This window comes from Ruegeria sp. BH8 (assembly GCF_056538065.1).
In genome coordinates, this window is the sequence record NZ_JBQFSP010000006.1 from 57,060 (window position 1) to 168,378 (window position 111,319).

116 protein-coding genes and 2 pseudogenes (2 of these 118 only partly in view) are annotated in these 111,319 nt (G+C 58.8%); 57 read left to right on the forward strand and 61 right to left on the reverse strand.

All coding sequences use genetic code 11. The annotated features are described in order from the left end of the window. Positions 1-298 carry the final stretch of a LysR family transcriptional regulator gene (locus tag ACR0AD_RS12240; protein ID WP_480487667.1) on the forward strand. Its footprint begins 605 nt before the window's first position, so 298 of the gene's 903 nt are visible here — the last part of the coding sequence; the start codon falls outside the window, past its left edge; the stop codon is at positions 296-298. 130 nt (positions 299-428) lie between these two features. Then, positions 429-1,130 (forward strand): SDR family oxidoreductase, encoded by a 702-nt coding sequence (locus ACR0AD_RS12245; RefSeq protein ID WP_480487665.1) that lies wholly within the window; start codon positions 429-431, stop codon positions 1,128-1,130. A gap of 2 nt (positions 1,131-1,132) precedes the next feature. Here ACR0AD_RS12245 and ACR0AD_RS12250 read toward each other — a convergent pair whose 3' ends face one another. From ACR0AD_RS12250 to ACR0AD_RS12260, 3 genes are all read right to left on the reverse strand, one after another. Continuing rightward, positions 1,133-2,404 carry an NAD(P)/FAD-dependent oxidoreductase gene (locus ACR0AD_RS12250; RefSeq protein ID WP_480487663.1) on the reverse strand — a complete coding sequence of 424 codons (1,272 nt, stop codon included), beginning with the start codon at positions 2,402-2,404 and terminating at the stop codon, positions 1,133-1,135. Between the two features lie 176 nt (positions 2,405-2,580). After that, on the reverse strand, positions 2,581-3,738 hold the full coding sequence (locus ACR0AD_RS12255; RefSeq protein ID WP_480487661.1) for an acyl-CoA dehydrogenase family protein: 1,158 nt from the start codon (positions 3,736-3,738) through the stop codon (positions 2,581-2,583). A gap of 142 nt (positions 3,739-3,880) precedes the next feature. Next, the gene (locus ACR0AD_RS12260; protein ID WP_267366610.1) at positions 3,881-4,444 is read right to left on the reverse strand and encodes a TetR/AcrR family transcriptional regulator; all 564 of its coding nucleotides are present in this window, start codon (positions 4,442-4,444) and stop codon (positions 3,881-3,883) included. Positions 4,445-4,747: 303 nt separating this feature from the next. Between ACR0AD_RS12260 and ACR0AD_RS12265 the strand changes: the two genes are divergently transcribed. From ACR0AD_RS12265 to ACR0AD_RS12275, 3 genes are read left to right on the forward strand one after another with little or no spacing between them, the layout of a single operon-like run. Continuing rightward, the gene (locus ACR0AD_RS12265; RefSeq protein ID WP_209504702.1) at positions 4,748-5,212 is read left to right on the forward strand and encodes a nuclear transport factor 2 family protein; all 465 of its coding nucleotides are present in this window, start codon (positions 4,748-4,750) and stop codon (positions 5,210-5,212) included. Positions 5,213-5,223: 11 nt separating this feature from the next. Beyond that, a complete protein-coding gene (locus tag ACR0AD_RS12270) occupies positions 5,224-5,844 on the forward strand; it encodes a pyridoxamine 5'-phosphate oxidase family protein (protein ID WP_480487659.1) in 621 nt (206 codons plus the stop codon). Positions 5,845-5,892: 48 nt separating this feature from the next. Then, entirely contained in the window at positions 5,893-6,051 is a 159-nt protein-coding gene (locus tag ACR0AD_RS12275; protein ID WP_480487657.1) for a hypothetical protein, read from the forward strand. A gap of 13 nt (positions 6,052-6,064) precedes the next feature. Here the strand turns inward: ACR0AD_RS12275 and ACR0AD_RS12280 are convergent, their stop codons facing one another. After that, a complete protein-coding gene (locus ACR0AD_RS12280) occupies positions 6,065-6,727 on the reverse strand; it encodes a TetR/AcrR family transcriptional regulator (protein WP_480487655.1) in 663 nt (220 codons plus the stop codon). Positions 6,728-6,792: 65 nt separating this feature from the next. Here ACR0AD_RS12280 and ACR0AD_RS12285 point away from each other — a divergent pair, with 65 nt between their 5' ends. From ACR0AD_RS12285 to ACR0AD_RS12320, 8 genes are all read left to right on the forward strand, one after another. Further along, a complete protein-coding gene (locus ACR0AD_RS12285) occupies positions 6,793-8,109 on the forward strand; it encodes a flavin-containing monooxygenase (protein ID WP_480487653.1) in 1,317 nt (438 codons plus the stop codon). After that, a complete protein-coding gene (locus tag ACR0AD_RS12290; RefSeq protein WP_480487651.1) occupies positions 8,106-9,008 on the forward strand; it encodes a bile acid:sodium symporter family protein in 903 nt (300 codons plus the stop codon). Before ACR0AD_RS12285 ends, ACR0AD_RS12290 begins: the two co-directional genes overlap by 4 nt. Beyond that, a complete protein-coding gene (locus ACR0AD_RS12295; protein WP_480487649.1) occupies positions 9,005-9,937 on the forward strand; it encodes an SDR family oxidoreductase in 933 nt (310 codons plus the stop codon). Before ACR0AD_RS12290 ends, ACR0AD_RS12295 begins: the two co-directional genes overlap by 4 nt. After that, positions 9,934-10,698, forward strand: a complete 765-nt coding sequence (locus ACR0AD_RS12300; RefSeq protein ID WP_480487647.1) for an SDR family NAD(P)-dependent oxidoreductase — start codon at positions 9,934-9,936, stop codon at positions 10,696-10,698. Before ACR0AD_RS12295 ends, ACR0AD_RS12300 begins: the two co-directional genes overlap by 4 nt. A 79-nt stretch (positions 10,699-10,777) precedes the next feature. After that, on the forward strand, positions 10,778-13,246 hold the full coding sequence (locus ACR0AD_RS12305; protein ID WP_480487645.1) for a heavy metal translocating P-type ATPase: 2,469 nt from the start codon (positions 10,778-10,780) through the stop codon (positions 13,244-13,246). Further along, on the forward strand, positions 13,243-13,632 hold the full coding sequence (gene cueR, locus ACR0AD_RS12310) for a Cu(I)-responsive transcriptional regulator (RefSeq protein WP_209504709.1): 390 nt from the start codon (positions 13,243-13,245) through the stop codon (positions 13,630-13,632). Before ACR0AD_RS12305 ends, cueR begins: the two co-directional genes overlap by 4 nt. A 59-nt stretch (positions 13,633-13,691) precedes the next feature. Next, entirely contained in the window at positions 13,692-14,606 is a 915-nt protein-coding gene (locus ACR0AD_RS12315; protein ID WP_480476906.1) for an NAD(P)-dependent oxidoreductase, read from the forward strand. A 106-nt stretch (positions 14,607-14,712) separates the two neighbouring features. After that, positions 14,713-17,778 (forward strand): aminotransferase class III-fold pyridoxal phosphate-dependent enzyme, encoded by a 3,066-nt coding sequence (locus tag ACR0AD_RS12320; RefSeq protein ID WP_480487643.1) that lies wholly within the window; start codon positions 14,713-14,715, stop codon positions 17,776-17,778. Positions 17,779-17,827: 49 nt separating this feature from the next. Here ACR0AD_RS12320 and ACR0AD_RS12325 read toward each other — a convergent pair whose 3' ends face one another. After that, a complete protein-coding gene (locus tag ACR0AD_RS12325) occupies positions 17,828-18,304 on the reverse strand; it encodes a hypothetical protein (RefSeq protein WP_480487641.1) in 477 nt (158 codons plus the stop codon). Next, entirely contained in the window at positions 18,301-18,468 is a 168-nt protein-coding gene (hemP, locus tag ACR0AD_RS12330; protein ID WP_209504713.1) for a hemin uptake protein HemP, read from the reverse strand. Before hemP ends, ACR0AD_RS12325 begins: the two co-directional genes overlap by 4 nt. Before the next feature lie 217 nt (positions 18,469-18,685). On the opposite strand from hemP, the gene gph reads away from it, so the two are divergent. After that, positions 18,686-19,345 carry a phosphoglycolate phosphatase gene (gene gph, locus ACR0AD_RS12335; protein WP_480482160.1) on the forward strand — a complete coding sequence of 220 codons (660 nt, stop codon included), beginning with the start codon at positions 18,686-18,688 and terminating at the stop codon, positions 19,343-19,345. 327 nt (positions 19,346-19,672) lie between these two features. Then, a complete protein-coding gene (locus ACR0AD_RS12340; protein WP_480482162.1) occupies positions 19,673-21,376 on the forward strand; it encodes a SulP family inorganic anion transporter in 1,704 nt (567 codons plus the stop codon). Between the two features lie 17 nt (positions 21,377-21,393). Here ACR0AD_RS12340 and ACR0AD_RS12345 read toward each other — a convergent pair. The 4 genes and pseudogenes from ACR0AD_RS12345 to ACR0AD_RS12360 form a co-directional block, all read right to left on the reverse strand. Next, positions 21,394-21,567, reverse strand: a pseudogene (locus ACR0AD_RS12345) (D-lactate dehydrogenase); the annotation flags it as partial. Positions 21,568-21,589: 22 nt separating this feature from the next. Continuing rightward, positions 21,590-22,042: pseudogene (locus ACR0AD_RS12350) on the reverse strand (integrase core domain-containing protein); the annotation flags it as partial. 113 nt (positions 22,043-22,155) lie between these two features. Beyond that, on the reverse strand, positions 22,156-22,722 hold the full coding sequence (locus ACR0AD_RS12355; protein ID WP_480482164.1) for a tetratricopeptide repeat protein: 567 nt from the start codon (positions 22,720-22,722) through the stop codon (positions 22,156-22,158). 30 nt (positions 22,723-22,752) lie between these two features. After that, positions 22,753-23,235: an Lrp/AsnC family transcriptional regulator gene (locus tag ACR0AD_RS12360; RefSeq protein ID WP_480482166.1), complete on the reverse strand. Its 483-nt coding sequence runs from the start codon at positions 23,233-23,235 to the stop codon at positions 22,753-22,755. 108 nt (positions 23,236-23,343) lie between these two features. On the opposite strand from ACR0AD_RS12360, the gene putA reads away from it, so the two are divergent. Both putA and ACR0AD_RS12370 read left to right on the forward strand, forming a co-directional pair. Next, a complete protein-coding gene (gene putA / locus ACR0AD_RS12365) occupies positions 23,344-26,742 on the forward strand; it encodes a bifunctional proline dehydrogenase/L-glutamate gamma-semialdehyde dehydrogenase PutA (protein WP_480487639.1) in 3,399 nt (1,132 codons plus the stop codon). A gap of 42 nt (positions 26,743-26,784) precedes the next feature. Beyond that, positions 26,785-27,528, forward strand: coding sequence for a rhomboid family intramembrane serine protease (locus ACR0AD_RS12370; RefSeq protein WP_480482170.1), 744 nt, complete (start codon positions 26,785-26,787; stop codon positions 27,526-27,528). 18 nt (positions 27,529-27,546) lie between these two features. Here the strand turns inward: ACR0AD_RS12370 and ACR0AD_RS12375 are convergent, their stop codons facing one another. Continuing rightward, positions 27,547-28,332, reverse strand: a complete 786-nt coding sequence (locus tag ACR0AD_RS12375) for an inositol monophosphatase family protein (protein WP_209598002.1) — start codon at positions 28,330-28,332, stop codon at positions 27,547-27,549. Between the two features lie 97 nt (positions 28,333-28,429). Beyond that, complete coding sequence (locus ACR0AD_RS12380; RefSeq protein WP_480482174.1) at positions 28,430-29,335, reverse strand: LysR family transcriptional regulator; 906 nt, start codon at positions 29,333-29,335, stop codon at positions 28,430-28,432. 94 nt (positions 29,336-29,429) lie between these two features. On the opposite strand from ACR0AD_RS12380, the gene metF reads away from it, so the two are divergent. Both metF and ACR0AD_RS12390 read left to right on the forward strand, forming a co-directional pair. After that, the gene (metF, locus tag ACR0AD_RS12385) at positions 29,430-30,296 is read left to right on the forward strand and encodes a methylenetetrahydrofolate reductase [NAD(P)H] (RefSeq protein WP_480487637.1); all 867 of its coding nucleotides are present in this window, start codon (positions 29,430-29,432) and stop codon (positions 30,294-30,296) included. A 229-nt stretch (positions 30,297-30,525) separates the two neighbouring features. Then, positions 30,526-31,191, forward strand: a complete 666-nt coding sequence (locus ACR0AD_RS12390) for a DnaJ domain-containing protein (protein ID WP_480487636.1) — start codon at positions 30,526-30,528, stop codon at positions 31,189-31,191. A 49-nt stretch (positions 31,192-31,240) separates the two neighbouring features. Here ACR0AD_RS12390 and ACR0AD_RS12395 read toward each other — a convergent pair whose 3' ends face one another. After that, positions 31,241-31,759: a YHS domain-containing (seleno)protein gene (locus ACR0AD_RS12395; protein WP_480487634.1), complete on the reverse strand. Its 519-nt coding sequence runs from the start codon at positions 31,757-31,759 to the stop codon at positions 31,241-31,243. A gap of 248 nt (positions 31,760-32,007) precedes the next feature. Between ACR0AD_RS12395 and yghU the strand changes: the two genes are divergently transcribed. After that, positions 32,008-32,886 (forward strand): glutathione-dependent disulfide-bond oxidoreductase, encoded by an 879-nt coding sequence (yghU, locus tag ACR0AD_RS12400; RefSeq protein ID WP_480487632.1) that lies wholly within the window; start codon positions 32,008-32,010, stop codon positions 32,884-32,886. A 59-nt stretch (positions 32,887-32,945) separates the two neighbouring features. Here yghU and ACR0AD_RS12405 read toward each other — a convergent pair whose 3' ends face one another. Continuing rightward, positions 32,946-33,734 carry an SseB family protein gene (locus ACR0AD_RS12405; protein ID WP_480487630.1) on the reverse strand — a complete coding sequence of 263 codons (789 nt, stop codon included), beginning with the start codon at positions 33,732-33,734 and terminating at the stop codon, positions 32,946-32,948. After that, positions 33,727-34,314: a uracil-DNA glycosylase family protein gene (locus ACR0AD_RS12410; RefSeq protein WP_480487628.1), complete on the reverse strand. Its 588-nt coding sequence runs from the start codon at positions 34,312-34,314 to the stop codon at positions 33,727-33,729. Before ACR0AD_RS12410 ends, ACR0AD_RS12405 begins: the two co-directional genes overlap by 8 nt. 249 nt (positions 34,315-34,563) lie before the next feature. On the opposite strand from ACR0AD_RS12410, the gene ACR0AD_RS12415 reads away from it, so the two are divergent. Genes ACR0AD_RS12415 through ACR0AD_RS12430 form a run of 4 tightly spaced genes read left to right on the forward strand, consistent with a single transcriptional unit; the run spans position 34,564 to position 39,135 of the window. Continuing rightward, positions 34,564-35,223, forward strand: a complete 660-nt coding sequence (locus tag ACR0AD_RS12415) for an ABC transporter ATP-binding protein (protein ID WP_209504732.1) — start codon at positions 34,564-34,566, stop codon at positions 35,221-35,223. Further along, positions 35,201-36,784: a capsule biosynthesis protein gene (locus ACR0AD_RS12420; RefSeq protein WP_480487626.1), complete on the forward strand. Its 1,584-nt coding sequence runs from the start codon at positions 35,201-35,203 to the stop codon at positions 36,782-36,784. Before ACR0AD_RS12415 ends, ACR0AD_RS12420 begins: the two co-directional genes overlap by 23 nt. Before the next feature lie 5 nt (positions 36,785-36,789). Then, complete coding sequence (gene kdsA / locus ACR0AD_RS12425) at positions 36,790-37,623, forward strand: 3-deoxy-8-phosphooctulonate synthase (RefSeq protein ID WP_480487624.1); 834 nt, start codon at positions 36,790-36,792, stop codon at positions 37,621-37,623. A 15-nt stretch (positions 37,624-37,638) separates the two neighbouring features. Further along, positions 37,639-39,135: a phosphomannomutase/phosphoglucomutase gene (locus ACR0AD_RS12430; RefSeq protein WP_480487623.1), complete on the forward strand. Its 1,497-nt coding sequence runs from the start codon at positions 37,639-37,641 to the stop codon at positions 39,133-39,135. Positions 39,136-39,182: 47 nt separating this feature from the next. Here the strand turns inward: ACR0AD_RS12430 and ACR0AD_RS12435 are convergent, their stop codons facing one another. Continuing rightward, entirely contained in the window at positions 39,183-41,138 is a 1,956-nt protein-coding gene (locus tag ACR0AD_RS12435) for an AsmA family protein (RefSeq protein ID WP_480487621.1), read from the reverse strand. A 95-nt stretch (positions 41,139-41,233) separates the two neighbouring features. Between ACR0AD_RS12435 and rimO the strand changes: the two genes are divergently transcribed. Then, the gene (gene rimO / locus ACR0AD_RS12440; RefSeq protein ID WP_480487619.1) at positions 41,234-42,622 is read left to right on the forward strand and encodes a 30S ribosomal protein S12 methylthiotransferase RimO; all 1,389 of its coding nucleotides are present in this window, start codon (positions 41,234-41,236) and stop codon (positions 42,620-42,622) included. Positions 42,623-42,758: 136 nt separating this feature from the next. Here rimO and ACR0AD_RS12445 read toward each other — a convergent pair whose 3' ends face one another. After that, positions 42,759-42,947: a hypothetical protein gene (locus ACR0AD_RS12445; protein ID WP_209504738.1), complete on the reverse strand. Its 189-nt coding sequence runs from the start codon at positions 42,945-42,947 to the stop codon at positions 42,759-42,761. Between the two features lie 227 nt (positions 42,948-43,174). Here ACR0AD_RS12445 and ACR0AD_RS12450 point away from each other — a divergent pair, with 227 nt between their 5' ends. Continuing rightward, the gene (locus tag ACR0AD_RS12450) at positions 43,175-43,417 is read left to right on the forward strand and encodes a CDGSH iron-sulfur domain-containing protein (protein WP_480487618.1); all 243 of its coding nucleotides are present in this window, start codon (positions 43,175-43,177) and stop codon (positions 43,415-43,417) included. Here the strand turns inward: ACR0AD_RS12450 and ACR0AD_RS12455 are convergent, their stop codons facing one another. The 5 genes from ACR0AD_RS12455 to ACR0AD_RS12475 all read right to left on the reverse strand — a co-directional run bounded on the left by ACR0AD_RS12455 (position 43,418) and on the right by ACR0AD_RS12475 (position 45,354). After that, on the reverse strand, positions 43,418-43,678 hold the full coding sequence (locus ACR0AD_RS12455; RefSeq protein ID WP_480487616.1) for a DUF6455 family protein: 261 nt from the start codon (positions 43,676-43,678) through the stop codon (positions 43,418-43,420). After that, the gene (locus tag ACR0AD_RS12460; protein ID WP_480487614.1) at positions 43,678-43,947 is read right to left on the reverse strand and encodes a DUF6455 family protein; all 270 of its coding nucleotides are present in this window, start codon (positions 43,945-43,947) and stop codon (positions 43,678-43,680) included. The genes ACR0AD_RS12455 and ACR0AD_RS12460 overlap by 1 nt, the downstream gene beginning before the upstream one ends. Before the next feature lie 14 nt (positions 43,948-43,961). Further along, a complete protein-coding gene (locus ACR0AD_RS12465; protein WP_267366457.1) occupies positions 43,962-44,213 on the reverse strand; it encodes a DUF6455 family protein in 252 nt (83 codons plus the stop codon). A 68-nt stretch (positions 44,214-44,281) separates the two neighbouring features. Beyond that, entirely contained in the window at positions 44,282-44,650 is a 369-nt protein-coding gene (locus ACR0AD_RS12470; protein ID WP_480487612.1) for a YigZ family protein, read from the reverse strand. Further along, positions 44,647-45,354: a M48 family metallopeptidase gene (locus ACR0AD_RS12475; protein ID WP_480487611.1), complete on the reverse strand. Its 708-nt coding sequence runs from the start codon at positions 45,352-45,354 to the stop codon at positions 44,647-44,649. Before ACR0AD_RS12475 ends, ACR0AD_RS12470 begins: the two co-directional genes overlap by 4 nt. A gap of 121 nt (positions 45,355-45,475) precedes the next feature. Between ACR0AD_RS12475 and ACR0AD_RS12480 the strand changes: the two genes are divergently transcribed. Then, entirely contained in the window at positions 45,476-45,715 is a 240-nt protein-coding gene (locus tag ACR0AD_RS12480) for a hypothetical protein (RefSeq protein ID WP_480487736.1), read from the forward strand. Here the strand turns inward: ACR0AD_RS12480 and ACR0AD_RS12485 are convergent. Then, positions 45,712-45,987, reverse strand: coding sequence for a DUF167 domain-containing protein (locus ACR0AD_RS12485; protein ID WP_480487609.1), 276 nt, complete (start codon positions 45,985-45,987; stop codon positions 45,712-45,714). The two genes, ACR0AD_RS12480 and ACR0AD_RS12485, sit on opposite strands and share 4 nt — an antisense overlap. Positions 45,988-46,121: 134 nt before the next feature. On the opposite strand from ACR0AD_RS12485, the gene ACR0AD_RS12490 reads away from it, so the two are divergent. Both ACR0AD_RS12490 and ACR0AD_RS12495 read left to right on the forward strand, forming a co-directional pair. Then, positions 46,122-46,700 (forward strand): nitroreductase family protein, encoded by a 579-nt coding sequence (locus ACR0AD_RS12490; protein ID WP_480487608.1) that lies wholly within the window; start codon positions 46,122-46,124, stop codon positions 46,698-46,700. Next, positions 46,697-47,395, forward strand: coding sequence for an EI24 domain-containing protein (locus ACR0AD_RS12495; RefSeq protein ID WP_209504748.1), 699 nt, complete (start codon positions 46,697-46,699; stop codon positions 47,393-47,395). Before ACR0AD_RS12490 ends, ACR0AD_RS12495 begins: the two co-directional genes overlap by 4 nt. Before the next feature lie 6 nt (positions 47,396-47,401). Here the strand turns inward: ACR0AD_RS12495 and ACR0AD_RS12500 are convergent, their stop codons facing one another. Continuing rightward, a complete protein-coding gene (locus ACR0AD_RS12500; RefSeq protein ID WP_480487606.1) occupies positions 47,402-47,674 on the reverse strand; it encodes a DUF1467 family protein in 273 nt (90 codons plus the stop codon). 24 nt (positions 47,675-47,698) lie between these two features. After that, positions 47,699-48,103 carry a methylmalonyl-CoA epimerase gene (mce, locus tag ACR0AD_RS12505; RefSeq protein ID WP_170346086.1) on the reverse strand — a complete coding sequence of 135 codons (405 nt, stop codon included), beginning with the start codon at positions 48,101-48,103 and terminating at the stop codon, positions 47,699-47,701. 136 nt (positions 48,104-48,239) lie between these two features. Here mce and ACR0AD_RS12510 point away from each other — a divergent pair, with 136 nt between their 5' ends. Then, on the forward strand, positions 48,240-48,959 hold the full coding sequence (locus ACR0AD_RS12510; RefSeq protein ID WP_480482214.1) for a response regulator: 720 nt from the start codon (positions 48,240-48,242) through the stop codon (positions 48,957-48,959). A 180-nt stretch (positions 48,960-49,139) separates the two neighbouring features. On the opposite strand, the gene aspS is transcribed toward ACR0AD_RS12510, so the two are convergent. The 4 genes from aspS to ACR0AD_RS12530 all read right to left on the reverse strand — a co-directional run bounded on the left by aspS (position 49,140) and on the right by ACR0AD_RS12530 (position 53,392). Continuing rightward, complete coding sequence (gene aspS, locus ACR0AD_RS12515) at positions 49,140-50,915, reverse strand: aspartate--tRNA ligase (protein WP_480487603.1); 1,776 nt, start codon at positions 50,913-50,915, stop codon at positions 49,140-49,142. A 79-nt stretch (positions 50,916-50,994) separates the two neighbouring features. Next, entirely contained in the window at positions 50,995-51,666 is a 672-nt protein-coding gene (locus ACR0AD_RS12520) for a CPBP family intramembrane glutamic endopeptidase (RefSeq protein ID WP_480487601.1), read from the reverse strand. Continuing rightward, complete coding sequence (locus tag ACR0AD_RS12525) at positions 51,663-52,310, reverse strand: aminotransferase class IV family protein (protein WP_480487600.1); 648 nt, start codon at positions 52,308-52,310, stop codon at positions 51,663-51,665. The genes ACR0AD_RS12520 and ACR0AD_RS12525 overlap by 4 nt, the downstream gene beginning before the upstream one ends. Continuing rightward, positions 52,265-53,392, reverse strand: a complete 1,128-nt coding sequence (locus ACR0AD_RS12530; RefSeq protein ID WP_480487598.1) for an aminodeoxychorismate synthase component I — start codon at positions 53,390-53,392, stop codon at positions 52,265-52,267. Before ACR0AD_RS12530 ends, ACR0AD_RS12525 begins: the two co-directional genes overlap by 46 nt. Positions 53,393-53,570: 178 nt before the next feature. Between ACR0AD_RS12530 and carB the strand changes: the two genes are divergently transcribed. Then, entirely contained in the window at positions 53,571-56,924 is a 3,354-nt protein-coding gene (carB, locus tag ACR0AD_RS12535) for a carbamoyl-phosphate synthase large subunit (RefSeq protein WP_480487596.1), read from the forward strand. Positions 56,925-56,989: 65 nt separating this feature from the next. Here the strand turns inward: carB and ACR0AD_RS12540 are convergent, their stop codons facing one another. The 3 genes from ACR0AD_RS12540 to ACR0AD_RS12550 are packed head-to-tail and all read right to left on the reverse strand — an operon-like array spanning position 56,990 to position 61,550. Continuing rightward, entirely contained in the window at positions 56,990-60,037 is a 3,048-nt protein-coding gene (locus tag ACR0AD_RS12540; RefSeq protein ID WP_480487595.1) for an efflux RND transporter permease subunit, read from the reverse strand. 11 nt (positions 60,038-60,048) lie between these two features. Continuing rightward, positions 60,049-61,086 carry an efflux RND transporter periplasmic adaptor subunit gene (locus ACR0AD_RS12545; protein ID WP_480487593.1) on the reverse strand — a complete coding sequence of 346 codons (1,038 nt, stop codon included), beginning with the start codon at positions 61,084-61,086 and terminating at the stop codon, positions 60,049-60,051. Further along, positions 61,083-61,550, reverse strand: a complete 468-nt coding sequence (locus ACR0AD_RS12550; protein WP_480487592.1) for a MarR family winged helix-turn-helix transcriptional regulator — start codon at positions 61,548-61,550, stop codon at positions 61,083-61,085. Before ACR0AD_RS12550 ends, ACR0AD_RS12545 begins: the two co-directional genes overlap by 4 nt. Before the next feature lie 160 nt (positions 61,551-61,710). On the opposite strand from ACR0AD_RS12550, the gene ACR0AD_RS12555 reads away from it, so the two are divergent. Beyond that, the gene (locus ACR0AD_RS12555; RefSeq protein WP_480487590.1) at positions 61,711-62,835 is read left to right on the forward strand and encodes a beta-ketoacyl-ACP synthase III; all 1,125 of its coding nucleotides are present in this window, start codon (positions 61,711-61,713) and stop codon (positions 62,833-62,835) included. 26 nt (positions 62,836-62,861) lie between these two features. On the opposite strand, the gene ACR0AD_RS12560 is transcribed toward ACR0AD_RS12555, so the two are convergent. After that, a complete protein-coding gene (locus ACR0AD_RS12560; RefSeq protein ID WP_480487588.1) occupies positions 62,862-64,664 on the reverse strand; it encodes a hypothetical protein in 1,803 nt (600 codons plus the stop codon). A gap of 159 nt (positions 64,665-64,823) precedes the next feature. Beyond that, the gene (locus tag ACR0AD_RS12565; protein WP_480475505.1) at positions 64,824-65,285 is read right to left on the reverse strand and encodes a hypothetical protein; all 462 of its coding nucleotides are present in this window, start codon (positions 65,283-65,285) and stop codon (positions 64,824-64,826) included. Between the two features lie 355 nt (positions 65,286-65,640). On the opposite strand from ACR0AD_RS12565, the gene ACR0AD_RS12570 reads away from it, so the two are divergent. Further along, positions 65,641-66,219, forward strand: a complete 579-nt coding sequence (locus ACR0AD_RS12570) for a thymidine kinase (protein WP_480487587.1) — start codon at positions 65,641-65,643, stop codon at positions 66,217-66,219. Here ACR0AD_RS12570 and ACR0AD_RS12575 read toward each other — a convergent pair. The 5 genes from ACR0AD_RS12575 to ACR0AD_RS12595 all read right to left on the reverse strand — a co-directional run bounded on the left by ACR0AD_RS12575 (position 66,216) and on the right by ACR0AD_RS12595 (position 69,422). Then, the gene (locus tag ACR0AD_RS12575; RefSeq protein ID WP_480487585.1) at positions 66,216-67,166 is read right to left on the reverse strand and encodes a 2-hydroxyacid dehydrogenase; all 951 of its coding nucleotides are present in this window, start codon (positions 67,164-67,166) and stop codon (positions 66,216-66,218) included. The genes ACR0AD_RS12570 and ACR0AD_RS12575 overlap by 4 nt on opposite strands. Next, a complete protein-coding gene (locus ACR0AD_RS12580) occupies positions 67,166-67,504 on the reverse strand; it encodes a tRNA-binding protein (protein ID WP_480487583.1) in 339 nt (112 codons plus the stop codon). The genes ACR0AD_RS12575 and ACR0AD_RS12580 overlap by 1 nt, the downstream gene beginning before the upstream one ends. Further along, positions 67,497-68,312 (reverse strand): pyrroline-5-carboxylate reductase, encoded by an 816-nt coding sequence (gene proC, locus ACR0AD_RS12585; protein ID WP_480487581.1) that lies wholly within the window; start codon positions 68,310-68,312, stop codon positions 67,497-67,499. Before proC ends, ACR0AD_RS12580 begins: the two co-directional genes overlap by 8 nt. Before the next feature lie 39 nt (positions 68,313-68,351). Continuing rightward, the gene (locus ACR0AD_RS12590; RefSeq protein ID WP_209598027.1) at positions 68,352-68,852 is read right to left on the reverse strand and encodes a type III secretion system chaperone family protein; all 501 of its coding nucleotides are present in this window, start codon (positions 68,850-68,852) and stop codon (positions 68,352-68,354) included. A 321-nt stretch (positions 68,853-69,173) separates the two neighbouring features. Then, positions 69,174-69,422: an accessory factor UbiK family protein gene (locus ACR0AD_RS12595; RefSeq protein ID WP_480487580.1), complete on the reverse strand. Its 249-nt coding sequence runs from the start codon at positions 69,420-69,422 to the stop codon at positions 69,174-69,176. 97 nt (positions 69,423-69,519) lie between these two features. Between ACR0AD_RS12595 and lgt the strand changes: the two genes are divergently transcribed. From lgt to ACR0AD_RS12620, 5 genes are all read left to right on the forward strand, one after another. Further along, a complete protein-coding gene (lgt, locus tag ACR0AD_RS12600) occupies positions 69,520-70,410 on the forward strand; it encodes a prolipoprotein diacylglyceryl transferase (RefSeq protein ID WP_480487578.1) in 891 nt (296 codons plus the stop codon). Then, entirely contained in the window at positions 70,407-71,474 is a 1,068-nt protein-coding gene (locus ACR0AD_RS12605) for a class I SAM-dependent methyltransferase (protein ID WP_480487576.1), read from the forward strand. Before lgt ends, ACR0AD_RS12605 begins: the two co-directional genes overlap by 4 nt. Then, positions 71,471-72,229 (forward strand): peptidoglycan editing factor PgeF, encoded by a 759-nt coding sequence (gene pgeF / locus ACR0AD_RS12610; RefSeq protein ID WP_267362960.1) that lies wholly within the window; start codon positions 71,471-71,473, stop codon positions 72,227-72,229. The genes ACR0AD_RS12605 and pgeF overlap by 4 nt, the downstream gene beginning before the upstream one ends. Positions 72,230-72,499: 270 nt before the next feature. Next, the gene (locus ACR0AD_RS12615; protein WP_267362961.1) at positions 72,500-72,628 is read left to right on the forward strand and encodes a hypothetical protein; all 129 of its coding nucleotides are present in this window, start codon (positions 72,500-72,502) and stop codon (positions 72,626-72,628) included. A 330-nt stretch (positions 72,629-72,958) separates the two neighbouring features. Next, positions 72,959-73,741: a Hint domain-containing protein gene (locus tag ACR0AD_RS12620; RefSeq protein WP_267362963.1), complete on the forward strand. Its 783-nt coding sequence runs from the start codon at positions 72,959-72,961 to the stop codon at positions 73,739-73,741. A gap of 119 nt (positions 73,742-73,860) precedes the next feature. Here the strand turns inward: ACR0AD_RS12620 and ACR0AD_RS12625 are convergent, their stop codons facing one another. Next, on the reverse strand, positions 73,861-74,361 hold the full coding sequence (locus ACR0AD_RS12625; protein WP_480475487.1) for an Lrp/AsnC family transcriptional regulator: 501 nt from the start codon (positions 74,359-74,361) through the stop codon (positions 73,861-73,863). Positions 74,362-74,588: 227 nt separating this feature from the next. Between ACR0AD_RS12625 and trxB the strand changes: the two genes are divergently transcribed. The 4 genes from trxB to ACR0AD_RS12645 all read left to right on the forward strand — a co-directional run bounded on the left by trxB (position 74,589) and on the right by ACR0AD_RS12645 (position 79,670). After that, positions 74,589-75,530 (forward strand): thioredoxin-disulfide reductase, encoded by a 942-nt coding sequence (gene trxB, locus ACR0AD_RS12630; RefSeq protein WP_267362965.1) that lies wholly within the window; start codon positions 74,589-74,591, stop codon positions 75,528-75,530. A gap of 3 nt (positions 75,531-75,533) precedes the next feature. Next, complete coding sequence (locus ACR0AD_RS12635) at positions 75,534-75,983, forward strand: RES family NAD+ phosphorylase (RefSeq protein WP_480475485.1); 450 nt, start codon at positions 75,534-75,536, stop codon at positions 75,981-75,983. A gap of 80 nt (positions 75,984-76,063) precedes the next feature. Further along, positions 76,064-77,755, forward strand: a complete 1,692-nt coding sequence (locus ACR0AD_RS12640; protein ID WP_480482242.1) for an adenylate/guanylate cyclase domain-containing protein — start codon at positions 76,064-76,066, stop codon at positions 77,753-77,755. 196 nt (positions 77,756-77,951) lie between these two features. Then, positions 77,952-79,670, forward strand: a complete 1,719-nt coding sequence (locus tag ACR0AD_RS12645; RefSeq protein ID WP_267362968.1) for a bifunctional sulfate adenylyltransferase/adenylylsulfate kinase — start codon at positions 77,952-77,954, stop codon at positions 79,668-79,670. Between the two features lie 97 nt (positions 79,671-79,767). Here ACR0AD_RS12645 and ACR0AD_RS12650 read toward each other — a convergent pair whose 3' ends face one another. The 3 genes from ACR0AD_RS12650 to ACR0AD_RS12660 all read right to left on the reverse strand — a co-directional run bounded on the left by ACR0AD_RS12650 (position 79,768) and on the right by ACR0AD_RS12660 (position 81,392). Beyond that, positions 79,768-80,655: a PhzF family phenazine biosynthesis protein gene (locus ACR0AD_RS12650; protein WP_480487575.1), complete on the reverse strand. Its 888-nt coding sequence runs from the start codon at positions 80,653-80,655 to the stop codon at positions 79,768-79,770. Positions 80,656-80,748: 93 nt separating this feature from the next. After that, complete coding sequence (locus ACR0AD_RS12655) at positions 80,749-80,973, reverse strand: DUF1150 family protein (protein ID WP_209504776.1); 225 nt, start codon at positions 80,971-80,973, stop codon at positions 80,749-80,751. A gap of 5 nt (positions 80,974-80,978) precedes the next feature. Then, entirely contained in the window at positions 80,979-81,392 is a 414-nt protein-coding gene (locus ACR0AD_RS12660; RefSeq protein WP_209598037.1) for an Hsp20 family protein, read from the reverse strand. Between the two features lie 163 nt (positions 81,393-81,555). Here ACR0AD_RS12660 and ACR0AD_RS12665 point away from each other — a divergent pair, with 163 nt between their 5' ends. The 4 genes from ACR0AD_RS12665 (at position 81,556) to ACR0AD_RS12680 (ending at position 84,164) form a co-directional block, all read left to right on the forward strand. Then, complete coding sequence (locus ACR0AD_RS12665) at positions 81,556-81,780, forward strand: YdcH family protein (RefSeq protein WP_209504778.1); 225 nt, start codon at positions 81,556-81,558, stop codon at positions 81,778-81,780. Between the two features lie 76 nt (positions 81,781-81,856). After that, positions 81,857-82,342, forward strand: coding sequence for a 5-(carboxyamino)imidazole ribonucleotide mutase (gene purE / locus ACR0AD_RS12670; protein ID WP_267362974.1), 486 nt, complete (start codon positions 81,857-81,859; stop codon positions 82,340-82,342). Further along, positions 82,339-83,094: an NAD(P)-binding domain-containing protein gene (locus ACR0AD_RS12675; protein WP_480487573.1), complete on the forward strand. Its 756-nt coding sequence runs from the start codon at positions 82,339-82,341 to the stop codon at positions 83,092-83,094. Before purE ends, ACR0AD_RS12675 begins: the two co-directional genes overlap by 4 nt. 2 nt (positions 83,095-83,096) lie before the next feature. Beyond that, complete coding sequence (locus tag ACR0AD_RS12680) at positions 83,097-84,164, forward strand: 5-(carboxyamino)imidazole ribonucleotide synthase (protein ID WP_480487571.1); 1,068 nt, start codon at positions 83,097-83,099, stop codon at positions 84,162-84,164. Positions 84,165-84,229: 65 nt separating this feature from the next. Here ACR0AD_RS12680 and ACR0AD_RS12685 read toward each other — a convergent pair whose 3' ends face one another. From ACR0AD_RS12685 to ACR0AD_RS12710, 6 genes are all read right to left on the reverse strand, one after another. Next, positions 84,230-85,381, reverse strand: a complete 1,152-nt coding sequence (locus tag ACR0AD_RS12685; RefSeq protein ID WP_480487570.1) for an alpha-D-ribose 1-methylphosphonate 5-triphosphate diphosphatase — start codon at positions 85,379-85,381, stop codon at positions 84,230-84,232. Next, positions 85,378-86,151: an alpha/beta fold hydrolase gene (locus ACR0AD_RS12690; protein ID WP_480482253.1), complete on the reverse strand. Its 774-nt coding sequence runs from the start codon at positions 86,149-86,151 to the stop codon at positions 85,378-85,380. Before ACR0AD_RS12690 ends, ACR0AD_RS12685 begins: the two co-directional genes overlap by 4 nt. Before the next feature lie 29 nt (positions 86,152-86,180). Continuing rightward, positions 86,181-87,032: a DMT family transporter gene (locus ACR0AD_RS12695; RefSeq protein ID WP_480482255.1), complete on the reverse strand. Its 852-nt coding sequence runs from the start codon at positions 87,030-87,032 to the stop codon at positions 86,181-86,183. 245 nt (positions 87,033-87,277) lie between these two features. Continuing rightward, on the reverse strand, positions 87,278-88,915 hold the full coding sequence (groL, locus tag ACR0AD_RS12700; RefSeq protein ID WP_267362982.1) for a chaperonin GroEL: 1,638 nt from the start codon (positions 88,913-88,915) through the stop codon (positions 87,278-87,280). Positions 88,916-88,968: 53 nt separating this feature from the next. Then, entirely contained in the window at positions 88,969-89,256 is a 288-nt protein-coding gene (gene groES, locus ACR0AD_RS12705; RefSeq protein ID WP_170536247.1) for a co-chaperone GroES, read from the reverse strand. Between the two features lie 152 nt (positions 89,257-89,408). Then, positions 89,409-90,083 (reverse strand): DUF2161 domain-containing phosphodiesterase, encoded by a 675-nt coding sequence (locus ACR0AD_RS12710; protein WP_480487567.1) that lies wholly within the window; start codon positions 90,081-90,083, stop codon positions 89,409-89,411. Between the two features lie 109 nt (positions 90,084-90,192). Between ACR0AD_RS12710 and ACR0AD_RS12715 the strand changes: the two genes are divergently transcribed. The 4 genes from ACR0AD_RS12715 to ACR0AD_RS12730 all read left to right on the forward strand — a co-directional run bounded on the left by ACR0AD_RS12715 (position 90,193) and on the right by ACR0AD_RS12730 (position 93,816). Next, positions 90,193-91,173, forward strand: a complete 981-nt coding sequence (locus tag ACR0AD_RS12715; protein ID WP_480487565.1) for a TraB/GumN family protein — start codon at positions 90,193-90,195, stop codon at positions 91,171-91,173. Between the two features lie 110 nt (positions 91,174-91,283). Next, a complete protein-coding gene (locus ACR0AD_RS12720) occupies positions 91,284-92,204 on the forward strand; it encodes a manganese-dependent inorganic pyrophosphatase (RefSeq protein WP_480487564.1) in 921 nt (306 codons plus the stop codon). Positions 92,205-92,395: 191 nt separating this feature from the next. Continuing rightward, positions 92,396-93,271 (forward strand): HAD family hydrolase, encoded by an 876-nt coding sequence (locus ACR0AD_RS12725; RefSeq protein ID WP_480487562.1) that lies wholly within the window; start codon positions 92,396-92,398, stop codon positions 93,269-93,271. Positions 93,272-93,372: 101 nt separating this feature from the next. Beyond that, positions 93,373-93,816, forward strand: coding sequence for a MaoC family dehydratase (locus ACR0AD_RS12730; protein WP_267362989.1), 444 nt, complete (start codon positions 93,373-93,375; stop codon positions 93,814-93,816). 75 nt (positions 93,817-93,891) lie between these two features. Here the strand turns inward: ACR0AD_RS12730 and ACR0AD_RS12735 are convergent, their stop codons facing one another. Further along, positions 93,892-94,881 (reverse strand): methylenetetrahydrofolate reductase, encoded by a 990-nt coding sequence (locus ACR0AD_RS12735; protein WP_480487560.1) that lies wholly within the window; start codon positions 94,879-94,881, stop codon positions 93,892-93,894. Then, complete coding sequence (locus ACR0AD_RS12740; protein WP_480487559.1) at positions 94,878-95,459, reverse strand: methylenetetrahydrofolate reductase C-terminal domain-containing protein; 582 nt, start codon at positions 95,457-95,459, stop codon at positions 94,878-94,880. The genes ACR0AD_RS12735 and ACR0AD_RS12740 overlap by 4 nt, the downstream gene beginning before the upstream one ends. A 260-nt stretch (positions 95,460-95,719) precedes the next feature. Between ACR0AD_RS12740 and ACR0AD_RS12745 the strand changes: the two genes are divergently transcribed. Genes ACR0AD_RS12745 through ACR0AD_RS12755 form a run of 3 tightly spaced genes read left to right on the forward strand, consistent with a single transcriptional unit; the run spans position 95,720 to position 98,156 of the window. Continuing rightward, positions 95,720-96,652, forward strand: coding sequence for a bifunctional riboflavin kinase/FAD synthetase (locus ACR0AD_RS12745; RefSeq protein ID WP_480487557.1), 933 nt, complete (start codon positions 95,720-95,722; stop codon positions 96,650-96,652). Further along, entirely contained in the window at positions 96,649-97,122 is a 474-nt protein-coding gene (locus tag ACR0AD_RS12750) for a YcgN family cysteine cluster protein (RefSeq protein ID WP_209504795.1), read from the forward strand. Before ACR0AD_RS12745 ends, ACR0AD_RS12750 begins: the two co-directional genes overlap by 4 nt. Beyond that, positions 97,122-98,156 (forward strand): threonine aldolase family protein, encoded by a 1,035-nt coding sequence (locus tag ACR0AD_RS12755; protein ID WP_480487555.1) that lies wholly within the window; start codon positions 97,122-97,124, stop codon positions 98,154-98,156. Before ACR0AD_RS12750 ends, ACR0AD_RS12755 begins: the two co-directional genes overlap by 1 nt. On the opposite strand, the gene ACR0AD_RS12760 is transcribed toward ACR0AD_RS12755, so the two are convergent. Together ACR0AD_RS12760 and ACR0AD_RS12765 are read right to left on the reverse strand one after the other, a co-directional pair. Beyond that, entirely contained in the window at positions 98,143-98,976 is an 834-nt protein-coding gene (locus ACR0AD_RS12760) for an alpha/beta fold hydrolase (RefSeq protein ID WP_480487554.1), read from the reverse strand. The genes ACR0AD_RS12755 and ACR0AD_RS12760 overlap by 14 nt on opposite strands. After that, entirely contained in the window at positions 98,973-99,575 is a 603-nt protein-coding gene (locus tag ACR0AD_RS12765; protein WP_480487552.1) for a DsbA family protein, read from the reverse strand. Before ACR0AD_RS12765 ends, ACR0AD_RS12760 begins: the two co-directional genes overlap by 4 nt. A 107-nt stretch (positions 99,576-99,682) precedes the next feature. Between ACR0AD_RS12765 and ACR0AD_RS12770 the strand changes: the two genes are divergently transcribed. Further along, the gene (locus tag ACR0AD_RS12770) at positions 99,683-100,702 is read left to right on the forward strand and encodes a ribose-phosphate pyrophosphokinase (protein WP_209504798.1); all 1,020 of its coding nucleotides are present in this window, start codon (positions 99,683-99,685) and stop codon (positions 100,700-100,702) included. 105 nt (positions 100,703-100,807) lie between these two features. Further along, positions 100,808-101,257, forward strand: a complete 450-nt coding sequence (gene rpiB, locus ACR0AD_RS12775; protein WP_480487551.1) for a ribose 5-phosphate isomerase B — start codon at positions 100,808-100,810, stop codon at positions 101,255-101,257. Between the two features lie 28 nt (positions 101,258-101,285). On the opposite strand, the gene ACR0AD_RS12780 is transcribed toward rpiB, so the two are convergent. The 7 genes from ACR0AD_RS12780 to ACR0AD_RS12810 form a co-directional block, all read right to left on the reverse strand. After that, the gene (locus ACR0AD_RS12780; protein WP_480482280.1) at positions 101,286-101,636 is read right to left on the reverse strand and encodes an H-type lectin domain-containing protein; all 351 of its coding nucleotides are present in this window, start codon (positions 101,634-101,636) and stop codon (positions 101,286-101,288) included. 115 nt (positions 101,637-101,751) lie between these two features. Then, the gene (locus ACR0AD_RS12785; RefSeq protein WP_209504801.1) at positions 101,752-102,162 is read right to left on the reverse strand and encodes a F0F1 ATP synthase subunit epsilon; all 411 of its coding nucleotides are present in this window, start codon (positions 102,160-102,162) and stop codon (positions 101,752-101,754) included. 12 nt (positions 102,163-102,174) lie between these two features. Next, complete coding sequence (gene atpD, locus ACR0AD_RS12790) at positions 102,175-103,599, reverse strand: F0F1 ATP synthase subunit beta (protein WP_209504802.1); 1,425 nt, start codon at positions 103,597-103,599, stop codon at positions 102,175-102,177. A 20-nt stretch (positions 103,600-103,619) separates the two neighbouring features. Further along, positions 103,620-104,495, reverse strand: coding sequence for a F0F1 ATP synthase subunit gamma (locus ACR0AD_RS12795; RefSeq protein ID WP_480487549.1), 876 nt, complete (start codon positions 104,493-104,495; stop codon positions 103,620-103,622). A 12-nt stretch (positions 104,496-104,507) separates the two neighbouring features. After that, positions 104,508-106,046, reverse strand: a complete 1,539-nt coding sequence (gene atpA / locus ACR0AD_RS12800; protein ID WP_209504804.1) for a F0F1 ATP synthase subunit alpha — start codon at positions 106,044-106,046, stop codon at positions 104,508-104,510. Beyond that, positions 106,047-106,607 (reverse strand): F0F1 ATP synthase subunit delta, encoded by a 561-nt coding sequence (locus ACR0AD_RS12805; protein ID WP_209598051.1) that lies wholly within the window; start codon positions 106,605-106,607, stop codon positions 106,047-106,049. 302 nt (positions 106,608-106,909) lie between these two features. Further along, positions 106,910-107,644 (reverse strand): class I SAM-dependent methyltransferase, encoded by a 735-nt coding sequence (locus ACR0AD_RS12810; RefSeq protein WP_480487547.1) that lies wholly within the window; start codon positions 107,642-107,644, stop codon positions 106,910-106,912. Positions 107,645-107,705: 61 nt separating this feature from the next. Here ACR0AD_RS12810 and gloB point away from each other — a divergent pair, with 61 nt between their 5' ends. Both gloB and clpA read left to right on the forward strand, forming a co-directional pair. Continuing rightward, a complete protein-coding gene (gene gloB / locus ACR0AD_RS12815) occupies positions 107,706-108,473 on the forward strand; it encodes a hydroxyacylglutathione hydrolase (RefSeq protein WP_267363007.1) in 768 nt (255 codons plus the stop codon). 174 nt (positions 108,474-108,647) lie between these two features. Then, on the forward strand, positions 108,648-110,972 hold the full coding sequence (clpA, locus tag ACR0AD_RS12820; RefSeq protein WP_480482288.1) for an ATP-dependent Clp protease ATP-binding subunit ClpA: 2,325 nt from the start codon (positions 108,648-108,650) through the stop codon (positions 110,970-110,972). Positions 110,973-111,215: 243 nt separating this feature from the next. Here clpA and ACR0AD_RS12825 read toward each other — a convergent pair whose 3' ends face one another. Next, a protein-coding gene (locus ACR0AD_RS12825) for a peptidoglycan -binding protein (RefSeq protein WP_480487546.1) crosses the window boundary here: on the reverse strand, positions 111,216-111,319 show its final stretch. The gene runs 1,639 nt beyond the window's last position; only the last 104 of its 1,743 coding nucleotides appear in the window; its start codon lies off the right edge, out of view — the gene reads right to left on this strand; the stop codon is at positions 111,216-111,218.

Genomic DNA, 111,319 nt, shown 5'->3' on the forward strand with positions numbered 1-111,319 from the left:
TGGCCGAAACGCCCGTGCCGTGATGCGCGGCGTTGATCAAAGCCAGATCAATCCTGCGGTTGTAACCCTGCCGCATTTCAACGCGATCCCGGCCTTTGTGCAGGGCAGCGACCTGATCTCGACAGATACGGCACTGATGAAACAGGGCCCACTTGCCGCGCTGGATTGCGCACCGTTACCTTTCGCCTGCCCGCCTGTGTCCATCTATATGGTCTGGCATCAAAGATCGACCAATGACCCCGCCCATCGCTGGTTACGCGGCCGGATAGAAGCCATCGCAGCGTCCCTTCAGACCTGAGACAGCCGTCAGCTGCGCATGACCCGGGCCAGGTTCGGCTGCGGACACGGTCACGAGTACTCAACAAAACTGATTGGTCAAACCGCAAATCATTCGCCATCCTGAAACCAAATCAAAACGGAGATCTCAGATGGAGAAAGTAGCACTCATCACAGCAGGCGGCAGCGGCATGGGCGCGGATTCCGCGAGGCGGCTGGCCGCAGACGGTTTCAAGGTCGGGATTATGTCATCCTCGGGCAAGGGCGAAGCGCTGGCGCATGAGTTGGGAGGCGTCGGTGTAACCGGCTCGAACCAGTCCACGGTGGATCTGCAAAAGCTTGTTGATGCGGCCATGGCCCATTGGGGGCGCATTGACGTCTTGGTCAATTCCGCCGGCCACGGCCCCCGTGCTCCGATCCTTGAGTTGACGGACGAGGATTGGCACACCGGTATGGACGTCTACTTTATGAATGCGGTCCGCACCACGCGGCTTGTGACACCGATCATGCAGGCGCAGGGCGGTGGATCGATCATCAATATCTCGACCTTCGCTGCATTCGAACCTGACCCGGTTTTCCCGACCTCAGGCGTGTTTCGCGCCGGGCTGGCCGCGTTCACCAAACTGTTCTCGGACAAATACGCTGCCGAAAACATCCGCATGAACAACATCCTGCCCGGTTTCATTGACAGCCTGCCCGAAAAAGAAGAATTCCGCGCGCGCATTCCCATGGGGCGCTATGGGCGCAGTTATGACGAGGTCGCCTCGGTCGTGGCCCTGCTGGCATCCGAAGGCGGTGGCTACATCACCGGGCAGAATATCCGGGTTGATGGTGGCATCACCCGCTCGGTCTGAATTCAGATCCGCGCCTTTATCAGATGCGTCAGCGCCGCGCCGGATTCAAAAAAGGCGCGGCGCACGCGCGTCCAGCTTTCGCGATGCTCATGCACCGCAGGAACGGGCAAAAGCGAAAGCTCACCTGCAAGAAGACTTTTGGCCATCATTCGACCGAACACCGTGCCGGGGCCAATACCACGGCCGGAATATCCGTGCGCGGCCAGAGCGTTGGGGCCAATCTGCGTGATTTTCGGGATATGGTCCGAGGTCATGGCAATCCGCCCGTGCCAACCCTGTTCAAACGGCTGATCGGCAAGCTGAGGATAAAGCTCAGCCAGTTTGCGTCGGACCCATCCGGTATGCACACTGCGTCCTGCATTCCCCAGATCGCCCATGCCGCCAATGATCATCCGCCCCGCCTGATCCAGCCGGAACGACGTCATGATCAGCCCGGTATCCCAGCACCCTTCTGCCTGCGGCAGGATGCTGGCGCGCAGATTATGCGACAACGGGGTCGTTGCGTATTGAAAGTAATAAACGGGAACATAGGCAGGCGCAGTATCTGGCAAGCCAAGGTGATAGGCGTTGGTTGCCTGAATGACGGACCTCGCCCGTACGTTCCCGCCCGGTGTCGTCAATACCCATTGCCCACCTTCGTGCCGAAGGGTCTGTACCGGGCTTTGTTCATGGATCTGCGCCCCGGCCTGAGACGCGGCACGCGCCAATCCCATGACATAAGCCAAGGGTTGTATGGTTCCTGCGCGAGGATCGAACAACGCCCCATGGAAAGCATCGCTACCGGTCCGGTCACGGGCCTGATCCACCGACAGCAGCGCTACCGGCGCGCCAGTCTCGCTTAGCTGGGCATGGCGCGTTTGCAGGTCCTTCAGCCCCGAGGCGGAATGCGCGCAATGCAGGGTTCCGTTGCGAATGGGTTCGCATGTGATGCCGTGTTCTTCGATCAGGGAAAATACGTCCGACGGTGCCTTGCCCAGCAGATCGATCAGGCGATCGCCAGCCTCTGCACCGATATGCGCGCGGATGTCATCCGGTGGCAGCCACAGCCCGGCATTGACCAGACCGACATTGCGCCCCGACCCGCCAAACCCGATCTTCTGCGCTTCCAGCAAACAGACCGAAGCGCCGGACCGGGCTGCCGTCAAGGCAGCTGAACACCCGGTATATCCGCCACCTATGATAGCCAGATCAACGGTTGTATCACTACCCAGCGGCAGAGCTATGACTGCTTCGGTACATGTAGTCCGCCACAGGGCTTGTTCGGGATCGTTCACGTCAGACCTCTGAGTCTTTTCGGCGGATCATCATACCGCTGCACGTCCTTTGCAAGTGGGCAACTGCGGTCGGGTCAGCAACGAAAAAACCCCGCAAGCACGGGCCTGCGAGGTCCAACAGAAGCGAACATTCCGTCAGGAATGATGACATCCGGCAAGAGGCTGCCCGGATACCTTCAGACGTCGAGCGACCGTGCAATCACCTCTTTCATGACCTCGTTCGTGCCGCCGTAAATCATCTGCACGCGCGCGTCTGCGTAGAGGCGGGCAATTGGATACTCCATCATAAAACCGTAACCGCCGAACAGCTGCAGGCATTCGTGCATGATTTCGTTCTGCACCTCTGACCCCCAGTACTTGGCCATCGAGGCGGTTGCCGCGTCCAGTTCGCCTGCCTCCAGCTTGCCGATACAGTCATTGACGAAACTGCGTAGCACCTCGGCTTTGGTCTTGCATTCCGCAAGCTTGAAACGTGTGTTCTGAAAATCCATCACCCGCTGACCGAACGCTTTGCGCTCCTGCACGTACTTTACCGTTTCGGCAATGGCAAAATCGATCGAACCCAGCGCCATGATCGCGATATTCAGCCGTTCCCACGGCAGTTGCTTCATCAGCTGGTAAAACCCCTGCCCTTCCTCGGGGCCCAACAGGTTTGTCATCGGCACTTTGACATCTTCGAAAAACAGCTCGGCCGTGTCGTTGCCCTTCATCCCCAGTTTCTTGAGGTTGCGCCCCCTGCGAAACCCCTCGGCCCCTTCGGTTTCGACCACGATCAATGACACACCCCGCGCGCCCTCGGACTTGTCAGTCTTGGCGGCCACGATGATCAGATCCGCCGTCTGGCCATTCGTGATGAAGATTTTCGAGCCATTCAGCCGGTAGGAGTTTCCGTCCTTCTCGGCCGTTGTGCGCACAGCCTGAACATCCGAGCCGGTGCTAGGTTCCGTCATGGCAAGTGCGCCGACCATCTCACCCGAAGCCAGTTTGGGCAGCCATTTCCGTTTCTGATCTTCGCTGCCATAGGCGGTAAGATAGTGGGTCACGATCGACTGAATACCATAGCCCCAGCCAGCGTCGCCCCGTGCACCCTGTTCGTACGCGGTGATGGCGTCAAAGCCCATACCGCCGCCGACGCCGCCATATTCTTCGGGGATTGCACCAGCCATCAGGCCGGTTTCACCAGCCTTGCGCCAGAAGTCGCGATCAACGGCCCCGTTTTCAACCCAGGCTTCGATATTCGGTGACAGTTCATCATCCATGAATCGGCCAGCCATATCCGCAAACATGCGGTGTTCGTCAGTGATCCATGCCGCGGTCGAAGTGAAAAGTGACATCAAAGGCTCTCCAATCTGTCTTTCGCGAAAGCCTAGCGTTCAGCCCGATTCCCGCCAATCCACGTGACGTGGCGTTCCGACTTCGAACAACGCAACGTTTCTTTGCTAGGTAACTTTAAGAACCTGCTTGTTTTAAAGGAAATTAACTCAGCGCCAATGCCAGCAAATGCTGTGCCGCATCTCTGGCGTCTTCCGCAGGATCACAATTCTTGAGCAAAACCGCAGACACAATTGCCCCTTCCTGCAACAACACGATCTGGCTCGCGAGTTTCTGAGGATCACGCGCACCAGCCTGTTCGGCGACGGACGTGAAATGCTCCAGCAACAGCTGTTTATGTTCGGCTGCCTGCACATGGATCGGATGGTCTGTTTCCTGATATTCTGCCCCGGCCTTGATGAACATGCAGCCCCGGAATCCATCTTCCTCGAACCATTCTTTCAAGGCATCAAAACTGACGATGAGTTGCTCGGCCGGTGTTTCTGCCATCTCTTCGATGCGCCGATAGAACCACTCGCGAAAATTCTCATCCCGCAGACGCAGAGCGGCTACAATCAAGTCTTCTTTAGTGCGGAAATGTTTGTACATCGACGTTTTCGAAACGCCCGTTTCCGCCACCAGCTTATCCATGCCGGTCGCGTGAAACCCGTCGCGATAAAAAACCTTCAGGGCTTTGCTGACAAGTTCATCCCGTTTGTTTGGACGCATGATTCGGCTCCATGGTGTACCGTTCTGTACATATTACCCCGAAACATGAAGTACAACCGGCCTAACTCAAATCATTGTTTTCATTAGAATTCATGGCTCGCCCTGAACCGCGCGAAATATTTTCTGCTTTTCCTCTTGCAAAAGTTAACAGATCGGTACACCTTATTGGAAAGTTAACCGATCAGTACACCAGAGGATTTGACCGATGAAACGTCGCGCCAGCATATTCCCCCCTCAGTACGTTCCATTTCTTCTGACACTGGCCATTCTTGCCGCTTCTCTAACCTGAAAGCCCCCTGCACCATGTCTCGACCCCCTCTTCCCCCGTTCACGTTGGAAACTGCCACGCAAAAAGTGCGCATGGCAGAGAATGCCTGGAACAGCCGCGATCCCGACCGCGTCACCCCCGCATACACAGATGACAGTCAGTGGCGAAACCGGGCGGAATTTCTGTCAGGGCATGACGAAATTCACGCCTTCCTAAGCCGTAAGTGGCACAAGGAACTGGACTATCGGCTGATCAAGGAACTCTGGGCCTTTACCGGTAATCGCATCGCAGTGCGTTACGCTTACGAGTGGCACGACGATAGCGGTCAGTGGTTCCGGTCATATGGCAACGAGAATTGGGAATTTGCCGAAGACGGACGCATGTCGCATCGGCATGCCTCGCTGAATGATCACCCCATAGCCGAAAGCGACCGCTTGTTTCATTGGCCATTGGGTGAACGCCCCGATGACCATCCCGAGTTGTCTGATCTGGGTCTTTGAAAGGACATACTGTGCCGCGTGCGTTTTCAGAACTGACCTTCACCCCAACCGTCCGCGCCCATCAGGAGCGGATGGGATCGGCAAAAACCTATGCCAAATTCATTGAAGGTGGCCCGCAACAGGGCCATCTGATCGGCGAACCCGAAAAACAGTTCATTCAGGCGCGCGACGGGTTTTATCAATCCTCGGTGTCTGAAACAGGCTGGCCTTATGTGCAGTATCGCGGCGGGCCGGTCGGGTTTCTTAAGGTGCTGGGGCCGCAAACCATCGGATATGCCGATTTTTCAGGCAACAGACAGTATATCTCGCGCGGAAATCTGGATGGCAACGATCGGGTCGCGATGATCCTGATGGATTATGCCAATCAACACCGTTTGAAGATCCTGGGGCGTGTCGAATTCACGGAAGGTCAAGCAGCGGCAGCCAGCTTGTATCCGGAGGGGGCCGAAGCCCCCGCAGAGCGGGCCGCGATCATTCGAGTTGAGGCGCTTGACTGGAACTGCCCACGCCACATCACGCCGCGTTTCACCGAAGCCGAACTGCGCCCGCATCTAAACAGTTTAGGCCAGCAACTGGCCCAGTTGCAGGCCGAAAATGAAAGGCTGAGACAAGAACTGTCAAAGCTCTCGTGATGCGCAAGACACCGCAAACTTTGTTGAGTATTTACAGGGAATAATCCAATGGTTCGTTCGGTCTTTCAGCTTTCTGCGGCGTTCCTTGCCGGAGCAGCCCTGATCCTTATGATCATGATGTTTGGTTTCTTTGCTTCACCCAGCGCCGTCCGGACGTCACCACCTTCTGTGTTCAGCACCATCCTGTTCAACCATTTGCAGCAATAGCAATGCTGCGCGTTCAACCGCGACTGGTCTGAACCATCGCTTCGATACCGGCTGCACAAAATTCGATCAGGCGTTCCACCTCTGACACTCCGCCGCCATGCGACAGGGCCCCGACCCGCCAACCACTGTTGAGATGCGCCAGCATTGCCGACACGGAATAGACCTGGCCGCTGGCCAGCAGCGCAGGGTCAACATCCGGATAAAGCGCAGCGATTTCGTCGATAAAATGCCGGGCGGTCGGGTCGAAACACTCAGCCGCGATATCGCGCCAGCGGGGATCGACCGAGACATGCGCCACAAGGCGCCCATACGCCATCCATCCCGAACCGCCTGTTTCTGCCAGTTCCACATAAGGCCGGATAAAACTGTCCAGAATGCTGCGCAATGTTAGCGGACCTGCTTTTCTTGCCTTGGCCAGCGCATCGGTTCTGATTTGTGCCAGCTTGCCCGCACGGCGTTCGATCGCTCGAAAAAACAGCTCTTCCTTGCCGCCGCCATGGTGATGAACAAGGCCAACCTGAACCCCTGCAAGCGCAGCGATATCGCGGATCGACGCGCCTTCGAATCCGCGTTCGGCAAAGACTGTTTCGGCCGCGTCCATGATCCGCGCTTTGGTTTCCAAAGATCGCTTGGACGGTGCCCTTTGTCTTGGCTTTTCTACGTTTTTCAGCGTCATAAAATTCACCTTGCCTTATTTTGGACGTTCGTTCAATTTAAACCTCACGAACTTTGGGAGGGTTCATGACAGAAACGCGCGACACATTCGCCCTGATTGGGGCGGGGCCAATGGGTTTGGCCGCGGCCAAGGTGCTGAAAGAACAGGGAATCGCATTTCAGGGGTTTGAATTGCATTCGGATGTGGGCGGTCTGTGGGACATCGATGCTCCAAGATCAACCATGTACGAGTCGGCGCACCTGATCTCGTCCAAGCGCATGACCGAGTTTACGGATTTCCCCATGGATGACGCGGTTGCCGAGTACCCCTCGCACCGGGCGATGCGCGACTATTTCCGCGCATTTGCGGACCGTTTCGGGTTGCGAGAGGGTTACAAATTCAATGCGGAAGTCACTCAGGTCGCTCCGCTGGGCAATCCGGGTGACGGTTGGCGCGTGTGCTGGCGAGACCAAGATGGCGACCATCAGGCCGAATATGCCGGCGTACTCATTGCGAACGGTACCCTGTCGGAACCGAATGTACCCAGCTTTCCGGGTACATTTGACGGCGAGTTGATCCATGCCTCGCAATATCGGTACCCAAGCCAATTCGACGGCAAGCGTGTGCTGGTCGTGGGCGCAGGCAACTCCGGCTGTGACATCGCCGTCGACGCCATCCACCACGCGAAACGCTGCGATCTGTCGATGCGGCGCGGGTATTATTTCGTCCCGAAATACGTCTTTGGCAAACCCGCTGACACAATAGGTGGAAAGATCCGTCTGCCGATGTGGCTGAAGCGTAAGGTCGACAGCCTGATCCTTGGCTGGTTTGTCGGCGATCCACAGAAATACGGCTTTCCCAAACCGGATTACAAGCTGTACGAAAGCCACCCCGTGGTGAATTCGCTGGTCCTGTATCACGCAGGCCATGGCGATCTGAGCATCCGCCCGGATATCGACCGGCTGGAGGGCCACACCGTGCATTTCAAGGACGGCTCCTGCGACGACTATGACATGATCCTCGCCGCGACCGGATACAAACTGCATTACCCGTTTATCGACAAGGGCCTGCTGAACTGGCAGGGCGACGCCCCGCATCTGTATCTGAACACGATACATCCCGAACGGGACGATCTGTTCGTGCTGGGCATGGTCGAGGCCACGGGCCTGGGCTGGCAGGGCAGGCACGAGCAGGCCGAGATGGTGGCGCGCTACATCAAGGGGCTTCGACACGGCTGCCCCGTGGCAGCCGATCTGCACGCAGAAAAGCAAAAAGGTTATACGCGCGCCACCGGAGGCATGAACTATATCGACCTGCCCCGCATGGCCTATTACGTGGACAAGAATACCTACAGAAAGGCTGTCACCGGCTGGATCGACCGGCTGGGGAAGGCCGCCGCATGAGTGGTATTGACCAGATCACACTGAATTTCAGTCCGGCGTCTCTGACGCTGTTGAATGCTATTCTGGCAATCGTGATGTTCTCGATTGCCATCGACCTTACGCCTCGGGATTTTGACCGTTTAAGGCGCGCACCCAAACCAGTGGTTGTCGGATTGTTTTCACAACTCGTCGTCCTGCCTGCGCTGACCTTTGTGATGGTGTGGATTGCAGCACCGCAACCATCAATTGCGCTTGGCCTGATCCTTGTGGCGGCTTGCCCAGGGGGCAATATCTCGAACTTCATTACCCACCGCGCGGGCGGAAATGCAGCGCTTTCGGTGTCGATGACAGCCTTCGCCACCATCTGTGCGATCTTTATGACACCTTTCAATATTGCGCTTTGGGGTGGGCTTTACCCTCCGACCCGCGCAATCCTGCAACAGACCCAGATCGACCCAATGCAGATCGCAATCCTGGTCGGTCTGATGCTGATCCTGCCGCTGGTTCTGGGAATTACGCTGAATCAACACCTCCCCGCCTTGACGGCACGGTTGCGCGCACCGCTGCAACTTCTGTCGATGGGTATCTTTGCTGGGTTTATCGTACTTGCTCTGGCTGCCAACTGGGGGTTTTTCCTTGGGTTTGCCGGGGCTGTTGCCGGGCTTGTAATCCTTCACAACGCCCTGGCGCTGGGGGGCGGTTGGGTTGTGGCCACTCTGACCGGGCTGTCCCCTTTTGATCGCCGCGCCATCACCATTGAGACCGGCATTCAAAACTCCGGACTTGGGCTCGTCCTGATCTTTGCATTCTTCAACGGTCTTGGCGGCATGGCCGTGGTCGCTGCATTCTGGGGAGTATGGCACGCTATTTCGGGCCTGGCTTTGGCTTCGGTCATGGCACGAACCGAGGCCGCGCGATGACCCGCATCCTGATTACCGGCGCTGCCGGGATGGTCGGGCAAGCGCTGTTGCCCGAATTTGTTGAGCACGAGGTCTTTGCAACCGATCTGAAACGCCCGGTTAACCTGCCGGAAGACGCCTCATTTTTGTCCATGGATGTTACAACCGACGCTCCTGCACGTGTGATTGCCAAGGTGAATCCGGATGTGATTGTGCATTTGGCTTCAGTCGTGACGCCGCCGCCAAAGATGGCGCGCGCGACAGCCTATGCTGTTGATGTCGAAGGCACGCGAAATGTGGTGAATGCCGCGATCGCAAACGGGGTGCGCAGACTGGTCGTTACGTCTTCCGGTGCCGCTTATGGCTATCATGCAGACAATCCTGTGCCGTTGCGCGAAGGCGATCCATTGCGCGGCAACCCCGAGTTTCCTTATTCAGATCACAAGCGTCAGGTCGAAGAGATTTTGGCCGAAGCCCGCTGCACCGCCCCCGATCTTGAGCAGGTTGTTCTGCGCGTGGGCACGGTTCTGGGGGCTGGAACCGAAAACCAGATCACCGCCCTGTTTCTCAAGCCACGTTTGCTGGCGGTATCCGGCAGCGAAAGCCCGTTTGTCTTTATCTGGACCCGGGACTTGGCACGCATCCTTCAGCGCGCAGCAACCGACGGGCCAGCCGGGATATACAACGTCGCCGGTGACGGCACGATGGGTGTGAACGACTTGGCGCGCGCCATGGGAAAACCGGTTCTGCGCCTCCCCCCCTGGGTGCTGAAAGCGGCCTTGGTCGTGGCGCGCCCACTGGGTTTATCTCGCTATGGGCCGGAACAGGTAAGGTTCCTTCAATATCGGCCAGTTCTGGATAATTCTGCCCTGAAATCTGAATTCGGCTATACGCCTGAAAAATCCAGCGCCGAGGTTTTTGCGCTCTGGCAACGGCAGGCCGGGTTATGAAGACCGCGGTCATCTCTGGCGGTGCGGGCGGTTTGGGACAAGCTTTGAGCCGTGCACTGCAAGCCCATGGGTGGCGGGTGGTGCTGTTGGACCTTGATGTGTCCGATCTGCAAACAGAACCGAACCAACTGCCAATTGCCTGTGATCTGACTGACCCCGAACAGCTTGCCAACGCAGCACAAAGGGCGATCACGTCAAGCGACAGTATTGATCTGGTCATCTACAACGCCGGGGTTACTCAAATTCGCGGGTTTGATCAGGCTGACACGGCCAGTCACCGTGCACTGTTTGATATCAACTATTTTGCAGCCGTTGAAATGGCCCGCGTATTCTTGCAGCCTCTCCGCGCGTCAAAGGGAACGCATCTGGCGATCTCGTCGGTGGCTGGTTTCGCTCCGCTCTGCCATCGCACGGCTTATGCAGCCTCAAAACACGCGCTTGAGGGTTTTTTCAAATCGCTTCGATCCGAAGAAAAGCCACATGGCGTTCAGGTTCAGATTGCAGCGCCGTCTTTTGTGGCCACCAACCCCGGCAACGCAATGGAGCAACCCGATGGAACCGCGCGCCCCGGATCGGCCAAGGACGGAATGGACGAAATGAGCCCCGAGAGCGCCGCCGTGGCGATCCTGCGCGGACTGGACAAATCGCAGCCCATGATCCCGGTCGGACGCGTTGCACACATATCGTGGTGGCTCAACCGTCTGTCACCACGCCTGTATCAGCGCTTAATGGAGCGTAACATGCGCGGGCCGGGATCGTAGAATTTTGCCGCGACCCCCTTGACCTTCCCGTCACTGGAACCCCCATCTGGAGGGCAGAAAACCACGTGGGATGAGTCGCATGGCGCAAAAAGCACTGACAGAACTGAAAGTCACCGGCATGGGATGCGCGTCCTGTGTGGGCCGTGTCGAGGCTGCGCTGCGTAATGTATCTGGTGTTGATGCGGCCTCGGTCAATTTCGCGACCAAGACGGCGCAGGTGGAATTTGACGGGCCGGTTTCGGCCCTGACATCGGCGCTGGATGCAGCCGGCTATCCGGCTGAAACAAGTCAAGCGGATCTGAGCATCGAGGGCATGAGCTGCGCATCCTGCGTTGGTAAGATCGAGCGTGCGTTGGCATCCACCGCTGGCGTAATTGAAGCACAGGTCAATCTGGCAACTCGGACGGCCACGGTGACTTACGCGACAGCGGCAACTACACCCGAGGCGCTGGCACAGGTTATTACCGGAATTGGATACCCCGCGCGTATCCAAAGTGTTGCCGAACCAGAAAGCCGGGAAGACGACGAAATTCAGCGGCTAGCCCGTTCCACAATACTGGCAGCGGCACTGGCCCTCCCCGTATTCACTCTTGAGATGGGCGGGCACGTGATCCCCGCCTTCCACCATTGGATACAGGCGACCATAGGAACGCAGACGAGCCATTTGATTCAATTTGCCCTGACCTCGGCTCTGCTGATCGGACCGGGCCGTGTGTTTTACCGCAAAGGTATCCCGTCGCTGATGCAGGGCACGCCGGACATGAACGCGTTGGTAGCACTTGGGACCGGCGCGGCTTATCTGTATTCGGTCACGGCCACTTTCGCGCCCGACCTGCTGCCGCAGGGTACGGCCAATGTCTATTTCGAAGCGGCCGCGGTGATCGTGGTTCTGATCCTTCTCGGCCGGTTGATGGAGGCACGCGCCAAAGGCAAAACAGGGGCTGCGATCCGAAAACTGGTGGGTTTGCAACCAAAAACCGCACGGGTCGAACTGGACGGACAGATACAGGACCGGCCAATCGCCGAAATCGTTGTCGGAGATATCCTGCACATCCGCCCCGGCGAGCGTGTACCGGTGGATGCCGAAGTGCTTGAAGGCACCTCTTACGTTGATGAGAGCATGATCACGGGCGAGCCTGTGCCTGTTGGCAAGTCGGTGGGAGCGCCTGTTGTCGGCGGCACCGTGAATGGCACCGGCGCTCTACGGGTAAGCGCCACCCGGGTCGGTGGCGACACGGCTCTGGCACAGATCATTCGTATGGTGCAGCAGGCGCAGGGCGCGAAACTGCCTATTCAGGGGTTGGTGGATCGGATTACCTATCGCTTTGTTCCTGCGGTCATCGCTGTTGCGGTGATCACCGTCGCGCTCTGGCTGATCTTCGGCCCCAGCCCGGCCCTTCCCCTTGCGCTTGTCGCAGGTGTTTCAGTTCTGATCATCGCCTGCCCCTGCGCAATGGGGTTGGCGACCCCAACCTCGATCATGGTGGGCACCGGGCGTGCGGCAGAAATGGGCGTTTTGTTCCGCAAGGGGGATGCGTTGCAACAGCTTCAGCAGGCGCGCGTCGTCGCGTTGGACAAGACCGGAACCCTGACGCTGGGGCGCCCCGAACTGGACAGCGTGACAACGGCTAAGGGGTTTGACCGGGAGGAGGTTCTACGGCTGACCGCAGCCCTTGAGGCAAGGTCGGAACACCCGATCGCTTCCGCCATCACCCGAGCGGGGCCCGCGACACTGCCAGAGGCATCGGATGTCCGTTCGCTTACCGGGCTTGGCCTGCAAGGGTTGGTCGAAGGCCGCGACGTGTTAATCGGGTCGCACCGGTTGATGCAGCAGAGTGGGATCACCCTTGGAGCTCTGACGGATGAGGCCGAAACCCGTGCCGCTCAAGGGGCAACTCCTCTGTTCGTGGCTCTGGATGGGCAGGCGGCGGCCACTTTGTCCGTTTCTGACCCGATCAAGCCCGGCACAGTGGAGGCGCTGGACCGGTTGCACCAAATGGGGCTAACCGTGGCCATGATCACCGGTGACAACGCGCGCACGGCGCAGGCTCTGGCCGACCGGCTGGGGATTGATCATGTCACTGCCGAGGTACTGCCTGATGGCAAGGTAGATGCAATAACGGCTTTGCGGGACCGGTTCGGAGTGCTGGCCTTTGTCGGTGACGGGATCAACGATGCCCCCGCTCTTGCGGCGGCTGATATCGGCATCGCCATCGGTACCGGCACGGATGTGGCCATCGAAACAGCCGACGTTGTCCTCATGTCCGGTGATTTGCGGGGCGTCGCGAATGCGACCGAGATCAGCCGCCGGACAATGAAGAATATTCGCCAGAATTTAGGCTGGGCCTTCGGATACAATGTCCTACTGATACCGGTGGCTGCCGGTGCGCTGTACCCGTTTGGCGGCTATCTGCTGTCCCCTGCACTGGCAGCTGGCGCAATGGCACTGTCGAGCGTTTTTGTGGTCTCAAACGCGCTGCGCCTGCGCCGTATTCGCGCCAGCGTGCCGGAAACATCAGGTACGGCCACCAAAGAGGTGCACGCATGAACATCGGAGATGTTTCCGCCCGCACCGGCCTGCCCGCCAAGACGATCCGGTACTATGAGGACATCAACCTGATCAAACCGATGCGCGACGACAATGGCTATCGCCGGTTTCGCGACCAGGACGTGCATAAGCTGAATTTTCTGGGCCGCGCCCGGGCTCTTGGGTTCACCATCGAGGATTGCCGGACCTTGCTGGCGCTCTACGAAGATGAAACCCGTGCCAGTGCCGACGTGAAACAAGTTGCACGCGACCATCTTGTTCAGATCGAAACCAAGATCGCAGACCTGAACGCCATGCGCGATACGCTAAGCCACCTGATCGACGCCTGCGCCGGGGACGACCGGCCCGATTGCCCAATCCTGCGGGATCTGGGTGGGAAAGGCTGACTTGGGGTTGCCCTTTGGGCGCAGCTTTGCTTTGTCTTCGCCAGAGATTTTGGTCAGGCCTGTTTCGCGGAAGCCGACCGAACAGCGGAGAGGATCACAAAATGGCAAAAGTCGCGTTCCTTGGCCTTGGTGTCATGGGCTATCCCATGGCCGGACATCTGCAAACCGCAGGCCATGACGTCACCGTTTACAACCGTACGACCACCAAGGCCGAGGCCTGGGTCGCGCAGCATGGCGGCGCGATGGCAGCCACTCCGAAAGACGCCGTCAAGGATGCTGAGTTTGTCATGGCCTGCGTCGGCAATGACGACGACTTGCGCATGGTTTGCACCGGTGAGGATGGCGCGTTTCAGGGAATGTCCAACGGGGCCATTTTTGTTGACCACACGACGGTTTCAGCAAAGGTCACGCGCGAGCTTTACGCTGCTGGCCTATCTCAGGGTATCGCTTTTGTGGACGCCCCGGTTTCGGGCGGTCAGGCCGGCGCTGAAAACGGCGTTCTCTCAATTATGTGTGGCGGCGATCAGACAGCTTATGATGCGGCTGAGCCGGTAATGAACGTCTATTCCAAAATCTGCCGTCGACTCGGAGCCAGCGGCGCGGGCCAGATGACCAAGATGTGCAACCAGATCGCGATTGCCGGTCTGGTTCAGGGTCTCAGCGAAGCCTTGCACTTTGCCGAAAAAGCGGGCCTGGACGGGAAGGCCGTTGTTGAGGTGATCAGCCAGGGTGCGGCTGGCAGCTGGCAGATGGCAAACCGGTATGAAACCATGCTGAATGATCAGTTCGAACATGGCTTTGCTGTGGACTGGATGCGCAAGGATCTGGGGATTTGTCTGGATACGGCCAATGAAACCGGCGCGTCTCTGCCGGTGACCGCTCTGGTCGATCAGTTCTACAAGGACGTGCAGAAACTGGGCGGCGGGCGATGGGACACATCATCGCTGTTCAAACGTTTGCGTGCCTTGGATTAAGGGGTCGGGGGGCTGTCTGCCCCCTCTTGTCCCTTTGGGCCAATTCACCCCCGAGGATATTTCGGCCAGATGAAGAGGATCCCGGATGAGCGGGACGGAGAAAGACATGAGCGATTTGGTGAACTTCTGGGCGGACGCGCTGCGCCAAAACTGGGGACTGGACGCACGGTTGACCCGGCTGGATGGCGAATATGATCTGAACTTTCTGGCGCAAGCCACAAATGGCCAGGACTATGTGCTGAAAGTCATGCGCGCGGGGTGCGATGCGGGTCTGGTAGATCTTCAGATCGAAGCACTTGCGCATATCGCCTCGGAAGCACCGGGGTTGCCGTTTCCAAAGGTGTTCCCGGCGTTGAACGGCGCAATATTGCCGGAAAATTCCGATTCCGAAGGGAAGTCGCGGCTGGTGTGGTTGCAGGAACGCCTGCCCGGGCGATGCTATGCACAAGCGAACCCGAAATCCGAAGAGCTGATCCTGAAATTGGGTCGTGTTCTGGGCGCAACGGATCGCGCTCTGGAGGGGTTTCAACATGAAGCTTTGCACCGCCCGGATTTCAAATGGGACCTGACGCAAGCGGGTTGGATCAGTAACAAGATAGGCGCTATCAGCGATCCCGCGCGTCGGGCGTTGCTTCGGGATATCTGCAACGAATTCACGGCGATCACGGATAGGCTGGGGCGGCTGCCGAAACAGGCCATTCACAACGACGCCAATGACTATAACATTCTGGTTGAAGGTGAATTGGGTGAGCGGAGGCAGGTTTCCGGCCTGATTGATCTGGGTGACATGTGTGCGGCACCGCGCGTCTGTGATCTTGCGATCGCCGGGGCCTATGTGGTGCTAGATCATGCCAGACCCGAGCGGGCATTGACTGCTCTCGTGCGGGGATACCATGCCGCAAACCGGCTGCAAGCCGAGGAGATCGACCTGATCTGGCCGCTGCTGCGGATGCGATTGGCAGTGTCTGTCCTCAACTCGACCCTGATGGCAGTCGAAAACCCGGACGACCCATATGTGACAATCTCTCAGGCACCTGCGTGGCGGTTTCTTGAGAATGCTTCCGTCAATGGCGGGCTGATGTCTGCGCGTCTTCGGGCAGCGTGCGGGCTGCCGGTCGTGGACGGCGCAGAACGCATCCATGCGTATCTGCAAGGACATCGCGGCCGGTTTTCCCAGATGTTCGGTCAGGACCTAAGCGATACTCCGATGGGGTCGTTGTCAGTCGAGAATTGCGTGTGGCCCCAGAACCCTTTCCACATGCCATTGGCCGAGGCCGCACGTGTTGGCGAGGAATACGGCGAAGGGCTGTGGCTGGGCTATTACAACGAACCCCGCCTGATTTATGCCGAGCCAGGATTTCGCAAAGGGCCATGGAAAGCCTCGGACCGGCGAACAGTGCATCTGGCGGTGGATGTGTTTGCACCCGCAGGGACGGTGCTGCACGCACCAATGAGCGGGCGGGTCGAAGTGGTCGAGAACCGAGATCATCACCTCGATTACGGTGCGGTGATAATCCTGCACCATGGAACGCCGGATGGCGATCCGTTCTACACGCTCTATGGTCATCTGGACCCGGAATGCTGTGACCGGTTGAAACCCGGTGATCCGGTGGCACAGGGGGCGGCGTTCGCCCGGTTGGGCGACGCCAGCCAGAATGGCGGATGGGCACCGCATGTGCATTTCCAGCTGGCGCTGACAACCAATGGCATGGAGGCGGATTGGCCCGGTGTCGGCGATCCGGATGAGATGGAGTTGTGGCACGCAGTCTGCCCGAACCCGGCGGCCTTACTGAACCTGCCGGATGACAAGGTTTTCTACCAACCCACAGACAAACAGGCGATCCTGCAGGGTCGCCGCGATCACTTTGGCGGCAACCTGTCGCTGACTTATGATGACCCTGTCATGCTCGTACGCGGGTGGAAACATCACCTGTTTGACGAATGGGGCCGCCCCTATCTGGACGCCTATAACAACGTCCCTCATGTGGGTCATGCGCATCCCCGCATTCAAGCTGTAGCGGCGGATCAGTTGAAGCGGATGAACTCGAATACCCGCTACCTGCATCCGGCACAGACAACTTTTGCTGACAAGATCCTGTCCAAACTGCCCGATCACTTCGAGGTCTGCTTCTTCGTCAATTCCGGAACTGAAGCGAACGAACTGGCCCTGCGGCTTGCCCGTGCCCATACCGGCGCCAAGGGGATCGTGACGCCAGACCATGGCTATCACGGCAATACGAATGCGGCTGTGGCGATATCGGCCTACAAGTTCAACAAACCGGGTGGCATCGGGAAAGCCGATTGGGTCGAACTGGTCGAGGTTGCGGACGACTATCGCGGCTCGTTCAAGCGTGACGATGCGGATCGGGCGCAGAAATTTGCTGATCTTGTGGACCCGGCCATTGCTGCCTTGCAGGACCGGGGTCAAGGTCTAGCCGGGTTCATCGCCGAAACTTTCCCATCTGTCGGTGGACAGATTATTCCGCCCAAGGGCTACCTGCCTGCGGTTTATGAAAAAATCCGCGCCGCCGGGGGTGTCTGCATTGCAGATGAGGTACAGACCGGTCTGGGTCGCCTGGGTGAGTATTACTTTGGATTTGAACATCAGGGCGCGCTTCCTGATATCGTGGTGATGGGTAAACCCATTGGTAACGGGCACCCTCTTGGCGTATTGGTAACGACGCGGGCGATTGCCAACAGCTTTAACAACGGGATCGAATTCTTCTCGACCTTTGGCGGATCAACGCTGTCTTGCCGGATCGGCAAGGAAGTATTGGACATCGTCGATGACGAAGGCCTGCAGGACAATGCGCGTCAGATGGGTGAGCGCCTGATGGCGGGGCTGCGCCAGATCGAAGCCGACTTTGGTTGCGTTGGCGACGTACGGGGCATGGGACTGTTTCTGGGTGTTGAGCTGATCAATCCCGACGGAACCGAAGGAACCGAGATTTGCAGCTATGTCAAAAATCGGATGCGTGATCACCGAATTCTGATCGGCAGTGAGGGACCAAAGGACAACATCCTGAAAATCCGCCCACCGCTGACGATTGAGGCCGAGGATGTGGACATGATCCTGTGGGCGCTAAGGGACGTGCTGTCCGAGGTCGGTGACTTCTCTCCTGCTCCGGTTTGCGGTCACGACCATCACCACGCGGGATGCGGGTGCTGCTGAAGGATTGACCCCGGCGCTTTGCCGGGGTTTGACCGTCCTGCAAGCACAGTCAATGCAAAACGGCAGTGCGGGTATCTTGGCCTGTCGTCGGAATCGCATTTCCCGTCGTCATACGCCGGAGCGTCAGGCCCAGTTCCTCCGACAGGGATGCCAGAGCAGGCGCAAAATCCGGGCGCACGATCAGTGACGCCATCATCATCGCGTCTTCGCGTGCCCCTTCGGATGCGGCGGCAACCATTTGGGCAAAACAATTCTCATCCGCGCCCAGACATGCACACCCCAGACCGTGCCTGATTAGCGGGCGTCGACAATGCGTTGCGCAAAGCGAACACAGACGATCCAGCGTCAGCATGGCGGCACGCCCATAATCTGATCCCAGCGCTATGCAAAAATCGCTCGCGATATCAGCGCGACCGCTTTCACCCTGGCTCCACATCCGCAGATACATCACCGCACCCGCTTCGACTGGATCAAGATCCGCCAGACGGCCGACCGCGGCACCGCCGCGCAATGAATGCGCGCTCATTTCGTCAGGATCAGTTTACCTGCACGGGTGATGCGCAGGGTATACAATTGGTCACCCAACTCGATATGGGCCAGGTGGCCACCTTTGGTCAAATCCTCGGCCTTGTGCGCAGGCAGCATCGAGACAGCATAACCTTGGGTTGGGGTCGGGTTCTGTACGTTCATCGGGGCATCTCCAGAGCGAGTCGGCATGGTGCCATACCTGTTGCGTTTCGTTTTATCTGGCTGACCCGAGAGGGTTGGCTTTCCGTTCCTGTCATTAAATCTGATTATTTTAGTAAGGAATGTCAAGCGCTGTTTCAAATCAGGCGTCATTGAGCCGATTGCGCCCCTGAAAACGACGGGTTAAGACTTGGGGCGGGTATTGAAAGGCAAGCAAAACGTGACCGCAGCAGTTGTTTTTGATCTGGATGGAACGTTGGTCGACAGCGTCGGGGACCTGGCAGCAGCGGCCAATAAAACGCTGAACGGTCTGGGTCACGATCCTGTGCCCGTTGATGTGATCAGAGGGTTTGTTGGCAATGGCCTTCCCAAACTGGTCGAGCGTTTGATGCGACACTGTGATTTGCCCATGGATCGCCACGCGGAACTGACCCAACAGACACTGAAGCATTACAATGCGGCGGTCAGTGCAACGACAGTGCCTTATCCCGGGGTTCTGGAGGCCCTGGAAACACTGAAACAGATGGGTTGCGTTCTTGGTATCTGCACCAACAAACCCGAAGCACCCGCACGTCACGTGCTGGAGGCGCTCAACTTATCCCGGTTCTTCGACGTTGTTTTCGGCGGTGATACATTGCCAATTCGCAAACCGGATCCGGGCCACCTGCTGGAAAGCTTCAAAGCACTTGGGACCTCGGGCACACGCTTGTATGTGGGTGACAGCGAGGTCGACGCAGAAACAGCTGTAAACGCCAGGATACCGTTTCTGCTGTTCACGGAAGGGTACCGCAAAACCCCGGTGGCCAATATACCGCACACCGTTGCTTACAGTGCGTCCGAAACACTGCCGACACTCGTGACCAAATTGATCCAAAACTAAGTAAGTTCACTCGACACGAGTCATAAAACGAATGACTTGGGCTTTCGCAAACCCCAAAAAGTTAAGAGGGGCCGGCCGAGGGGGTGTGACCAGCCCCTCATCGGGGAAAGTAAATACCGTGTTTGTGTGTGGTAAGTACGGTAGGTCATGTTTACCCCTGATCGGCAGTTTGCGAAATTGGGGGATTCCCGTAGTTCGGCGAAAATAACTGAAAAACTGGAAAAAGAGGCACGTCAGACCACACAATTTACCTGTGATAATTTGCCTGTAAGATAGCCCGACGGTTCGAACATTCGGTTCGCTGGTTGAATGGGTATAGGGTAACCCATGAAAAAACAGGACAGAAATCAGAGAGCGGCGCGTCTGCAAATCCTGCAGGGCATTCTGCCTGTTGACCGCGCGCGCCTTCCGGCGGAAATGCTGGCTGGTCTGAGTTTTGCCTGCCTCGCGATCCCCGAAGTCATGGGTTACACCAAAATCGCCGGCACTCCGGTCATGTCCGGGCTGTATACGATCCTGATTCCCATGGCTCTGTTTGCGCTGTTCGGATCGTCCCGACACCTTGTTGTCGGTGCCGATTCGGCGACAGCAGCCATCACCGCCTCGGGACTGGCGGGCTTGGCGATGTCCGGAACGTCTGAGTATCTGGCACTGGCGTCCTTGCTGGCGCTTATGGCTGCCATGCTTTTGATTGCCGCGCGTGTCATCGGGCTGGGGTTTCTGGCTGATTTTCTGTCCAGAACGGTATTGGTCGGCTTTCTGACCGGCGTGGGCATTCAGGTTGCAACGGGTCAAATCCCCGGATTGTTGGGCATCGAATCCGCTGGGCACGGAACACTTGCAAGGTTGAAGGACGTTTACTTCAACATATCCAACGTCAACTGGCCAACCGTGATCGTCTCATCAGCCGTGTTAGGCATTGTCCTGGGATGCACAAGACTGTCGCGCAAAATCCCGGGGCCATTGGTTGCCATTGTCGGGGTGATCCTGTGCAGTTGGGCCTTTTCATTCAACATTTCCGGAATCTCGGTGTTGGGAGAGGTTGTCGGCGGTTTGCCCTCGTTCTCGATCCCGGACGTGCAGTGGAGCTGGACCTTGTTCAAACAATTGCTCCCCACGGCCTTGTCCATCTTCGTTGTTATTCTGGCACAAAGCGCCGCAACATCACGGGCATACGCCTCGAGATATGATGAGACTTTCAACGAAAACACGGACCTGATCGGACTGGGTCTTGCGAACTTCGGAGCCGCATTCACGGGGACATTCGTGGTCAATGGCAGCCCCACAAAGACCGAGATGGTCGCCAGCGCCGGAGGGCGCAGCCAGGTGGCGCAACTGACAACAGTGGTAATAGTCCTGTTGGTTATCCTGTTTCTGACCAAGCCTTTAGCCTATCTTCCCACAGCAGCACTTTCGGCCATCGTTTTCCTGATCGGTCTCAAGCTGATCGACCTGCACGGAATGGCAACAATTTACAGGCAGGCCCGGTCCGAGTTCTGGGTTGCCACGGCAACCGCCACCGTGGTTGTTCTGGTTGGTGTCGAGCAAGGCGTCATTTTTGCCATGGTCCTGTCTTTGGTCGACCACACACGCCGGGGATACCACCCAAAGAATTCGGTAGTATTGCGTACCGAGTCCGGTGGCTGGCGTTCAAAGGGATTGGAAGCACCAAACCAATTCGAGCCCGGTCTGGTAATCTACCGGTTTTCCCACGGCATGTACTACGCGAACATGCAGATATTCACCGAGGAAGTCACAACAATCGTTCAGAACGCAGACGGAAAACTGACATGGTTCTGCATCGACGCCTCGGCAATTGACGTTGTCGATTTCACAGCCGGGTTCACGTTGCGCAGTATCGCCAATTTCCTGCAATCCAAGGGGATACGGCTGGTTTTCACGCTGGTCGAGCCAGACGTGAAAGCCGAGTTGGATCGCTACGGTGTAACAGAACTGGTTGGCGAAACTGCGTTCTATGAAAACGGCAAAGCTCTGCTGGATGCCTATCACATGCGCCCAAGTCCCATCTGACATTGTCACCGGTAGGTTCACGCCTTGGACATCTTCCCGACCCCCGGATTGAAAGAGTTGGTCGGATCACAGGATTTGTAATGCGCCGCCAAATCGGGTTTGGCTTTGTACAAGTGGCCCACATTGTGTTCGGCAGGATATTCAAAAAGGGTCAGCATAGCCGCCTTCAGCGCCTTCGGCGGCGTGCCCCTATCGGGTGGTCCGGTTTGTTTGTTACTGCACCGTGGGCCTCTGGTCTATTGGGACGATTATTTCGGGCGCAGGCCGGCGGTAGCCCAACGCGCTGTGCGGCCTGACGGAGTGATAGTGGACACGACATTGCTCAATCAGGATTTGCGCCTTCCTTAGGCTGTAGAAGATTTCACCGTTGAGCAGCTCATCCCGGAACCGGGCGTTGAAGCTTATGCAATGGCCGTTCTCCTAGGGTGATCCCGGCTCGATTTAAGCCGTCTTCGCCCCGACAGCTGTGATCCACCCTCGCAGCTTCTGGGCGACAAATCCCGGCCCATTGTCGGATCTTATGTATTCCGGCGGGCCGCGGAGGATGAACAGGTCAGCCAATGCACTCAGCGCATCGGTTGAGTTGAACTTGCGATCGACACGGATCATCAGCCCCTCGTTGGTGTATTCGCCAATGATGCTCAGCGTTCGATAGACGCGCCCATCAGCCAGAAGTCATGCCATTGGATAGCCAGTGAACAACTCGGGTGGGTCCAACACGACCAGTTTGCTTGCAAATAGGTTCGGTTTCCCATTGCGGTTCTTTCGAAAACCCGGCGTCAGATATCTTGACCGGGCGGTTCCAAAAGACCGCCGGGTTCCAACAATGCCCGCTCTGACAGCCATGGGTTAAGTTCTAGCGCTTCGGCAAGTGCCGCGCGCGCGTCGTCAAGGCGCTTCAGACCCAACAGTGACAAGGCGCGCCCGCTCAGCGCACCTATATGGTTCGGCGACAACTCGATCGTGACATTCAGATCCTGCAAGGCAGCAGCGAAGTCTTGTCGAAGATAGTTCACAAACGCACGCTGATTGTAGCCTTCGGCGTAGTTCGGGCAGTATTCGACAAGCTGGTCAAGCTCGTCCAACGCGCCCGGTAAATCCCAGGCCTCCCGCCGCGCCATTCCTCGGTCCAGCAAGCCTTGTGCACGCGCATCTGGCGCATCGGTCCAAAGCTCCCACATCTGGTTGGAAATAGCGCGCGCATCACTTTGCGATTCTGCCTTCTGAACCTGATTGATTAGCGCATCCACACCTTCTGAATGATCCGGAGAATCAGGGCAGGACTGGGCGTGCGCCGCGCAGGACAAGGCAACAACAGCAAGAGCGGCGAGGAAAGCGTGTATCATGTACCAAGGATGGCTCGTAATCCCGATCCGTCAAGCCTGATGCTCGAACCCACCCAAACTGCCGGTTTCCTTAACCGCCTCCATCGCCACAAAGGTCGAGGTGCTGGCGACATGCGGCAAGGATGAAATCTTTTCGGCCAGAACACGACGATACTCTGACATGGTGGCTGTGCGGACCTTCAACAAATAGTCGAAATTCGAAGCGATCATATGGGCTTGCTCGACCTCGGCAGTTTTTCGGACAGCCGCGTTGAACTCGGCCAGTGCCTTTTCGCGGGTATCGGTCAGACGCACCTCGACAAAGGCAACGTGGTCCAGCCCCAGTCTGATCGGATCCAGCATCGCCCGGTATCCCTTGATCACCCCGCTTGCTTCAAGCCGTTTCAGGCGCGCCTGTGTCGGTGATTTCGACAGACCGATTTCGCGTGCAAGATCGGCGACCGAAATGCGCCCATCCTCGGCCAGAATTCTCAGAATCGACCGGTCAAACCGGTCCAGGTCGGGAAAGTTCATTTGCGCTGCCTTCTGGCGAAATTTCAGGTATTCCGCCTTCAATTACCGTAAACTCAGGCGATTGTCCTGAGTTTTCGCAGTTATATTGGCACAAAGACCGGAGGACCCATGTCTCATACCCTGCGTACATTAATCGACACCTCAACCTATGCTGACCAGTCGGCGATCCTTGAAACCCTGATCTCTCAGGCCAGCCTGAGCGCCACGGACCGCGGCGCCATCAGCGCCGCTGCCGCGCAGCTTGTGCGCGACATCCGATCCAGCACGTCTCCGGGGTTGATGGAGGTGTTTTTGGCCGAATACGGCCTGTCCACCGACGAAGGCGTCGCCCTGATGTGCCTGGCCGAGGCGCTGTTGCGCGTGCCGGATGCCGACACGATTGACGCGTTGATTGAAGACAAAATCGCCCCTTCGGATTGGGGTAAGCATCTTGGGCACTCGTCTTCATCCTTGGTGAACGCCTCAACCTGGGCACTGATGCTGACGGGCAAGGTTCTGGACGAAGGCAAGACCTCGCCTGTTGGCGCCCTGCGCGGGGCCATCAAGCGATTGGGGGAACCCGTGATCCGTACCGCCGTGTCGCGGGCGATGAAGGAAATGGGGCGGCAATTCGTGTTGGGTGAATCCATTCACGCTGCGATGGAACGCGCGCGCGGGATGGAAAGCAAGGGATATACCTACTCTTACGACATGCTGGGAGAGGCCGCGCGAACCGAGGCGGACGCCGCGCGTTATCACCTGTCGTATTCACGCGCCATCTCGGCCATCGCCGAAGCCTGCACCCATGATGATATCCGCGCCAACCCCGGCATTTCGGTCAAGTTGTCGGCCCTGCACCCCCGCTATGAACTGGCACAAGAAAAGCGGGTGATGGATGAACTGGTTCCACGCCTGCGGGCGCTGGCCCTTTTGGCTAAGGCCGCTGGCATGGGGCTAAACGTCGACGCCGAAGAGGCGGATCGCCTGTCTTTGTCATTGCAGGTGATTGAGGCGGTGATGTCCGATCCGGCTCTGGCCGGCTGGGAGGGGTTTGGCATCGTGGTTCAGGCCTATGGGCCACGCGCTTCGCTGGTTCTGGACACGCTCTATGACATGGCTGAACGCCACGATCGCAAGCTGATGGTGCGTCTGGTCAAAGGCGCCTATTGGGACACCGAGATCAAACGCGCGCAGGTCGAAGGCGTGGATGGCTTTCCCGTCTTCACGCACAAGGCGGTCACGGACGTGTCCTATATCGCCAATGCGCGCAAATTGCTGGGCATGACAAACCGGATCTATCCGCAATTCGCCACCCACAACGCCCATACAGTCAGCGCCATCCTGCACATGGCCGAAGGTCAGCCTTTTGAGTTCCAGCGCCTGCATGGCATGGGCGAGACATTGCATCAGCTTGTGATGAACAGGCAGAAAACGCGCTGTCGCATCTACGCACCGGTTGGTGCGCATCGTGACTTGCTGGCCTACCTTGTGCGGCGTCTGCTGGAAAACGGGGCAAACTCATCCTTCGTCAACCAGATTGTCGACGAAAACGTCCCGCCGGAAGTGGTTGCCGCAGATCCGTTTGTTACTGTTCAAACGCCCCCACCCCCTTTGCCCACCGGCCCCGAACTGTTCCAGCCGGATCGCCCCAATTCCATGGGATTCGATCTTCACCACACTCCGACGCTGGACAAGGTTGATGCAGCGCGGGACCAGTTCCGTGCATATCACTGGTATGCACAGCCCTTGCTGGCTGACGCTGCAAAACCCCGGGCGGATGAGCCGGTAGTCAACCCGGCAAATCCTGCCGACAAACCAGGTGAGGTCGCCTCGGCAAGTGACGCGGATGTTGAACTGGCGCTGGCTTCGGCAAAGCCGTGGCAGGCCCCGGCAGCCGAACGTGCCCGCATCCTGAACTCTGCTGCCGATCTTTATGAATCGCATTACGGCGAGTTGTTCGCCCTGCTGGCGCGCGAGGCTGGCAAATCGCTGCCTGACGCCGTGGCGGAACTGCGTGAGGCGGTGGATTTCCTGCGCTACTACGCCGCCAACATACCTGATGCCGAGCCCGCTGGCGTATTCACCTGCATCAGCCCTTGGAACTTCCCGCTGGCGATTTTCTCAGGGCAGATATCGGCAGCTTTGGCGACCGGGAACGCCGTTTTGGCCAAGCCTGCGCCGCAAACACCCCTGATCGCACACCGCGCCGTTCAATTGCTGCATGAGGCCGGTGTGCCGCGCGACGCGCTGCAATTGCTGCCGGGTGGTCCGACCGTGGGCGCGGCGCTGACATCGGATGCGCGCGTTTCTGGCGTGGCCTTCACCGGCTCGACAACAACCGCTCTCAGAATCCGGTCGGCAATGGCTGGGTCCATGCGCCCCGGCACGCCGCTGATTGCGGAAACTGGTGGCCTGAACGCCATGATCGTTGACAGCACCGCACTTCCCGAACAGGCCGTGCAATCGATCATTGAAAGTGCCTTTCAATCCGCAGGCCAGCGGTGTTCCGCACTGCGATGCCTGTACCTTCAAGAGGATATCGCAAATGACGTCCTGACCATGCTCAAAGGGGCAATGGATGCCCTGCGCATCGGTGATCCGTGGCTGATCTCTACCGATTGCGGCCCGGTGATCGACGCGCAGGCCCGGCAGGTCATCGCTGATCACGTCGCCACGGCACGGGCCGAAGGGCGTGTTCTGAAAGAGCTGCCGCTGCCACCCGAAGGTATCTTTGTTGCCCCCACGTTGATCGAAATCTCGGGCATTGCCGCGCTGGAGCGCGAAATATTTGGCCCCGTATTGCACGTGGCAAGGTTCAAAGCGCAGGAGATCGACAAGGTCATCGCGGATATCAACGCAACCGGATACGGGCTGACCTTTGGCCTGCAAACCCGGATCGACGACCGGGTGCAGCATGTGACCGAAGCTATCCATGCCGGAAACATCTATGTAAACCGCAATCAGATTGGTGCCATCGTTGGCTCCCAGCCTTTTGGCGGTGAAGGGCTGTCAGGCACTGGCCCGAAGGCGGGCGGCCCGAATTACATGGCCAGGTTCTGTGCACCGGATCGACAAACCACAGATGAGAATTGGAAAAACTTAGCAGACTTGCCTGCCCCTCAAGGCCAGCCTGCCCCAATCCAAACCCGTTCTCTGCCCGGCCCAACCGGAGAATCGAACCGGCTGAGCGAATATCCCCGCCCACCACTTCTGTGCATGGGGCCGGGGGAAACGGCGGCGCGCGCACAGGCTGAAGCCGTACAGGCGCTGGGTGGCACGGCCATTCAGGCAACCGGAATGCTTGACCTTCACCGGTTGGAGAACCTGACCGGTATCTCTGGTGTTCTTTGGTGGGGCGATGCTGAAACCGCGCAGCAGATCGAACAGCATCTGGCCCGTCGGGACGGCCCCATTCTTCCCCTGATTCCGGGCAGACCCGACCGCGCGCGCGTGCTGGGTGAGCGCCATGTGTGTGTCGATACGACCGCAGCTGGCGGAAACGCTGCGTTGTTGGGAGGTGCGGCATAAGCTTGCCTTGACGCTGGGCGCGCAAAAGCCCAGCGTCACCTCATGTTTCCGATACGTGACCATAACCCCTCGGGGCGCACGCCTTATGTTGTCTACGTCTTATTGGCGGCCAACATCCTGATCTTCCTCAGCTATGTGGGGATCATGAATGATGCGCCACTTATCAACCGGCTGTTCTTCGATTACGCCATCATCCCGGCGCGGGTCAGCGACGGGGTTGGTCTGGAAACCCTTGTAACATCCATGTTCCTGCATGGGGGATGGATGCATCTGGCCGGGAACATGCTGTTCTTATGGATATTCGGCGACAATCTGGAAGACGAAATGGGCCATCTGCCCTTTTTGCTGTTCTACCTGGTCGCAGGTATCGGCGCAGGTCTGATCCATGTGGTTACAGGGCCGGACTCTCAGGTGCCTACCGTCGGCGCCTCGGGCGCGATTGCGGGTGTCATGGGGGGATACCTGCTGCTGTTTCCCAAGGCGCGTGTGGATATTCTGCTGATCCTGGTTGTCTATTTCAGGGTCTTTACCATCCCCGCCTTCATCATGCTGGGCTTATGGCTGGCGATTCAGTTCTTTGGCAGCGTCACCAGCAACCCGGACGAAGGCGGTATCGCCTACTGGGCCCATACCGGCGGGTTTGCCGTGGGGTTGATCTTATGCGTACCATTGTGGCTGCGGCGCGGCGGCGTGCAATTCTGGAACCGCACGCACGGGCATCCGCCCCACCCAGAGACAAAGTACAAGCTGTCGCAGTCTCGTATACCGCGCGTTCCGCGTCGATAAAGCTGGGCTAAGGGGCGATCAGCCCCGGATGACTTTGGAGAATTGATCAAAGATCGGTTCATTCGAACAGATCACTTCACCATCTTCCAGCGCGTTGCCTTCAGGGTTCAGGGCCTGCACGAAGCCGCCCGCCTCTTTCACGATGATGATACCGGCGGCGATATCCCAGGCGTTCAGGCGGCGTTCCCAGAAACCTTCGTACCTGCCCGCAGCCACATATGCCATGTCAAGCGCCGCAGCACCCCAACGGCGCACACCGGCGCAGGCGGGCATCAGACGCGCCAGATCCTGCAGGGTTGCAGGCAGGTCAGATCGACCGCCAAAAGGCAGGCCGGTTGCAAAGATCGATTCAATCATGCGGTGACGCCCCGACACACGAATTCGGGTGTCGTTCATCCACGCACCTTCGCCTTTTTCAGCAAAGAACATCTCATCCTTGGCAGCATCATAGATCACGCCGGCAACGATCTTGCCCTTATGTTCCAGTGCAATCGAAATTGCCCAATGGGGCAGGCCATGCAGAAAATTGGTGGTGCCGTCCAGCGGATCTACGATCCAGCGGCGGGTCGGGTCTTCTCCGTCGATGGAACCGCCCTCTTCGGCCAGCCAGCCATAGGTTGGGCGTGCGCCCAGCAATTCGTCCTTCAGGATGGCTTCGGCCGCGATATCGGCCTTGGAGACAAAATCGCCCGCGCCCTTCATCGACACCTGCAGATTCTCGACTTCACGAAAGTCCTTGACCAAAGAACGCCCCGCCTTGCGCGCGGCCTTGATCATGATGTTGAGATTTGCACTGCCAACCATTGTAAAAGGGCTCCTGTCCGGTCAAGCCGCGCGTATACTGCCGCAAGGCTTCCTTGCCAAGAGGAATGATCGCATAACAGACCCGCAGAAAACGCCTCTACCGGGATTGCAGCTTGCGCGCCTCTTCGCGGGCCAGTTTCACCAGTTCCTGAACATAGGGCTTGTCCAGATCTTCTGATCGGACCGCTGCATAAAGGCGACGCGTAATCCCCTCTTTGGTCAGGGGCCGGGTCACATAGTCCGAATTGTATTTGACCTCGCGCACGACCCAATCCGGCAAAACCGAGATGCCCCGGTTTGATGCCACCAGAAGCAGGATGACAGCTGTCAATTCCACCTGCCTGATCGAGGCGGGTTCGACGCGTGCAGGGATCAACAATTGGCTGAACACATCCAGACGTGTGCGTTCCACCGGGTAGGTGATCAGGGTCTGGCCTCGGAAATCCTCAGCCTCGACATAGGCTTTTTCCGCCAGTGGATGGGCTGATGCAGCGACAAAGACGGGGTTGTAGTCAAACAGCTCCACAAACTCGACACCCGGCAGGTCTTCGGGATCGGATGAGACCACCAGATCAACCTCTTCCTTCTGCAAGGCTGGCAGGGCGTCGAAGGCCAGACCGGGTCGGATATCGACATCCACGTCGCCCCAGGATTTCCTGAAGGATTCAAGAACCGGAAACAGCCATTCGAAACACGCGTGGCATTCGATGGCGATATGCATCCGCCCGGTACGCCCGTCCCGCAGCGATGAAAACTCATTCTGTGCCGCCTCGACCTGCGGCAGGATCTGCTCGGCCAACCGCAGCAGACGCAAACCGGCGGCTGACAGCTTCATCGGCTTTGAACGTCGCAGAAACAGCTCGACCCCGGCCTGATCCTCCAACCCTTTGATCTGATGACTCAATGCGGATTGAGTGATGTTCAACTGGTCGGCAGCGCGCGCCAACCCACCGCATTCATGGATCGCCTTGATGGTACGCAGGTGGCGGAATTCAATGTGCATCTCAAGTATCGTTCATGTTGTTGTTGAATAATATGAGTTTGTCTCACAATGCCCGTCATGGCACAAGATAGTCAGTTGATCCAGTGAGGCAGCCATGTCCAAACCCGAAATTTCATTCGAGTTCTTTCCGCCCAAAACTCTGGAGGCTTCTTTCCGCCTTTGGGATACGGTCCAGACATTGGCACCGCTGGAGCCCCGTTTTGTATCCGTCACCTACGGTGCAGGCGGTACGACCCGGGAACTGACGCGCGACGCGGTCGCAACCCTGCATAAATCCTCTGGTTTGAACGTCGCTGCGCATCTGACCTGTGTTGACGCTTCGCGGCAGGAAACGCTGGAAATCGCCGACACATTCGCACGTGCGGGCGTGCAGGACATCGTGGCCCTGCGGGGCGACCCGCCAAAAGGGCATAATCGGTTCGTACCGCACCCCGACGGCTTTAACAGTTCGATTGAGTTGATTGAGGCGCTGGCTGAAACCGAAATGTTCAGCATCCGTGTCGGGGCTTATCCTGACAAGCACCCTGAAGCTGCCGACATGTCAGCAGACGTGGACTGGCTGAAGGCCAAACTTGACGCGGGCGCTGACGAAGCGCTGACGCAATTCTTTTTCGAGGCCGAAACCTTCTTCCGTTTCCGTGATGCCTGCGCAAAGGCGGGTATCGACAAACCGATCGTTCCGGGCATTCTGCCGATAGAAAACTGGGCAGGTGCGCGCAAGTTCGCCAGAAGTTGCGGCACGCATATTCCCGATTGGGTCGAACAAGCCTTTGAAAAGGCCGTGCGCGACGGGCGTGAGGATCTGCTGGCAACTGCGATCTGCACCGAGTTGTGCTCGGACCTGATCGAAGGTGGCGTGGACAAGCTGCATTTCTATACCCTCAACCGCCCGGAATTGACGCGCGATGTGTGCTTTGCCCTTGGAATTACGCCACAAGTCGATCTTCAAAACGTCGCCTGACAACTGAAAAATTCAATGATTCGCCCGGGTTACGAATTTTCCCGGGCGTTTTCCTTTTCTTATGCGTGACCTGTTTCACAGTTACATCCGCGAATTCACGCCTTTGCGGAACAATGGAATCCTCGCATCGCGATTGTTGTCAGCTTCCCTCTCAATCAACCATGAAATTTGACAAAACCATGCCCTCGGCAACACTAGGGCTGTGTAGTTTTTAATGAGTGTTTTGAGTATGGAACCTGTCGATAAGGTTAGGGCACGCACGGATGCCCTGGCAGATCTGGGCCTGAACCCGTCTGCCAATTCCAGTGAAATACGAGAGGCCTGGCGTCACATCGCCTTTCACACGCATCCTGATCACAAGGAAGGCGACAGTTCCGGGTTTTCGCGCGCCAAGGCAGCCTATGATTTTCTACGCAAAGAAGGGCTGGCGACAAAGGGCGGTGCCGCTGCTGGCCCGCCACAACCACGTCGGGCACGGTTGAAGAAACGTATCATCGAGCTTCCGCAGGAAGATATTGCCGCCTGTGAGGCAATGCTGAATCCGGGGCAAGCGCTGTCGCATATGAACAGTCAGCCTGGTATTCAACCCAAATGCGGCAGCGGTGTTGCTGACCATGTTCCCGACGCGGTCGGATGCTTTGGGCGGCACCTGACTTACTTCGTCACGACACCCGTCAATCAAGGCGCAAATCGTGTGGCTTTGCCAACGACCGTTCTGACCAGTGCGCGGCACACCACAGCGGAAATCCTGAGCTTTCAATCCAGCGATACGGGCGCTGGGGAAGTCGTCATTCCCGATACGATCCGAGAACGCAAATTTCCGGGTGCCAAGAGCGTCAGGATCCGGTTTGACGCCGACCAGACGATACGGGATCAGTTCTGGCTTGCTGGCTGAACGAAAAGGCCCGGCTGGGTAAGCCGGGCTTTGTGCAATTTTGGCCGGGTCAGTTTTTCACCGGACCTTCCGAGGTAAATTTCGGGATCACGCTGGTCGAGGCGTCAGACGGCTCGATACCCGGCCAGTTGCCTTCAGCAAGGTTGATGTTGCCCGGAATGTCTTCTTCGAAGAACCCGACGACCACATCCGTGATGTTGAGATACAGCTTGTCGTCAACGATCCGCCACAAGTTCGGGTTTGCCGGAACCTTGCCACCGCGCGACACACCATAGGCGCAGTGCCCATCATATTGCGGGGCATAATAGGCCGGGTTTTCCAGAAATTTGTCGCGGTTTTCCTCGGACGAGAATGCCCAGGTCGCACCATTGTATTCGGCAGTAATGCTGGCATTGCCACGCACGCCTTCGTGCTGTTGCTGACCTACCGGTACCTGATCCAGGTTGCGATAGGCGACAACATCATACCCCGAGACGGCAAACCCTGTGCCGTCAATATATTGCGGCCCGGCAAATGCCGGAACGGCCAGGGCCATGGCCGCAGCAAAGGTCAAAGCAAAGCGTTTCATGTAGTTTATCCTTTTCGTTCCAGCGGTATCGGTGACGCCGTGATGGCAGGTCTGGCAAAACAATATGCGATTCCCATTCTGTTCGTAGCCCTCCTCGCGCCGCTGTGACCCCTCTCGAGCAAACGTGAGAGTTTGGTCGCGGATTATTACAAATTATGCCGGAAAAGCTGGGTTGGACTCGGCGGATTGCAACACTACCTGTAAGACTGCATCGAACGCGGCCCGGACAAAGGCATGAAAGGCAAGACATGAGCGACCAATCTTCGTATACCCCACCAGCAGTCTGGACATGGGACAGTGAAAGTGGCGGACAGTTCGCCAACATTAACCGACCTATTGCCGGCGCAACCCATGACAAGGACTTGCCGGTTGGACGCCACCCATTGCAGTTGTATTCCCTTGCCACGCCCAACGGTGTCAAAGTCACCGTTATGCTGGAAGAGTTGCTGGCATTGGGTCACGAAGGCGCTGAATACAACGCCTGGCTGATCAACATCGGCGAGGGCGACCAGTTCGGTTCAGGGTTTGTCGAGGTCAACCCAAACTCGAAAATCCCCGCCCTTTGGGATCGCTCTGGCGACAAGCCGGCTCGGGTGTTTGAAAGTGCCTCGATCCTGTTTCATCTGGCTGAGAAGTTCGGAGAGTTTCTGCCCGCGTCCGGGCCGGAACGGACCGAAGTCATGAACTGGCTATTCTGGCAAATGGGCAGCGCCCCTTATCTGGGCGGCGGGTTTGGCCATTTCTACGCCTACGCGCCCGAAAAGTGGGAATACCCGATCAACCGCTTTGCGATGGAGGCAAAACGCCAGCTGGACGTTCTGGACAGGGAACTGGCGAACAAGACCTATATCGCGGGCGAGGAATATACGATTGCCGACATGGCGATCTGGCCGTGGTACGGTCAACTGGTTCTGGGCCGTCTGTATAGCGCGGCAGAGTTCCTTGACGCGGAATCCTACAAGAACGTGGTGCGCTGGGCCAAGGCGATTGACGCACGGCCTGCGGTTCAGCGTGGCCGTATGGTCAACCGCGCCTTTGGCGAGCCGCACACGCAGCTTCACGAGCGTCACGACGCCAGTGATTTCGAAACACGTACGCAGGACAAACTGGAAGCTGCTGCGGAATAGCAGAGTCCCATCCTAGTGACACGCGGTGCATTGTGCGCCGCGTGTTTGCGTTTTGGCCGTTACTTCAGAATTGGCGGTTTCGCGGGATTGCTGCCCGGAACCTCGCGCACCAGATCTGCAACCTGCGGTTCGGGCAGGTCAAAGCGAAGCCCCGTCTTCGCCAGCAGCGCGGCAGCGGCGTCATCTGTGGCAAAGAACCCGACATCCATCGCCCCCGCTTCGATCCCCGAAAACGTCAACGCCTCTGAAGCTGCCTTGGCCAGCGCTGGCTCGGCCCCCTCGACCGCACCGACAAACCCCAGCAAATGACCCTGAGCGCCCGCCTCGGATTTCGTGGCGACCAGATAGGCTGCACTGGCAAGCCCACCAGCAGTTGCCAGTTTTGCATCAAGGGCGGTCAACAGGCTGTCCGGCAAACCGGCGGGAGGCATGAACTCGGCCAGCTTTTCCTCGACCTCTTTGGGGCCATGCTGCAACGTTTCGGCCAGCCAGCCCAAGGCCTCGGCAGGCACCAGCATGGATGATGGCGCAGTTTCCAGGTTCAGGCCCAGCCCGATACCCTGCCCTGCCAGCATCCCCGACAACACGCGCCCCGACAGCGCAACATAAGGCACGGGCCGCCCGGCAAACCGCGCCAATCGTTCCTCGCGGTCGAAAGCCAACACAAAGCGCCCGTCGGCCACATCGAACACTTCGGGCGAGATGTTTTCGCCCACCGCTTCTTCGGTCAGCATCAAGAACAGCTCACTATCAGCAAGCCGTTCAAAAAACTGCAGACGGGCAGCATCGTTCTGCGGATCTGCCAGCATCGCGGCATGCGCCGTGTCCAACGCTGTGGTTTCAGTCATTCAGCACCTCTTGGACCCGCGCGCGCAGAACCGGCAGCAGTTCTGCCTCGAACCACGGGTTTTTCTTTACCCATGCCGTATTCCGCCAGGACGGATGAGGCAAGGCAAAGACCCGCGGCGCATGGTCCTGCCAGTTCCGAACGGTGTCCGTCACCGACCCCCGCGCACCCAGATGATATTTATGCGCATGACTACCGACCAACACCGTCAACGGCACCTGCCCCAGTTCCTGCATCACCCTGTCATGCCAAGTTTTACCGCATATCGCGGGCGGAGGAAGGTCCGCGCCGCGGGCATCATAGCCGGGGAAACAGAATGCCATGGGCACAATCGACACGAGGTCACGATCATAAAAAACAGGTTCATTGACCCCAAGCCATTGGCGAAGCCTGTCGCCTGACGGGTCTGTAAAGGGCCGCCCTGACTCGTGCACGCGCGCACCCGGTGCCTGCCCCGCGACCAGGATGGGTGTTCCGCGCCGAAACCAAACCACCGGGCGGGGTTCATGGGCTGTTTTGGTTTGCGCAAAGGACGCGGCGCACAGGCGGCACGCACGGATTTCGCCATCTAAATCTTTCATCTTGTTGCAAAACCTCCCAAAGCTGTTTTGCAAGGATCGGGTGTGAAACCACATAATAATGGTGCGGTAGATTTCTAGAAGTGCAGCGGAATTGCCGACAACCGATCAGTTGTTTGAGGGGTCGGCAGCAATGCATTGAACATTTGTTTCATAATTCGACATAATGTAGCCAACATGGAACGGTAAAAACCATCCTTTCTGACCGCCTGAAAGCGCGGCGACACAACGGAAACGAGCAGCAGGCCCCGAATGCTAGAGTTCGACAATGTCAGCAAGTCCTTCTGGACCGGGACGCGCCGCAAGGTGATCCTGGACCGGGTCTCGTTCCGTGTCGAACTGGGCACGTCGCTGGGCGTTCTGGCCCCGAATGGTACTGGCAAAACCACGCTGATCAACATGATGGCCGGTCTGGAAAAACCCGACGAGGGTGTGATCCGCCGCGAATGCCGGGTCTCGTTCCCCATGGGTTTCACCGGGGGTGTAACCGGCAAGTTGTCGGCGCTTGAGAACGCGCGATACATCGCCAAGATTTACGGCATGGACCCGGACTATGTTGAGGCGTATTGCAAATGGCTCTGCGGTTTGGGTGAATATTTCGAACAGCCGCTGTCCACCTATTCTTCGGGGATGCGGTCACGATTCACGTTTTCTTTGATGCTGGCGCTGGATTTCGACATGTATCTTGTCGATGAAGGGATGCCAGCGTCTACAGATGTTGAATTCAACGAAAAAGCAGGGGCGATCCTGAAGGAAAGGTTGCGCACCACGACATTGGTGATCGTGTCGCACAGCCCGACTGTTTTGGAAAAATTCGCTCAGCAGGCCGCCGTTCTGCTGGACGGGCAATTGTACATGTTTGACTCCTTGGAAGAGGCAAAGCAGCTATATGACTACGAAACCCAAGGTTAGAAAGTACAACTGGCGCAGCAATCGACAGGTGGACGATTCGGCCGAGGCGCGAGCGGATGCAATCTCGCGCATACGGGGCGCGACGCAAGGTCAGGCGCCGGCGGCCGAGGCCCAGCCAGGCACGCAAATTGACGACATCAAGCGCGAAGGCCTGACAGGCCGCCAGTTGCGTATTGCGCGTAAACTCGCGCAGAAACACGGACTGGCAGCAACATCGGACTATGATGCGGTGCGCTTGCTGCGCAAGAAAGGCATTGATCCGTTTCAGCGCACGAACCTTCTTGATCTTGCCGCGGCAAAGCCCTCGGCACAGGGCGACAGTTCGAAGGTCAAAGACAAGATCAGCATTCAGTTGCCGCAATCCGTAGGCGCAAGCACGCCAAACCTTCCGGGACCCGAGCTCAGCCCGGCTGAGCGGCGGAACCTTGAAATCGGTCAGATTCAGAAGGACATCGCGCGCCGACGCAGGCGTAAACTGTTTGGCCTGTTCGCGCGTCTGGCCGCCTTTGTGTTTCTGCCGACCTTTGTTGTGGGGTTCTATTTCTATCGCATCGCCACCCCGATGTATGCCAGCGATTCCGAGTTTCTGATCCTGCAAGCCGATGGCGGGCCGGGTTCCATCGGCGGGCTGCTTGCCGGGACGCAATTCGCCACCACGCAGGATTCAATCTCGGTTCAATCTTTCCTGGAATCGAAAGAGGCCTTGTTGCTGCTGGATCGAGACGCCGGTTTTTCTGATGTCTTCAAGCAGGAATCAATTGATCCGATTCAAAGGCTATCACCCGACGCCACACTGGAAGACGCATACAAGCTGTTCAAACGCATGATCACCATCGGGTATGACCCAACCGAAGGGGTCATTCGGATGGAGGTTGTTGCACCGGACGCACAGACATCGACCGAGTTCTCGGAGCGTTTGATCTCTTACGCGGAAGCCCGGGTGAATGCCCTGTCCGGCAAGAAGCGTGAAGACCAGATGCGCGACGCATTGGAAAGCTTTGAAGCGGCGCAGGAGGCGCGGCGGCAGGCGCAGGAGGAATTGATCGAACTTCAGCTTCAAGGGGCGGTGCTGGACCCCGAGAATGTCATTGCCAGCCTGCGCGCACGCATCAACGAGATCGAGATATTGGTGCAGGACAAAGAGCTTGAACTTGCCGCTCTGCAAGACAACCTGCGCCCGAACAAAGCTAAGGTCGACGGCGTCAAGGCTGACATTGCCCGGCTTGAAAAGGTGCTGGAACAACTGAATGCCGAGATGCAGGATGCTTCCGATGGCGAAAATTCGCTGGCGCGGTTGAGCGTGCGCATCCAGATCGCTCAGGCGGATCTGGCGGCGCGGGACATGATGCTGCAAACGGCAATGCAGCAAATGGAATCGACCCGATCCGAAGCTAACCGGCAGGTGCGTTACCTGACCGTCTCGGTGAACCCGATACCCAGTCAGGAACCCAGCTATCCGCGCAAGTTCGAAAATACGATTTTGGCATTCCTGTTGTTTGCTGGTATCTACCTCATGATCTCGCTTACCGCGTCGGTCCTTCGTGAACAGGTATCCTCATAAGACTCATGAAACATGTAAAAATCTCCGACCTGACAGTCGGCAACGACCTTCCGCTGACTATCATTGCGGGCCCCTGCCAGCTTGAAACGGCAGACCACGCACAGATGATTGCTGGCAAGATGAAAGAGGCCTGCGATGCAGCCGGTGCGCAATATGTCTTCAAGGCGTCTTATGACAAGGCAAACCGGACCTCACTGTCCGGCAAGCGCGGCATGGGCATTGATGCCGGGTTGCAGGTTCTGGATAGCATCCGCAAGACAATGGGCATTCCGGTCCTGACCGATGTTCATACCGAAGCGCAGTGCGCCATCGCCGCCGAGGCGGTAGACGTCCTGCAAATCCCGGCGTTTTTGTGCCGCCAGACGGATATGCTGCTGGCTGCGGGCAATACGGGCGCTGTGGTCAATGTGAAAAAGGGTCAGTTTCTCGCGCCGTGGGAGATGCCCAATATCGTGTCCAAGATCGAAAGCACGGGGAATCATAATATCCTGCTGACCGAACGTGGCACTTCGTTCGGCTATAACACACTGGTGGCTGATATGCGGTCCCTGCCGCAAATGGCCCAGACCGGGTATCCAGTAGTGATGGATGCGACCCATTCCGTGCAGCAACCGGGCGGAAAAGGTGGCTCCTCGGGTGGGCAACGCGAATTTGCTCCGGTCATGGCGCGCGCCGCCGTGTCGCTGGGTATTGGCGCGGTGTTCATTGAAACACACCAGGATCCGGACAATGCTCCTTCGGACGGGCCCAACATGATTCCGTTGGATCAGATGCCCCAACTCATTGACACTTTGATGCGCTTTGATGCGCTGGCCAAAGCTGATCCTATTCAGATTTAACGACTGAGACTTGTTATGACCAAACCAATTCCCGAGGTAACACCAAATACCTGGAGCTTTCTGCGTGACGCGATGATCAAACCCACCGGGTTTCGCGAATATGACGCCCGCTGGAAATATCCGGAAGAGATCAACCTGCCGGGCATGACGGCGCTGGGCCTTGGGCTGGGTACTCAAATGCGCAGGCGCGGGATCGAGCCCGTGATCGCTGTCGGCAATGACTACCGTGATTACTCATTGGCGATCAAAAACGCCCTGATCCTGGGATTGATGCAGGCCGGTATCCGCGTGAAAGATATTGGCCCTGCGCTTAGCCCGATGGCCTATTTCGCACAGTTTCATCTGGATGTACCGGCCGTGGCGATGGTTACGGCCAGCCACAATCCAAACGGCTGGACCGGTGTAAAAATGGGCTTTGACCGTCCTTTGACACACGGCCCCGACGAGATGTCTGAATTGCGCGACATCGTTCTGAACGGCGAAGGTCAGACGCATGAGGGTGGATCTTGGGAATTCGTCGAGGGCGTGAAAGAAGCCTATATTGACGACCTCGTCGGCGATTTCAAAATGTCCCGCCCGCTAAAGGTTGTCTGCGCAACCGGAAACGGCACCGCTTCGGCCTTTGCGCCCGAGATCTTCGAACGTATGGGGGTTGAGGTCGTCCCCAGCCATAACCGGCTGGATTACACTTTCCCAAACTACAACCCGAACCCCGAAGCGATGGAAATGCTGCATGACATGGCGGCAACGGTAAAATCCAGCGGTGCCGATCTGGCACTTGGGTTTGATGGTGACGGTGATCGCTGTGGCGTCGTCGATGATGAAGGCGAAGAGATCTTTGCCGACAAGGTGGGTGTGATCATGGCCCGCGATCTGGCCAAGCTGCACCCCGGATCGACCTTTGTCGCTGATGTGAAATCCACCGGCCTGTTTGCCAGCGATCCCGAGTTGCAGGCCCTTGGCGTCAAGGCGGATTACTGGAAAACCGGCCACAGCCACATGAAACGGCGCGTCAAGGAAATCGGTGCGCTGGCTGGGTTCGAAAAGTCAGGCCACTACTTTTTAGCCGAACCGGTGGGGCGCGGTTATGACTGCGGAATGCGCGTCGCGGTCGAGATCTGCAAGCTGATGGACCGCAACCCGGATCAAAGCATGTCCGACCTGCGCAAGGCGCTGCCCAAGACATGGTCGACGCCCACCATGTCACCTTATGCAGCAGATACCGAAAAATACGATATCCTGCAGCGTCTGGTCGACAAGCTCGTTGCCAAAAGCGAAGCTAGTGAGACATTTGCTGGCCGTGCGATCAAAGAGGTCGTTACGGTGAACGGCGCACGTGTCATTCTGGACAATGGCAGCTGGGGGCTGGTGCGGGCTTCATCCAACACACCCAATCTGGTGGTCGTCTGTGAAAGCAGCGAAAGCGAGGCTGAGATGCGGGCGATCTTTGCCGATATCGATGCGGTGATCCGAACCGAACCCGGTGTTGGCGATTACGACCAGACCATCTGAAGAAAACTGCTTGGGGCATATCTGATCGCCCCAAGCGCAACACTTGCTCAGTTGCCGCCAAACAGTTTGAGCAGCCCTTTCTTCGCCTCTTCTTCAAGCTTGTTCTTAAGCGCATCTTCGATCTGATCGCTGTCCGTGATGGTGGTATCCAGCTCGTTTCCAACCTTTTCGAAAACTTTCTGTTTCGCGTCGTTTTCCAGCTCCTTGACCTTCACATCTGCCGCTGCTTCGATGACCTTGGTCAGATCCGGCTTGATTGACGGGTTGCTCCACGGGCCAACGATACGCACAGGCACCGATATGCCCTGCCCCGAATTGGCCCGCAAAGCTACGGGCGTGAACAGATAATCGATATTGCGCGCACCCAGACCCACGATCCCCTGACCATCGGCGCGAAAATTCTTGAGCGACATAAGCAGATCGTTATTCGTCAACACACCCTGATCGATGGCGAAGCTGGCCGACAGGCTGTTGAACACAGTCGTCCCGCCTGATCCGGTCCCCTGCCCCATAAGTCGATCCAGATCGAAACCGGATATTACCCCCGTCCCGACATCCAGATTTCCCTTACCGCTGAGAGAATGCATAATCTGATCCTCAGACTGACCTACACCCAGAAACTCAACGGTTCCTGCCGCGCTTCCCGACAGGCGTTCGACCCCGGCCAGTGTCGACAACGCCTGTTTCAGATCAATCTCACTTGCCGTCACCTTGCCGCCCACGGACAGGCCATTGCGATTGTTGGCAACCACCTGCCCATTCAACTGACCCGAAAACAACGTCGCGGGATGCATGGCAAGAACCGCCCGCGCGCGATCAAGTGTCAGCGTCAGGTCACTTTTCCCAAAGGTCATGCCGGGAACCGCGATTGAGTTGGCCGTCAGGCGAATATTGCCATTCGCCAAAGCCAATGCGGATGCGTCGATTGGGTCTTTTGACCAGCCTTCCTGAACTGGTGACGCAGGTTGAGACGCGCCACCCGACCCGGCGCCGGTTTCGGATATCTTTGACAGGTCAAGATCGCCCGCATCCAACCGTGCGACGATCTGAGGGGGATCGGAAATGGTGATATCCGCCTCTCCGACGAACTGGTTGCCATCCAACTGCGCTGTCATGCTCCGCAGGGAAATCCGACCGTCCCGCGTATAGGTCATTTGTGCAGAGATATCGGCAACGTTACCCAATCCCCACGGCACAGCCACACCCGCCTGACCGAAGGCCGCCAGCATCTTTTCCGTATCTCGGGTGGTGATCTTTGTGGTCCCGTCCATCTCTCCGGCCAGATTGACGTGGCCGTCAAAGCCTATCTCACCACCCGGTGCAGTCAGGGCCAGTTCAAGCGCGGTTACGGACCCTGCGGCAAAAGTTGGCAAGTCCGGGATCTTCAAATCAACCTGAACAGCACCTCCGGGTACAGGCATTGATGCTTCCATTACCATCGGCGCAGTGACCTGAGGCCAACTGGCCGACAAGGTGACATCAGGAAAATCCATCTGCGTGGCACCGTCTTCCACATAGATCAGTCGCGCATTATTTAGCTGCAACTCTTCCAAAGTTACGGCCGACGATGCGCCTGCCGGAACCGTCCCCGCAGACGGTGTGGCAGTCGCGGTGGTCACAGGCGCGCTCAGCTCCCAGTTTCCGCGCCCTTGCGAACGCTCCAGCCGCAGCACCGGGTTTTCCGCGAAAACGCGTTTGATCCGCAGATCCCCATTCAAAAGCGCAGCAGCATCCACGCCCACGGCAAGGCTATCAGCGCTCAGCATCGGCTCTGGCCCAGCCCAGCTGGCGTTCCCAAAACGCACCGGCCCGGTTTCCATACCCAGCACCGGCCAGAACGACAGGCGCACATCGCCGCTCAATGTCAGTTCGCGCCCTGTCTGGGCTTTGACCTGCTCGGCCAGAATCGCGCCAAGCTTGTCGCCGGGCATCAGCAATAGCGCGCCAATGACCAGCCCAACCACCGCCACAACAATAAACAGGATGCGTATCAGCCATTTCATGATCTGCTCTCCGCCTTTTGGCTTGTCTTTACCGCGATCATTCAAATCGCACGTCACATTTGCAAGGGGAAGCTTTCCCCACTATATGCCGCGCCATGACGACGAACCCGCCAAACCTCCGCCCTGACCTGGCTCCGGCCGCCCGGATCACCGAGACACCCCGTTCAAACCAGCCGACGATCGGCATGGTGTCGCTGGGCTGTCCAAAAGCTTTGGTCGACAGCGAACGCATTCTGACCCGGCTTCGTGCTGAAGGATACGGCATTTCGCCCGATTATGCCGGGGCCGATGCCGTCATTGTGAACACCTGCGGGTTCCTCGACAGCGCCAAGGCGGAATCGCTGGACGCAATCGGAGAGGCGCTGGTTGAAAACGGCAAGGTCATCGTCACCGGCTGTCTGGGGGCCGAACCGGATTACATCCGCGAGCACCACCCCCGCATCATGGCGGTCACCGGACCGCATCAGTACGAGCAGGTTCTGGATGCGGTTCACGCCGCCGTTCCCCCTGACCCTGACCCGTTCGTTGATCTGCTGCCCGCCAGCAGCGTTCGATTGACCCCCCGCCACTACAGTTATCTGAAGATCTCAGAGGGCTGTAACCACAAATGCAAGTTCTGCATCATCCCCGATATGCGAGGAAAACTGGCCAGCCGTCCGGCCCATGCGGTTCTGCGCGAGGCGGAAAAGCTGGTCGAAAACGGCGTGCGCGAACTGTTGGTGATCTCGCAGGATACTTCGGCCTATGGGCTGGACCGGAAATACGATGTGAACCCGTGGAAAGACCGCGAGGTGCGCAGCCACATCACCGATCTGGCCCGTGAACTAGGTCAGATGGATGCCTGGGTGCGGCTGCACTATGTCTATCCCTATCCTCATGTGCGCGAGTTGATCCCCCTGATGGCGGATGGCGGGTCCAACATACTGCCGTATCTGGATATCCCGTTCCAGCACGCCCACCCGGATGTTCTGAAACGGATGGCCCGCCCCGCCGCAGCGGCCAAAACTCTGGACGAAATTCAGGCCTGGCGCGCAATCTGCCCCGATATCACCCTGCGTTCGACCTTTATCGTTGGCTATCCGGGTGAATCCGAGGCCGAATTCCAAACCCTGCTGGACTGGATGGACGAGGCGCAACTGGATCGTGTCGGCTGTTTTCAATACGAAAACGTGGATGGTGCGCGCTCAAACGACCTGCCCGATCACGTCCCGGCCGAAATCAAGCAAGAGCGGTGGGATCGCTTCATGGAAAAGGCTCAGGCCATTTCAGAAGCCAAGTTGCAGGCGAAGGTCGGACAAACGCTTCAAGTAATCGTCGACGAAGTGGATGACGAAGCCGCCACCTGCCGCACCAAATCGGACGCGCCCGAGATCGACGGTAACCTGTTCATTGACGAGGGCTTCGAAGGCCTCAAACCCGGCGATATCGTCACGGTCGAAGTGGACGAGGCGGGGGAATACGATCTGTGGGGGAAACCCGTTTGACGCCAGTAACCTGCCCATAATGCCCTCGGGTGAATAGTTACCCCGTACAGCGCAGGTAGCAAAAAACCGCCAGAATGGCGGCGATAACTCCTGAAAATGGTGCAGGCGGTCCGCAATCAGACCGCCTGCGATAAGCTTACTGAGAAACCGGGTTGCAGACAGTCTGACCTGCTTCGGTTGTTGCCAGTTCATAGCCTGCCGAGCAGCTGGCCGAGCCATACTTGTCGTAGTCGGGTTGTACGTAAACAGGGGTCGGTTCTTCCTGCTGCGCACAAGCAGTCAGGACCAGGGCAAATGCGCCAACGGCTGCAAGTTTCAGTTTCATGTCCGTCAATCCTCTATTACTTTTCTGATATTGCCCAGCTTTTCGGGGCCGCCATCAGAATAAGGGTTGAACGGCAATCTGGCAACAGCATCAATCACATCATTGTGAGACAGAGCGATTCCATGCCAGTTCGAAGCCCAAATGATGATCCTTGCGGCATTACAGCTACCTTTTTGTCTGCATCGTCCTAAACTGTGCGACGTTTCAGCCAAAGACGGAGAAGCCACATGTCAGACACACCCGTTATTGCCCAGAAAACCCCTTTTTCAGTCGAGGTTGTCGAAGGGAAAACCTATTTCTGGTGCGCGTGTGGAAAATCGAACCGCCAACCCTTTTGCGATGGCTCACATAAAGGCAGTGGGTTCGAACCGGTGAAATACACGGCCGAGACCAGCGAAAAGGTCTTCTTTTGCGGGTGCAAACACAGTGCAAACGCGCCGCTATGCGATGGAACGCACAAAGACCTTTGATCAACCTTTTAATCGGTTCAGTGTCTCTGAATTTGCACAGAAATCCGGGGCCGTATCCGCTGGATGCTGCCGCTGAGCCAGCCAGCTGGTGCATTGCGCATCACAGCCCGATGCGCGACAACGCGTGACCAGTTTGGCGTATTCTTCGGGCGACAGCCGCCCTTCGGCCATTGCTTCGCTCAGTGAAATTCCCATGCTTCGCGAGACAGAGCGCGTCAACCAAAAGTGCTTTTCGACCTCACCCAGAATATCCCGAGGCATCACGCGTCCTCCGCTTGCAAAGCTTTGATGGCCTTGAAACGCTCACGGTTCGGGCATGTGCATGGGGCATGATCAATCTGTTCGCGCCGTTCCAGCCACTCTGGGCAGGTTCTGGCCCAGGCACAGCCTCGGCATTGCTGCACGATCTCGGCCCAATCCTCATGTTTCAGGTGACCGTTCCGATAGGCTGCGGCCAGGTCGGTTCCTGTGACCTCGCCCATCCGCAGTACCAGGCGCAGGTGGGCCATGATTTCACCGAGACGTGGCATGGCGAACCTGACAGTTAAGGCATCAATTTGTGCAGTAACTCCTGGTTACGGCAATATTCAGGTGTCCGCCCAGCGGTCGCCATTTTCTTAAGCAGATCCTGACAATGATCCGGGTTCGGACAATCGGTACATCGCAGAACTGCGTCAGAAATCTGGTCGACAGATAGCTTGCCGCCAATGGCTGCTTCCTCAAGATCGATGTCCAGCATTCTGGCCATATCGTCCACCAATCCGGCATGAAGCCGCAAGGACTCTCGGGTGGGCATGCTATATCCTTTCCCTTTCGCGCTTTACGAAATCCTAGCGCATCCGGAAGGTCAGACTTTGATACAGGTCAAGATTGGGCGCCGATGTGGTCCAGATAGGCCCGGGTTGCATCCTGAACGCGGCGAAAACGGTCCCCACCCAGCTTTTTGCCTCCGTACCAGCGGGTGACGATGATCACGTGATTGTCCAGCCCTGCACGCTCGATCATCCGCAGGATTACCATACCGGCGCCACTTTCCCCATCATCGGCCTTCAGCGCGCCGGTCGGCAAGGAGGCGGCCCACGTGTTATGTGTGGCCTTGGCATAGGATTTATCGGACTTCAGTTGGTCCAAAACCGCGTCGACGTCCGCGCGTGACGCCACAGGCGCGCCAGATACCGCATATTTCGACCCGCGATCCGTCAAAATCACGCCAAGGCGCACAAGATCGGTCATTGCGTCAGTCCCAGTTGCGTCGCGGTTTCAAGCACGATGTGAACGCGCTGCGCGTTTGGCGGGTGGGTGCCCAGAAACCTGTCACCGGGATCCGGAATGCGATCAAAGAACTTTGCCCCGATCAGCGGGTTGTAGCCCGCATTATGTGTAATGATCGTGCCCATCTGGTCAGCCTCAAGCTCAAAATCCTTCACATAAGCCTGAACACCAACCTGCGCCCCAACTTTCTGGGCCTCTTCTATGTCGGCGGCGTCGCCCCCGCGCAGCTTTTCCGCCTTTCCGAACTCAGTTGCGCTTGCGCTGGCATTTTCGCTTTGCCGTGCGATGTGGCCCAGCACGTGATGGGCCGCCTCGTGCCCCATGACAAAAGCCAGTTCATCTGCATTTTGTGTGGAACGGATCATCGCAAGTGTAAAGATTATGGTGGGTTGCTTCTGGTCGTCCAATGTCTGAAACGCATTGGCCGGCGCACGTGGGTTCAGATCAACGAGAATCCGGAATTCGCATTTCTGAGGCCTTGATTGTTTCAAACACTGGCTGCGAGCCTCGGCCCCAATGTTCTGACTGACTTCGCGAAAGGTCTGGGCAACATCCTCAGAACCCGGCCCTTCACCCAGCCAATCCGCAGCAGGTTGCACGCGCAGTGCACCTTCCGCACAGGCCGCAAGCAGCAGGGGAAGCACCAAAACAAAGCGTCTGCGCATGTTACATCCTTCGGCTCGGTCTGACCGTGATTTCAACATAGTACGTGCTGTTCAGAGTGACCACACAATGCTTTGAAACGAACGTCTTGCATTGCGCATCGACGGCTTGCACTCTGTCCTTATGTTTTCGATTGAGCATGAATTCGACTCGACGGTCATAACGCTTGTGGACGAAGGTGAAAAACCTTTGCAGGAAGATGTTGTGATCAACAATTTCGCCGAATGCGTCACGCTGGAACAGTTTGATCCGCGAACCGACCAGGTGCAAAAGATCACCTTGTCGCCCGAACAGGTCCGCGATCTGGCCGCAGCGCTGGACCTGCCCGAGGGAGTTTACCAGATCCGTGAAACGGGATCTTAGGGCGCATAGACAAAAACCTTGCTGCGCGAAGTTTGCCCCTGCTTGAGTGACAGCGTCGAAGGCGCGACGCCAAGACATTTCGCAAGAATTACCTGAACCGCATGGTTGGCTTTACCACTGTCAGGCGGTGCCGTGACAAATACCCTGATCTGCCCGTCTTCCACAACCACCCGGTCGCGTACAGCCTTGGGAGTTACTTTCAGATGAAACGTTGTCCCGGCGTGCGCCTGCGCGCTGAGATCCGGCAGATCACGTAGTTTGGATTTCGCCATTGTCGCCCCTTCCCTCAATAGTCTTGCATGATGGGCGGTGGAATGAAATTGATCCACGCGATCCGTCGCCGCGCCCTTGAAACCCTCGGCATGCCGACCAAGATACAGAGACGTGATGTAAAGGAAGTTAACATATGTCCATGAAAAACCCCGCTGCTCTGGAGTTTTTGCAGTCGCGCCGGTCCCGACCTGCCAAGACACTGGTTGCCCCGGCCCCGACACCGGACGAGTTGCGCCCCTTGTTGATCGCAGCTGCACGCAGCCCCGATCACGGAAAACTGGAACCCTGGCGATTTATCGTTCTGGAACAGGGGGCCATGGCAAGACTGGCAACCCTGACCGAAACCTGCGGGCAAAGGCTGAAGAAAAGTCCGGAAGATATTGCAAAAGCACGCAGCCAATTTGACATGGGACATCTGGCCGTAGCGGTGATCGAAGTACAAAAACCGTCCGAAAAAATACCTGCAATCGAACAAACCTATTCTGCGGGCGCGGTCTGTCTTGCCTTGCTGAATGCCGCGCTGGCCGCAGGCTGGGGTGCAAACTGGCTATCGGGTTGGCAAACCCATGACCACGACTTCTGCGTCGACGCCTTTGGACTTGCTGACAACGAACGCGTAGCCGGGCTGATACATATCGCCACCGAAGGAACAGCCCCACCCGAGCGCCCGCGGCCCGATGTGGCGGCCATAACGGAATGGATCACAGAATGATCATCCTGAACGCCTTCTTCAGCGCGCTAAGCCAGATCGGAGATCCCAAGTTCCGCGCCGTTCTGCTGCGCGGTGTAGGTTTGACCATCCTTTTGCTGGGTCTTGCCTGTGCGGGTGCGATCAGTTTGATCAACTGGTTGTCGGGCAGTGAAATCTCTCTGCCGTTCGTCGGCGCAGTGCCATGGCTGAACGACGTTCTGAACTATTCAGGTATCGTTCTCGTCCTGATCCTGCCTGTTTTCCTGATGGTGCCGGTGGCGTCAGCCATCACATCGATCTTTCTGGACGAAGTGGCACAAGCGGTCGAGGACAAGCATTTTCCGGCCTTGCCACCTGCACGACGCATCCCGGTGTCAGAGGCCCTGATGGACGGCCTCAGCTTTCTTGGCGTGCTGATTGTCGCAAACCTGCTGGCGCTGATCCTTTATGCGATCTTCACCCCGTTTGCGCCCTTCATCTTCTGGGCCATGAACGGGTTCTTGTTGGGGCGAGAATACTTCACGCTGGCTGCAATGCGCCGGATCGGGCGGGATGGCGCACGCCAGTTGCGGGCCAGGCATTCGACCACGATCTGGGTCGCTGGAACGCTGATGGCCATTCCGCTGTCGATACCGCTGTTGAATCTGGTGATCCCGATCCTTGGCGCGGCGACATTCACCCATATTTTTCATGCTGTGTCAGGCCAAAAGGTCTGACACAGATTAGCGCGGCTCCAGTTGGTTCAACCAGTCGAAGTCCCGCACTGAAATTGCACCAGATATGATGATCCCGGCAATGATAGCCCACAAAACCACTGCAATGGCGGTGGTGATCCACATCTTAGCCTTCAGATGATGGACTTCCGGCGCGCCCGCATGGGTGCCCGGAACGATATCGTTCAGGTCACCCTGAGTTTTGATGCGAATGGGCAGAACCACAAGCAACGTCATGAACCAGATGACGGCGAACAACACCAATGCAGCGGTAATGGTCACTTCAGGCCCTCCGGGTTTTGCGGATCATACCTGTTCCAGCTCGACAAGGCAGCCGTTGAAGTCCTTAGGATGCAGGAACAGCACCGGTTTGCCATGCGCGCCGATCTTGGGCTCACCCGACCCCAGAACACGGGCGCCAGTCGCTTTTAGATGATCACGGGCGGCGATGATGTCTTCGACCTCATAGCATACGTGATGAATACCGCCTGCCGGGTTCTTTTCCAGAAACCCGTTGATCGGGCTGTCGTCGCCCAGCGGGTACAAAAGTTCGATCTTGGTGTTGGGCAGTTCGATGAACACAACCGTGACGCCATGATCCGGTTCGTCCTGCGGCGCGCCAACCTTGGCGCCCAGCGCATTGCGGTATTGCTCGGATGCCGCCTCAAGGTCGGGTACGGCGATGGCAACGTGGTTCAGACGTCCAATCATGTCTCACTCCTGATGTCCTGCGTTGCGTGGGTTATGGGGGCTGCTCTGCGAAAGAACAAGTGCGCCAAATCGCGCGTTAACGTCGTGTTAGCCAGAAGTTCCTAGCGTGAAGCATCTGCTGGATAGGAGAGCTGCCATGGACGATTCGGGCCTCATTGCCACCACCGCCGCCACGCCCACCGCAACGCGGCCCTTGCTGGGACAGACAATTCTGGTTGTTGAAGACAGCCGATATGCCTGCGACGCGATCCGCCTGATGTGCCTGCACAGCGGCGCACGTATCCGACGCGCTGACTGCCTGAAATCGGCACGGCGACACCTGCAGATCTATCGCCCCTCGGTCATTCTGGTCGATATGGGCCTGCCCGACGGGTCCGGAGCTGACCTGATCGCCGAACTGGCCGAAGCTTCACCACGGATCAGCGTGATCATGGGCCTGTCGGGCGATGACACTACCGAAGGTCTGGCGTACGCAGCCGGAGCGGATGGATTTCTGTCCAAGCCGATAAAATCATTGTCGTATTTTCAGAAGTCCATTCTGGAGCGCCTGCCCGAGGATCGACGCCCAAGCGGGCTCCACTCGGTTCGCGACGAAGTCATCCGACCCGACCCGATGGCTTATCAGGACGACATGGCGCATATCGCCGATGTCCTTACCGGGCCCAACGATCATCGCGCATGGGATTACGCTGCCCAGTTCCTGCAAGGGGTCGCACGGGAAGCCGATGACAGACCGTTGGCAGAAGCCGCCCGAAAGCTGGCGCTGTCACGAGCGAACGGTGCACCAATCACGGCGCAGGCAGCGCAGGTCGCCGGCATGGTGCAGAACCGTTTGGAACAAAGAAAGGCGATTTGACGTGATTGCAGCCTACTTCATCACCGCGACGCTTCTGTGCATCTGGGCCTATCGCCAAACACGGCAGACTGCGCGCTCTATTCGGGTCAACCGGGGCGATCTGAACAACCCGCTGGACTGACCCGCGAGTATTCGCTGGCATCAAAATGAAACCGCCCGCTTGATGCGGGCGGCTCTCGTTCAGTCCTGCGGAATAAGGCGCAAGCCCAGTTCCATCAGCTGATCTGACGTCGGGTCCGACGGCGCATGCATCATCAGGTCTTCGGCCCGCTGGTTCATCGGGAACATCATGACCTCGCGGATATTGGCCTCATCCGCCAGCAACATCACGATCCGGTCGATTCCAGCAGCGCATCCACCGTGTGGCGGCGCACCGTAGTGGAAGGCATTGAACAGGGCCCCAAAGCGGGATTTCACTTCGTCCTCGCCATAGCCCGCCAGTTCAAAGGCTTTCAACATGATCTCCGGCTTGTGGTTCCGGATCGCGCCCGAGACCAGCTCATACCCGTTGCAGGCCAGATCGTATTGATAACCACGTACGTCCAGCGGATTGCCCTGCAGCGCGTCCATGCCGCCTTGCGGCATCGAAAACGGGTTGTGCTCAAAGTCGATCGCGCCGGTTTCTTCGTCTTGTTCGTAGATCGGGAAATCAACGATCCAGGCAAAGGCAAAGCGGTCTTTCTCGGTCAGGCCAAGCTCTTCCCCGATCACGTCGCGCGCCTTGCCTGCAACCTTTTCAAAGGTTTTCGGCTTGCCGCCCAGGAAAAACGCCGCATCGCCGACACCCAGACCCAATTGCTGACGGATAGCCTCGGTCCGCTCGGGGCCGATGTTCTTGGCCAGCGGGCCTGCGGCTTCCATCCCTTCGCCCTGATCGCGCCAGAAGATGTAGCCCATCCCTGGCAGACCCTCTTTCTGGGCAAATGCGTTCATGCGGTCACAGAACTTGCGGCTGCCACCGGTTGGCGCGGGGATAGCGCGAATTTCGGTGCCTTCCTGTTCGAGCAGTTTTGCAAAAATCGCGAAGCCAGACCCGCGGAAGTGGTCAGAGACCACTTGCATTTTGATAGGGTTCCGCAGGTCGGGCTTGTCCGTGCCGTACCACAGCGCCGAATCCTTGTAGGAAATCTGGGGCCACTCCTGATCGACCTTGCGGCCACCGCCGAACTCTTCGAACACGCCGGTCAGAACGGGCTGGATCGTGTCGAACACGTCCTGCTGCTCGACAAAGGACATCTCGAGGTCAAGCTGGTAGAAATCGGTGGGTGAGCGGTCGGCACGCGGGTCTTCGTCACGAAAGCAGGGCGCAATCTGGAAATACTTGTCGAAACCCGACACCATGATCAGCTGCTTGAACTGCTGCGGGGCTTGCGGCAACGCGTAGAACTTGCCCGGATGCAGACGCGACGGCACCAGAAAGTCGCGCGCGCCTTCGGGCGAGGATGCGGTGATGATCGGCGTCTGATACTCGCGGAACCCCTGATCCCACATACGCTTGCGCATGGAGGCCACAACGTCCGAGCGCAGGGTCATGTTTTGCTGCATCGCTTCGCGGCGCAGGTCGAGGTAGCGATAGCGCAGGCGTGTTTCCTCGGGGTATTCCTGATCGCCGAACACCATCAGCGGCAGTTCCTCGGCGGCCCCCAGAACTTCCAGCTCGCGCACGTACACCTCGATCTCGCCGGTGGGCAGCTTCGGGTTCACCAGTTCGGCGGCACGCGCTTTGACAGTGCCGTCGATGCGGATGCACCATTCCGAGCGCACTTTCTCAAGCTCGGCAAAAGCCGCGCTGTCGCCGTCGCACAGAACTTGTGTCACACCGAAATGGTCGCGCAGGTCGATGAACAGGACGCCCCCGTGGTCTCGGACCCGATGCACCCAACCGGACAGGCGAACGGTTTCACCGACATTAGCGGCGGTCAGTGCGGCGCAGGTGTGGCTGCGATAGGCGTGCATGGATCATATCCCTTCGGGCGCAGAATTCGTCGCGCCGATACACCCTGTCAGGCCCGGAAAGTCAAGGCGGGTCGCCCTGTCAAAATGGCCTTTGCACGTTGCCTGAGTAGAAATAGACACCCAGCCCGACCGCAAAGATGATATTGCCCGCAATCGCGTGCAACAGCACCGCATAAAAGAACGAGCCGCGCTGCCTGTAGGCCCATGCAAACAGCAGCCCGCCCGCAAATGTCATGAGGGCGACAATCCAACTCCAATACATCAGATGCGCGAACGAGAAGATGGCAGCATTCAGCACATAAGCCGCGCGCCCATCTGGCAGGATCGCGTGATAACGCCGGAAGAACAGTGGGCGGAACAGCAGTTCCTGAGGCAGTGCAGACAAAACAGGATAACCGATCCAGATAAGCACCAGCATCTCAGGGCGGTGTATCAGCAGAAGAAATGCGGCGTCGGGGCGTGTCACCTGAATCAGCCCGACGCAAAACACGGACATGAAAGCGGTAAACAGCACAACTTCGCGAAGTGACCAGTTGGCCCAATCATAGCGCAGCTCGGCCCATTGAAAGCCCGGTGTCCAATGCAGCAGCATGATCCCCAACCCGGTCAGGGCAAACAGTGCTGGAAACATCCAGTTCGGTGGAAACAAAACCGCGATGATCAGGGGCAGGACAATATAGAACAGGCCGAACTCAACCCTTAACCGCGGCAATGCAACCGGTGGTCCGACCATCGCGCTGTCTTTGGTCACGTGTCCATCAGCTCCACCCGGATCAGCCCACGCAATGAATTGCCCATGTAGGCAGTTTGTGCATTTTTCAGGTCGCTCAGGGTCAGCACGGCCTCGGACACCGTTCCTTTATCCAGTAATTCTTCGCGCAATATGCCCGGCAACAGACCGCTGGACAGTGCAGGTGTCAGAATACGGCCGTCCTGCTTTTCGATGAAAAGGTTGCTGATGGTGCCCTCACACAGCTCATCAAGCTCATTCAGGAATAGCACCTCGTCTATGCCATCCGTCAGCGCGGCGCGAGTATTGTCGTAAAGGGCGCGGCGGCTTGTCTTGTGACGCAGCCAAAGATCATTGGATGCCAGCCGCTGTTCGGACAGGGCGATGCGCCAGACCGGGGGATTGTTGGCCAGAACCCCGGTCGTCAATTCGAACGCACCCGATGCGTCCAGTGTAAGGCGGCACCGCAAGGGAGTGTCGCCCAACGCGCCATCCAGCGCGGCGGTCGCTGCATCCGGGTTAAAGGTAAGGCCAAAGGCCGCAGCGGTTCGGGCCATGCGCGCAAGGTGACGGTCTTTTCGGACAAAGCCCTGACCTGGCCGAAATGCCAGCGTTTCGATCAGGCGGAAATCAGGCTCAGCTGGCGGGCGAAGCGGGCTTTCCATAGCGCCTCCTCATATTCTGCCGGGGCGGTGCTGTCCCAGACAAGGCCCCCGCCCACGTTCAGGGTGGCCTGATCGTCTTCCAGCATCAGCGTACGGATGGCCACGTTGAACTCGGACCGGCCATCAGGCGCGGCCCAGCCGATGGTGCCACAATAGATGTCGCGCGGCCAGGGTTCCAGCCCGGCCAGAATTTCCATGGCGCGAATTTTGGGGGCGCCCGTGATCGAGCCGCAGGGAAACAACGCCATCAATATATCGCTGAGCCCTGCGCATTTGAGCAACTGGGCACGGACAAGTGAAACCATCTGATGCACGGTCGCATAGGTTTCGACCTTAAACAGTTCAGGTACATGAACGGAACCGGGCAGCGCGACACGGCTGATATCGTTGCGCAGCAGATCGACGATCATCAGGTTTTCCGCCCGGTTCTTTTCGTCCGTGGTCAGAAACGACCGGCGCCGCATATCCTCATCCGGGTCTTCGCTGCGCGGCTGGGTACCCTTCATCGGTCGTGTTTCGATCTTTCCATCCGCGTCTGTGCGGAAGAACAACTCTGGCGAGCGACTGAGCAGATCCGGCAACCCGACCTGCTGCACCAGCGCGCCATGCCCAACAGGCTGCCCCGCTGCCAGCGCCGCATAAAGGGCTTCACTGCTGCCCGAGACGGTCAGATCAATCGGAAAGGTCAGGTTCGCCTGATAGATATCGCCTGCACCGATGGCATCATGCACCAGTTGAAAGGCTTCGCCATAACGCGCCTCATCCCAGCGCGGCTGAAACGCGCGCACCTCACCCGCGGGCGTTGGTAAAGCAACCCGATCCGGCGCGCCGTAGACCCCAAAACACAGCAGGGGCAGCCGACGCGATTCCGGCAAAAGATCAATCAGCCGGGGTTCAAGCACATATCCAAGTTCGTAACTTGCATAGCCAGCCAGCCACGCCCCGCCCGCGCGCTCCTCATCCAGCGCCGCCAGAGCCTGAGGCACGTCCTCCGCCGTATCCGCGCGGATAATCCGAGCCGGGCGCTGAAACCGGGTTCCGCGACCGGCTGGTCCCTGATCAAAACGAATACGCAACTGCATCCTCTTTTGCCGTGAAGGGCGATATAGAGAATACTCTGGCAGGGGAAAGGGGGGAAAGCGGCAATTTCGCTTCTGTTTCCGATACCCCTTGAACCTTTCTGCGTGGTCCCTATAACGCACGACAATTTGGGCGCTTGGGCGGCGCCCGCGACTCGTGCAAAATCGAAGGGGCCAGGCCATGCCGAAGAGAACCGACATCAAGTCGATCATGATCATCGGGGCGGGTCCCATTGTTATCGGTCAGGCTTGCGAATTCGACTATTCCGGCGCTCAGGCCTGCAAGGCCCTGCGCGAAGAAGGTTACCGGGTTATTCTGGTCAACTCGAACCCTGCGACAATCATGACTGACCCCGGACTTGCCGATGCCACCTATATCGAGCCGATAACGCCCGAGGTCGTCGCCAAGATCATCGAAAAGGAACGCCCTGACGCCCTGCTGCCCACAATGGGCGGGCAAACCGGTCTGAACACCTCGCTCGCGCTGGAAGAGATGGGGGTGTTGGACAAGTTCGGTGTCGAGATGATCGGTGCCAAACGCGACGCCATCGAGATGGCCGAGGACCGAAAATTGTTCCGCGAGGCGATGGATCGGCTGGGGCTGGAAAACCCCAAAGCCACCATCGTGACCGCCCCCAAGAAGGCCGACGGCTCTGCCGATCTGGACGCAGGTGTTCAGATCGCTCTGGACGAGCTGGAGGAAATCGGCCTGCCTGCCATCATCCGCCCGGCCTTTACCTTGGGCGGCACAGGCGGCGGCGTGGCCTATAACCGCGAGGATTATATCCATTTCTGCCGCTCGGGCATGGATGCCTCGCCTGTCAACCAGATCCTGGTCGATGAAAGCCTGCTGGGCTGGAAAGAATACGAGATGGAAGTGGTGCGCGACACCGCCGACAACGCCATTATCGTCTGCTCCATCGAAAACGTCGACCCAATGGGCGTGCACACGGGTGACTCGATTACCGTGGCCCCTGCCCTGACGCTGACCGACAAGGAATACCAGATCATGCGCAACGGCTCGATTGCCGTCCTGCGCGAGATCGGGGTGGAAACCGGTGGCTCGAACGTGCAATGGGCAATCAACCCCGATGATGGCCGCATGGTTGTGATCGAAATGAACCCGCGCGTGTCGCGTTCATCGGCGCTGGCCTCCAAGGCGACGGGTTTCCCTATTGCCAAGATCGCCGCGAAACTGGCCGTCGGCTACACGCTGGACGAGCTGGACAATGACATCACCAAGGTCACGCCTGCGTCGTTCGAACCTACCATCGACTATGTCGTCACCAAGATCCCGAAATTCGCGTTTGAAAAATTCCCCGGCTCTGAACCCTACCTGACCACTGCAATGAAGTCAGTGGGTGAGGCGATGTCCATCGGGCGCACCATCCACGAATCCATGCAGAAGGCGCTGGCATCGATGGAATCCGGCCTGACTGGGTTTGATGAGATCGAAATTCCGGGGTTGAGCATCGGCCTGTGGGATGAGGTCGAAAGCAGCGATGACAAGGCGCATGTCATCAAGGCGATCAGCAAGCAGACCCCCGACCGCCTGCGCACTATCGCACAAGCCATGCGTCATGGCCTGAGCGACGATGAAATCTTTGGCGTCACCAAGTTTGACCCCTGGTTCCTGGCCCGCATTCGCGAGATCATCGAAGCAGAACGCACCGTGCGCAAGGACGGTCTGCCAGTGACCGAAGAAGGCATCCGCAAGCTCAAGATGCTGGGCTTCACCGATGCGCGTCTGGGCAATCTGTCAGGCCGCAGCGAAGATAACGTGCGCCGCGCCCGCCACAATCTGGGCGTTACCGCGGTCTTCAAACGCATCGATACCTGCGCTGCTGAGTTCGAAGCGCAAACCCCCTATATGTACTCGACCTACGAAGCCCCTATGATGGGCGATGTCGAATGCGAGGCACGCCCAAGCGACCGCAAGAAGGTCGTTATTCTTGGTGGTGGTCCGAACCGGATCGGTCAGGGGATCGAGTTCGATTATTGCTGCTGCCACGCCTGCTATGCGCTAACCGAGGCCGGGTACGAAACCATCATGGTCAATTGCAACCCCGAGACGGTCTCGACCGACTATGACACCTCGGACCGTCTGTATTTTGAGCCGCTGACCTTTGAACACGTCATGGAAATCCTGACGAAGGAACAGGAAAACGGCACGCTGCACGGTGTGATCGTTCAGTTCGGTGGTCAAACACCGTTGAAGCTGGCCAACGCGCTCGAGGCCGAGGGCATTCCGATTCTGGGTACCACGCCGGACGCAATTGACCTGGCCGAAGACCGCGAACGGTTCCAGGCGCTGGTCAATGAACTGGGCCTGAAACAGCCCAGAAACGGCATTGCCTCGACCGACGAAAAGGCGCTGGAGATTGCGGAAGAGATCGGTTTCCCGCTGGTCATCCGCCCCTCTTACGTTCTGGGCGGTCGCGCGATGGAAATCGTGCGCGATATGGATCAGCTGCGACGCTATATCAACGAGGCCGTTGTGGTCTCGGGCGACAGCCCCGTACTGCTGGACAGCTATCTGGCCGGCGCGGTCGAACTGGACGTAGACGCCCTGTGTGACGGCACCGACGTTCACGTCGCGGGTATCATGCAGCACATCGAAGAAGCGGGCGTTCACTCGGGCGATTCCGCCTGTTCGCTGCCGCCCTATTCGCTGTCGAAAGAGATCATCGGGCAGATCAAGGAACAGGCGTTCAAGCTGGCCAAGGCGCTGAATGTCGTTGGCCTGATGAATGTGCAATTCGCGATCAAGGATGATGAGATCTATCTGATCGAAGTGAACCCGCGCGCCTCGCGCACCGTGCCGTTTGTTGCCAAGGCCACCGACAGTGCGATTGCGTCGATTGCGGCGCGCGTCATGGCGGGCGAGAAGTTGGCCGATTTCCCGATGCGCCCGCCCTATCAGGAAGGCAAGGACACCAAGATCGCGGACCAGATGACGTTGGCCGATCCGGATATGCCCTGGTTCTCGGTGAAAGAGGCCGTCATGCCCTTCGCCCGTTTCCCCGGCGTCGACACCATCCTTGGCCCGGAAATGCGCTCGACCGGCGAGGTGATGGGCTGGGACCGTGACTTCCCACGCGCGTTCCTCAAGGCGCAGATGGGCGCGGGCATGGTGCTGCCGTCCTCTGGCCGTGCGTTCATTTCGATCAAGGATGCCGACAAGGGCAAAGCCATGCTGGAAGCGGCGCAGGTTCTGGTTGATCAGGGTTTCACGCTTGTGGCCACGCGCGGCACGCAAAGCTGGCTGGACGAACAGGGTGTTGCCTGTGACGTGGTGAACAAGGTGTACGAAGGCCGCCCGGATGTGGTGGACATGCTGAAAGACGGTCAGGTGCAGCTGGTGATGAACACCACCGAAGGTGCGCAGGCGGTTGAGGACAGCAAGGCCATCCGCTCGATCGCGCTGTATGACAAGATCCCGTATTTCACCACCGCAGCTGGGGCCAATGCCGCAGCACTGGCGATTAAGGCACAAGCTGAGGGCGACGTTGAGGTGAAATCGCTACAGGGGTAAAGACCCCTGACCCAAATGAAAAAGCCCCAGAGGAAACTCTGGGGCTTTTATTTATTTTCAATGCCTTACGCAGGCGCCTCCGTCGTTTTCTTTCGTTCGTCACGGGCGAAGAACAGCAGGTAAAACACCGGTGCCGCAACCATTGTCAGCACGGTGGCAAATGCCAGACCGCCCATGATCGTCACTGCCATCGAGACGAAGAACGCATCCGTCAGCAGTGGCGCCATGCCCAGAATGGTCGTGACAGCCGCCAGCATGACGGGCCGCAAACGCGACACGGATGCTTCGATGATTGCCTCGCGCAGGGGCTTGCCGGTGGCGCGGACCAGATCGATTTCCTCGACCAGAACAATGCCGTTCTTGATCAGCATGCCCGACAGGCTGAGCAGGCCCAGAAGTGCCGTAAAGGTGAAGGGCAGTCCTGTTCCCAGCAGGCCGATTACCACGCCGTTCACGGACATCGGCACCAGCAGCCAGATGATGATCGGCTGGCGGATCGCGTTGAACAATAGGACCGAGATCAACACCATGATCAGCAGGCTCAGCGGCAGTTGTCTGCCCAGGCTTGCCTGCGCGTCGCGCGAATTTTCGAACTCACCGCCCCACTCCATCTTGTACCCGGGCGGCAATTCGATGGCCTCGATGGCGTCTCGCACTTCGGCGTGGACCTGTGCCGCTGTCAGGTCGGGCGGGATGTCGGCGCCGACGGTGATAGTCAGAACCCGATCACGACGGTGAACCAGCGTATTGAGCGTTTTGTACTCGAATCCATCCACCATTTGTTCAATTGGTACAAATTTTTCCGACTGGTCCGAGTACACGACCTGATCGACGATCGAGTAATCTCCGTCCGCAGGTCGGCGCAGGATGATCGGGATCAGGCGGTCGCGCTCGCGGAACACACCACCCGTAATGCCGTCGGTCGAGAATTGCAGGGTGGCGGCGATGTCTTCGCGTGTGACACCGGCTGTCTGCGCCCGTTCGGTGGCATAGATCGGTTGCAGCGCCAGTTCCTGTTCGCGCCAGTCGTGATGAACCAACAGCGCGTTCGGGGATGCGGCTGCCATGCGCTGCACCGCCTCATCAGCAAGCTGGCGCAGCACGACCGGATCGCTGCCCGAGAAGCGGGCCTGAATCGGATCACCACCGCCGGGGCCAAAGACCAGACGCTTGGTGCCGAACTCACCTTCGGGGAACTGGACGGACCCAAACGCCTCAAGGTCCGCTTGCAGCGCCGGGATGTCGTCCAGGCTTGCTGTGCGGATGACCATGTGCCCATAGCTGGGATTCGGCTTTTCGGCTGAATAGGTCAGCATGAAACGGGTAGCCCCCTGGCCGACAAAGGTCGTGACCGAGACGACGTCGTCGCGGGCTGCCAACCACTCTTCGAACACCGCCATGTCTTCGGCGGTTCGTGCAATCGGTGTGCCCTGCGGCAGTTTGTAGTGCACGAAGAACAAAGGCGTGTTGGAGTTGGGGAAGAACTGCTGTTTCATCAGCCCAAACCCGGCATAGCACACCACGGTTACGCCGACGAGACCAGCAACAACCAGCCATCGGAAGCGCAGCGCAAAGCGCAGGATCGCACCATAGGTGCGGAACAGGAGGCCGCCGTAAGCGTCGATCTCGCCTGCTTTGCCCTGTTTGAAGAAGTAATGCCCCAATAGCGGCGTGACGGTGATCGCCAAAACCCAGCTGAGCAACAGTGAAATGCCGATCACGGCGAACAGAGAGAACAGGAATTCTCCGGTTGCATCCGGGCTGAGGCCAATGCCCGCAAAGGCCATGATGCCGATCACGGTCGCACCCAGCAGCGGGATCTGGGTTTTTGACGCCACATCCTCGGCCGCATCGCGCGAGGACTGGCCGCGCAGCATGGATATCTGCATTCCTTCGGCCACAACGATGGCGTTGTCCACCAGCATCCCCATGGCGATGATCAGGGCACCCAATGAGATTCGCTCCATCTCGATTGAGAAGAGCGACATGAACAGAAGCGTGCCGACAACGGTCAGCAGCAGGGTCGAGCCGACAACAATGGCCGCGCGCCAGCCCATGAAGATGCCCAGAACGGCGACCACGATGGCCACCGACATGGCAAGGTTCACGAGAAAGTCGTTCGAGGCCTGTTCGACCACCACATGTTGCTGATAGATCGGCAGGATTTCGACACCGAAGGGAATGCTTGTGTTCAACTCCGCGAACTTTGCATCAGCACGTTTACCAACTTCGACAATGTTTTCCGTGGCCAGACCCGCGATACCCAAGGTGAAGGCCTCGGTCCCGTTGTAGCGGATGATGATGTCGGGGTCGTTCTGACGGGCGCGATAGACATCGGACATGTCAAAGAGGTTGATCACCTGCCCTTGTGAGCCAACAGACAGACCCGCAATGGCCGACACACTGTCCGACCCTTCGGCCGTCAGGATGGTGGTCCGGTCATTATCAGAGCGCAAGGACCCTGAGGAATTGACCGAATCCGCGTTGGCGATGGCCTGGTTGATTGCTTGCAGCGGGACATTCTGGTTCACCGAAATCGCCAGATCGGGTTCGACAAAGATCGCCTCGTCCGGCAGGCCCTGAACCTCGACATCCGCAACGCCGTCCACGGTCAGCAGTTCCCGCCGCAGGAACGTTGCCAGTTCGTGCTTTTCGGCGTCCGAGAACCCTTGGGCGGTCACCGCATAGAACAGGCCGAACACATCGCCAAACCCGTCATTCACAAACGGTTGGCCGACGCCCGATGGCAGGCCGCGCGCGGCGTCGCGCACCTTGGCCCTGAGCCGGGTCCAGATGGCAGGCAGTTCGGTGCCGTCATATGTCGACTTGATCTCGACCTCGATCAGGGACCGTCCGGGTTGATTGACAGAGGTGATGACGTCCACCTCGCCCATCTGCTGTATAGCGGATTCCAGCGGTTCCGATACTTCCAGCGCCACCTGTTCGGCAGTGGCACCGGGGTATTGCGTGGCGATGACCGCGTTTTTGATTGTAAAGGCCGGGTCTTCCAGACGGCCAAGCGATGTGAACCCCCAGATGCCCCCAATGAGGGCAATGAGGATGACCAGCCATGTGTAAAGCGGCCGGTCGATTGAGGCGCGGGCGATATTCATCTGTCAGCCCCTCAGTTCGCGAAACCGGCAAACCGGCGCACCGTCTGACCATCCGTCAGCACAGCGCCCCCGGCCACAACGACCTCATCCCCGTCAGACAGGCCCGTCAGCACCCGGACATCGCCGGTTTGCGTGGGCTCGATGGTCACCGGGACGCGGCGCACGGTGCCCTCATCCGCCCCGACCGGGGAAAACACCATGACGTTCAGCGCGCCGTTTGCGTCGGCGATCACAGCGGTTGCTGGCACGATGATGCCAATGCGGTTGTCCTGCACCTGAACATTGACGGTAACAGAGGAACCGGGAAGGATCAGCAACCCCTCGGGCGGGGTCAGGCCGAACTGGATGCGGAAGGTTTGACCGACGCTGGAGGTTTCCGCGTCGAATTCACGGATTTCCAGCGGGAAGACTTCGTCACTGGCAGGAAATTTGGCGGTGATCGTTCTTTGATCAGTCTGGCCGGAGCGTTGAAACAGGATCTCGGGCACGTCGACCACAATGCGCAATTCGGACATGTCGTGGATGCGGACGATGGGCGTGCCCGCCGAGACGGTGGTAAACGCCTCGACCGAGCGGCTGGAGACCAGCGCGTCAAAGGGCGCGGTCAGCGTGGCGTGTTCCAGTTCATATTCCGCGTCGCGCAGGGCGATCGCGGCCAGCTGCGCCTCGGTCTCGGCATCGTCTACGGCCACCTGGCTGGCGGTTGTACCGCGCAGGCGCGACAGGCGTGCGACCGTGCGGTCGGCCTGTTCCTTTTGCAGCCGCGCCCGATCAAGGCGCAGCTCGAACGGTTCCTGATCCAGACGGGCAATCAGGCCATCCTTGGGAATCACGAAGCCTTCGTTGATGGGCATTTCGACAATCTGGCCCGCAACCTGAAAGGCCAGATCAACGGTCTGGCGCGCGGCGACGCGGCCAAAGAACTGCCGCGTGAAACCCGGCGCGGTTTCGCGCACCTGCATGAGTTTCACCGGTTTCGGGGTATCTTGAGCGGCAATCGGGGTTGCCAGAATGGCCAGTGCAAGGCCCAGAGAGGTCAGGAGTTTCATTTCTTCAATCCCTCAGGAATTCCCGTTTTCAATACGTTGTCGCGGATTTTGCGCGCCAGTCGCGCGAATTCGGCAGTTTCTTGTTCGTTTAGGCCCGAGGCCCTGTGAAACAGGTCCCCGGCGGCGGCGACCAGCATGTTGCGGGCCTCTTCGCCCTGCTCTGTCAGCACCAGCAACCAGGCGCGGCGGTCTTCGGGGTCACGCCGCCGCGTCAGGTAGCCCGCTTTTTCAAGGGCATCGGCTGTGGCGGTGATCGTTGACGGGACGCTTAACATATCAGCGGCCAGAACGCCCATGCGCTTGGGCTGATCCAGTTTGATCAGCATGTGGCATTCCGGGTGGCTCAGGTCTGTTTCGATACAGTCGAAGGTCTCTTCCAGTTTCCAGTACAGGGCATAGACGCCCATGATCGCCTGAATCTCGGGGCTGAGGCGGCCCAGTCTGGCGCTGATATCGTCGGGCATTGGGGGGTCTCCGCGCGGGTTACGGGGCGATATACTTCAATTTCTGAACTATTCAAGATATGAAACTGCGCCCAGGAACGAATTCCCTTAGGTCAACATATCTTGATCAAATCACGCCATGACTGCATTTTGGGCGAATCCGAAACATTCAGGACCCGCCATGTATACCCCCGCCATCACCGGTACCGGTGTCTTCACCCCGGAAAACGTCATCACCAACGCCGAGCTTGTTGAAGCGTTCAACGCCTATGCCGACAAGCAGAACGCGAAGAATGCCGAGGCCATCGCAGCCGGGCAGATGGAGGCGATGCAGCATTCCTCGGAAGAGTTCATCGTCAAGGCGTCGGGCATTCAGAACCGCTACGTGATGGACAAGTCCGGGGTGCTGAACCCCGACGTGATGCACCCGACGCTGCGCCAGCGCAACGATGACGAGCCCGGGATCATGACCGAGATGGCAGTGGATGCCTGCAGGAAGGCGCTGGCGCAGGCGGGGCGTTCGGCGGCGGATGTCGATCTGGTGATCTGCGCGGCCTCGAACCATGAACGCGCCTATCCGGCGATTGCAATCGAGATTCAGCAGGAACTGGGCATCGACGGGTTTGGCTTTGACATGAATGTCGCCTGTTCTTCGGCCACGTTCGGCATTCAGGCGGCGGCGGATATGGTGCGGTCCGGTTCGGTGCGCGCGGCGTTGGTGGTGAACCCTGAAATCTGCTCGGGCCATCTGGAATGGCGCGACCGGGATTGTCACTTTATCTTTGGCGATGTGGCAACGGCAACGTTGATCGAGCGGATCGAAGACGCCAAAGGCCCGCATTTCGAAATCCTGTCGACCCGCTGTGCCACCGCCTTTTCCAACAATATCCGCAACAATAACGGGTTCCTGCGCCGGTCGCGCCCCGATGGTGTGATTGACCGCCGCGACATGCAGTTCATGCAGAACGGCCGGAAGGTGTTCAAGGAAGTGTTGCCGATGGTCAGCAAGCATATCAGCGACCATATGGAGGCCGAAGGGGTCAGCAATACCGACCTCAAACGCCTGTGGCTGCATCAGGCCAACAAGACGATGAACGACTTCATCGGCAAGAAAGTTCTGGGCCGCGAACCCGAGGCGGGCGAGCAACCCAATATCCTTCAGGATTATGCGAACACCTCATCCGCAGGGTCGATCATTGCGTTTTCGAAATACTCTGACGATCTGCAAGAGGGTGATCTGGGGCTGATCTGTTCTTTTGGGGCCGGGTATTCGGTTGGATCGGTGATCGTGAAGCGTCACGCCTGATCAGCATTCCGCAAAGCGCGGACGGCCTAGAAATCGGCCGCCAACTGAAAAACCTGAAACGCGGCCCCTTCCCCACCATCAATCCGTTTGAGATAGGCGGGGGTTTCACCCTTTGCCAATTGGGATTGCAGCCCGCGCCCCTGAGACGCCCAGTCCCAGAATTCAGTACGGGGCGCAGCGGTGCAAAGCAGCACATAGCTTACACCCAGCGCAGCAAGACGCGGACCGGCCTGGGACGCATCCACACGCAAAACCGCGATCTGCGCCTGAATTCCGGCCCGGTTGCGGTGATAATTCCCAGCCAGAACCGAATGATCAGTATAGCGCAGCACCTCTGCCGCATAATCGAAATCGACCAGAACCATGCCGGCTGGCAGGTCTTGCAGGGCCGCGTAGGCCTCGGGCGCTTTGCAGGGGGCGCCGACGTTTTGCGAATCCCGCGCAACCTCAGCGACGGGTGCCGCAAGGGATGGGCGCGCAAACCGTTCCAGCTGTTTTTCCACGCTGATGCCGATCTTTGGCGAGACGCAGACGATAAAGCCTATCATAACCAAGCCGGAGAGCGTGCGGCCATGGGTTCTGTAACTGACGTAAAGGGCCCGCAGCACCTGAGCCTGAACAGCCACAAGGGACACGCCCAGAAATGTCATCATCCGGGACTGGTACAGAAACATGGAAAACCCGGTCACAATCAGCGCCAGAAACAGGAAGTAATCCATTTTGTCTTGCGACTGGCGGGCAAAGAACAAGGCTGCCACCGCCGTGATGACGGACATGGCGATCAGGGCCGCAGCCTCGCCCAGGTGTCGTTCCAGCACGACAGTGATATTCTGTGCTTCAGCAACCTGGCTGAGCCAGAAGTCGCGCATGTCCTGAGGCAGGTCCGCAATCGGGTTTTCAAGGCAGTAGGGCGCAAATGCGTAAGCGCAGCCAAGTGTTACAGCGCCTGTCGCAAGACACGCGCCGATGCGCCCCCAATGGGACCAGCCCGACCCGACCCAGGCTGCTGCACACAGGCACAGGGCCGCGATCCCGGCCGGCAGGGCCACACTGATCGTCAGGGCATCGCAGCTTGGGAACAGAAAGCCCTGACGCCCCGTTGTTGCAACGCTGGCCAGCAACAGGGTCAGCGCCAGCCCGGTTCCAAACACCATGGTGCGGCGGCGGGCGGCTGTGCCGGTCACGATCCAGTCAATCGTGAAGAACACCGCGATAATCGCTACCTGCACGATCGATTCGGTTCCGATTGACACCGAAAGGGCCAGACAGACACCCAGCCATCCCGCAGCAGAGGGTTTGGCCTTGCGCAGGACAAAGAACATGAGGGCCGCTGCAAACAGCAGAATCTGAACATTGTGGTGGTCAAACGAGAAATAGTCGAACTTCCGATAATGTTCGAGCGTCAGCGCACCGACCACCAGTGCCGAAATCGCGCCATTTCGCCCGCCCAACGCTGCGCCGGTGACAGCAAAGGCCCACAGGGTCAGCCCCGCCAGAAGCACCGGCCACACAAACGCGGTCACTTGCAAGGCGGTGTCGGGCGGCACGACCATCGCGGACAGCGCGTAGATCCCGGCAATCGGTGCATCGACAAGCCGGGACCAGTGCATCAGCGTGCCGTCACCGGGGCCCAGCCGATGCTGATAGGCGTCAAACCAGCCCTGTCCCGCCAGCAGGTCCTGTACCATGACCCAGCGCATCGCGTCATCAGGGCCTTCCTGATAAGCGCCAAACAGCACCGTGGCCAGAAAGAGCACATAGACAAACAGGAACGACCGCCAAACCATACGGTCTGCGAGAATGCTGTAATTTCCCTGCATTTTCTGCATGGTTTCCTGCCCTTGACGATCTTGCCTGTGCCACAGCTTATCTGAAAGACGTGACTGAATTGAGGCGCAGAGTCCGGTTGATGATCATGCCACAAAGCGCACGACATCTGCGGCGATCCGGGCAGGCGGTTTTTGGCCGATAGCTGGCCGCCACCAAGCCTAGCTGACGCTTTCTTCTTCCAGGTGCAGTTTCATTTCTATCAGGACCTGCTGAAGCAAACTGGTTTCTTTCAGCAGCCTTTTGGCTTCGTTCACCGTGATGATGCCATCTTCGATAGCGGACTGATATTCAGTCATCAACATTGCAAACCGCTGGCTGAGCGCGATGACATCCGAATTCACCCCGCCTGTGCGAGGATCCTCGGTGTTGCGTTCGCTGTAGGACAAGGTGATGTTTTTCAGATCCGCCAGCGCGGATGTCACATGCGGATAAGTTGCTGCGTTTTCAAGCCGAGCCACCGCATCCACGGGCATGAACCTGTCCGCGTGTTCGGCATTGTCCGAATAATACCGGCCCAGGGTCGCCTTGGATTTTCCGGTGATTTCACAAGCAGCTTCTATTCCGACATCTTTGACCAGCGCTTCTGTGTGTTTCTTCAGATAGGCCCCGATATCTGCCATTGATTTACCTTTATTACCTGCAAACGCCCGCCCGGTGTCCAAACCGGGGAAAGCGTCGGGAAATTTCCCATACCTGAGTCATAATTGAAATGTCATACATTGACTATCCCTCAGATAAGCGGGGGATTTTGTGAGTGAGTGGCGGCAGTTCAAGCCGGTAAAGAGTGATTGCGGGGCGGTATTGTTGGGCCTTGCTTTGTTTTGGCCACATGTTGGCCGACGGCGTCGCTGTTGCAGACGCGGGGGTTCCATCCCCTACGAGCCCAGCTCGGCCTCTGCACACGCAATGGCGACGTCGCTTCTTACATCCCTTTGCTCTCTTGTTCCTTTTGGCCGGGCGTTTTAGACCCACGCTATGGCAAAGCTGTATTTCAACTATTCCACCATGAACGCGGGCAAGTCGACCGTGTTGCTACAGGCCTCGCACAACTATCGCGAGCGCGGAATGCAGACCTACCTGATGACCGCCGCCATTGACGGGCGGGCGGGTGCGGGGCGGATTGCATCGCGCATCGGCATATCGGAGCAGGCTGACACTTTCACACCCGAAGATGATGTCTTCGCCATGATCCGGTCCCGGCTGGACAAAGGTTCCGTGGCCTGCGTTTTCATTGATGAGGCGCAGTTCCTGTCCGAGGCGCAGGTCTGGCAACTGGCCCGTGCGGTGGACGATCTGGATGTACCGGTGCTGGCCTATGGTCTGCGCGTGGATTTTCAGGGCAAGCTGTTCCCCGGTTCCGCCACCCTGCTGGCCCTTGCCGACGAAATGCGCGAGGTGCGCACGATCTGTGAATGCGGCCGCAAGGCCACGATGGTGATTCGTCGCGACGAGACCGGCAAGGCCATCACCGAAGGGGCGCAGGTGCAGATCGGTGGGAACGAGACCTATGTCTCGCTCTGCCGCAAACACTGGCGCGAGGCGGTCGGCGACTAGACCGGGTTGGGCAGCGCCCTGCCCGCGACAAAGGCCGCCACGTTATCCAGCGCCATGTGCCCCATGCTGCTGCGCACCTCTTCGGTGGCAGTGCCCAGATGGGGCAGCAGGGTGACGTTTTCCATTTCGCACAGGGATTGCGGCACTTTGGGTTCGAATTCGTAGACGTCAAGCCCCGCCCCCGCGATCTGACCGGTTTGCAGCGCCGTGATCAGCGCGACCTCGTCCACCACCTCGCCACGGGCGATGTTGACCAGAATAGCCGAGGGGTTCATCGCCTCAAGAATCTGCGCATTGATCAGGTGGCGGGTTTCCGCACCGCCGGGAACCGCAAGCACAAGGAAATCGACCGAAGCGGCGAGTGTTTCAAGGTCAGGTGTGAATTCCGCCGGAAAGTCCAGATCTTTTGCATTGCGGGATTGATAGGCCACCTGCATGGCAAACCCGAAAAGACAGCGACGCGCGATGGCCTGCCCGATGCGGCCCATGCCGACGATGCCCACGCGCTTGCCGGTCACATGATGGCCCAGCATCTGCGTCGGGTGCCAGCCCTGCCACTGCCCCGACCGCACCAGCCGCTCCCCCTCACCGGCGCGCCGGGCTGTGGTCAGCAGCAGGGTCATGGCGATATCGGCTGTGGCATCGGTGACCGCGCCGGGCGTGTTGGTTACGTCAATCCCGGCCGCGCGTGCGGCATCCACGTCGATATGGTTGAAGCCAACACCGAAATTGGCCAGCAGCTTGCAGCGCGGCTGACCGACCTCGGCAAAGATCCGAGCCGAGAACTGATCGCCCAATGTCGGCACAACAACGTCGTATCCGGCCAGAGCGGCCAGCATCTCCTGCCGCGCCATGGGCAGGGTGTTTTCCCGGATGGTTACATCGAAATCGGCGCGGGCGCGCGATTCGACTGCCGGTGTCATCGGACGCGTGATAAGCAGTTTCATCAGTGCATCCGCCCGCCGGTTGGTACCTTGCCGTCGGGGCCGATCAAAACGATCTCGCCGTTGTCATCGGGCAGACCCAGCACCAGAACCTCGGACATGAACTTGCCGATCTGGCGCGGAGGGAAGTTGACGACAGCCATGACCTGTTTGCCGACCAGAGTGGCCGGATCGTAATGCGCGGTGATCTGGGCCGAGGTCTTGCGCTCGCCAATCTCGTCCCCAAAGTCGATCCACATCTTGATCGCGGGTTTGCGGGCCTCGGGATAGGGTTCGGCGCGGATCACCTCGCCCACGCGAATATCGACCTTGAGAAAGTCGTCGAACGAAATTTCACCCACGCGAGAGCTCCTTGGATCGGTTGGTTGCGGCCTTGACGGCACGGTGCAGCAGGTCGGGAAAGCCGGTTTCCTGATGCATCAGCACCTCAAGCGCGGCTTGTGTGGTACCGTTCGGAGAGGTCACGTTGATGCGCAGCTGCGCGGGGTCTTCGTCGGACGCCATGGCCAGTGCCCCAGCACCGGCCACTGTGGACTTGGCCAGTTTCATCGCAAGCTCGGCAGGCAGGCCATGCGCCTCGCCCGCTGCGGCCAGGGTTTCGATCAGATGGAACACATAGGCCGGGCCGGACCCGCTGAGCCCGGTGACGGCGTCCATCTGTGCCTCATCCTCTAGGCGAACGGTCTGGCCCACTGCCGCCAGCAGGTTTTCGGCCTGTTCCATATCGGTTTCGGAGGCGTGTGCGTTGCCGATCAGTGCCGTGACGCCCTGACGGATAGCAGCGGGTGTGTTGGGCATGGCGCGAATGATCGGGGTGTCTTGGCCCAGAACGGATTCGAAGGTGGCAATCGAGGTGCCAGCCGCAACGGAAATGAACAGGCTGGACCCACCGCCCAGCGCCTGAATGGCAGGCAGGGCTTCGCCCATCATCTGCGGTTTGACCGCAACCAGCACCACGGCGGGGGATTCGGGCAACGGTGCGTTGATATTGACGCCCTGCGCCTTCAGCCAATCTGACGGGCAGGGATCGATGACCCAAACGGAAGCTGGCGGAAGGCCGTGTTCCAGCCATCCCGCCAGCATTGCGGACCCCATCTTTCCGCACCCCAGAAGCACAAGCCCCTGTTCAGCCACTCGCGTCATGTCCATTTGCCCCTCCCGCTTTACATATCGGTTCGGGGCAAAGGTTTACGCGCGGCCGTAGGCCTCTGCAATGGCCACTTGCATGGCTTCTTCTGGCCCTCTGTTGCCCCAGGTCACCAATTGGATCGCGGGGTAGTACCGCTCGGCGCTCATGACGGCGGCATTGATCATCGTGTCGATCTGGTCAGCGCTGGCCGTTTGCCCGCCTGCAAGGACCAGACCATAGCGATAGACCATCAGCTTCTGGTTTGCCCAATAGGTAAACGCGCCTGCCCAGCACTGGTCGTTCATCTTGTTGAGCAGCTCATAGAGCTGCATTTCACGCTCGGCCGGTGGTTCCATTTCGAAGCTGCACACCATGCGCAGCGTTTCGTCATAGTTGGACCAGGCCAGCGTGATCGAGTAGGTGCGCCACTGCCCTTCAACGGCCATGGCAATCTGATCGTCCCCAATGCGATCAAAATCCCAGTCGTGATGTTCGGCCAGATGCTCAACAATGTCGATCGGATGAATGTCTTCTTCGAGATACTGCTCGGAAAGGGCCATAATGCCACCTCACTAATCTCTAGCATTTCGGGGCTGGCAGCGCCCCAGCGCTAGTTGCCTGCTCTACAAACCGGGCTTCCCCCATGGGCCTGTACTAAATATGGTGCGATGTGGCGTAAGTTCTGGCAACCCTAATTATTGGGGATAACAGCAATAAGTTGTGGACAGAAGGCAACGGCGATCAAAATATTGGCGCCAGAGTCAGCTTTATCTTGAATAAATTCTGCGACACGTCAGAATACACAGCACCGCACAATCCGGGCTGGATTGCGCGGCGGAATGCTTTGTCCGAAAATTGTGGAAACAGGGAACGCCGGGGCGTTATTTGTCCAGTTTCGCCTCGAGCGCGGCGATGCGGGCTTCGAGTGCCACGTTTTCTTCGCGCGCCTTCTGAGCCATGGCGCGCACGGCGTCAAATTCTTCACGGGTGACGAAATCGCGGTCGGCCAGCCAGCGGTCGATCATCGACTTCATCGCGTTTTCAGCCTCTTCCCGCGCGCCCTGCGCCACGCCCATGGCGTTGGTCATCAGCTGGGACACGTCATCCAGGATTTTGTTGCGGGTCTGCATATCTGTTCTCCGATCTCGCGGTTTACCTGTATATGGGCAAAGAATGGCGCGGGCTCAAGGTTGACTTGACCTGCAAACCCCGGGCAATGAGACGCACATGCAGGCTGTTCTAAATTTCCCCGATCTGTCGCCCGAACTGTTCTCGATCCCGCTGTTCGGGATGGAGTTCGCGTTAAGGTGGTATGCGCTGGCCTATATCGCGGGCATCCTGATCGCGTGGCGGCTGGCTGTTGTGGCGTTGCGCCGCCCGGCACTCTGGCCTGCGGATGGCCCGCCGATGAAGCCCGAACAGCTGGAGGATCTGGTTACCTGGATCATTCTGGGTGTGATTCTGGGCGGGCGGCTGGGCTTTGTGCTGTTCTATCAACCGGCTTATTACCTGTCCCACCCGCTGGAGATCGTGAAGGTCTGGCAAGGCGGCATGGCGTTTCATGGCGGCCTGCTGGGCGTGATCCTTGCGTCGTACCTGTTTGCACGACGGCACCGGATCCCTGCCCTGTCGCTGGGGGATCTGGTTGCCTACACCGTTCCGCCCGGATTGCTGCTGGGGCGGCTGGCCAATTTCGTCAACGCCGAGCTGTGGGGCCGCCCGAGTGAGCTGCCCTGGGCTGTCATCTTTCCTGGATATGCTGCGCAGGATTGCCCCGGCGTGGTCGCAGGCATGTGCGCCCGGCACCCGTCGCAGCTGTATGAGGCCGCGCTGGAGGGTGTGTTGCTGGGGGCGGTATTGCTGTGGCTGGTCTATCGGCGCGGCGGTTTTCGCACACCGGGCCTTGTCATGGGGACGTTTCTTGCGGGCTACGGCGCGTCGCGCTTTATCGTCGAGTTCTTTCGCCAGCCGGACGCACAATTCGTATCGCCCGGCAACCCGCTGGGACTGGCCTGGCATGTGGGCGGGTACGGGCTGACCATGGGGCAGTTCCTGTCGCTGCCGATGATCGCGCTTGGATTGTGGTTTGCCCTGCGCGCGCGGCGGCAGGCGGCATGAGCCTGACCGATCATCTGGTCGCCCGCATCCGGCAGGATGGACCCATGAGCGTGGCGGATTACATGGCTGAGTGCCTGCTGCATCCGACGCTGGGCTATTACACGACCCGTGATCCGCTGGGGGCTGCGGGGGATTTCACCACAGCGCCGGAAATCAGTCAGATGTTCGGAGAGCTGGTCGGGCTGTCTCTGGCGCAGAGCTGGATGGATCAGGGACGGCCCGCACCGTTTACCCTGTGTGAGCTGGGGCCGGGGCGCGGTACCCTGATGGCCGATATTCTGCGCGCTACACGAACGATTCCCGGATTTCACAAGGCGGCGCAGGTAGTTCTGGTCGAAGCATCGCCTGTATTGAAACAGGTGCAGGCTGAAACCCTGAACGAATACGAGGCGGCCTGGATCGACATGATCGCCGACCTGCCCGACCAGCCGCTGTTGCTGGTTGCCAACGAGTTCTTTGATGCCCTGCCCATCCGCCAGTTCCAGCGTGACGGTACGGGCTGGCGCGAGCGTCTGGTGGGCGAGCGCGACGGTGGGTTGACGTTCGGACTGGGCGCGATCGGGCCGCAGGTGGCGCTGAATGACAGGCTGTTGGACACCAAGGACGGTGATCTGGTCGAACTGTGTGCTGCTGCAATTCCCATTCTGACCGTAATCGCGGGGCGGGTCGCCAGCCATGGCGGCGCGGCATTGATTGTGGATTATGGCGACTGGCATTCGCTGGGCGATACCTTGCAGGCTCTGCAAAACCACGAACATTCCGATCCTCTGGCATCGCCCGGTCAGGCCGATTTGACCGCGCATGTGGATTTTGAGCCTTTGGCCGTTGCGACCCGCGCCTGTGGGTGCAGGCATACACGCTTGACACCGCAGGGCGTCTTCCTTGAACGGCTGGGGATCACCGCCCGCGCGCAAGCCCTGTCCAAGGCGCTGAGCGGTTCCGAGCTGGATGCGCTGATTGCCGCGCATCGGCGGTTGACGCATCCTGATGAAATGGGAAATCTGTTCAAGGTGATGGGCCTTTTCCCGGCCTATGCAGCCCCACCACCAGGATTGGAACCATGACGCTGGAAATTCTGACCTCGGATCTGCTGTCGCCATTTCGCCATGGGTTCTTTACCCGTCGCGGCGGCGCGTCTTCAGGAATTTTCAGCGGGTTGAACTGCGGTCAGGGGTCCTCGGATCAAACCGAGATTGTCGCGCTGAACCGGCGGCGGGTGGCCGACGCGATGGAGGTGGACCCCGAGGCAATGGTCGCGGTGCATCAGGTTCATTCCCCAACGGTTCTGACAGTCCAAGCCCCGGTTGACGGTGAAAAACCCAAAGCGGACGCCATTGTCACAGCAACACCCGGTCTGGCCCTGACGATCCTGACGGCCGATTGCCAGCCGGTTCTGTTCGCCGATCCCGACGCGCATGTGATCGGTGCGGCCCATGCCGGGTGGCGCGGCGCGCTGGACGGTGTTCTGGAAGCGACGCTGGACGCGATGGAGGCGCTGGGAGCCGACCGCAGCAATATCTGCGCCGTGATCGGACCCAGTATTTCCCAGCGCGCTTACGAGGTGGGGCCAGAGTTTCTGGACGCGTTCCTGGCGGATTCGCCGGACAACAGCCGCTTTTTTGCCAATGGTGAAAGTGACCGCCTGCAATTTGATCTGCCCGCCTTCGGGCTGCACCGGCTGCGGCAGGCGGGAATCGGACAGGCCGAGTGGACCCGGCACTGCACATATTCCGACCCTGACAGGTTCTATTCCTATCGCCGATCAACGCACGCGAACGAGGTCGATTACGGGCGGTTGATTTCCGTCATAAGATTGTGATCTTCGTCCAGATTTAGGTGCCCTGCCACTTTTCCGCCACATTTGTTGTGTTGATTGGGCATCAGAATCGTAACGAGTTTTTGCCAGTAATCAGATCGGTATCTGACGTTCGAAAATCGGGCGCTGGCGTGTTGAGTGGGAGGTCCGTCTGACTTCATTTTTCTGTCCGCAAATCATCCCGGATAAGCCTTATCCCTGCCGCAAACCCGCGTCACAAAAGGTTCACAGAGGATGTGGGGAAATACACCCCGTTCAGAGCAGGACCAAAAAATGAAGACCAAATCACGCTTTCTGAAAGCCATGGTCGAGGCCACTCGGGACCAGAACCTGGAAATGCCGTGGAAGCGGGTAACAAGCAATTCTGTCAGGGTCGCCAGTCGCATCGCGGCACGACGCTGAGACAGAAAACCCAGAGACCAAGCTGCCGGTCTTATTTGGGTCAACGCGTATCAGGTTCGCTCCGGCCTGATGTATCGCGCGTCACGAGCGAGGGGTTCGTGACTTTTTAGGAGTTGTGTGTGTGCGGGCAATTTCGCCCGTGAAGTACGAGTTTGTCTGGGGGGTCAATGTGTTGACCATTGGAAAGCGAGATTTAGTCGCGTCGCGGGACCGTACCGGTTGCCGCCCGAGGGTCACCCATTTGTTTCAAGGCAAAGAACCAGTTCGCCGGGCGCGTCTGTACGGGGGTACGCCGCGCCTGACCGAACATTTTGAGGGGACGGAATATTAATGACTATTCCTAATTCACTGGCCCGCGCGGCCAGAAATGCTATCGAAACGTCTGTTATGCTGCGGGACGCGCCGCGGCCGGTTTCCAAGCCAAAAGCCCAGCTGCGCCGCTATGAGGTCAGCAGCCTGTTGAAGAACGGAGATGTGGTTCAGACCCGCCACATCGCACCTGCCCTGCCGATGTTTGAAGACGCGTTTTGCGCCTTCACACGTGGATCTTTGGTAGAAACGGAACATGGACCGATGGCAATCGAGGATCTGATGCCGGGGGATACGGTCCTGACGCAGGATGGCGCATCGGAAACCGTGTTGTGGAAGGGATCTGTCACGTTGATCCCCGGACGCGCGGATTCACGTGGCCGGACGCGACCGCTGACGCGGATCATGGCGGATACGTTCGGGATGCAAAAGCCAATGTCGGGTGTCATTGCTGGCCCGGCGGCGCGAATCGTGGGAACACCTGCGCATTTGCGGCACCTGCATGGGGGGCAGCCGATTCTTACACCCGTGTCCGAATTTCAGGACGGGATGGGTGTCATTGAAACAATGCCGCCCACCCCCGTTGAACTGTTTCACATTTGTTTAAAACGCCATTCCGTTATTCGCGTAGATGGATTACAGTTCGAAACATATCATCCAGGTGTGAATGCGGTTCGCATGATCAGCCACTCGCTTCGGTCGATCTATCTGAACCTGTTCGCGCATATCGAGTCGCTGAACGATTTTGGCCCGCTGCTGATGCCGCGCGCCGGAGATGGTGAGATCGACGCGATGACGGCCTGAGCATGATTGTGATTACTGCATTATGGGGGGCATCATGCAGCTGGTAATAAGTTGGGTTCTATCCCTTGCGGTGGCAGCACTGTTGCCACCAATCACCGCGCAACCAAAACGTGTTGGGGTCACGCCATCCGGTTCATACGTTCTTCCAGAACGTCGAACGGTACGCCTGGCTCGTCTTTTGCGCCGCGAATAACGAGCGATGTCTTGACGCTGGCCACGTTTGGCGTGGTCAGCAACTCGCCCGTCAGAAACTGCTGAAAGCTGCTCAGGTCAGGTGCGACGCATTTCAGAATGAAATCCACTTCGCCGTTCAGCATGTGGCATTCGCGGACCAATGGCCAATCGCGGCAGCGGCCTTCGAACGCGCGCAGTTCGACTTCGGCCTGGCTGTCCAGACCTACCATGGCAAATACCTGAACCTCGAACCCCAACTCGCGCGAGTTGACCTCGGCGTGGTAGCCGGTGATGAAGCCGGATTCTTCGAGTGTGCGCACCCGGCGCAGACAGGGCGGGGCCGAGATTCCGACCCGTTTTGCCAGCTCGACATTGGTCATACGACCGTCCGCCTGCAGTTCCGCCAGAATCTTGCGATCAATATCATCCAGCCGAGTCGTGACCATCAAATGCTCCTGATTTTTTCGGTTCTTATATCAGCACCCCACACGCGCGCAATAATGTTTCGCAGATGCGCAATTTTCTTTGTTTCCTTTTCGCCTTCTTCCCGAAAACCCAAGGCACCCCGGCCCGAAGGGGGCTGAACAGTAAGGGGCTTTAAGCCGGGCCAGTCGGTCGCTATATCGGGGCGACGGGCCGCGGGCCCAAATCAGGCAATTCGAGCGGGGGCACCATGGCCGACACAAGACACACCAAGGTTCTGATCATCGGGTCAGGGCCCGCAGGATACACTGCAGGCGTATATGCAAGCCGCGCCATGCTGGAACCCATTCTGGTACAGGGCATCGAACCCGGTGGTCAGCTGACAACGACGACCGAGGTCGAAAACTGGCCCGGCGACACCGAGGTGCAGGGCCCGGACCTGATGGTGCGGATGCAGGACCATGCGAAGGCCATGGGATGTGAGGTGATTGGCGATATCATTAGCGATCTGGACCTCAGCAAGCGCCCCTTCACCGCCAAGGGCGACAGCGGCACCACCTATACCGCTGATGCGGTCATTCTGGCCACAGGCGCGCGTGCAAAATGGCTGGGTCTGCCGTCGGAAGAGAAGTTCAAGGGCTTTGGCGTCTCGGCCTGCGCCACCTGTGACGGGTTCTTCTATCGCGGGCAGGAAATCGTGGTGATCGGTGGCGGTAACACAGCCGTGGAAGAAGCCCTGTTCCTGACCAATTTCGCCAGCAAGGTGACCCTGATCCACCGCCGTGATGAGTTGCGGGCGGAAAAGATCCTTCAGGATCGCCTGTTGAAGAATGAAAAGATCGAACCGCTGTGGTTCCACCAGCTGGAAGAAGTGATCGGCACCGATGCGCCTTTGGGCGTCGAAGGTGTTCGGGTCAAACATGTTAAAACCGGCGAGATCACCGAGATCCCGTGCAAAGGTGTCTTTGTCGCCATCGGCCACGCCCCTGCGAACGAGTTGGTCAAGGACACGCTGGAAACCCATATGGGTGGTTATGTCGTCACCAAACCGGGCAGCACCGAAACCTCGATCCCCGGCGTGTTCGCGGCAGGCGATCTGACCGACCATGTCTATCGTCAGGCGGTAACAAGCGCCGGGATGGGCTGTATGGCGGCACTGGATGCCGAACGGTTCCTGGCCGAACAGGACTGATGCATGCTTGAATTCTCTGGCCCAGTCTGGAGAATTCTGTTTGCGTCGCAGGCAGCGACCCCATTGCTGCCTGCCCGCGCGCCTGAGGGGCGCTTTCATCATTCCGGACAGTTCGCGCTTTATGCCTCGCTCAGCGCCGAGGGCGCTTCGGTCGCCATCCGGCGCTACGTCTCGGGCGACGATCCCGACCGCGTGATACAAAGGTTTCTGGTGGAAAACGCGCGGTTGGTGGACTACCGCGGGCAGACGGCTGTGTCGGTGATCTGGCAGGATAATCGTGCTATGGGGGTCCCTTCGCCGACATGGGCTTTTTCGGATAAAGCGCGGGCACTGGGGGCGGACGGCTTGATCTACAGCTCGCGCTCGCGCCCCGACCTCAGCCATCTGGTGCTGTTTTGTGCGGACAAGATATCAATTCACTCCCAACACCCCGCGACCCACTGGCGGGCTTAGATTTGCACCCGAAGCCTTGACCTGACCGCGAACGTCCTCGCAAAGTCCAACCAAGGCGAACAGCGATACAGGTGGTATTCTTGAAGAGCGCTTTGTGGCGTGGCGGTTGGGCAACCCGGCTTCGGATCGGCAGCGGGTTGGTTCTGTTTGCTTTCGCTTTCTTCCATTTCATCAACATCGGACTGGGCCTGTTTCACACCGATTATCTGCACGGGATGCAGGACGGTCGAACAGCGGTGACGCGGCACAGTTTTATGAGCCTGCTGCTTTATGCGGCGTTGTTCACACATGCCGGTCTGGCCCTGGCTTCGATCGCACAACGCCGGACCCTGCGCATGCCGTTCAGCACGGCGTTGCAGATTGTTCTGGGTCTGCTGATACCTTTGCAGCTGATCTCGCATGTCATTCAGACCCGGGTCGCGCACGAGATTTACGACGTCAATGACGAGATGGGGTACATCATCATCCTGATGTGGCCTAACATCGTAATTTGGATGCAAAGCGCGTTGTTGCTGATCGTCTGGGTGCATGGCTGTATCGGGCTGCATATGTGGTTACGGCTGACGAAATGGTGGTCCAGCGCCGTACCCTATCTGATCGGTGTTGCCGTCTTCATCCCCATGTTCGCCTTGGCCGGTCTGCTGACCGAGGGCCGCCGCATTTGGTTGGAATTCGCGGATGAGTTTCTGCGGGAACAATATATCGAGCATTACAACTGGCCCTCGCCCGAGGCGTTCCAGACCATGTTCACCGTCAAGGATAATGCCCTTTTGGCGTTCTGGCTCGCCTTGGCGGCCACGGGTCTTGTGTATATCGGGCGCAAGCTGTGGCGGCGCAGGCATTCGGTGCGGGTAAGTTACAGCAACGGGCCCGAGGTGGATGCCGAAAAGGGCATGACCTTGCTTGAGATTTCGCAGGCACATAGTGTGCCCCATACGGCCTTGTGCGGCGGGAAGGGACGCTGCACCACATGCCGCGTCATCATCGAGGAAGGCGCTAACGCCCTACCCCCGCCCGGCGATGTCGAGGCCCGCAGCCTCGCCGCTGTCGGCGCCTCACCGCAGACACGGCTGGCCTGCCAGATCCGCCCGACGGAACCGACCACTGTTTTCCGCGTTTTTCAACCGGATGGCGGGCGCGTTCGCGGGCATGCCAGTCAGGGGCAGGAACGGAAACTGGCCGTGCTGTTTCTGGACATGCGCGGATTTACCGCCCGCACGACGGGTCAGCTGCCCTATGATATCGTGTTCCTGCTGAACCGGTTCTTCGACGCCGTCGTACCTGCCATCACCAAGGACGGCGGTGTCGTGGACAAGTATATGGGCGACGGGTTGCTGGCGGTTTTCGAGAAACCCGATGCGGCCGCATCCGCCAGCGCGGGGTTGAAGGCTGCGATAGATATCAGCCATGCCCTTGACCGGTTCAACGAGCAGCTTGAGGCCGAAGGCAGCCCCGGCATTCGCATCGGAATGGGCTTACACCTTGGTGATCTGGTGCTGGGTGAGATTGGCGCGCAGGGACATGCCGCGAGAACGATCATCGGCGACGCCGTCAATGTGGCCAGCCGACTGGAAAGCGAAACCAAGGCCTTGGGGGTCGAGTTGCTGGTCTCGCAAGAGGTGTTGAAGGCTGCGGGTATGAACCTGCCGCCGGAGGGTATCCGGATGTTCCAGCTGCGCGGCGTTGCCGATCCGATTCCCGCCCTGCCAGTCACCCGCGCGTCCGGGCTTGCGCCGCACACGCGAAAACAGGAACAGTCATACCTTGCATGATCGGAATATATACGCCCCAAGGAACGAGATCATCATTTTGATTTCATAGTTGGAAATTCCTTCCAATCCGCGAGAAATCAGCGCATATCGTCCTTTGTTTCATTGACGCCAGTGGACTTCGCCCAACAGTCGGTGCAAATGCCCCGAAAACGCCCTTGAATCACTGGCAACACAACACTGCGATAAGAGTATTCAGATGACGATGTTAAGCAATCTGGCCCCCATTCCCGAACTTTATGTGTCGTATGACTCGGCCCAGAAACTGAAGGTCGAAGCCGCCGACCTGACCAGCTGGGATCTGAGCCCGCGCCAGATCTGTGATCTGGAACTGCTGATGAATGGCGGTTTCAACCCGCTCAAAGGTTTCCTGAGCGAAGCCGATTACGACAATGTCGTCGAAAACATGCGTCTGGCTGATGGCACGCTTTGGCCAATGCCCATCACGCTGGACGTCAGCGAAGACTTTGCGGACAAGATCGAACTGGGTCAGGATATCGCGCTGCGCGATCAGGAAGGCGTGATTCTGGGCACCATGACGGTCACTGACCGCTGGACACCGAACAAAGCCCGCGAGGCCGAGAAGGTTTTTGGTGCCGATGACGATGCCCACCCGGCTGTGAACTATCTGCACAATGTGGCGGGCAAGGTCTATCTGGGTGGCCCTGTCGTGGGCATCCAGCAGCCTGTTCACTATGACTTCCGCGGTCGCCGCGACACGCCGAACGAGCTGCGCGCCTATTTCCGCAAGCTGGGCTGGCGCCGGATCGTGGCCTTCCAGACCCGCAACCCCCTGCACCGTGCGCATCAGGAACTGACTTTCCGCGCCGCCAAGGAAGCGCAGGCCAACCTGCTGATCCACCCGGTCGTGGGCATGACCAAGCCGGGCGACGTAGACCACTTTACCCGCGTGCGCTGCTATGAGGCGGTGCTGGACAAGTATCCCGCATCCACCACCTCGATGAGCCTGCTGAATCTGGCGATGCGCATGGCTGGCCCGCGCGAGGCGGTCTGGCACGGGCTAATCCGCGCCAACCATGGCTGCACCCATTTCATCGTGGGTCGCGATCACGCGGGTCCGGGCAAGAACTCGGCCGGTGAAGATTTCTATGGCCCCTATGACGCGCAGGACCTGTTCCGCCAGTTCCAGGACGAGATCGGCGTCGAGATGGTCGATTTCAAACACATGGTCTATGTGCAGGAACGCGCGCAATACGAGCCGAATGACGAGATTCTGGACAAGGACAATGTCACGATCCTGAACATCTCGGGCACCGAGCTGCGCCGCCGTCTGGCCGAGGGTCTGGAAATCCCCGAATGGTTCAGCTTTCCCGAAGTGGTGGCCGAGCTGCGCAAGACCAAGCCGCCACGCAGCCAGCAGGGCTTTACCGTGTTCTTCACCGGCTTCTCGGGCTCGGGCAAGTCCACCATCGCCAACGCGCTTATGGTCAAGCTGATGGAGATGGGGGGCCGTCCGGTCACGTTGCTGGATGGCGATATCGTGCGGAAAAACCTGTCATCCGAACTGGGTTTCTCGAAAGAGCATCGCGACCTGAACATCCGCCGGATCGGATATGTCGCATCCGAGATCACCAAGAACGGCGGCATCGCCATCTGCGCGCCGATCGCACCTTATGCCACCACGCGCCGCGCGGTACGCGAAGAGATCGAGCAGTTCGGTGCCTTCTGCGAAGTGCATGTTGCGACCACCATCGAAGAATGTGAGCGGCGCGACCGCAAGGGTCTGTACAAGCTGGCCCGCGAAGGCAAGATCAAGGAATTCACCGGAATCTCGGACCCGTATGACGTGCCTCAGAACCCCGAATTGCGTGTCGAGACCGAGAATGTCGAGGTCGACAACTGCGCCCATCAGGTGCTGCTGAAGCTGGAAAGCATGGGCCTGATCGCAGCAGGCTGAACCAGATGAATGAATGCAGCGGCCTCCGGTTTTCGGGGGCCGTTTTTTTTGACGGGCTGAGGTGTTGGGGGAAGTCGCCGGGTGTGAGCCGGTTCGTTTATTGCGCGTTCTCTGGCAGATCAACCTGCCCGCGCATCAGGATATGCCCCTGACCGGCTACCTTGATTCCCGTCATCGCGTCGGTGGGGCCAACGCGCGTGACAACGGCCTGACCGGGGCGGCCCATATCGTGGCCCTGTTCCGCAACGAAACTGTCTTTGGTCATCAGCCCGTATTTCCACAGATAAGCCGCCATGGCCCCGGTGGCAGACCCGGTAAACGGATCTTCGGGCGGGCTGGGCGGAGCCATAAGCAAGCGCGAGAACGTATCGCCCGCGTCGGTGGCCCCTTTGAGCGTCACGAGGAAAGGCTCGGCCATGTCCGAGCCGGAATACCCTGCCGTCGCAGCCACTTTGCGCAGCGCGTCCTCGGACAGGCGGGCCGCGCGCAAAGCGTCATGATCGCGCAGAACGGTGACACAGAAGGGTAAGCCGGTTGAAACCATCCGGGGTGGCGAGATGATGGCATCTTGTGGCAGGCTGATCGCCTTTGCCACCAGATCGGCTGGCACATGCGCACCAAATTGCGGTGCGATCTGCGTCATCTCAATCTGTTCGCCCTGCAATCCGATCGAAACGATGCCAGCGCCGGTTTCCAGCGTCAGATTATCACCGGAGATCATGCCGCGCGACCGCATCGCCGCTACGGTGGCAATCGTCGGGTGCCCGGCAAAGGGAATTTCGCGGCTGGCCAGAAAATAACGGACGCGGATGTCGGCCACGTCGGACGGGCCGGTGAATGTGCATTCGACCAGAGAGGTTTCGCGCACATAGGCCATGCAGACCTCGGCCGAGAGACCCGCGCCGCCGTGGACCACGGCACAACCGTTGCCGCCGAATGCACGATTGGTGAAGGCGTCTACCCAGTCGAATTCAAACCAGCCCATGCAGTCGGCTCCGTTACAGGTTAAAAGCGGCAGTTTCGCCGATGCGCGTGTGTTGCGGGGAACGTTACAGCCCCACCGGGACAAAGGGGTCGTTCAGTGAACGGCCACAGGTGAAAGGTCGTGCTGACGGGCCAGAACGAAGGCCAGCTTGCGGTCGGCCACAAGTGCCAGTTGCTGCCCATCGGAATCGTGCACGGCATAAAGGTGATCCAAATCACCTGCCTGATCGCGCAGATCACGCGGCAGATCGGCAACGTCGACTGTTTTCACATAGACGATACGATCGCCTTCGGTGTTGATTTCAATCGGTGTATTCATTGCTCTTACCCCTTCCGTATGTTGATTGTCTGAACCACGGTTTCCGGCATAGCGCGGGTCAGATCCACATGCAGCAGACCGTTTTCCATGATCGCCTCTCCCACCTCGACCCCGTCGGCCAGCACGAACATGCGCTGAAACTGACGCGCCGCGATGCCACGGTGCAGGAAGATGCGCCCCTCGCTGTCGTCGCGCTGACGGCCCCGGATCACCAGTTGGCGATCCTCGATGGTGATCGACAGATCCTCTTCGGCGAACCCGGCCACCGCAAGGGTGATGCGGTAGGAAAAGTCCGAGGTCTGTTCGATGTTATAGGGCGGGTATCCTTCATTACCGGCCTTTGCAGACCGTTCCAGAAGGCGTTCCAGCTGCTCGAACCCCAAAAGATGCGGGTATGAGCCAAGAGTAAGTTTCGACACGTATTTTCGTCCTTTATTGTCAAAGCGACGTGGTGCGCGGTCCCGTTCCGGCAACCGCTTGTTATAGAATATGGGAAGAAACCAGGATGTCCACAAGGTCTGGCGCGATAACGTCTGACACACTATCTTGTTGGGCAAGCACCACAACAAGCCCGAGTCGCCAATGAACGCGCCCACCGACCTTTCGATGAAAACCGATGAAGTTCTGCGGGTTGAATTGGAGGTTTTCCGCCGCCAGCACCGCGACCTTGATGAGGCGATCGAGGCGCTGCACGAAAAAGGAACGGCTGATCAGTTGACCCTTAGGCGCCTGAAAAAGGAAAAACTGCGCCTGAAAGACTTCATCCGCCTGATAGAAGACCGCCTGACCCCCGATATCATTGCCTGAACGCCCTGTACCGCATTGCCACAAAAGCGGATTTGGCTATAGTGCGCGCTCTTTCTGAGCGCGGGGACATAAGCGGATGAGCGATGTGACAGTGGGGATCATCATGGGCAGCCAGTCGGACTGGCCCACGATGAAGGAAGCCGCAGATATTCTGGATGAACTGGGCATCGCTTATGAGGCGCGTATCGTTTCGGCCCATCGCACCCCGGACCGGTTGTGGGACTATGGCAAGACCGCCGTGTCGCGCGGGTTGCAGGTGATCATCGCGGGCGCTGGCGGAGCGGCACATCTGCCGGGTATGATGGCCTCGAAAACACGCGTACCGGTGATTGGCGTGCCTGTTCAGACGCGGGCCCTGTCGGGCGTGGATTCGCTGTATTCCATTGTGCAGATGCCCAAGGGCTTTCCCGTGGCGACCATGGCAATCGGGTCCGCTGGCGGGGCCAATGCGGGCCTGATGGCAGCGGGCATTCTGGCCTTGCAGGATGAGGCCCTGGCCGCGCGGCTGGATGCCTGGCGTGACGCGTTGTCCGCCTCAATCCCCGAGGAACCGCAGGGATGAGCCGGATCGGGTTTATCGGCACCGGGCATATCGCCGCGCCGATTGCGCGGCTGATGGCCGCCAAAGGGCATGAGATCAGCGTGACAGAACGCAACGCCGAGGTCTCGGCCGCCCTGAAGGCCGAACTGGGCGTGACTATCGCGCCGCCGCAAGCGGTGATTGACGCCTCGGACATCGTGTTTCTGTGCCTGCGCCCGCATATCGCGGCCGAGGTTCTGGCCCCCCTGACCTTTCGCGCCGATCAGCAGGTTGTTTCGGTTATGGCGGCCGTTTCCGCCGAAGATTTGGCCAAGCTTTGCGCCCCTGCGTCGGATTTCGTCCAAACCATCCCACTGGGGTTCTTGCAGTCCGGTGGCTGTCCGATGGCGGCGTTCGGCAATGACCGCTTGCTGGCCGAGCTGTTTGAGCCGGAAAACCCCGTGGTCAAGGTTGCGGATGAGGTGGCGCTGAACGCGCATTTTGCCATTTGTGCCATGGTTCCCGGCATTCTGGATCTGATGGCCACCGGGGCCGAATGGCTGGGTGACGTAACCGGCGATGCGGACGGGGCCGAGTTCTATACCACGCAGTTGATGGCGGGTTTTCTCGCCGCGATGGAAAAAGGCACAGCCGGGCGGTTGGCACAGGAGCGCGACGCTTTGGCGACCGAAGGTACTTTGAGCCTGCAAATGACGGGCACCCTGATCGAACAGGGCGCGCATGAGGCGCTGAGAGCGGCGCTTGGCGCAATTGGAAAACGTTTGGAGAATTGACGATGGCGGAGATGCTCGCCCAAGGTGCAGTGATTGGGATTCTGGGTGGCGGCCAGCTGGGCCGGATGCTGTCGGTGGCGGCCTCTCGGCTGGGGTTTGTCAGCCTCATCTACGAGCCGGGCGCAAACCCGCCTGCCGGGCAGGTTGCGGATCGGGTTACGACAGCGGCCTACGACGATATCGACGCCTTGACGGCCTTCGCCGATGCGGTGGACGTCATCACCTATGAGTTCGAGAACATCCCGACCGAGGCATTGGATATTCTGGAAGCCCATCGCCCCATTCGTCCCGGGCGTGAGGCATTGAGGGTCAGTCAGGACCGCCTGACCGAGAAGACGTTCCTGCAGGGGCTTGGCCTGAAAACGGCTCCGTTTGCGGATATCACCGATCTGGACAGCCTGAATGCGGCCATCGAAGAAATCGGCGCCCCCGCCATCCTGAAGACCCGCCGCTTTGGCTATGACGGCAAAGGACAAGCCAGATTGCGCACCCCCCGGGATGCCGAGGCCGCGCTGGCCGATATGGCTGGTGCGCCTGCCCTTCTGGAGGGGTTCGTTGATTTCTCACACGAGGTTTCGATCATTGCAGCGCGGGGGCTGGATGGTCAGGTGGCCTGTTTTGATCCGGGTGAGAATGTGCACCGCGACGGCATCCTGCACACCACCACCATCCCTGCCCGACTGTCCCCCGCCCAGCGCACCGATGCCATCCTGCTGGCGGCCAATATCCTGAACGCGCTGGAATATGTCGGTGTCATGGGCGTTGAGCTGTTCGTGACACCCGGCGGGCTGATCGTGAACGAGATCGCGCCGCGCGTGCATAACTCGGGCCACTGGACGCAGAATGGCTGCGCCGTGGATCAGTTCGAACAGCACATCCGCGCTGTGGCGGGCTGGCCGTTGGGCGACGGGCAGCGCCACTCGGATGTGGTGATGGAGAACCTGATTGGCGACGATATGGACCGTGTGCCCGAGCTGGCGCGCGAACGGGACGTCGCGCTGCATCTTTACGGCAAGGCCGAGGTCAAGGCCGGTCGCAAGATGGGACATTTCAACCGGATCAAGCGGTAGAATATCGCGCTACGGCGCGATGCCTTCGGCGAGAGTATTTGGAAAAAGGTGAAGCTGGTCTGGTTTTACCCCACAAAGCGGGTTGCGATATCCCCAGACATATAGCTGACGCGCCCGCCCGCCAATGTCGCGGCGACCCGGTGAGTGCTTGCATCAAGGATTACCAGATCGGCGCGTTTGCCCGCGGCAAGCGTGCCCCGGTCCTGCAAGTCCAGCACCCGCGCGGGGCCGGATGAGATCAGCGCCCAGGCCCCTGCGAGATCCAGCAGCCCGGTTTTGATCAGCATCAGCGCCGCGCGGCGTGGACTGGGATAATGGTAATCCGAGGCCAGGGCATCACAGAGCCCCATGGCGATCAGCTCTACCGCGCTGGCGTTGCCCTTATGCGAGCCACCGCGGACCACATTGGGCGAACCGAGAATAACATGATCCCCGGCAGCGCGCGTCGCCTCGGCGGCTTCAAGCGTTTCGGGGAACTCGGCAATGCGCACCCCTTGGCGGCGCCACCAAGCGCGCGCCTCGGCAGTTGCGTCATCGTGGCTGCCCAGACACACGCCCATGTCCGCAAGGTCCGAACAGAGCGCTTCTAGCGCCGCCGGAACCTCAGCCTTGCGGGCGTGCATGTCGAGCAGCATCGCAAAATGCGCCTCTGGGTTGCGTCCGGCCTTCAATGCCTGCCCGGTCAGGCGCGGTGGTTTCTTGCCCTGTGCCAAACGATCATGCGGCAGGTGATCATTGAAGACCACGTATGGCACCTGCCAATCGGCGATGCGACGGGCCAGCCCGTCGTAATCCGCGAGCATATTGGTCTCGAACCGCAATTGCGGGATCAGATCGGTGACCGTGCTGCCCTTGACCGCTGCGATGGCCGCAAACACCTGCGCGGCAAAGTCCGGGCCGCGCACGCCGCCTTCCCAGCTGTAAAACTGCGCCAGAACGGCTGTGGTGATGCCGCTGGCGGCCAGTTCGGCCTCGACCGACAGAATGCCCTCATTCATCTGCTTCATCGCGCCGCGACGTGGGGCGATATGGCGTTCGAACCCATCGCCGTGCAAGTCGACAATACCTGGCAGAACAAGAAACCCGGTCAGGTCAATCCGCCGCCCGGTTGCGTCTTTCTGAATGACCCCACCTGCAACGGAAAGCTCCGCGCGTGACAGCCCTTCATCCGGTAGCAGAACCTCGGCACCGGTCAATGTCAGTTCCAATGTGGTCATTCTGATGGCTCCGCCCCCGGTTCCGAGCAATTCTGCCCGATGCAGATCTCGTCTATTACGTCCATCACACCGTCCAGCCAAGTGATCTGGGGATCGAACCGACCAAATTCGATAAAGTGCAGAGCCTGTGCCATGACCTGCGGGTTGTTCATCATGAAAGTGTGGGTCACCGGCAAGACGAGATGATCGGCCATGCCTTCGACTTTGGTGGATTCGACCGACACCTTGCCATCGTCCGGGCCGTCGATCAGAGATGAAAACACGAGGTTCAGGGACTGATCACCTGCGATGACCCCCAGTTCGAAATCCACGGGCGGCAGGCGGCTGGGAATACTATCCGGGCCCGTACCCAGTTGCAGTCCGGCCGGGCCGTTCAGGTATCCGAACACCTCCCACGCGCTGAGTTCATCGACCAGCTGGCTACCCTGATTGGGCGGCCCCAGCATGACGACACGGCCCATGTTTTCAGGGCTGTGGTCCTGTAACCAGTATCGCAACAGGATGCCACCCATGGAATGCGCAACGACATTGACGGTGTCACTGCCGCAGGCTGCAAATGCTTGCGGGATGGTTTGTTCGGCCAGTTCGGGGATACCGATTTCGGTCGATGGGTAACCGGGGCGCACGACGGAATAGCCATTCGCTTTGAACAGTTGCTCCATCACGCTGAATGACGCCTCGGTCCGGGCCAGACCGTGCAGCAGGACAACGCATTTCGCGCTGGCCACGGCGGGAAAAAGGCAACAAAGCAGGGCGATCAGAATTCTCATACCCGCCAGATAAAGCCTGTGCGCCTGCGTTAAAAGCCCTTCCCACGTTGACGTCGCAGGACAGCCAGCGCGATACCGCCCAAAACCAGTGCCGCACCAACAAGCAGCCGCACACCCGCGCTTTCCCCCAACAGTACCACGCCGCCCACAATCGCGATCACCGGCACGCTGAGCTGGACGACCGCCGCCGTTGAAGGTGCCAGCCGGGGCAGAACGCGATACCACAAGGCGTATCCCAGACCCGAGGTCACGCCACCTGACAAGGCCGCAAGGAGATAGCCCAATCCGGTCATGTGCCACTCTGCCCCTGTGGCCATCAGGGCCAGCGCGGTTACCGGCAGCGCGACGATGAAATTTGCGGCCGTGCCCTGCAACGCATCAGGCTCGGACCGCCCGACCAGTGAATAGGCTGCCCAGCCGATCCCGGCTGCAATCATCAAAACGGTTCCGGTTGGATCGACCTGCACTGTTCCTGTGGGCCACAGGACACAGGCCAGACCACCCAGTGCAATCGCTGCCCCGGCCAGCTGTCGTCGGGTGGGTTTGACCCCGGCAAGGGCGGTGGCGGCGAACATAGTGATCTGCACAACGGCAAACAGGATAAGTGCGCCCAGCCCCGCATCCAACGTCAGATAGGCAATGGAAAACCCGATCATATACAGGGAAAGCGACCCGGCCCCGATGACGCGCCTGCGGTTGCGAAGGGGCAAATGTCCTCTACGCAGCAGGATCAGTGCGGCCAGAACCAACGCCCCCGCCAGAACCCGGATAATGGCAAACCCCGCAGGATCACTGGACCCGCTGTCGATAGCCAGCCGGTTCAGAATGGAGTTCGCCGCAAAGGCGCACATGGTCAGGGCGGTCAGAAGGAACAGTCGCATTTCAACCACATACCGACTTGGCGGCGCGTTGGACACTCACAATTCGGGCACACGCGGCCCAGCCTTCATCTTTTACAAAATACTCCCGCCGGAGGCATGGCCGCATTGCGGCCATCGGAAATGAAACGGGGCCGCCAAAAGGCGACCCCGTCCGTTAGCACTTTGCTTCCCCTCTCGACAGCTTGACCTTGCAGCCAAACGCCTGTCAGGGGTCGTCGGAATTCGCTTAGGCGAATTCGACGTGCTTACATCATGCCGCCCATGCCGCCCATGTCGGGCATGCCGCCAGCAGGTGCATCTTTTTGCGGTTTGTCTGCAACCATCGCTTCGGTGGTGACCAGCAGGCCGGCAACCGATGCCGCATCTTCCAGAGCGGTACGGACAACTTTGGCCGGGTCGATCACGCCGAACGAGAACATGTCGCCATATTCTTCGGTCTGAGCGTTGAAGCCAAAGGCCGGATCCGAAGATTCGCGCACCTTGCCTGCAACAACCGCACCGTCAACGCCTGCGTTTTCGGCGATCTGGCGCAGCGGCGCTTCGATGGCCTTGCGCACGATGTTGATGCCTGCGTCCTGATCAGCGTTTGCGCCTTTCAGCGATTCCAGTGCTTTACCGGCCTGAACCAGAGCAACACCACCGCCTACAACGACGCCTTCCTGAACGGCTGCGCGTGTTGCGTTCAGAGCATCGTCCACACGGTCCTTACGCTCTTTCACTTCAACTTCGGTCATGCCGCCGACGCGGATAACGGCAACACCGCCTGCCAGTTTGGCAACGCGTTCCTGCAGCTTCTCACGGTCGTAATCCGACGAGGTTTCTTCGATCTGGGTGCGGATCTGAGCAACACGTGCTTCGATCTCGGCTTTCTCGCCAGCACCGTCGACGATGGTGGTTTCGTCTTTGCTGATCTCGATCTTCTTGGCGGTGCCCAGCATGTCCATGGTGACATTCTCAAGCTTCATGCCCAGATCTTCGCTGATCACCTGACCGCCGGTCAGGATTGCGATGTCCTGTAGCATGGCCTTACGGCGATCGCCGAAGCCCGGTGCCTTGACAGCAGCAATTTTCAGGCCGCCGCGCAGTTTGTTGACAACCAGAGTTGCCAGCGCTTCACCTTCAACGTCTTCTGCAATGATCAGCAGCGGCTTTTGCGACTGGATCACCTGCTCGAGCAGAGGAACCATCGGCTGCAGCGAGGACAGTTTCTTTTCGTGCAGCAGGATCATGCAGTCGTCGAGTTCTGCGATCATCTTGTCTGCGTTGGTGACGAAGTAAGGCGACAGATAGCCGCGGTCGAACTGCATACCTTCGACAACATCGGTCTCGGTTTCCAGACCTTTGTTTTCTTCGACGGTGATGACGCCTTCGTTGCCAACCTTCTGCATCGCGTCCGCGATCTGCTGGCCAATTTCAGCTTCGCCGTTGGCCGAGATGGTGCCAACCTGAGCAACTTCTGCCGAGTCTTTGACTTCGCGCGAAGCAGCACGGATGCCTTCGACAACTTTGGCGGTTGCCAGGTCGATGCCGCGCTTCAGGTCCATCGGGTTCAGGCCCGCTGCAACCTGCTTCAGGCCTTCTTTTACGATGGCCTGCGCCAGAACGGTCGCGGTGGTGGTGCCGTCGCCGGCTTCGTCATTGGTGCGGCTGGCGACTTCTTTCACCATCTGCGCGCCCATGTTTTCGAACTTGTCTTCCAGTTCGATTTCCTTGGCAACCGAAACACCGTCTTTGGTGATGCGCGGTGCGCCGAAGGATTTGTCCAGAACCACGTTGCGGCCTTTAGGGCCCAGGGTCACTTTGACAGCATCCGCCAGAATGTTGACGCCTTTCAGCATCTTGTTGCGGGCATCGGTGTCGAACTTGACGTCCTTTGCAGCCATGTCGTTTCTCCTTGAGAAAATGTGTTGAGTGGAAGATCAGAGAAAGCGCGGGCTTACTCGATGATCCCCATGATGTCGCTTTCTTTCATCATCAGCAGCTCTTCGCCGTCGACCTGGACCTCGGTGCCCGACCATTTGCCGAACAGGATCTTGTCGCCAGCCTTGACCGCCATTGCGATCAGCTCGCCGCTGTCCTTGCGCGCGCCTTCGCCGGTTGCGACGACTTCGCCTTCGCTGGGCTTTTCTTTTGCGCTGTCAGGAATGATCAGTCCGCCGGCGGTTTTTTCATCGCTTTCGGTACGGCGAACCAGCACACGGTCATGAAGCGGTTTCAATGCCATCTTTGCAGCTCCTTGGGCTCAAAGTTTTGTTTATCCTCCCCTCGCCATTCGACGAGGCGTTAGCACTCGGTGTGTGTGAGTGATAACGACGCATAGCTAGGGAGTCTAAAACGCCGAGTCAACAAGGTGTTTGGGATTTTTTTGAGAACGGCCTAGTCGGCCTGTTCCCAGCTGTAGGCCCAGTGTTTCAAGCCGTCTGTTCCCTCAGAGGTAAGTGCGTAGACACCTTTTTCAACCTTCTCGAACCAGCCATAGTGATTTTCCCGCATCAACCGGGTGGCGACCGGAACACCCACCGATCTGGCGACCTCGCCCCCTTTGGCCGGGCCGTGTTCGGCCAGAAAGGCCGCGCATTTCAGCGCATCCTGGCGGTAGGCCGTCACGATCCCATGACGTGTCGCGCCCCCGGAATTGGGGTCGCCCTCCAGCCGGTCGAATTCGCGCAGCAGCCGCGCCGCCCTGGCCTTGTTCTTGCGCGGCGCATAGGGGCCCGGATCGCATTGCACCTCGACCGTGCCATCGGAACGCACGGTGATCAGACCCAGACCAAGCCTGCGGCACAGCGCAATATTGTCCCTGAGCGCCCGTCGGGCCGTGCGCCCGGTGGGTTTGCTGACCCCGATATAGACCTGATCCGTGAGTTTCAGGCGGGCAATTGCCTGATGGAACAGGGACAGCGTGAACCTGAGCTTGAGCTCGACAATCACAGGCGGCTCGTCTTCGCGCATCGCGACGATGTCGGCAGCGCCCACTTCTCCTTTGACGATGTATCCCTGACGCTCCAAGAGCGCCTTGATCGGGGGATAGAGGTCCTGCTCGCGGTTCATGGGCCTATGCTACGCAGATTGTTGAGGAATACCAGACGGGTTGCTTGAACATGGGTCGCAGGCATGGCTATGTCTGGAACACCTTGATGACACAACACCGGATGGGTTCATGCGCCTGCTGACATTTCTTGCTTTTCTAATGGCCCCGATCACGGCTGCGGCTGCGTGCGATGGGCAGGACCTGCGCCCGCAGCTGTCGGATGACGCGCGGGCCGAATTGCAGCGCGCGGTGGCGGACATCCCCTTTCCTGAAGGCAACCACTGGATTGCGCGCAAGGATGACACGGTTCTGCACATCATTGGCACCCTGCACACGTATGACGAACGCATGGAAAAGGTGGTCGAACGCCTGTCTCCGGACCTGAGCAAGGCTGACGCGTTCTATTTCGAAGTCACACAGACTGACATGGACGCATTCGAAAAAAACCTGGCCAATAATCTCAGCGCTGTAATGATCACATCCGGGCCGACCCTGATCGACCTGATGGGAGATGAAGACTGGGCCGCATTCTCGACCGCGTTGAACCAGCGCGGCATTCCCGGCTGGATGGCGGCCAAAATGCGACCGTGGTTCTTGAGCATGATGCTGAGCATCCCGCCCTGCATGATGGAAGATCCGAACGGGACCTACGGCATGGACGCCCGCCTGAACGATCTGGCCGCAGAAAACGGCATTCCGCAACACTCGCTGGAACGTATCGACGACCTGATCGCCATGTTCGACAGTCACCCGCTGGAACAGCAGGTCGAGTCACTGGTGCGCCTGTCCGGGGCGATGATGGGAAGCAACGATCAACTGGCCACCATGGCCAATGGATATCTGGAAGAAAAGCACGCCGAGATCATACAATTTGCCCGCCTGCAGGGGTTCGAAGAATCCGGGCTGAGCCGGGACGTCTTCGATGAGGAATGGAACGGGTTCGAGCAGCAGATGCTGGTCCAGCGGAATGCCCTCTGGATGGAGCATATTCTGGCCATCACGGATCAGACAGCGGTGATCGCGGTCGGCGCAGGTCATCTGAGTGACGACCACGGTTTGCTGAACCAGCTGGAGCAGGCCGGATACACGCTGACACGCGCCTCTTTCTAAGCCGGTTCAGCGGTTTTCAGACCAAGCGTCGCAGACGGGCTGCTGTGGCGTGACAAGGACGTTTGTCCGCCCTATAAGGCGCGCAAATTTCCATTCCGCAGGACGCTGACATGACAACGCTCGTATTTGGTCACAAATCCCCCGACACCGATTCCACAGGCTCGCCGATCCTGTGGTCGTGGTACCTTAACGAAATCAAAGGTGTGCAGGCCGAGCCCGTGCTGTTGGGCGAACCCAACACCGAAGCGGCATTCATGCTGGACAACTGGGATCTGCCGAAGCCACGTATCCTGAACGATCTGGCCGCGGACACTCCGGTGGTCATCGTCGACACCAACAACCCCGCCGAACTGCCCGCCAACGTCAATGACGCAGACATCCGCGCCATTATCGACCACCACAAGCTGGTCGGTGGTCTGGAAACCAAAGGCCCGATCGACATCACCGTGCGCCCGCTGGCCTGCACGGCCACCATCATGGTCGACCTGATGGGTGACGATGCGGCCAAGATGCCTGACGCCATCAAGGGCGCGGCACTGACCTGCATCCTGTCGGACACGCTGGAATTCCGCTCGCCCACCACCACGCCCCATGACCGCGAGGTTGCTGAGCGGCTGGCAGCCGAGCTGGAGCTGGATATCTCGGCTTACGCGGCAGACATGTTTGCGGCGAAATCGGATGTCTCGTCCTTCGCGGATGCCGAACTGATCCGCATGGACAGCAAGGAATACGAGGTCGATGGCACCAAATTCCGTGTCTCGGTTCTGGAAACCACTGCGCCGGGCGTCATTCTGGACCGCAAGGCAAGCCTGGCGGGTTCGATGGTGGATGTCGCCAAGGAAGACGGTGTCGATCAGGTGTTGCTGTTCGTCGTGGATATCCTGAACGAGGAAGCCACTCTGCTGGTGCCCAACGATCTGGTCAAAACCGTTGCCGAGAAAAGCTTTGGTGCATCCGTCGATGGCGACGCCGTGGTTCTGCCGGGCATCATGAGCCGTAAAAAGCAGATCATTCCGAACCTGAAGGTCTGAAGAAACACGCGGGGTCTGTCGTTCTGAGTAAAACGGACCCCGCATTATTGGTCTTCGGCCTGCGCATCCGGCATTGCGCTTGGGCAGACCTGTACCCGACAGATGAAATACAGGGTGGCCACCTATCGATTGGTGGCCAATCCCTTGCCAATCGGTCATAAGGCTCGTGCAGTTTCAGCTTGAGGCCACATATGACCCAGATCGTTCACGCGCTTTCCGAAATCTCTGCCCGCTACAAAGCGTTGTTTGTCGATCTGTGGGGGTGCGTTCACAACGGGATCACGGCCTATCCCGAAGCTGTTGCAGCCCTTCAAGCCTATCGCGCGGACGGGGGGCTTGTCGTGCTGGTCACGAACTCGCCCAAACCCCGCGCGGGTGTGGCCGAGCAACTGGTGCAGTTCAATGTTCCCGCAGACGCCTATGACACCATTGCCACCAGCGGCGATTCCGCGCGGTCGGCGATGTTCCGTGGCGCTGTCGGGCACAAGGTTTACTTCATGGGGGAATGGCAGCGCGATGCGGGCTTTTTCGAGCCACTGAAACTGCTGCACCACCCGATCCATATCGAACGTGTCCCGCTAAGAGAGGCCGAAGGGATCGTCTGCTGTGGTCCCTTTGATCCGATGGCTGACCCGGTCGTGAACCGCCCCGATTTCCTCTATGCCAAGCAGATGGGCATGAAGCTGCTATGCGCAAACCCCGATATTGTTGTCGATCGCGGCGAGGTGCGCGAATGGTGTGCCGGCGCTTTGGCAAAGCTCTATACCGAGATGGGCGGCGAGAGCCTGTATTTCGGCAAACCGCACCCGCCGATCTACGATCTGGCGCGCCGCAGGTTGCAGGAACTGGGCCATGATATCCCGGATAGCGACATTCTGGTGATCGGCGACGGCCCCCATACGGACATTCTGGGGGGCATGGGTGAAGGCATTGATTCCCTGTTCATTTCGGGCGGGCTGGCGGCGGCCGAGACAAAAACGTCGCACCATCCGGATCACGAATCCCTAACAGCTTATATCGAAAGGGAAAAGATCAACCCGACCTACACAATCGGTCGATTGAGATAGCAAGAAAAGACTTGATTTTCTGCAACTGCGAAGTAATAAAGTTGCCAACCTAGGCCGGATAGTGGTTTTTTCTTTCTCGGTCGATTTCGAGTGAGGGCAACATGTTGGACAATCTTCCACGCGGAACGATCTGTATCGAAGACATCGAAATGGGCATGTCCCGCCACCTGCGCAAAGTGGTGACGGACGAAGATATCGAGATGTTTGCGCAGATCTCGACAGACCGCAATCCGGTGCATCTGGATGATGATTATGCCCGCGATACAATCTTCGAAGGGCGCATCGCGCACGGGATGCTGACAGCTGGGCTGATTTCGGCCGTGATTGGCGAACAACTGCCGGGCCATGGCACGGTCTATATGGGGCAGTCACTGAAGTTCCTGGCCCCCGTGCGCCCCGGTGACATGGTTTACGCCGAGGTCAAAGTTATCGACATCGACTTTTCCAAGCGTCGCGTCAAACTGGATTGCCATTGCTCGGTCGAGGGCAAGAAGGTTCTGATCGGTGAAGCCATGGTACTGGCCCCGTCGCGCAAGTTCGACTGATCGGCGAACACTTCCATGCAAAAGGCGCCCGACCGGCGCCTTTTTTGTTTGGACGCTGTTTTTTGCCTGTGCCTTTCAGGACGGTCGGGCGCGTTTTCGCCCTTTCAACGCACCGGATTCCAGAATGATCTCTGACACCACGTGTTCGCGCCTGTAGGCCATCACATGAACGCCGGACACCCCCGCGATATCGCGGATCTGCTGGATCAGTTCGATACAGATCTTCTTGCCCTCGTCAGCTGGCTTTTCGGCTTTCTCCATCCGCTCGATGACCTGATCGGGGATGTGAATGCCGGGAACATTGCTGCGCATCCAGCGTGCCGCACGCGCTGACGCGATGGGGCCGACGCCCGCGATGATGAACACTTTCTTGTCCAGCCCCGCATCCCTCACCCGCGCCATGAATTTCTCGAACAGCGGAATGTCGTAGATGTAATTGGTCTGAATATACTCGGCCCCGGCCTCAACCTTCTTTGCCAGACGGTCAGGTCGCCAGTCATAAGGCGGGATACAGGGGTTTTCGGCAGCACCAAGGAACAGTTGCGGCGGGCGCGTGATCTTACGACCAGAAAGGAACATTCCCTGATCGCGCATCGTGCGGATCGTCCGCAACAGGGTCAGGGAATCGAAATCGAAAACCGGTTTTGCCCCCGGCTGATCCCCGACGCCGACGCCGTCGCCGGTCAGGCACAGCACGTTACTGACGCCCAACGCCGCAGCCCCCAGAACATCTCCCTGAATGGCAATCCGGTTCCGGTCGCGGCAGGAAATCTGATAGACCGGAGAATAACCCGCGCGCGTCAGCAAGGCACAAATCCCAATCGAGGACATGTGACAGTTCGCGCCCGAAGCATCGGTTGCATTGATCGCGTCAGCCACTTCACCAAGCGGTTGGGCCGCCTGATAAACATCCTCGGGGTCGGCACTGTCGGGTGGGTTCAATTCGGCGGTGACTGCGAAACGGCCTGAACGGAGTACCTTTTCCAACCGGCTGTGCGACACATATCCTTGGGGAACCGGAACATAGCCAATCGGCTCCACCTCGTTGCGATGGGTATCACTCATTTCTTCAGTTCCCGGTTTATCGCGTTGGGTGGTTCGGCGGCCAGTGGTGCCGCAGAAGGTTCATTCTCGCGCGCTTCGGGGAATGCCTCGGCCAGCGCCAATCGGGCAGCATCCCGGGTCTCGCGCTCGTGCGCTGCAATCTCGCGGCTGACCCGCAACCAGGATGACGAGCCTTTCAACGTGTGCTCCACCGGTGGCAGAACTTCTTTTATCTTGTCGGCTCCGTTCCGCATGCGGCTGGCTCCGTTCCAGGCCAGGGCCCAGACACATTTCATATCCGGCTTCACCTCACAAAACTCGCCGGGACGTACGCCGCCACAGGGGCCATTGCGCAATTGCTTTGGGCAGTTCATCGGGCAGGACATGCCGGTGGATGACAACACGCATTGCCCGCACATCTTGCAATCGAACAACAGGGTTTTGACGCCCTTCTCGACCAGTGCGATGGGGCGTTCGACGCGGTTATATCCGATCTTTGCAAATAGCGGGTCCATCGCGACCATGCCGCGTTCGACACATTTATAGATCCACTCGAAAGTGCGGGCATGACGAATCGCGAACAGTCGCATTCGGTACATGGGTCTGCCTCCTGTGCTGGGTTCATTCGAACCTCGCCGGGCTTTGATCCGGTGCGCCTTAATCCAGGGAACCGGATTTTCAGTCTAAACCCGGAGTTTTTTTTGAATCAAGCGGTTGGAGGCGCTTGGCCTGAAATACTTGGATTGGCCTCGTCCATTTCCCGGCCAAGCGAAATGTTCAGAGCTCAATCACAGGATCACATTCTTGGAATTCAAACTGCCGCTTGAACAAATTGACTCGCGCCGCTACGCAATCGTCTATGCACATCATCCGGGATATCCAGTTCGTCCAGCCAGAAGATCGCGGCGCCAGCGTGGCAATCGGGAATTTCGACGGCGTTCATTTGGGGCACCAGTCGGTCATTGAACTGGCCCGTAGTGCAGCGCCGGAGGCGCCGCTGGGTGTGTTGACCTTCGAGCCGCATCCGCGGGAGTATTTTGCGCCGGACACGCCTCCGTTCCGCCTGATGCGGGGCAATGCGCGGGCGCACCGGCTGGAAAAGCTGGGCGTAGAGAAGCTGTATGAACTGCCGTTCAACGCCGCGCTGGCAGGGCTATCGCCGGAAGAGTTTGCACGCAACGTGATCTGCGACGGGCTGGGCCTGTCGCATGTCGTGGTGGGGGCCGATTTCTGCTTTGGCAAGGGCCGCAGCGGCACGGCGCAGGATCTGGTGCGGTTCGGGCGGGACATGGGGTTCGGCGTGACGATTGCGCCTTTGATGGAACGGTCGGAAAACGTTGTGTCCTCAACCGCCATTCGCACCGCGCTGAGCGACGGCCGACCACGGGACGCAGCCGCGATGCTGGGACACTGGCACCGGATCGAAGGCGAAGTGATCGGGGGCGAACAGCGCGGGCGCGAGTTGGGCTTTCCCACCGCGAATATGTCCATCGAAGGGCTGCACCCGCCAAAGTTCGGTGTCTACGCCGTATTGGTGGACGTGTTGGATGGGCCGCATAAAGGCAGCTATCACGGCGCGGCCTCGATCGGGGTACGTCCGATGTTTAACGGCCAGGTGCCCAATATCGAAACCTTCCTGTTCGACTTTTCGGGCGATCTGTACGGGGCGACGCTGTCGGTGGGTCTGATCGACTTTCTGCGCCCCGAGATGACATTTGACGGGCTGGAGAGTCTGATCACGCAGATGGATGCCGACTGCAAACAGGCCCGCGGTATATTGACCACCCTATGAGTGTTGATCCGATTGAACGCACGGGCCTGCCTGCCCGGTTTTGGGAGCGCAAACCCCTGCGCCAAATGAACCAGCGCGAGTGGGAGGCGTTATGTGATGGCTGCGGCAAATGCTGCCTGAACAAGCTGGAAGATGAAGACACGGGCGAGGTTGCCCTGACCTGCGTCGCGTGCCGCCTGTTGGATGACGAAAGCTGCCGCTGCGTACAATACGACATCCGGCATCAATTCGTGCCCGAATGCATCGTCATGACCCCCGACAATATCGACGAACATGCCTATTGGTTGCCACAAACCTGCGCGTATCGGTTGCTGTGGGAAGGCAAACCGCTTTACGACTGGCACCCGTTGATATCTGGTACAGCGGACAGTGTGCATGCCGCCGGGGTCTCGGTTCAGGGGCGCACAGTGTCCGAGTTTGAGACACCCATGGAAGAGTGGGAAGATTACATAATCGAGGAGCCAAGCTGATGCATTTCGCGTCTGACAATTCCGGGCCGGTTCATCCGCAGGTCATGGCCAGGCTGGCCGAGGTCAATCAGGGCTATCAGATGGCCTATGGTGCGGATACGCTGATGAACGAGGTGCGCGACCGTATCCGCAGCATCTTCGAGGCTCCGGGTGCTGCGGTCTATCTGGTGGCGACGGGGACAGCCGCGAATTCTCTGGCCCTTGCAACATTGTCAAAGCCTTGGGAAACGGTTTTCTGTTCCCCAGTCGCGCATATCCACGAGGACGAATGCAACGCACCGGAGTTTTACAGCGGCGCCAAGCTGACCCTGGTTCCGGGCGGAGACAAGATGACCCCTGAGGCGCTGCGCGGGTCAATTCTGGGTGAAGAAACACGCGGCGTACATGGGCCGCAGCGCGGACCCGTGTCGATCACACAAGTGACCGAGCGCGGATCGGTTTATTCGCTGGCAGAGTTGCAGGCCCTGTGCGGGGTCGCCAAGATGTACGGCCTGCCTGTACATCTGGACGGCGCGCGCTTTACCAACGCGTTGGTTGCGCTGAACTGTTCCCCGGCGGATATGACGTGGAAAGCAGGTGTGGATGCTGTCAGTTTTGGTGGCACCAAGAACGGTCTGATGGGTGTCGAGGCGGTGGTGTTCTTTGATGAAAGCAAAGCCTGGGAGTTTGAGCTGCGGCGCAAGCGCGGGGCGCATCTGTTTTCCAAGCACCGCTATCTGTCCGCTCAGATGGCGGCCTATCTGGAAGACGACCTGTGGCTGAAGATGGCACGTCAGGCCAATGACAACTGCGCCCGCTTGGCCGAGGGTTTGCGCGCCAAGGGGGCCGCGTTTCTGCACGAACCGCAGGCCAATATGATCTTTGCCTCATTCCCACGCGCGAAGCACAAGCAGCTGCATGAGGCCGGCGCGGTTTATCACCTTTGGGGGGCAGAGCTGGACGGCGAGGATGAAAACGAAAACCTCGCGTGCAGGCTGGTTTGCGACTGGTCCATCGGAGCGGCGGAGATCGATCAGTTTCTCAATCTGCTTTAACGCCTAACGGGGCGTTGGCCTGCCAGAACGCCCGCAGCAAAGCGCCGGTTTCATCAGGGTGTGAAATCGGCAGCATGTGCCCTGCGCCGTTGATGCGTTCATGGCGTGCATCAGGCAGGCGCCGTTTCAGCCCTGCGCAAATCGCGTGGATCACCGGCGGCGTCTCTGACCCGCTCAGCAGCAGGGTCGGCATCGATGCACGCCGAAGCTGATCGGCGTCAAGCAACCCTGCCTGATCATCGTAGAGCACAGGCTGCACAGCCGGAACCGCATCGATTCCACGCACCATATTTGCCCGCGTGCGTTCGGGCAAATCAGGCCATTTGGGGCTGATCTTCGTGCTCCACGCCCTGTTGAACAGGCGCGCCGCCAAAACCTTGTCACCAGATGCGAAGGCCGCATTGACCGGCTCGGAGTCCCGTTCGTGCTGTTCGAACAACAGCGGCGCATCCTGTTTTGCAACTGCAAAGAACACGGGTTCGATCAGGATCAGGCTGCGCACGCGGTCGGGATGTTCGATCGCCAGCCTGAGCGCGATCATCGCCCCAAAGGAATGCCCGATTACATCCATGGGTTCGGTCAATTCAGCCAGGGCGGGTTTGGTCACTGCGACAAAGAAATCACCCTGCCCGTCCCAATCCGGGCTGCGCCCATGCGACAACATATCCGGGGCAATAAATGACGCGCAGCCATCCAGCGCACTGGCCAAACCAGACCAGGCACCGGAATGCGCAATCGTGCAATGGAGGGCGAGCAGTTTCCGCTCCCCCTCACCCAAGTGCCTGACGAAAACGGATTGCATCACGGCCCTGACCGTCACCCGTTCATCTTGGCCAGATGCCGGTCCAGATCGTCCAGCCTGTCCTGACCCCAGAACCGCTGATCGTCGGGCGTGATATAGAACGGTGCGCCGAAGACACCCCGGTCCACGGCTTCCTCTAGGTTGGCGGCATAGGTTTCTGCCCCCACCAGCAAGCCGCTGTCTGCCAGACCGGGATCAAACCCGGCTTGCGTCAGACATTCGCGGATGACATCGTCCTGTGCGATATCCTTTTCCTCGGCCCAGCAGGCGCGAAGGAAGGAATGACACAGCTTACCCACATCGCCCGAACCGTCCTTGATCGCGGCAATAACCGCATAAGATGACGGGGCCATGTTGGTCGGCCAGTGCGCCGGTTTCAGATTGAACTCCATCCCCAGATTCTTCGATTGGCGCAGCAACTCCTGTGCGCGGTACTCGATACGAGAGATATGCCGGTCTTTCGGAGGGGTTCCCCCGGTGCGCGCGAACAGGGCGATAATGTCCAGCGGTTTATAGTTGATCGTCGCGCCGTGTTTCGCCGCGATATCTTCCAGCCGCATCCCCGCCAGATAGGAATAGGGTGAGAGTGTCGCAAAAAAGTAGTCAATCTGGGTCATGTGCACTTTCTCCGCTGCGTTACCTTTGCGGGACGGTAAGGCCATGCTAAGCGGTGTCAACATCACGATTCTGTCACATTGCCATTGCTGCCCGGGGACCTCAGCCGATGCCGACACTTCACGAACCCAAGCTTATCGCTGGGAACGCCAACCTTCCGCTTGCCCAAGCCATCGCACGCCGCATGAGCCTGTACCGAGGCGTTGATCAGGGTCTGGTCGATGCGCGTGTCGAACGGTTCAACGACGGTGAGATTTTCGTCGAAGTATTCGAGAATGTGCGCGGCGAGGATATGTTCATTATCCAGCCGACCTCGAACCCGGCCAATGACAACCTGATGGAACTGCTGATCATCGCAGATGCCCTGCGCCGGTCGTCCGCGCAGCGGATCACTGCCGTGATCCCGTATTTCGGGTACGCTCGTCAGGACCGTCGCACCAAGGCCCGCACGCCCATCAGCGCCAAGCTGGTGGCCAACATGCTGACCGGGGCCGGGATCGAACGGATCCTGACAATGGACCTGCACGCGGCCCAGATTCAGGGCTTTTTCGATATGCCCGTGGACAACCTTTATGCCTCGCCCATCTTTGCGCTGGATGTGAAGCATCAGTTCAAGGGAAATCTGGATGAAATCATGGTGGTTTCACCCGACGTGGGCGGCGTGGCCCGCGCACGCGAACTGGCCAAGCGGATCAACGCCCCTCTGTCGATCGTGGACAAGCGCCGCGAGAAAGCGGGCGAAGTCGCCGAGATGACCGTGATCGGGGATGTGAAGGACAAGATCTGTCTGATCGTCGACGACATGTGCGACACCGCCGGAACGCTGTGCAAGGCGGCGCAGGTGCTGCTGGATAACGGTGCGAAAGAGGTTCATTCCTACATCACGCATGGCGTCATGAGCGGCCCTGCGGTGGAACGGGTGACAAATTCGGTGATGAAGTCGCTGGTGCTGACCGACACCATCCAGCCGACCAAAGAGATTTTGGGCGCCAAGAACATCCGCATTGTTCCGACCGCGCCTATCTTTACGCAGGCGATCCTGAACATCTGGAACGGAACCAGCGTGTCATCCCTGTTCGAAGACAAGACGCTGACACCGATCTACGAATCCATGTACCAGATGGATTGAGTTTGGACGGGGCGACAGGATGTGTCGTCCCTTTCTTTTTGAACCATCGATTGCGCACAAGCCTGACCCATGTGCGCGATCAGCGACACAAGTGGACCGATCTCCATGACTGGCAACAAACGCATTGTTCTTTCCAGCGACCACGCGGCAATCGAGCTGCGTCAGGCTGTGGCCAACCACATCGCGCAGCAAGGCTGGGACGTGGTCGATATCGGCCCGACGACCCCTGAAAGCACCCATTACCCCAAACACGGCAAGGCCGCGGCACTGGCCGTGGCTTCGGGGGATTGCGGATTGGGCATTATCCTCTGCGGCACGGGTCAGGGCATCATGATGGCCGCAAACAAGGTGCCCGGCATTCGCTGCGGTGTCTGTTCGGATGCGTTTTCTGCGCGGATGATCCGCCAGCACAACAATGCCAACATGCTGTCGATTGGCGCGCGCGTTGTCGGCGAAGGTCAGGCGCTGGATATTGTGGATGCGTTTCTGGGGGCCGAATTCGAAGGTGGCCGCCACGCCACACGGGTCGACATGATCGAAGCGCAGGACGACTGAGCCCCGCGCCTGTCCTGCAAGCCCCGGATCAGGAAATGTTCCAGTCGTCGGGGTGTGCTACCTCTCCAAACGCGGTCCAACTGATCCGGATCCGGGCAATCCGCGTGTCGGACCATGTCCGAAACACCGCTTCGAACCCTTCCGAGGTGATATTTTCTGCCTGAACCTCGGCGCGCAGGGCTGATGATGTGTCGACATCCCAAAGGGAAATCCCGATCTGAACCATGGGCGGGCTAAGAAACGTGCCCTTGAATTGGATGGGTTTCCGGCGTTCGCGGGGGCCTTCGCCAGTCCACATGTCCCCGCCTTCGGCAAATTCCGAAAACAGAACACTTTCACCCTGATCGATGCCAATGGGATGGGTCAGAAATTTTTTCATGTTTTCATCATTATACTTGAATTTCCGCAACTTACCCCGGCTTTCTGGCAAAAGCACGACAAAAAAAACGGCCCCGCAATCGCGAGGCCGTTCCAATTTTCCACTGTTAAGCCAATTACAGGCTCATATGTGTCCCAAGAGCTTCCATATCGGCCAGCAGCTTGGCGGCTTCGTCGACGATCGACATGTCGTCGCCGCCCTTTGCCGCTTCGTGCGAGGCGCGTGCCTCGGCAATCAGCTCGTCCATATGCGAACGGGTGATTTCCGAAACCGGAACCGCCTTTTCGGCCAAAACCGACAGGCTGTCGCCGTTGATCTGGGCAAACCCGCCGGTGACCAGGTATTCGCTGGACCCTTCGGGTGCCTCAACCTTCAGCAGACCGGGGCGCAGCGTTGTGATGGTGGGGGCATGATCGGGCATCGCCGTCATGTCCCCGTCCGCGCCGGGAATCTGGACCGCGGTGACCTCGAGTGAAGCAAGGCTCCGCTCGGGGCTGACGAGGTCGAAATGCATCGTGTTTGCCATCAGGGATACTCCTTAGGCGGCTGCTGCTGCCATTTTCTCGGCTTTGGCGATCACTTCGTCGATGCCGCCAACCATCAGGAAGGCTGCTTCGGGCAGGTGATCGTATTCGCCAGCCACAACGGCCTTGAACGACGAGATTGTGACATCCAGAGGAACCTGAACACCCGGCGAGCCGGTGAAGACCTCGGCCACGTCGAACGGCTGCGACAGGAAGCGTTCGATCTTACGGGCACGGGCCACGGTCAGCTTGTCCTCTTCCGACAGTTCGTCCATGCCGAGGATGGCGATGATGTCCTGCAGTGACTTGTAGCGCTGGAGGATCTGCTGAACGTCGGTCGCAACCTTGTAGTGCTCTTCGCCGACGATGGCCGGGTCGAGCAGGCGCGAGGTCGAGTCGAGCGGGTCAACCGCCGGGTAGATACCCTTTTCCGAGATCGCACGGTTAAGAACGGTGGTCGCATCCAAGTGAGCAAACGAGGTTGCCGGCGCGGGGTCGGTCAAGTCGTCCGCAGGCACGTAGATCGCCTGCACCGAAGTGATCGATCCGGCCTTTGTCGAGGTGATGCGTTCCTGCAGGGCACCCATGTCTGTGGCCAGTGTCGGCTGGTAGCCCACAGCGGACGGGATACGACCCAGCAGAGCCGACACCTCGGAACCCGCCTGTGTAAAGCGGAAGATGTTGTCGACGAAGAACAGAACGTCGGTACCGGACTGGTCGCGGAACTGCTCGGCCAGAGTCAGACCGGTCAGAGCAACACGCGCACGCGCACCCGGAGGCTCGTTCATCTGACCGTAAACCAGGGCCACCTGGCTTTCCGACAGGTTGTCCGGCTTGATCACGTTCGATTCGATCATCTCGTGATACAGGTCGTTGCCTTCACGGGTCCGTTCACCAACACCCGCAAACACCGAGAAGCCCGAGTGCACTTTTGCGATGTTGTTGATCAGTTCCATGATCAGAACGGTTTTACCAACGCCGGCGCCGCCGAACAGGCCGATCTTACCGCCTTTGGCGTAAGGGGCCAGCAGGTCAACCACCTTGATGCCGGTGACCAGAACTTCGGACTCGGTCGACTGTTCGGCAAAGGTCGGTGCGGGCTGGTGGATCGCGCGCGCTTCGGTTGCCTCAACCGGGCCTTTTTCGTCGATCGGCTCGCCGACCACGTTCAGGATGCGGCCCAGGGTGGCGTTGCCAACCGGAACCGAGATCGGTGCACCGGTGTCGGTGACCACTTCACCACGGACCAGACCTTCGGTCGCGTCCATCGCGATGGTGCGGACAGTGTTTTCACCCAGGTGCTGAGCAACTTCCAACACCAGGCGCTTGCCGTTGTTGGTGGTTTCCAGCGCGTTCAGAATTTCAGGCAGCTGATCTTCGAAGTGCACGTCGACGACGGCCCCGATGATCTGTGTGACTTTGCCTTTTGCATTCGCCATGTTTCGTCTCCGGTTTGTCTCTACAGCGCCTCGGCGCCGGAAATAATTTCAATCAGCTCGTTGGTGATCACGGCCTGACGCGAGCGGTTGAACTGGATCGTCAGCTTGTCGATCATCTCACCCGCGTTGCGTGTCGCGTTGTCCATTGCGGACATCCGCGCGCCCTGTTCAGACGCTCCGTTTTCGAGCAGAGCCGAGAAGATCGCGGTCGCAACCCCCTTGGGCAGCAGGTCGGCCAGAATGGCCTCTTCGCTGGGCTCGTAGTCGAAAATGGCACCGCTGTCGTCACCTTCCGATTCCTCGAACGAGGCGGGGATGACTTGCTGTGCCGTCGGGATCTGGGTCACAACGTTGACGAACTTCGAGTAGAAGATCGTGGCAACGTCGAACTCGCCCCCGTCGAAGCGGGACAGGATGTCCTTTGCGATGTCCTGCGCGTTGGAATAACCCAGACGCTTGACCTCGCTCAGGTCCACATGCCCAACGAACAGATCGCCAAAATCACGCTTGAGCGCGTCGCGGCCTTTCTTGCCGACGGTCAGAATCTTGACCGTCTTGCCCTTGCCGCGCAGCTCTTCCGCCTTCTGGCGGGCCAGCTTGGCGATGTTCGAGTTGAAGCCGCCACACAGGCCGCGTTCAGCTGTCAACACAACCAGCAGATGGACATCATCACTGCCCGAACCACGGAGCAGCTTGGGGGCGCTGTCGCTGCCCCCGACCGACGCCGCCAGCCCGGCCATCACGGCATTGAACCGCTCGGCATAAGGGCGCGAGGCTTCGGCAGATTCCTGGGCGCGGCGCAGTTTTGCGGCCGCGACCATCTGCATGGCCTTGGTGATCTTGCGGGTCGATTTGACCGACTCGATCCTGTTTTTAAGGTCCTTCAGACTAGGCATCGGAACCTCCTATCAAGCGAAGGTCGCGGCGTATTCGTCGATCGCTGCTTTGAGTTTGTCGGACGCGTCGCCTTTGATCTTCGGATCTTCGTCGGTGATCCACTTCAGCAGGTCAGCGTGCTTGCCGCGCAGATGCGCCAGCAGGCCAGCCTCGTAGCGGCCAACATCCGACACGTCGATCTTATCGAGGTAACCGTTGGTGCCCGCGAAGATGACGCAGACGATTTCCGCGTTGGTCAGCGGCGAGTACTGCGGCTGCTTCATCAGCTCGGTCAGGCGCGCACCGCGGTTCAGCAGCTGCTGGGTTGCGGCGTCGAGGTCGGAACCAAACTGTGCAAAGGCCGCCATTTCGCGATACTGAGCCAGTTCCAGCTTGACCGGACCGGCAACCGATTTCATCGCGTCGGTCTGAGCCGACGAGCCCACACGCGAAACCGACAGACCGGTGTTCACAGCAGGACGGATGCCCTGATAGAACAGTTCGGTTTCCAGGAAGATCTGACCGTCGGTGATCGAGATCACGTTGGTCGGAATAAAGGCCGAAACGTCACCACCCTGGGTTTCGATAACCGGCAGAGCGGTCAGCGAACCTGCGCCGAAGTCTTCGTTCAGCTTCGCCGAACGTTCCAGCAGGCGGGAGTGGAGGTAGAAAACGTCACCCGGATAGGCTTCGCGGCCCGGCGGGCGGCGCAGCAGCAGCGACATCTGACGGTAGGACACGGCCTGTTTCGACAGGTCATCATAGATGATCAGCGCGTGGCGGCCATTGTCACGGAAGTATTCCGCCATCGCGGTTGCGGCATAGGGTGCCAGGAACTGCATCGGTGCCGGGTCGGACGCGGTTGCGGCGACAACGATCGAATACTCAATCGCACCGGATTCTTCCAGTTTCTTCACCAGCTGGGCAACGGTCGAACGTTTCTGACCGATCGCAACGTAAACGCAGTACAGTTTCTTCGACTCGTCGTCGCCTGCTGCTTCGTTATAGACCTTCTGGTTCAGGATGGTGTCCAGAGCCACAGCGGTTTTACCGGTCTGTCGGTCACCAATGATCAGCTCGCGCTGGCCACGGCCAATCGGGATCATCGCGTCAACCGATTTCAGGCCGGTTGCCATCGGTTCGTGCACCGATTTACGCGGGATGATGCCAGGTGCCTTGACGTCTGCAACGCCACGCTTGGTGGCATTGATCGGACCTTTGCCATCCAGCGGGTTGCCCAGACCGTCAACAACACGGCCCAGCAGCTCGTCACCGATCGGAACGTCCACGATCGAGTTGGTGCGCTTGACAGTGTCACCTTCTTTGATGTCACGGTCAGAACCGAAAATAACGACACCGACGTTGTCGCTTTCCAGGTTCAGCGCCATACCCATGATGCCGCCGGGGAATTCGACCATCTCACCGGCTTGAACGTTGTCCAGGCCATATACACGGGCAATCCCGTCACCGACGCTCAGCACGCGACCGATCTCGGCCACTTCGGCTTCCTGACCAAAATTCTTGATCTGGTCCTTCAGGATTGCAGAAATCTCTGCAGCTTGGATTCCCATTTATCCGACCTCTTTCATTGCATTCTGTAGGGAGTTCAGCTTCGAACGGATCGAACTGTCGATCATTTTCGAGCCCACTTTGACGACAAGACCGCCGATGAGGCTTTCATCCACGGTCGCATTGATAGTTACGGTCTTGCCCACACGCTCGGACAGCGTCTTGGACAGTTTTTCCAGTTGTGTCTTGGTCAGCGCCTTGGCCGAGGCGACATCGGCGGTCACTTCGCCACGCTCATCTGCCAGCATGTCACGCAGCACCTGCACCAGTTGCGGCACAACAAACAGGCGGCGTTTCTGCGCCATCAGAGCCAGCGTGTTGCGCAGGATGGCGTTCAGCCCCATCTTGTCAGCAACAGCGGCAATTGCTCCTTCTTGCTCGGCCCGCGAAATCAAAGGCGATGCGATCAGGTCACGCAGGTCGGCACTGTCGCCCAGTGCTGCTGCCAGATCATTGATGCCGGATTCCAGACCCGCAAGGTCATTATTCTCTTTTGCGATCTCGAAGATCGCGGTGGCATAGCGCTCGGCGATGCCTGTGGAAATCGAAGCTGGTTCGGACACGTCCACCCTTCCGATATTTGAGGCCCCGATTTTGGGTAGCGGCCGCTACCTTGGGGCGTGAGGAAACCCCGGCCAGACGGTCGGGGATCAAAATCACCGGGGATGTAGCAGAGGTGAACCAACCAAGCAATACGCTATAGCGGTAACAGATTTATCCACAAAATGTTAATTTTCATACACTTACACCAAGTGCGACCGTTTGGACCCGTCAACCCGGTTGAAAAATGTTACGAATATGCAGGTTTTTGCGATTCCTGTGACTTTTTTCTCGCGAATTTGTCACTTTGGGATGCACGCAGTTGTCATGCAGGCTTTAGCAAACCGTCAAGCGCCTTGATCGGCTTCCTTATGGCATCTTTGGTGACATTGCCCCGAGGCGGATGAATGTTCTTTGTGACCTCAACCATCAACACCCCGCCCGCCATGACAGTTGGAATGCGCTGTCCGGTTTTTTCGATCAGACTGCCCGATTTCAACCAGAACCGCCGGAAGGACGGCGGCATGTAAAGAGCCGAGCAATGCGCCTCGGGCAGGAAGTAATGCGACCTGAGCTGATTTTCCAGCTGAGTGGCGGAATAGGGATGACCAAAGCCAAATGGCGTTTTGTCCGTACGTGACCACAGACCCGCCCGGTTCGGAACAATGAACACGGCCCTGCCACCAGGGCCCAGAACACGCCAGCATTCCTCCAGCAGCTGGTTTGGCCGCTCGGACGTTTCCAGCCCGTGCATCACCACCAGCTTGTCCACGTGACCGGTTTCAATGGGCCACCGGGTCTCCTCCGTCAGGACCGAGACATTGGGCATCCCCGCAGGCCAGGGCATCACACCCTGCGGGCCGGGCATCAGCCCGATGACCCGGCGCGCACCGGCCAGATAAGGGCGCAATAGCGGCACGGCAAAGCCAAAACCGGCAACGGTCTGACCTTTGGCTTCGGGCCAGAGCTCGGTCAGCCGCCCGCGAATAGCTGCCTGTGCCGCGCGCCCAAGGGTGCTGCGGTAGTAGAAGTTCCTCAGATCCTGCACATCAAGATGCATTGCGGACATCCGGTCAATCGGCTTAGCTGGGCGCAGTCTAGCAATGAAAGGGCAAAAGGCCATGCCTCTTGAAATCGTTACAATCCCGTGCCTCAGCGACAATTACGCCTTTCTGGCCCATGACAGCGGCAATGGCCAGACTGCGCTGATCGATGCGCCCGAAGCCGCGCCGATTCTTGCAGCACTGGAAGATCGGGGATGGACGTTGTCACATGTGCTGCTGACCCATCATCACTGGGATCACGTTGAAGGGCTGGCCGAAATTCTGGCCAAGCACCCCGCAAAGGTCATCGGTGCGGCCGCCGACGCGCACCGCCTGCCCCCGCTGGACCAGCAGGTTGCCGAAGGCGACAGCTTTGAGGTGGGTGGCGAACCGGTCGAGGTGCTGGACGTTTCGGGGCACACAGTTGGTCATATCGCGTTTTATTTTCCGCAGAGCGCAGTTGTCTTTACCGCTGACAGCCTGATGGCCCTCGGGTGTGGGCGTCTGTTCGAAGGCAGCCCGGCGCAGATGTGGGCGTCGCTGAGCAAGCTGGCCGCTTTGCCGGACGACACTCTGGTCTGTTCGGGGCATGAATATACACAATCCAATGCGAAATTCGCCATTACCGTCGATCCCGAGAACGCTGCGCTGAAACAGCGAATTGCCGATATCGACCGCGCCCGCGCCGCTGGCGAAGCCACTGTTCCGTCGGTTTTGGCGCTTGAAAAAGCCACCAACCCGTTCCTGAGGGCCACGGATCCGGCGATTCAGGCCCATCTTGGCATGGAAAACGCCGATCCTGTGGCGGTTTTCGCCGAAATTCGGGGTAGAAAAGACAGGTTCTGATGCTTATTTGCCCCTCTTCACGGCCACGGTCACAACAAATGTGACTGTCAAGTGAAAGAAAACCCTTGAAGCCGGGCCACGATCAACCAAACTCTAATAGTATGAGGACATGGTTGGGATGGGGTTCCGGCCGAAAGCCCGCCCCCTTCTGACCCAAGACAGAGGAGCACCCGCGTGCCTTCATTCTCGAGCACACTGGAACAAGCCATCCACGCGGCCCTTGCGGCTGCGAATGAACGGCGACACGAATTTGCAACGCTGGAGCATTTGCTGCTGGCGCTTCTGGAAGAACCCGATGCGGTGCGCGTCATGAAAGCGTGCAGCGTTGATCTGGACGAGTTGCGCAGCACTCTGGTTGAGTTCATAGACGAAGATCTTTCAAATCTGGTCACAGATATTGACGGGTCCGAAGCCGTACCAACGGCAGCGTTCCAGCGCGTCATTCAACGCGCCGCGATCCATGTGCAAAGCTCGGGCCGGACCGAAGTGACCGGTGCCAATGTGCTGGTCGCCATTTTTGCCGAGCGCGAAAGCAATGCCGCCTATTTCCTGCAGGAACAGGACATGACCCGGTATGACGCGGTCAATTTCATCGCCCATGGCGTGGCCAAAGACCCCGCGTATGGCGAAAGCCGGTCGGTATCCGGTGCGGATCAGGTGGAAGAAGAAGCTCAGACAGGTTCCGGCGACACGGAACAAAAGGAAAGTGCGCTTGGGAAATACTGCATTGACCTGAACGCGAAATCGCGTGCGGGTGATGTCGATCCTCTGATCGGGCGCGCGGATGAGGTGGAACGCTGTATCCAGGTGCTGTGCCGCCGCCGCAAGAACAACCCGCTGCTGGTGGGCGATCCGGGCGTGGGCAAAACCGCCATCGCCGAAGGTCTGGCGCACAAGATCGTCGCCGGAGAGGCGCCGGATGTCTTGGCAAACACCACCATCTACTCGCTGGACATGGGTGCGCTGCTGGCCGGGACCCGTTATCGCGGCGATTTCGAGGAACGCCTGAAAGCGGTTGTAACCGAGCTGGAAGAGCACCCCGACGCGGTGCTGTTCATCGACGAAATTCACACCGTGATCGGTGCTGGTGCAACCTCGGGCGGGGCAATGGATGCGTCGAACCTGCTGAAACCTGCGTTGCAGGGCGGCAAGCTGCGCACCATGGGCTCGACCACCTACAAAGAGTTTCGCCAGCATTTTGAAAAGGACCGCGCCCTGTCGCGCCGGTTCCAGAAGATCGATGTGAACGAGCCTTCGGTTGAAGACAGCGTCAAGATCCTGCGCGGTCTGAAGCCTTATTTCGAAAAACATCACGACATCAAGTATACCGCTGATGCGATCAAAACGGCGGTCGAGCTGTCGGCACGTTACATCAACGACCGCAAGCTGCCCGACAAGGCCATCGACGTGATTGACGAGGCTGGCGCGGCGCAGCATCTGGTGGCGGAAAGCAAACGGCGCAAAACCATTGGTGTCAAAGAGATTGAGGCCGTGGTTGCCAAGATCGCCCGCATCCCGCCCAAGAACGTCACCAAGGACGATGCCGAGGTGCTGAAAGACCTCGAAGCCTCGCTGAAACGGGTGGTGTTTGGTCAGAATCTGGCGATCGAGGCGCTGGCCAGCGCAATCAAACTGGCCCGCGCCGGCCTGCGGGAACCCGAAAAGCCCATCGGCAACTATCTGTTTGCCGGCCCGACCGGCGTGGGCAAGACCGAGGTGGCGAAACAGCTGGCGGATACGCTGGGCGTTGAACTGCTGCGTTTCGACATGTCGGAATACATGGAGAAACACGCGGTCAGCCGTCTGATCGGCGCGCCTCCGGGCTATGTCGGGTTCGATCAGGGCGGCCTGCTGACCGACGGTGTCGACCAGCATCCACATTGTGTGTTGCTGCTGGACGAGATTGAAAAGGCGCACCCGGACGTGTTCAACATCCTGTTGCAGGTGATGGACCATGGGGAACTGACCGACCATAACGGCCGTACAGTGAACTTCCGCAACGTGGTGCTGATCATGACCTCGAACGCGGGGGCGCAAGAGCAGGCCAAGGCCGCGATCGGGTTCGGTCGTGACCGTCGCGAGGGCGAAGACACCGCCGCGATTGAACGCATGTTCACGCCGGAATTCCGCAACCGTCTGGATGCCGTGATCTCGTTCGCGCCGCTGCCGAAAGAGGTCATTTTGCAGGTGGTCGAGAAATTCGTCCTGCAACTGGAAGCGCAGTTGCTGGATCGTGGTGTGACCATTGATCTGACACCCAAAGCCGCCGAATGGCTGGCGGATAAAGGGTATGACGACAAGATGGGTGCGCGCCCGCTGGGTCGCGTCATTCAGGAATACATCAAGAAACCGCTGGCCGAAGAATTGTTGTTTGGCAAGCTGGCAAAAGGCGGTGTGGTCCGTGTCTCGGTCAAGAAAGGTGATCTGGATCTTGAGATCCTTGGCCCGGATCAACCGCGCATTTCGGGTGACAAGCCTCCGCTTCTGACGGCGGACTGATCGCCCGCCGCATTTAACAGAAAACCCGCCTACCAAGGCGGGTTTTTTTGGTTTCGCCCAGCGCTGGCAAGGCCCACCCGCCTACCCGGCGTCGCGTTGGCATCTCGGTTAGGCCGCGTGTGAAACGTCTGGCGGACATGCACCGCCTTGATTTTCCAACGGTTCGGGTCACTGTGGCCGGGATCGCCACTAACCGGTTGCGGATCGGCTGTTTGTTTTCGTGACTGCTAAGGGCCAGTGGCCTTACCTTTCGGTCAGCTTCAACTCGATCCGGCGGTTTTGCGCGCGTGCCTCGGGCGTGTCAGCCGGATTGACGGGCTGGAATTCACCAAACCCGTTGGCTGCAA

Coding starts and splice junctions, on each gene's coding strand:
- trxB (WP_267362965.1), top strand. CDS start 74,589: ATGGCCGACACAAGACACACCAAGGTTCTGATCATCGGGTCAGGGCCC.
- ACR0AD_RS12620 (WP_267362963.1), top strand. CDS start 72,959: ATGACTATTCCTAATTCACTGGCCCGCGCGGCCAGAAATGCTATCGAA.
- ACR0AD_RS12495 (WP_209504748.1), top strand. CDS start 46,697: ATGATCATCCTGAACGCCTTCTTCAGCGCGCTAAGCCAGATCGGAGAT.
- ACR0AD_RS12320 (WP_480487643.1), top strand. CDS start 14,713: ATGAGCGATTTGGTGAACTTCTGGGCGGACGCGCTGCGCCAAAACTGG.
- ACR0AD_RS12260 (WP_267366610.1), bottom strand. CDS start 4,444: ATGCGTCCAAACAAACGGGATGAACTTGTCAGCAAAGCCCTGAAGGTT.
- ACR0AD_RS12720 (WP_480487564.1), top strand. CDS start 91,284: ATGACAACGCTCGTATTTGGTCACAAATCCCCCGACACCGATTCCACA.
- ACR0AD_RS12415 (WP_209504732.1), top strand. CDS start 34,564: ATGCTAGAGTTCGACAATGTCAGCAAGTCCTTCTGGACCGGGACGCGC.
- gloB (WP_267363007.1), top strand. CDS start 107,706: ATGCCTCTTGAAATCGTTACAATCCCGTGCCTCAGCGACAATTACGCC.
- ACR0AD_RS12575 (WP_480487585.1), bottom strand. CDS start 67,166: ATGAAACTGCTTATCACGCGTCCGATGACACCGGCAGTCGAATCGCGC.
- ACR0AD_RS12765 (WP_480487552.1), bottom strand. CDS start 99,575: ATGACCCAGATTGACTACTTTTTTGCGACACTCTCACCCTATTCCTAT.
- aspS (WP_480487603.1), bottom strand. CDS start 50,915: ATGCACGCCTATCGCAGCCACACCTGCGCCGCACTGACCGCCGCTAAT.
- ACR0AD_RS12420 (WP_480487626.1), top strand. CDS start 35,201: ATGACTACGAAACCCAAGGTTAGAAAGTACAACTGGCGCAGCAATCGA.
- ACR0AD_RS12510 (WP_480482214.1), top strand. CDS start 48,240: ATGGACGATTCGGGCCTCATTGCCACCACCGCCGCCACGCCCACCGCA.
- ACR0AD_RS12445 (WP_209504738.1), bottom strand. CDS start 42,947: ATGAAACTGAAACTTGCAGCCGTTGGCGCATTTGCCCTGGTCCTGACT.
- ACR0AD_RS12680 (WP_480487571.1), top strand. CDS start 83,097: ATGGCGGAGATGCTCGCCCAAGGTGCAGTGATTGGGATTCTGGGTGGC.
- ACR0AD_RS12360 (WP_480482166.1), bottom strand. CDS start 23,235: ATGAACTTTCCCGACCTGGACCGGTTTGACCGGTCGATTCTGAGAATT.
- ACR0AD_RS12355 (WP_480482164.1), bottom strand. CDS start 22,722: ATGATACACGCTTTCCTCGCCGCTCTTGCTGTTGTTGCCTTGTCCTGC.
- putA (WP_480487639.1), top strand. CDS start 23,344: ATGTCTCATACCCTGCGTACATTAATCGACACCTCAACCTATGCTGAC.
- ACR0AD_RS12470 (WP_480487612.1), bottom strand. CDS start 44,650: ATGACCGATCTTGTGCGCCTTGGCGTGATTTTGACGGATCGCGGGTCG.
- ACR0AD_RS12455 (WP_480487616.1), bottom strand. CDS start 43,678: ATGCCTCGGGATATTCTGGGTGAGGTCGAAAAGCACTTTTGGTTGACG.
- ACR0AD_RS12675 (WP_480487573.1), top strand. CDS start 82,339: ATGAGCCGGATCGGGTTTATCGGCACCGGGCATATCGCCGCGCCGATT.
- ACR0AD_RS12745 (WP_480487557.1), top strand. CDS start 95,720: ATGCACATCATCCGGGATATCCAGTTCGTCCAGCCAGAAGATCGCGGC.
- ACR0AD_RS12275 (WP_480487657.1), top strand. CDS start 5,893: ATGGTTCGTTCGGTCTTTCAGCTTTCTGCGGCGTTCCTTGCCGGAGCA.
- ACR0AD_RS12480 (WP_480487736.1), top strand. CDS start 45,476: ATGTTTTCGATTGAGCATGAATTCGACTCGACGGTCATAACGCTTGTG.
- purE (WP_267362974.1), top strand. CDS start 81,857: ATGAGCGATGTGACAGTGGGGATCATCATGGGCAGCCAGTCGGACTGG.
- rpiB (WP_480487551.1), top strand. CDS start 100,808: ATGACTGGCAACAAACGCATTGTTCTTTCCAGCGACCACGCGGCAATC.
- ACR0AD_RS12410 (WP_480487628.1), bottom strand. CDS start 34,314: ATGAAAGATTTAGATGGCGAAATCCGTGCGTGCCGCCTGTGCGCCGCG.
- ACR0AD_RS12650 (WP_480487575.1), bottom strand. CDS start 80,655: ATGGGCTGGTTTGAATTCGACTGGGTAGACGCCTTCACCAATCGTGCA.
- ACR0AD_RS12635 (WP_480475485.1), top strand. CDS start 75,534: ATGCTTGAATTCTCTGGCCCAGTCTGGAGAATTCTGTTTGCGTCGCAG.
- ACR0AD_RS12665 (WP_209504778.1), top strand. CDS start 81,556: ATGAACGCGCCCACCGACCTTTCGATGAAAACCGATGAAGTTCTGCGG.
- ACR0AD_RS12290 (WP_480487651.1), top strand. CDS start 8,106: ATGAGTGGTATTGACCAGATCACACTGAATTTCAGTCCGGCGTCTCTG.
- ACR0AD_RS12540 (WP_480487595.1), bottom strand. CDS start 60,037: ATGAATATCGCCCGCGCCTCAATCGACCGGCCGCTTTACACATGGCTG.
- proC (WP_480487581.1), bottom strand. CDS start 68,312: ATGGACATGACGCGAGTGGCTGAACAGGGGCTTGTGCTTCTGGGGTGC.
- kdsA (WP_480487624.1), top strand. CDS start 36,790: ATGAAACATGTAAAAATCTCCGACCTGACAGTCGGCAACGACCTTCCG.
- ACR0AD_RS12695 (WP_480482255.1), bottom strand. CDS start 87,032: ATGCGACTGTTCCTTCTGACCGCCCTGACCATGTGCGCCTTTGCGGCG.
- ACR0AD_RS12285 (WP_480487653.1), top strand. CDS start 6,793: ATGACAGAAACGCGCGACACATTCGCCCTGATTGGGGCGGGGCCAATG.
- ACR0AD_RS12450 (WP_480487618.1), top strand. CDS start 43,175: ATGTCAGACACACCCGTTATTGCCCAGAAAACCCCTTTTTCAGTCGAG.
- ACR0AD_RS12300 (WP_480487647.1), top strand. CDS start 9,934: ATGAAGACCGCGGTCATCTCTGGCGGTGCGGGCGGTTTGGGACAAGCT.
- atpD (WP_209504802.1), bottom strand. CDS start 103,599: ATGGCGAATGCAAAAGGCAAAGTCACACAGATCATCGGGGCCGTCGTC.
- ACR0AD_RS12370 (WP_480482170.1), top strand. CDS start 26,785: ATGTTTCCGATACGTGACCATAACCCCTCGGGGCGCACGCCTTATGTT.
- mce (WP_170346086.1), bottom strand. CDS start 48,103: ATGATTGGACGTCTGAACCACGTTGCCATCGCCGTACCCGACCTTGAG.
- ACR0AD_RS12715 (WP_480487565.1), top strand. CDS start 90,193: ATGCGCCTGCTGACATTTCTTGCTTTTCTAATGGCCCCGATCACGGCT.
- ACR0AD_RS12755 (WP_480487555.1), top strand. CDS start 97,122: ATGCATTTCGCGTCTGACAATTCCGGGCCGGTTCATCCGCAGGTCATG.
- ACR0AD_RS12730 (WP_267362989.1), top strand. CDS start 93,373: ATGTTGGACAATCTTCCACGCGGAACGATCTGTATCGAAGACATCGAA.
- ACR0AD_RS12550 (WP_480487592.1), bottom strand. CDS start 61,550: ATGCCCGACGATATCAGCGCCAGACTGGGCCGCCTCAGCCCCGAGATT.
- ACR0AD_RS12265 (WP_209504702.1), top strand. CDS start 4,748: ATGTCTCGACCCCCTCTTCCCCCGTTCACGTTGGAAACTGCCACGCAA.
- ACR0AD_RS12570 (WP_480487587.1), top strand. CDS start 65,641: ATGGCAAAGCTGTATTTCAACTATTCCACCATGAACGCGGGCAAGTCG.
- ACR0AD_RS12615 (WP_267362961.1), top strand. CDS start 72,500: ATGAAGACCAAATCACGCTTTCTGAAAGCCATGGTCGAGGCCACTCGG.
- ACR0AD_RS12485 (WP_480487609.1), bottom strand. CDS start 45,987: ATGGCGAAATCCAAACTACGTGATCTGCCGGATCTCAGCGCGCAGGCG.
- ACR0AD_RS12795 (WP_480487549.1), bottom strand. CDS start 104,495: ATGCCTAGTCTGAAGGACCTTAAAAACAGGATCGAGTCGGTCAAATCG.
- ACR0AD_RS12735 (WP_480487560.1), bottom strand. CDS start 94,881: ATGAGTGATACCCATCGCAACGAGGTGGAGCCGATTGGCTATGTTCCG.
- yghU (WP_480487632.1), top strand. CDS start 32,008: ATGAGCGACCAATCTTCGTATACCCCACCAGCAGTCTGGACATGGGAC.
- groL (WP_267362982.1), bottom strand. CDS start 88,915: ATGGCTGCAAAGGACGTCAAGTTCGACACCGATGCCCGCAACAAGATG.
- ACR0AD_RS12475 (WP_480487611.1), bottom strand. CDS start 45,354: ATGCGCAGACGCTTTGTTTTGGTGCTTCCCCTGCTGCTTGCGGCCTGT.
- ACR0AD_RS12530 (WP_480487598.1), bottom strand. CDS start 53,392: ATGCAGTTGCGTATTCGTTTTGATCAGGGACCAGCCGGTCGCGGAACC.
- ACR0AD_RS12725 (WP_480487562.1), top strand. CDS start 92,396: ATGACCCAGATCGTTCACGCGCTTTCCGAAATCTCTGCCCGCTACAAA.
- ACR0AD_RS12605 (WP_480487576.1), top strand. CDS start 70,407: ATGAGCCTGACCGATCATCTGGTCGCCCGCATCCGGCAGGATGGACCC.
- ACR0AD_RS12690 (WP_480482253.1), bottom strand. CDS start 86,151: ATGAGAATTCTGATCGCCCTGCTTTGTTGCCTTTTTCCCGCCGTGGCC.
- ACR0AD_RS12460 (WP_480487614.1), bottom strand. CDS start 43,947: ATGCCACGTCTCGGTGAAATCATGGCCCACCTGCGCCTGGTACTGCGG.
- rimO (WP_480487619.1), top strand. CDS start 41,234: ATGACGACGAACCCGCCAAACCTCCGCCCTGACCTGGCTCCGGCCGCC.
- ACR0AD_RS12340 (WP_480482162.1), top strand. CDS start 19,673: ATGAAAAAACAGGACAGAAATCAGAGAGCGGCGCGTCTGCAAATCCTG.
- ACR0AD_RS12435 (WP_480487621.1), bottom strand. CDS start 41,138: ATGAAATGGCTGATACGCATCCTGTTTATTGTTGTGGCGGTGGTTGGG.
- ACR0AD_RS12595 (WP_480487580.1), bottom strand. CDS start 69,422: ATGCAGACCCGCAACAAAATCCTGGATGACGTGTCCCAGCTGATGACC.
- ACR0AD_RS12280 (WP_480487655.1), bottom strand. CDS start 6,727: ATGACGCTGAAAAACGTAGAAAAGCCAAGACAAAGGGCACCGTCCAAG.
- ACR0AD_RS12525 (WP_480487600.1), bottom strand. CDS start 52,310: ATGGAAAGCCCGCTTCGCCCGCCAGCTGAGCCTGATTTCCGCCTGATC.
- lgt (WP_480487578.1), top strand. CDS start 69,520: ATGCAGGCTGTTCTAAATTTCCCCGATCTGTCGCCCGAACTGTTCTCG.
- ACR0AD_RS12565 (WP_480475505.1), bottom strand. CDS start 65,285: ATGGCAGATATCGGGGCCTATCTGAAGAAACACACAGAAGCGCTGGTC.
- hemP (WP_209504713.1), bottom strand. CDS start 18,468: ATGAACGTACAGAACCCGACCCCAACCCAAGGTTATGCTGTCTCGATG.
- metF (WP_480487637.1), top strand. CDS start 29,430: ATGTCCAAACCCGAAATTTCATTCGAGTTCTTTCCGCCCAAAACTCTG.
- ACR0AD_RS12305 (WP_480487645.1), top strand. CDS start 10,778: ATGGCGCAAAAAGCACTGACAGAACTGAAAGTCACCGGCATGGGATGC.
- ACR0AD_RS12375 (WP_209598002.1), bottom strand. CDS start 28,332: ATGGTTGGCAGTGCAAATCTCAACATCATGATCAAGGCCGCGCGCAAG.
- ACR0AD_RS12710 (WP_480487567.1), bottom strand. CDS start 90,083: ATGAACCGCGAGCAGGACCTCTATCCCCCGATCAAGGCGCTCTTGGAG.
- ACR0AD_RS12625 (WP_480475487.1), bottom strand. CDS start 74,361: ATGGTCACGACTCGGCTGGATGATATTGATCGCAAGATTCTGGCGGAA.
- ACR0AD_RS12655 (WP_209504776.1), bottom strand. CDS start 80,973: ATGAATACACCGATTGAAATCAACACCGAAGGCGATCGTATCGTCTAT.
- carB (WP_480487596.1), top strand. CDS start 53,571: ATGCCGAAGAGAACCGACATCAAGTCGATCATGATCATCGGGGCGGGT.
- ACR0AD_RS12645 (WP_267362968.1), top strand. CDS start 77,952: ATGACGATGTTAAGCAATCTGGCCCCCATTCCCGAACTTTATGTGTCG.
- cueR (WP_209504709.1), top strand. CDS start 13,243: ATGAACATCGGAGATGTTTCCGCCCGCACCGGCCTGCCCGCCAAGACG.
- ACR0AD_RS12465 (WP_267366457.1), bottom strand. CDS start 44,213: ATGCCCACCCGAGAGTCCTTGCGGCTTCATGCCGGATTGGTGGACGAT.
- ACR0AD_RS12560 (WP_480487588.1), bottom strand. CDS start 64,664: ATGCAGAAAATGCAGGGAAATTACAGCATTCTCGCAGACCGTATGGTT.
- ACR0AD_RS12255 (WP_480487661.1), bottom strand. CDS start 3,738: ATGTCACTTTTCACTTCGACCGCGGCATGGATCACTGACGAACACCGC.
- atpA (WP_209504804.1), bottom strand. CDS start 106,046: ATGGGAATCCAAGCTGCAGAGATTTCTGCAATCCTGAAGGACCAGATC.
- ACR0AD_RS12490 (WP_480487608.1), top strand. CDS start 46,122: ATGTCCATGAAAAACCCCGCTGCTCTGGAGTTTTTGCAGTCGCGCCGG.
- groES (WP_170536247.1), bottom strand. CDS start 89,256: ATGGCATTGAAACCGCTTCATGACCGTGTGCTGGTTCGCCGTACCGAA.
- ACR0AD_RS12750 (WP_209504795.1), top strand. CDS start 96,649: ATGAGTGTTGATCCGATTGAACGCACGGGCCTGCCTGCCCGGTTTTGG.
- ACR0AD_RS12555 (WP_480487590.1), top strand. CDS start 61,711: ATGTATACCCCCGCCATCACCGGTACCGGTGTCTTCACCCCGGAAAAC.
- ACR0AD_RS12430 (WP_480487623.1), top strand. CDS start 37,639: ATGACCAAACCAATTCCCGAGGTAACACCAAATACCTGGAGCTTTCTG.
- ACR0AD_RS12545 (WP_480487593.1), bottom strand. CDS start 61,086: ATGAAACTCCTGACCTCTCTGGGCCTTGCACTGGCCATTCTGGCAACC.
- pgeF (WP_267362960.1), top strand. CDS start 71,471: ATGACGCTGGAAATTCTGACCTCGGATCTGCTGTCGCCATTTCGCCAT.
- ACR0AD_RS12325 (WP_480487641.1), bottom strand. CDS start 18,304: ATGAGCGCGCATTCATTGCGCGGCGGTGCCGCGGTCGGCCGTCTGGCG.
- ACR0AD_RS12590 (WP_209598027.1), bottom strand. CDS start 68,852: ATGGCCCTTTCCGAGCAGTATCTCGAAGAAGACATTCATCCGATCGAC.
- ACR0AD_RS12245 (WP_480487665.1), top strand. CDS start 429: ATGGAGAAAGTAGCACTCATCACAGCAGGCGGCAGCGGCATGGGCGCG.
- ACR0AD_RS12405 (WP_480487630.1), bottom strand. CDS start 33,734: ATGACTGAAACCACAGCGTTGGACACGGCGCATGCCGCGATGCTGGCA.
- ACR0AD_RS12780 (WP_480482280.1), bottom strand. CDS start 101,636: ATGAAAAAATTTCTGACCCATCCCATTGGCATCGATCAGGGTGAAAGT.
- ACR0AD_RS12770 (WP_209504798.1), top strand. CDS start 99,683: ATGCCGACACTTCACGAACCCAAGCTTATCGCTGGGAACGCCAACCTT.
- ACR0AD_RS12395 (WP_480487634.1), bottom strand. CDS start 31,759: ATGAAACGCTTTGCTTTGACCTTTGCTGCGGCCATGGCCCTGGCCGTT.
- ACR0AD_RS12380 (WP_480482174.1), bottom strand. CDS start 29,335: ATGCACATTGAATTCCGCCACCTGCGTACCATCAAGGCGATCCATGAA.
- ACR0AD_RS12785 (WP_209504801.1), bottom strand. CDS start 102,162: ATGGCAAACACGATGCATTTCGACCTCGTCAGCCCCGAGCGGAGCCTT.
- ACR0AD_RS12810 (WP_480487547.1), bottom strand. CDS start 107,644: ATGCATCTTGATGTGCAGGATCTGAGGAACTTCTACTACCGCAGCACC.
- ACR0AD_RS12740 (WP_480487559.1), bottom strand. CDS start 95,459: ATGTACCGAATGCGACTGTTCGCGATTCGTCATGCCCGCACTTTCGAG.
- ACR0AD_RS12685 (WP_480487570.1), bottom strand. CDS start 85,381: ATGACCACATTGGAACTGACATTGACCGGTGCCGAGGTTCTGCTACCG.
- ACR0AD_RS12295 (WP_480487649.1), top strand. CDS start 9,005: ATGACCCGCATCCTGATTACCGGCGCTGCCGGGATGGTCGGGCAAGCG.
- ACR0AD_RS12390 (WP_480487636.1), top strand. CDS start 30,526: ATGGAACCTGTCGATAAGGTTAGGGCACGCACGGATGCCCTGGCAGAT.